General features: G+C 53.4%; 116 protein-coding genes, 1 tRNA gene, 1 other RNA gene, 1 pseudogene and 4 riboswitches (2 of these 123 cut by a window edge). Of the genes and pseudogenes, 43 read left to right on the forward strand and 76 right to left on the reverse strand.

The window, feature by feature from the left end:
• From EVJ22_RS00305 to EVJ22_RS00325, 5 genes are all read right to left on the reverse strand, one after another.
• Window positions 1–534: the 5' portion of a methionine ABC transporter permease gene (locus EVJ22_RS00305; RefSeq protein WP_131442844.1), read on the reverse strand. 129 nt of this gene lie to the left of the window's left edge; only the first 534 of its 663 coding nucleotides appear in the window; it begins with the start codon at window positions 532–534; its stop codon lies off the left edge, out of view.
• Window positions 506–1540 carry a methionine ABC transporter ATP-binding protein gene (locus EVJ22_RS00310; protein WP_131442846.1) on the reverse strand — a complete coding sequence of 345 codons (1035 nt, stop codon included), beginning with the start codon at window positions 1538–1540 and terminating at the stop codon, window positions 506–508. Before EVJ22_RS00310 ends, EVJ22_RS00305 begins: the two co-directional genes overlap by 29 nt.
• A gap of 9 nt (window positions 1541–1549) precedes the next feature.
• Window positions 1550–2371, reverse strand: coding sequence for a MetQ/NlpA family ABC transporter substrate-binding protein (locus tag EVJ22_RS00315; RefSeq protein WP_131442847.1), 822 nt, complete (start codon window positions 2369–2371; stop codon window positions 1550–1552).
• A 77-nt stretch (window positions 2372–2448) separates the two neighbouring features.
• Window positions 2449–2552: riboswitch (SAM riboswitch) on the reverse strand.
• 41 nt (window positions 2553–2593) lie between these two features.
• A complete protein-coding gene (locus tag EVJ22_RS00320; RefSeq protein WP_071397547.1) occupies window positions 2594–3610 on the reverse strand; it encodes an iron-containing alcohol dehydrogenase family protein in 1017 nt (338 codons plus the stop codon).
• Complete coding sequence (locus EVJ22_RS00325; RefSeq protein ID WP_071397548.1) at window positions 3607–4782, reverse strand: aminotransferase class I/II-fold pyridoxal phosphate-dependent enzyme; 1176 nt, start codon at window positions 4780–4782, stop codon at window positions 3607–3609. Before EVJ22_RS00325 ends, EVJ22_RS00320 begins: the two co-directional genes overlap by 4 nt.
• A gap of 76 nt (window positions 4783–4858) precedes the next feature.
• Window positions 4859–4959, reverse strand: a riboswitch (SAM riboswitch).
• A gap of 177 nt (window positions 4960–5136) precedes the next feature.
• Between EVJ22_RS00325 and EVJ22_RS00330 the strand changes: the two genes are divergently transcribed.
• The 3 genes from EVJ22_RS00330 to EVJ22_RS00340 all read left to right on the forward strand — a co-directional run bounded on the left by EVJ22_RS00330 (window position 5137) and on the right by EVJ22_RS00340 (window position 9376).
• On the forward strand, window positions 5137–6237 hold the full coding sequence (locus tag EVJ22_RS00330; protein ID WP_131442849.1) for an AI-2E family transporter: 1101 nt from the start codon (window positions 5137–5139) through the stop codon (window positions 6235–6237).
• A gap of 258 nt (window positions 6238–6495) precedes the next feature.
• A complete protein-coding gene (locus EVJ22_RS00335) occupies window positions 6496–7740 on the forward strand; it encodes an MDR family MFS transporter (protein ID WP_131442851.1) in 1245 nt (414 codons plus the stop codon).
• A gap of 142 nt (window positions 7741–7882) precedes the next feature.
• Window positions 7883–9376, forward strand: a complete 1494-nt coding sequence (locus EVJ22_RS00340) for a peptide MFS transporter (protein ID WP_131442853.1) — start codon at window positions 7883–7885, stop codon at window positions 9374–9376.
• A gap of 53 nt (window positions 9377–9429) precedes the next feature.
• Here the strand turns inward: EVJ22_RS00340 and EVJ22_RS00345 are convergent, their stop codons facing one another.
• A complete protein-coding gene (locus EVJ22_RS00345; RefSeq protein WP_131440764.1) occupies window positions 9430–10725 on the reverse strand; it encodes a glutamine synthetase family protein in 1296 nt (431 codons plus the stop codon).
• Between the two features lie 306 nt (window positions 10726–11031).
• Here EVJ22_RS00345 and EVJ22_RS00350 point away from each other — a divergent pair, with 306 nt between their 5' ends.
• Window positions 11032–12069, forward strand: a complete 1038-nt coding sequence (locus EVJ22_RS00350) for an SDR family oxidoreductase (protein ID WP_070327226.1) — start codon at window positions 11032–11034, stop codon at window positions 12067–12069.
• Window positions 12070–12120: 51 nt separating this feature from the next.
• Here the strand turns inward: EVJ22_RS00350 and EVJ22_RS00355 are convergent, their stop codons facing one another.
• A complete protein-coding gene (locus EVJ22_RS00355; RefSeq protein WP_035386614.1) occupies window positions 12121–12444 on the reverse strand; it encodes a YflT domain-containing protein in 324 nt (107 codons plus the stop codon).
• Between the two features lie 103 nt (window positions 12445–12547).
• Window positions 12548–12781: a hypothetical protein gene (locus EVJ22_RS00360; RefSeq protein ID WP_131442855.1), complete on the reverse strand. Its 234-nt coding sequence runs from the start codon at window positions 12779–12781 to the stop codon at window positions 12548–12550.
• Between the two features lie 128 nt (window positions 12782–12909).
• Here EVJ22_RS00360 and EVJ22_RS00365 point away from each other — a divergent pair, with 128 nt between their 5' ends.
• Together EVJ22_RS00365 and EVJ22_RS00370 are read left to right on the forward strand one after the other, a co-directional pair.
• Complete coding sequence (locus EVJ22_RS00365; protein WP_233589544.1) at window positions 12910–13953, forward strand: GTP pyrophosphokinase; 1044 nt, start codon at window positions 12910–12912, stop codon at window positions 13951–13953.
• Between the two features lie 89 nt (window positions 13954–14042).
• Window positions 14043–14480, forward strand: a complete 438-nt coding sequence (locus EVJ22_RS00370) for a MarR family winged helix-turn-helix transcriptional regulator (protein WP_071397555.1) — start codon at window positions 14043–14045, stop codon at window positions 14478–14480.
• An 88-nt stretch (window positions 14481–14568) separates the two neighbouring features.
• Here the strand turns inward: EVJ22_RS00370 and EVJ22_RS00375 are convergent, their stop codons facing one another.
• The 6 genes from EVJ22_RS00375 to EVJ22_RS00400 form a co-directional block, all read right to left on the reverse strand.
• Window positions 14569–14862, reverse strand: a complete 294-nt coding sequence (locus EVJ22_RS00375) for a hypothetical protein (RefSeq protein WP_071397556.1) — start codon at window positions 14860–14862, stop codon at window positions 14569–14571.
• A 99-nt stretch (window positions 14863–14961) separates the two neighbouring features.
• The gene (locus tag EVJ22_RS00380; protein WP_233589545.1) at window positions 14962–15600 is read right to left on the reverse strand and encodes a class F sortase; all 639 of its coding nucleotides are present in this window, start codon (window positions 15598–15600) and stop codon (window positions 14962–14964) included.
• On the reverse strand, window positions 15548–16345 hold the full coding sequence (locus EVJ22_RS00385; protein WP_131442857.1) for a DUF4397 domain-containing protein: 798 nt from the start codon (window positions 16343–16345) through the stop codon (window positions 15548–15550). The genes EVJ22_RS00380 and EVJ22_RS00385 overlap by 53 nt, the downstream gene beginning before the upstream one ends.
• A gap of 249 nt (window positions 16346–16594) precedes the next feature.
• Complete coding sequence (locus tag EVJ22_RS00390) at window positions 16595–17308, reverse strand: glycerophosphodiester phosphodiesterase (RefSeq protein ID WP_071397559.1); 714 nt, start codon at window positions 17306–17308, stop codon at window positions 16595–16597.
• Between the two features lie 11 nt (window positions 17309–17319).
• Entirely contained in the window at window positions 17320–18786 is a 1467-nt protein-coding gene (locus EVJ22_RS00395; RefSeq protein ID WP_071397560.1) for a carboxypeptidase M32, read from the reverse strand.
• Window positions 18787–18852: 66 nt separating this feature from the next.
• A complete protein-coding gene (locus EVJ22_RS00400; RefSeq protein WP_131442859.1) occupies window positions 18853–20385 on the reverse strand; it encodes an FAD-dependent oxidoreductase in 1533 nt (510 codons plus the stop codon).
• Between the two features lie 202 nt (window positions 20386–20587).
• Between EVJ22_RS00400 and EVJ22_RS00405 the strand changes: the two genes are divergently transcribed.
• Window positions 20588–21571: a D-alanyl-D-alanine carboxypeptidase family protein gene (locus tag EVJ22_RS00405; protein WP_071397561.1), complete on the forward strand. Its 984-nt coding sequence runs from the start codon at window positions 20588–20590 to the stop codon at window positions 21569–21571.
• A 349-nt stretch (window positions 21572–21920) separates the two neighbouring features.
• The gene (gene putP / locus EVJ22_RS00410) at window positions 21921–23402 is read left to right on the forward strand and encodes a sodium/proline symporter PutP (protein WP_071397562.1); all 1482 of its coding nucleotides are present in this window, start codon (window positions 21921–21923) and stop codon (window positions 23400–23402) included.
• 60 nt (window positions 23403–23462) lie between these two features.
• On the opposite strand, the gene EVJ22_RS00415 is transcribed toward putP (EVJ22_RS00410), so the two are convergent.
• From EVJ22_RS00415 to EVJ22_RS00440, 6 genes and pseudogenes are all read right to left on the reverse strand, one after another.
• The gene (locus tag EVJ22_RS00415; protein WP_233589546.1) at window positions 23463–23759 is read right to left on the reverse strand and encodes a hypothetical protein; all 297 of its coding nucleotides are present in this window, start codon (window positions 23757–23759) and stop codon (window positions 23463–23465) included.
• A gap of 14 nt (window positions 23760–23773) precedes the next feature.
• Window positions 23774–24328 carry a hypothetical protein gene (locus EVJ22_RS00420; RefSeq protein ID WP_071397563.1) on the reverse strand — a complete coding sequence of 185 codons (555 nt, stop codon included), beginning with the start codon at window positions 24326–24328 and terminating at the stop codon, window positions 23774–23776.
• Between the two features lie 78 nt (window positions 24329–24406).
• On the reverse strand, window positions 24407–25228 hold the full coding sequence (locus tag EVJ22_RS00425) for a YihY/virulence factor BrkB family protein (protein ID WP_071397564.1): 822 nt from the start codon (window positions 25226–25228) through the stop codon (window positions 24407–24409).
• A gap of 111 nt (window positions 25229–25339) precedes the next feature.
• Window positions 25340–26738, reverse strand: a pseudogene (locus tag EVJ22_RS00430) (alanine/glycine:cation symporter family protein).
• An 81-nt stretch (window positions 26739–26819) separates the two neighbouring features.
• Window positions 26820–27725 (reverse strand): Gfo/Idh/MocA family protein, encoded by a 906-nt coding sequence (locus tag EVJ22_RS00435; protein ID WP_071397565.1) that lies wholly within the window; start codon window positions 27723–27725, stop codon window positions 26820–26822.
• Window positions 27726–27794: 69 nt separating this feature from the next.
• Window positions 27795–27977: a hypothetical protein gene (locus EVJ22_RS00440; RefSeq protein WP_071397566.1), complete on the reverse strand. Its 183-nt coding sequence runs from the start codon at window positions 27975–27977 to the stop codon at window positions 27795–27797.
• 197 nt (window positions 27978–28174) lie between these two features.
• On the opposite strand from EVJ22_RS00440, the gene EVJ22_RS00445 reads away from it, so the two are divergent.
• Window positions 28175–29137, forward strand: coding sequence for a DNA/RNA non-specific endonuclease (locus tag EVJ22_RS00445; protein ID WP_131442861.1), 963 nt, complete (start codon window positions 28175–28177; stop codon window positions 29135–29137).
• 242 nt (window positions 29138–29379) lie between these two features.
• The gene (locus tag EVJ22_RS00450) at window positions 29380–29601 is read left to right on the forward strand and encodes a hypothetical protein (protein WP_131442863.1); all 222 of its coding nucleotides are present in this window, start codon (window positions 29380–29382) and stop codon (window positions 29599–29601) included.
• Between the two features lie 101 nt (window positions 29602–29702).
• Here the strand turns inward: EVJ22_RS00450 and EVJ22_RS00455 are convergent, their stop codons facing one another.
• Together EVJ22_RS00455 and rnpB are read right to left on the reverse strand one after the other, a co-directional pair.
• A complete protein-coding gene (locus EVJ22_RS00455) occupies window positions 29703–30869 on the reverse strand; it encodes a THUMP domain-containing class I SAM-dependent RNA methyltransferase (RefSeq protein WP_131442865.1) in 1167 nt (388 codons plus the stop codon).
• A gap of 110 nt (window positions 30870–30979) precedes the next feature.
• Window positions 30980–31347, reverse strand: an RNA gene (rnpB, locus tag EVJ22_RS00460) — RNase P RNA component class B.
• 120 nt (window positions 31348–31467) lie between these two features.
• Between rnpB and EVJ22_RS00465 the strand changes: the two genes are divergently transcribed.
• A complete protein-coding gene (locus EVJ22_RS00465) occupies window positions 31468–31875 on the forward strand; it encodes a hypothetical protein (protein WP_131440798.1) in 408 nt (135 codons plus the stop codon).
• Window positions 31876–31935: 60 nt separating this feature from the next.
• Here the strand turns inward: EVJ22_RS00465 and EVJ22_RS00470 are convergent, their stop codons facing one another.
• Window positions 31936–33390: a S8 family peptidase gene (locus tag EVJ22_RS00470; protein ID WP_233589547.1), complete on the reverse strand. Its 1455-nt coding sequence runs from the start codon at window positions 33388–33390 to the stop codon at window positions 31936–31938.
• A 106-nt stretch (window positions 33391–33496) separates the two neighbouring features.
• Window positions 33497–33904: a hypothetical protein gene (locus tag EVJ22_RS00475; RefSeq protein WP_070327208.1), complete on the reverse strand. Its 408-nt coding sequence runs from the start codon at window positions 33902–33904 to the stop codon at window positions 33497–33499.
• 169 nt (window positions 33905–34073) lie between these two features.
• On the opposite strand from EVJ22_RS00475, the gene EVJ22_RS00480 reads away from it, so the two are divergent.
• The 5 genes from EVJ22_RS00480 to EVJ22_RS00500 all read left to right on the forward strand — a co-directional run bounded on the left by EVJ22_RS00480 (window position 34074) and on the right by EVJ22_RS00500 (window position 38764).
• Window positions 34074–34964 carry a hypothetical protein gene (locus tag EVJ22_RS00480; RefSeq protein ID WP_071397575.1) on the forward strand — a complete coding sequence of 297 codons (891 nt, stop codon included), beginning with the start codon at window positions 34074–34076 and terminating at the stop codon, window positions 34962–34964.
• 79 nt (window positions 34965–35043) lie between these two features.
• A complete protein-coding gene (locus EVJ22_RS00485; RefSeq protein ID WP_071397576.1) occupies window positions 35044–35709 on the forward strand; it encodes a response regulator transcription factor in 666 nt (221 codons plus the stop codon).
• Window positions 35706–37061, forward strand: coding sequence for a sensor histidine kinase (locus tag EVJ22_RS00490; RefSeq protein ID WP_071397577.1), 1356 nt, complete (start codon window positions 35706–35708; stop codon window positions 37059–37061). Before EVJ22_RS00485 ends, EVJ22_RS00490 begins: the two co-directional genes overlap by 4 nt.
• Window positions 37062–37127: 66 nt before the next feature.
• Window positions 37128–38132 carry an ABC transporter permease gene (locus EVJ22_RS00495; RefSeq protein ID WP_071397578.1) on the forward strand — a complete coding sequence of 335 codons (1005 nt, stop codon included), beginning with the start codon at window positions 37128–37130 and terminating at the stop codon, window positions 38130–38132.
• On the forward strand, window positions 38129–38764 hold the full coding sequence (locus EVJ22_RS00500; RefSeq protein WP_071397579.1) for an ABC transporter ATP-binding protein: 636 nt from the start codon (window positions 38129–38131) through the stop codon (window positions 38762–38764). Before EVJ22_RS00495 ends, EVJ22_RS00500 begins: the two co-directional genes overlap by 4 nt.
• Before the next feature lie 166 nt (window positions 38765–38930).
• Here the strand turns inward: EVJ22_RS00500 and EVJ22_RS00505 are convergent, their stop codons facing one another.
• Window positions 38931–39350, reverse strand: coding sequence for a hypothetical protein (locus tag EVJ22_RS00505; RefSeq protein WP_071397580.1), 420 nt, complete (start codon window positions 39348–39350; stop codon window positions 38931–38933).
• Window positions 39351–39519: 169 nt separating this feature from the next.
• Here EVJ22_RS00505 and EVJ22_RS00510 point away from each other — a divergent pair, with 169 nt between their 5' ends.
• The gene (locus EVJ22_RS00510) at window positions 39520–40398 is read left to right on the forward strand and encodes an alpha/beta hydrolase (RefSeq protein WP_071397581.1); all 879 of its coding nucleotides are present in this window, start codon (window positions 39520–39522) and stop codon (window positions 40396–40398) included.
• On the opposite strand, the gene EVJ22_RS00515 is transcribed toward EVJ22_RS00510, so the two are convergent.
• Complete coding sequence (locus tag EVJ22_RS00515) at window positions 40376–41074, reverse strand: CPBP family intramembrane glutamic endopeptidase (RefSeq protein WP_131442869.1); 699 nt, start codon at window positions 41072–41074, stop codon at window positions 40376–40378. The genes EVJ22_RS00510 and EVJ22_RS00515 overlap by 23 nt on opposite strands.
• 87 nt (window positions 41075–41161) lie before the next feature.
• Here EVJ22_RS00515 and EVJ22_RS00520 point away from each other — a divergent pair, with 87 nt between their 5' ends.
• The gene (locus tag EVJ22_RS00520; RefSeq protein WP_233589586.1) at window positions 41162–41845 is read left to right on the forward strand and encodes a lysozyme family protein; all 684 of its coding nucleotides are present in this window, start codon (window positions 41162–41164) and stop codon (window positions 41843–41845) included.
• A 33-nt stretch (window positions 41846–41878) separates the two neighbouring features.
• Window positions 41879–42466, forward strand: a complete 588-nt coding sequence (locus EVJ22_RS00525) for a DUF1643 domain-containing protein (protein WP_071397583.1) — start codon at window positions 41879–41881, stop codon at window positions 42464–42466.
• A gap of 13 nt (window positions 42467–42479) precedes the next feature.
• Here EVJ22_RS00525 and EVJ22_RS00530 read toward each other — a convergent pair whose 3' ends face one another.
• From EVJ22_RS00530 to EVJ22_RS00575, 9 genes are all read right to left on the reverse strand, one after another.
• Complete coding sequence (locus EVJ22_RS00530; RefSeq protein WP_071397586.1) at window positions 42480–43217, reverse strand: energy-coupling factor transporter transmembrane component T family protein; 738 nt, start codon at window positions 43215–43217, stop codon at window positions 42480–42482.
• Entirely contained in the window at window positions 43217–44545 is a 1329-nt protein-coding gene (locus tag EVJ22_RS00535) for an ABC transporter ATP-binding protein (protein WP_158625484.1), read from the reverse strand. Before EVJ22_RS00535 ends, EVJ22_RS00530 begins: the two co-directional genes overlap by 1 nt.
• Window positions 44538–45113, reverse strand: coding sequence for an ECF transporter S component (locus tag EVJ22_RS00540; RefSeq protein ID WP_131442873.1), 576 nt, complete (start codon window positions 45111–45113; stop codon window positions 44538–44540). Before EVJ22_RS00540 ends, EVJ22_RS00535 begins: the two co-directional genes overlap by 8 nt.
• Window positions 45106–45699 carry a YkoF family thiamine/hydroxymethylpyrimidine-binding protein gene (locus EVJ22_RS00545; protein WP_131442875.1) on the reverse strand — a complete coding sequence of 198 codons (594 nt, stop codon included), beginning with the start codon at window positions 45697–45699 and terminating at the stop codon, window positions 45106–45108. The genes EVJ22_RS00540 and EVJ22_RS00545 overlap by 8 nt, the downstream gene beginning before the upstream one ends.
• Before the next feature lie 79 nt (window positions 45700–45778).
• Window positions 45779–45879, reverse strand: a riboswitch (TPP riboswitch).
• 65 nt (window positions 45880–45944) lie between these two features.
• The gene (locus EVJ22_RS00550) at window positions 45945–47138 is read right to left on the reverse strand and encodes a GTP-binding protein (RefSeq protein WP_131442877.1); all 1194 of its coding nucleotides are present in this window, start codon (window positions 47136–47138) and stop codon (window positions 45945–45947) included.
• A 309-nt stretch (window positions 47139–47447) separates the two neighbouring features.
• Window positions 47448–47714 carry a hypothetical protein gene (locus EVJ22_RS00560; RefSeq protein WP_016509018.1) on the reverse strand — a complete coding sequence of 89 codons (267 nt, stop codon included), beginning with the start codon at window positions 47712–47714 and terminating at the stop codon, window positions 47448–47450.
• A gap of 12 nt (window positions 47715–47726) precedes the next feature.
• Window positions 47727–48608: an SMP-30/gluconolactonase/LRE family protein gene (locus EVJ22_RS00565; RefSeq protein ID WP_070327194.1), complete on the reverse strand. Its 882-nt coding sequence runs from the start codon at window positions 48606–48608 to the stop codon at window positions 47727–47729.
• A 163-nt stretch (window positions 48609–48771) separates the two neighbouring features.
• Window positions 48772–49833 carry a dual-specificity RNA methyltransferase RlmN gene (gene rlmN, locus EVJ22_RS00570; protein ID WP_016509033.1) on the reverse strand — a complete coding sequence of 354 codons (1062 nt, stop codon included), beginning with the start codon at window positions 49831–49833 and terminating at the stop codon, window positions 48772–48774.
• A 92-nt stretch (window positions 49834–49925) separates the two neighbouring features.
• Window positions 49926–51335 carry an amidase family protein gene (locus EVJ22_RS00575; protein WP_131442881.1) on the reverse strand — a complete coding sequence of 470 codons (1410 nt, stop codon included), beginning with the start codon at window positions 51333–51335 and terminating at the stop codon, window positions 49926–49928.
• A gap of 120 nt (window positions 51336–51455) precedes the next feature.
• Between EVJ22_RS00575 and EVJ22_RS15525 the strand changes: the two genes are divergently transcribed.
• The gene (locus EVJ22_RS15525; protein WP_173647367.1) at window positions 51456–51617 is read left to right on the forward strand and encodes a hypothetical protein; all 162 of its coding nucleotides are present in this window, start codon (window positions 51456–51458) and stop codon (window positions 51615–51617) included.
• A gap of 44 nt (window positions 51618–51661) precedes the next feature.
• Window positions 51662–51761: riboswitch (SAM riboswitch) on the forward strand.
• A 62-nt stretch (window positions 51762–51823) separates the two neighbouring features.
• Complete coding sequence (gene msrA / locus EVJ22_RS00580) at window positions 51824–52342, forward strand: peptide-methionine (S)-S-oxide reductase MsrA (RefSeq protein ID WP_131442883.1); 519 nt, start codon at window positions 51824–51826, stop codon at window positions 52340–52342.
• A gap of 30 nt (window positions 52343–52372) precedes the next feature.
• Here msrA and EVJ22_RS00585 read toward each other — a convergent pair whose 3' ends face one another.
• On the reverse strand, window positions 52373–53236 hold the full coding sequence (locus tag EVJ22_RS00585; protein ID WP_071397596.1) for a GRP family sugar transporter: 864 nt from the start codon (window positions 53234–53236) through the stop codon (window positions 52373–52375).
• A 144-nt stretch (window positions 53237–53380) separates the two neighbouring features.
• On the opposite strand from EVJ22_RS00585, the gene EVJ22_RS00590 reads away from it, so the two are divergent.
• The 3 genes from EVJ22_RS00590 to EVJ22_RS00600 all read left to right on the forward strand — a co-directional run bounded on the left by EVJ22_RS00590 (window position 53381) and on the right by EVJ22_RS00600 (window position 54535).
• A tRNA-Ala gene (locus EVJ22_RS00590) sits at window positions 53381–53453 on the forward strand.
• A gap of 115 nt (window positions 53454–53568) precedes the next feature.
• Window positions 53569–53901: a four-helix bundle copper-binding protein gene (locus EVJ22_RS00595; protein WP_071397597.1), complete on the forward strand. Its 333-nt coding sequence runs from the start codon at window positions 53569–53571 to the stop codon at window positions 53899–53901.
• Between the two features lie 67 nt (window positions 53902–53968).
• The gene (locus EVJ22_RS00600) at window positions 53969–54535 is read left to right on the forward strand and encodes a 3'-5' exonuclease (protein ID WP_071397598.1); all 567 of its coding nucleotides are present in this window, start codon (window positions 53969–53971) and stop codon (window positions 54533–54535) included.
• A gap of 27 nt (window positions 54536–54562) precedes the next feature.
• On the opposite strand, the gene EVJ22_RS00605 is transcribed toward EVJ22_RS00600, so the two are convergent.
• The 5 genes from EVJ22_RS00605 to EVJ22_RS00625 form a co-directional block, all read right to left on the reverse strand.
• A complete protein-coding gene (locus EVJ22_RS00605; RefSeq protein ID WP_071397599.1) occupies window positions 54563–55624 on the reverse strand; it encodes a bifunctional glycosyltransferase family 2/GtrA family protein in 1062 nt (353 codons plus the stop codon).
• Between the two features lie 110 nt (window positions 55625–55734).
• Window positions 55735–56724 carry a sodium:calcium antiporter gene (locus tag EVJ22_RS00610; protein ID WP_071397600.1) on the reverse strand — a complete coding sequence of 330 codons (990 nt, stop codon included), beginning with the start codon at window positions 56722–56724 and terminating at the stop codon, window positions 55735–55737.
• A 213-nt stretch (window positions 56725–56937) separates the two neighbouring features.
• Window positions 56938–57786: an HD domain-containing protein gene (locus tag EVJ22_RS00615; RefSeq protein ID WP_071397601.1), complete on the reverse strand. Its 849-nt coding sequence runs from the start codon at window positions 57784–57786 to the stop codon at window positions 56938–56940.
• 115 nt (window positions 57787–57901) lie between these two features.
• The gene (locus EVJ22_RS00620) at window positions 57902–58606 is read right to left on the reverse strand and encodes an SDR family NAD(P)-dependent oxidoreductase (RefSeq protein WP_131442885.1); all 705 of its coding nucleotides are present in this window, start codon (window positions 58604–58606) and stop codon (window positions 57902–57904) included.
• 38 nt (window positions 58607–58644) lie between these two features.
• Window positions 58645–59202, reverse strand: coding sequence for a glycerol-3-phosphate responsive antiterminator (locus EVJ22_RS00625; RefSeq protein WP_071397603.1), 558 nt, complete (start codon window positions 59200–59202; stop codon window positions 58645–58647).
• 120 nt (window positions 59203–59322) lie between these two features.
• On the opposite strand from EVJ22_RS00625, the gene EVJ22_RS00630 reads away from it, so the two are divergent.
• From EVJ22_RS00630 to EVJ22_RS00640, 3 genes are read left to right on the forward strand one after another with little or no spacing between them, the layout of a single operon-like run.
• Window positions 59323–59742: a GNAT family N-acetyltransferase gene (locus EVJ22_RS00630; protein ID WP_070327182.1), complete on the forward strand. Its 420-nt coding sequence runs from the start codon at window positions 59323–59325 to the stop codon at window positions 59740–59742.
• A gap of 37 nt (window positions 59743–59779) precedes the next feature.
• On the forward strand, window positions 59780–60973 hold the full coding sequence (locus tag EVJ22_RS00635; RefSeq protein ID WP_071397604.1) for a cation:proton antiporter: 1194 nt from the start codon (window positions 59780–59782) through the stop codon (window positions 60971–60973).
• A gap of 6 nt (window positions 60974–60979) precedes the next feature.
• Window positions 60980–61390, forward strand: coding sequence for an arsenate reductase ArsC (locus EVJ22_RS00640; RefSeq protein ID WP_131442888.1), 411 nt, complete (start codon window positions 60980–60982; stop codon window positions 61388–61390).
• 36 nt (window positions 61391–61426) lie between these two features.
• On the opposite strand, the gene EVJ22_RS00645 is transcribed toward EVJ22_RS00640, so the two are convergent.
• Entirely contained in the window at window positions 61427–62056 is a 630-nt protein-coding gene (locus tag EVJ22_RS00645; RefSeq protein ID WP_131442890.1) for a DedA family protein, read from the reverse strand.
• 104 nt (window positions 62057–62160) lie between these two features.
• Here EVJ22_RS00645 and EVJ22_RS00650 point away from each other — a divergent pair, with 104 nt between their 5' ends.
• The 7 genes from EVJ22_RS00650 to EVJ22_RS00680 all read left to right on the forward strand — a co-directional run bounded on the left by EVJ22_RS00650 (window position 62161) and on the right by EVJ22_RS00680 (window position 69220).
• Window positions 62161–62718 carry a DNA-3-methyladenine glycosylase I gene (locus EVJ22_RS00650; RefSeq protein WP_131442892.1) on the forward strand — a complete coding sequence of 186 codons (558 nt, stop codon included), beginning with the start codon at window positions 62161–62163 and terminating at the stop codon, window positions 62716–62718.
• A gap of 127 nt (window positions 62719–62845) precedes the next feature.
• On the forward strand, window positions 62846–64333 hold the full coding sequence (putP, locus tag EVJ22_RS00655; protein ID WP_131442894.1) for a sodium/proline symporter PutP: 1488 nt from the start codon (window positions 62846–62848) through the stop codon (window positions 64331–64333).
• Between the two features lie 142 nt (window positions 64334–64475).
• Window positions 64476–65603: a CapA family protein gene (locus EVJ22_RS00660; protein ID WP_131443274.1), complete on the forward strand. Its 1128-nt coding sequence runs from the start codon at window positions 64476–64478 to the stop codon at window positions 65601–65603.
• A 127-nt stretch (window positions 65604–65730) separates the two neighbouring features.
• Entirely contained in the window at window positions 65731–66942 is a 1212-nt protein-coding gene (locus EVJ22_RS00665; RefSeq protein ID WP_070327175.1) for an argininosuccinate synthase, read from the forward strand.
• On the forward strand, window positions 66935–68320 hold the full coding sequence (gene argH, locus EVJ22_RS00670; RefSeq protein WP_131442896.1) for an argininosuccinate lyase: 1386 nt from the start codon (window positions 66935–66937) through the stop codon (window positions 68318–68320). Before EVJ22_RS00665 ends, argH begins: the two co-directional genes overlap by 8 nt.
• Window positions 68321–68430: 110 nt before the next feature.
• Window positions 68431–68961: a biotin transporter BioY gene (locus EVJ22_RS00675; RefSeq protein ID WP_016510846.1), complete on the forward strand. Its 531-nt coding sequence runs from the start codon at window positions 68431–68433 to the stop codon at window positions 68959–68961.
• Between the two features lie 64 nt (window positions 68962–69025).
• On the forward strand, window positions 69026–69220 hold the full coding sequence (locus tag EVJ22_RS00680; protein ID WP_016510851.1) for a hypothetical protein: 195 nt from the start codon (window positions 69026–69028) through the stop codon (window positions 69218–69220).
• 28 nt (window positions 69221–69248) lie between these two features.
• Here the strand turns inward: EVJ22_RS00680 and EVJ22_RS00685 are convergent, their stop codons facing one another.
• The 7 genes from EVJ22_RS00685 to EVJ22_RS00715 form a co-directional block, all read right to left on the reverse strand.
• Window positions 69249–70091 (reverse strand): sulfite exporter TauE/SafE family protein, encoded by an 843-nt coding sequence (locus tag EVJ22_RS00685; RefSeq protein WP_131443276.1) that lies wholly within the window; start codon window positions 70089–70091, stop codon window positions 69249–69251.
• Between the two features lie 95 nt (window positions 70092–70186).
• A complete protein-coding gene (locus EVJ22_RS00690; RefSeq protein ID WP_071397607.1) occupies window positions 70187–70543 on the reverse strand; it encodes a hypothetical protein in 357 nt (118 codons plus the stop codon).
• Between the two features lie 62 nt (window positions 70544–70605).
• Window positions 70606–71016, reverse strand: coding sequence for a hypothetical protein (locus EVJ22_RS00695; RefSeq protein ID WP_071397608.1), 411 nt, complete (start codon window positions 71014–71016; stop codon window positions 70606–70608).
• A gap of 119 nt (window positions 71017–71135) precedes the next feature.
• Entirely contained in the window at window positions 71136–72023 is an 888-nt protein-coding gene (locus tag EVJ22_RS00700) for an alpha/beta hydrolase (RefSeq protein ID WP_071397609.1), read from the reverse strand.
• A 41-nt stretch (window positions 72024–72064) separates the two neighbouring features.
• Window positions 72065–72847 carry an AAC(3) family N-acetyltransferase gene (locus EVJ22_RS00705; RefSeq protein ID WP_071397610.1) on the reverse strand — a complete coding sequence of 261 codons (783 nt, stop codon included), beginning with the start codon at window positions 72845–72847 and terminating at the stop codon, window positions 72065–72067.
• A 5-nt stretch (window positions 72848–72852) separates the two neighbouring features.
• Window positions 72853–75864 carry an AAA family ATPase gene (locus EVJ22_RS00710; protein WP_131442898.1) on the reverse strand — a complete coding sequence of 1004 codons (3012 nt, stop codon included), beginning with the start codon at window positions 75862–75864 and terminating at the stop codon, window positions 72853–72855.
• Window positions 75861–76967 carry an exonuclease SbcCD subunit D gene (locus EVJ22_RS00715; protein WP_131442900.1) on the reverse strand — a complete coding sequence of 369 codons (1107 nt, stop codon included), beginning with the start codon at window positions 76965–76967 and terminating at the stop codon, window positions 75861–75863. The genes EVJ22_RS00710 and EVJ22_RS00715 overlap by 4 nt, the downstream gene beginning before the upstream one ends.
• Before the next feature lie 105 nt (window positions 76968–77072).
• Between EVJ22_RS00715 and EVJ22_RS00720 the strand changes: the two genes are divergently transcribed.
• From EVJ22_RS00720 to EVJ22_RS00730, 3 genes are read left to right on the forward strand one after another with little or no spacing between them, the layout of a single operon-like run.
• Window positions 77073–78806, forward strand: coding sequence for an ABC transporter ATP-binding protein (locus EVJ22_RS00720; RefSeq protein ID WP_071397613.1), 1734 nt, complete (start codon window positions 77073–77075; stop codon window positions 78804–78806).
• Window positions 78803–79675, forward strand: coding sequence for an NAD(P)-dependent oxidoreductase (locus EVJ22_RS00725; protein ID WP_071397614.1), 873 nt, complete (start codon window positions 78803–78805; stop codon window positions 79673–79675). The genes EVJ22_RS00720 and EVJ22_RS00725 overlap by 4 nt, the downstream gene beginning before the upstream one ends.
• A 42-nt stretch (window positions 79676–79717) precedes the next feature.
• Window positions 79718–79954: a DUF2188 domain-containing protein gene (locus tag EVJ22_RS00730; protein WP_071397615.1), complete on the forward strand. Its 237-nt coding sequence runs from the start codon at window positions 79718–79720 to the stop codon at window positions 79952–79954.
• A 22-nt stretch (window positions 79955–79976) separates the two neighbouring features.
• On the opposite strand, the gene EVJ22_RS00735 is transcribed toward EVJ22_RS00730, so the two are convergent.
• The 12 genes from EVJ22_RS00735 to EVJ22_RS00790 all read right to left on the reverse strand — a co-directional run bounded on the left by EVJ22_RS00735 (window position 79977) and on the right by EVJ22_RS00790 (window position 94300).
• Window positions 79977–80624 carry a DUF975 family protein gene (locus tag EVJ22_RS00735; protein ID WP_071397616.1) on the reverse strand — a complete coding sequence of 216 codons (648 nt, stop codon included), beginning with the start codon at window positions 80622–80624 and terminating at the stop codon, window positions 79977–79979.
• A gap of 59 nt (window positions 80625–80683) precedes the next feature.
• Entirely contained in the window at window positions 80684–81346 is a 663-nt protein-coding gene (locus tag EVJ22_RS00740) for a copper homeostasis protein CutC (RefSeq protein ID WP_071397617.1), read from the reverse strand.
• Window positions 81347–81364: 18 nt separating this feature from the next.
• Window positions 81365–82135: a DeoR/GlpR family DNA-binding transcription regulator gene (locus EVJ22_RS00745; protein WP_070327161.1), complete on the reverse strand. Its 771-nt coding sequence runs from the start codon at window positions 82133–82135 to the stop codon at window positions 81365–81367.
• A gap of 225 nt (window positions 82136–82360) precedes the next feature.
• Window positions 82361–82975 (reverse strand): glycerol-3-phosphate 1-O-acyltransferase PlsY, encoded by a 615-nt coding sequence (plsY, locus tag EVJ22_RS00750; RefSeq protein ID WP_370246298.1) that lies wholly within the window; start codon window positions 82973–82975, stop codon window positions 82361–82363.
• Between the two features lie 11 nt (window positions 82976–82986).
• A complete protein-coding gene (locus tag EVJ22_RS00755; protein WP_233589548.1) occupies window positions 82987–83862 on the reverse strand; it encodes a M15 family metallopeptidase in 876 nt (291 codons plus the stop codon).
• A gap of 76 nt (window positions 83863–83938) precedes the next feature.
• Window positions 83939–84358 (reverse strand): acyl-CoA thioesterase, encoded by a 420-nt coding sequence (locus tag EVJ22_RS00760; protein WP_071397620.1) that lies wholly within the window; start codon window positions 84356–84358, stop codon window positions 83939–83941.
• A gap of 30 nt (window positions 84359–84388) precedes the next feature.
• Window positions 84389–86650: an AAA family ATPase gene (locus EVJ22_RS00765; protein WP_071397621.1), complete on the reverse strand. Its 2262-nt coding sequence runs from the start codon at window positions 86648–86650 to the stop codon at window positions 84389–84391.
• A 57-nt stretch (window positions 86651–86707) separates the two neighbouring features.
• A complete protein-coding gene (locus tag EVJ22_RS00770; RefSeq protein ID WP_071397622.1) occupies window positions 86708–87397 on the reverse strand; it encodes a hypothetical protein in 690 nt (229 codons plus the stop codon).
• A 103-nt stretch (window positions 87398–87500) separates the two neighbouring features.
• Window positions 87501–89066 carry a BCCT family transporter gene (locus EVJ22_RS00775; protein ID WP_071397623.1) on the reverse strand — a complete coding sequence of 522 codons (1566 nt, stop codon included), beginning with the start codon at window positions 89064–89066 and terminating at the stop codon, window positions 87501–87503.
• A 127-nt stretch (window positions 89067–89193) separates the two neighbouring features.
• Entirely contained in the window at window positions 89194–89682 is a 489-nt protein-coding gene (locus EVJ22_RS00780) for a DUF3939 domain-containing protein (RefSeq protein ID WP_084812897.1), read from the reverse strand.
• Window positions 89683–89788: 106 nt separating this feature from the next.
• On the reverse strand, window positions 89789–92503 hold the full coding sequence (gene acnA, locus EVJ22_RS00785; protein WP_131442904.1) for an aconitate hydratase AcnA: 2715 nt from the start codon (window positions 92501–92503) through the stop codon (window positions 89789–89791).
• 201 nt (window positions 92504–92704) lie between these two features.
• Window positions 92705–94300, reverse strand: a complete 1596-nt coding sequence (locus EVJ22_RS00790; RefSeq protein ID WP_071397625.1) for a peptide chain release factor 3 — start codon at window positions 94298–94300, stop codon at window positions 92705–92707.
• 180 nt (window positions 94301–94480) lie between these two features.
• On the opposite strand from EVJ22_RS00790, the gene EVJ22_RS00795 reads away from it, so the two are divergent.
• On the forward strand, window positions 94481–94912 hold the full coding sequence (locus EVJ22_RS00795; protein WP_070327153.1) for a DUF2621 family protein: 432 nt from the start codon (window positions 94481–94483) through the stop codon (window positions 94910–94912).
• A gap of 45 nt (window positions 94913–94957) precedes the next feature.
• Here the strand turns inward: EVJ22_RS00795 and EVJ22_RS00800 are convergent, their stop codons facing one another.
• Together EVJ22_RS00800 and EVJ22_RS00805 are read right to left on the reverse strand one after the other, a co-directional pair.
• Window positions 94958–95416 carry a CcdC family protein gene (locus EVJ22_RS00800; RefSeq protein ID WP_071397626.1) on the reverse strand — a complete coding sequence of 153 codons (459 nt, stop codon included), beginning with the start codon at window positions 95414–95416 and terminating at the stop codon, window positions 94958–94960.
• A 13-nt stretch (window positions 95417–95429) separates the two neighbouring features.
• On the reverse strand, window positions 95430–96128 hold the full coding sequence (locus tag EVJ22_RS00805) for a cytochrome c biogenesis CcdA family protein (RefSeq protein WP_071397627.1): 699 nt from the start codon (window positions 96126–96128) through the stop codon (window positions 95430–95432).
• Window positions 96129–96317: 189 nt separating this feature from the next.
• On the opposite strand from EVJ22_RS00805, the gene EVJ22_RS00810 reads away from it, so the two are divergent.
• Complete coding sequence (locus EVJ22_RS00810; RefSeq protein WP_071397628.1) at window positions 96318–96497, forward strand: aspartyl-phosphate phosphatase Spo0E family protein; 180 nt, start codon at window positions 96318–96320, stop codon at window positions 96495–96497.
• A gap of 82 nt (window positions 96498–96579) precedes the next feature.
• On the opposite strand, the gene EVJ22_RS00815 is transcribed toward EVJ22_RS00810, so the two are convergent.
• From EVJ22_RS00815 to EVJ22_RS00845, 7 genes are all read right to left on the reverse strand, one after another.
• A complete protein-coding gene (locus EVJ22_RS00815) occupies window positions 96580–98343 on the reverse strand; it encodes an ABC transporter ATP-binding protein (RefSeq protein ID WP_131442906.1) in 1764 nt (587 codons plus the stop codon).
• A complete protein-coding gene (locus EVJ22_RS00820) occupies window positions 98333–100087 on the reverse strand; it encodes an ABC transporter transmembrane domain-containing protein (protein ID WP_070327148.1) in 1755 nt (584 codons plus the stop codon). The genes EVJ22_RS00815 and EVJ22_RS00820 overlap by 11 nt, the downstream gene beginning before the upstream one ends.
• Before the next feature lie 124 nt (window positions 100088–100211).
• Entirely contained in the window at window positions 100212–100445 is a 234-nt protein-coding gene (locus EVJ22_RS00825) for a YneF family protein (RefSeq protein ID WP_131439735.1), read from the reverse strand.
• 128 nt (window positions 100446–100573) lie between these two features.
• Window positions 100574–102565, reverse strand: coding sequence for a transketolase (gene tkt / locus EVJ22_RS00830; RefSeq protein ID WP_131442908.1), 1992 nt, complete (start codon window positions 102563–102565; stop codon window positions 100574–100576).
• A 199-nt stretch (window positions 102566–102764) separates the two neighbouring features.
• Window positions 102765–102998, reverse strand: coding sequence for a DUF896 domain-containing protein (locus EVJ22_RS00835; protein WP_070327145.1), 234 nt, complete (start codon window positions 102996–102998; stop codon window positions 102765–102767).
• 61 nt (window positions 102999–103059) lie between these two features.
• Window positions 103060–103704 carry a YneB family resolvase-like protein gene (locus tag EVJ22_RS00840; RefSeq protein WP_035386380.1) on the reverse strand — a complete coding sequence of 215 codons (645 nt, stop codon included), beginning with the start codon at window positions 103702–103704 and terminating at the stop codon, window positions 103060–103062.
• Window positions 103705–103777: 73 nt separating this feature from the next.
• Window positions 103778–104014, reverse strand: a complete 237-nt coding sequence (locus EVJ22_RS00845) for a hypothetical protein (RefSeq protein ID WP_071397632.1) — start codon at window positions 104012–104014, stop codon at window positions 103778–103780.
• 200 nt (window positions 104015–104214) lie between these two features.
• Here EVJ22_RS00845 and lexA point away from each other — a divergent pair, with 200 nt between their 5' ends.
• On the forward strand, window positions 104215–104835 hold the full coding sequence (gene lexA / locus EVJ22_RS00850; RefSeq protein WP_070327143.1) for a transcriptional repressor LexA: 621 nt from the start codon (window positions 104215–104217) through the stop codon (window positions 104833–104835).
• Window positions 104835–105275, forward strand: coding sequence for a metal-binding protein (locus tag EVJ22_RS00855; RefSeq protein ID WP_071397633.1), 441 nt, complete (start codon window positions 104835–104837; stop codon window positions 105273–105275). The genes lexA and EVJ22_RS00855 overlap by 1 nt, the downstream gene beginning before the upstream one ends.
• A gap of 103 nt (window positions 105276–105378) precedes the next feature.
• Here EVJ22_RS00855 and glnA read toward each other — a convergent pair whose 3' ends face one another.
• The 4 genes from glnA to hflX all read right to left on the reverse strand — a co-directional run bounded on the left by glnA (window position 105379) and on the right by hflX (window position 109806).
• A complete protein-coding gene (gene glnA / locus EVJ22_RS00860; protein WP_071397634.1) occupies window positions 105379–106719 on the reverse strand; it encodes a type I glutamate--ammonia ligase in 1341 nt (446 codons plus the stop codon).
• A gap of 45 nt (window positions 106720–106764) precedes the next feature.
• The gene (locus EVJ22_RS00865) at window positions 106765–107169 is read right to left on the reverse strand and encodes a MerR family transcriptional regulator (RefSeq protein ID WP_071397635.1); all 405 of its coding nucleotides are present in this window, start codon (window positions 107167–107169) and stop codon (window positions 106765–106767) included.
• 93 nt (window positions 107170–107262) lie between these two features.
• Window positions 107263–108558 carry a methionine gamma-lyase family protein gene (locus tag EVJ22_RS00870; protein ID WP_131443278.1) on the reverse strand — a complete coding sequence of 432 codons (1296 nt, stop codon included), beginning with the start codon at window positions 108556–108558 and terminating at the stop codon, window positions 107263–107265.
• A gap of 3 nt (window positions 108559–108561) precedes the next feature.
• Window positions 108562–109806 (reverse strand): GTPase HflX, encoded by a 1245-nt coding sequence (gene hflX / locus EVJ22_RS00875; protein ID WP_070327140.1) that lies wholly within the window; start codon window positions 109804–109806, stop codon window positions 108562–108564.
• A 104-nt stretch (window positions 109807–109910) separates the two neighbouring features.
• Between hflX and EVJ22_RS00880 the strand changes: the two genes are divergently transcribed.
• Window positions 109911–110906 carry a site-specific integrase gene (locus EVJ22_RS00880; protein WP_131442910.1) on the forward strand — a complete coding sequence of 332 codons (996 nt, stop codon included), beginning with the start codon at window positions 109911–109913 and terminating at the stop codon, window positions 110904–110906.
• A gap of 38 nt (window positions 110907–110944) precedes the next feature.
• On the opposite strand, the gene EVJ22_RS00885 is transcribed toward EVJ22_RS00880, so the two are convergent.
• Window positions 110945–111493 carry a GNAT family N-acetyltransferase gene (locus EVJ22_RS00885; RefSeq protein ID WP_131442912.1) on the reverse strand — a complete coding sequence of 183 codons (549 nt, stop codon included), beginning with the start codon at window positions 111491–111493 and terminating at the stop codon, window positions 110945–110947.
• Between the two features lie 43 nt (window positions 111494–111536).
• Complete coding sequence (locus EVJ22_RS00890; protein ID WP_071397642.1) at window positions 111537–112475, reverse strand: zinc-dependent alcohol dehydrogenase; 939 nt, start codon at window positions 112473–112475, stop codon at window positions 111537–111539.
• 160 nt (window positions 112476–112635) lie between these two features.
• Here EVJ22_RS00890 and EVJ22_RS00895 point away from each other — a divergent pair, with 160 nt between their 5' ends.
• Window positions 112636–113545 carry the 5' portion of an MFS transporter gene (locus EVJ22_RS00895; RefSeq protein ID WP_131442914.1) on the forward strand. 248 nt of this gene lie beyond the right edge of the window, so only the first 910 of its 1158 coding nucleotides appear in the window; the start codon lies at window positions 112636–112638; its stop codon lies off the right edge, out of view.

A 113545-nucleotide genomic window follows, 5' to 3' on the forward strand; every position in this document is an offset into this window, starting at 1 on the left:
GATATCTCCGAGTCCGCCCGCACCGACGAGACCCGCCATCGCCGTCGCACCGATCAGACCGATCGTCGCGATCGTCAGACCGAGCACGATCGACGACCGCGCCTCACGGATCAATACGTACCAGATGATCTTACGCGTCGAGATGCCCATCGCCTCGTACGCCTCGACGACGCCGCGATCGACTTCGAGCAGTGCCGACTCCATCAAACGGGCGATGTATGGCGCCGTGAAGACGATGAGCGGCAACAGCACGCCTTGGACGCCGATCGTCGTCCCCATGATGAAACGGGTGAACGGCAAGATGAAGAATAGCAGAATGATGAACGGGATCGAGCGGACGACGTTGATCACGCTCGACAATGCCCCGTAAAAGTAACGGTTCGCGAGCCGTCCATTCGGCCGCGTCAAGACGAGGAGCGTCCCGAGCGGCAAGCCGATCAGTGTCGAGATGACGAGCGCGATGCCGGTCATCGTCAGCGTCTGGATCGTGCCCGTCCAAATCAAGTCACCCCATTTTTCCCAAAACTGCAGCATGGTTCGTCACCTCCTTTACTTTGACGCCGCTCGCTTCAAGGTAGCGGACGGCTTGGTCGGTCTGTGCCCGGTCCCCGTCGAGATGGACGAGCAAGTTGCCGACGAGACCGCCTTTCAGCTTTTTGATCCCGCCCCCGATGATGTTCGGCAGCAGGCCGAACCGTTTCGTCAGCTCGGCGAGGACGGCCTGTTCGGTCTGGTGACCGATGAACGACAAGTTGACGAGCGTCCCGTGCGAGCTCAACACGTCGACGACTTCTTTCGGGACGTCGAGGTTCGCTTTCAAGAAGCGGCGCGTCGTCGGATGCTGCGGGTCCGAGAAGACGTCGAGGACGTCGCCTTCTTCGACGATCTTGCCGGCGTCGATGACGGCGACCCGGTCACAGATGCGCTCGATGACTTCCATCTCATGGGTGATCAAGAAAATCGTCAGACCGAGCTCGCGGTTGATCTCGAGCAACAGATCGAGGATCGACTCGGTCGTCTCCGGGTCGAGCGCGCTCGTCGCCTCGTCACTGAGCAGGATGTCCGGCTCGTGCGCCAAGGCCCGGGCGATGGCGACGCGCTGTTTCTGGCCGCCGGAGAGTTGCTCCGGGTAATGTTTACGGTGATCGGTCAGTCCGACGATATTGAGATACTTGTCGACCCGCTCGCTGATCGAGCGTTTATCGAGTCCTTCTAGGCGGAGCGGGATGGCGACGTTGTCTTCGACGGTCGCCGTCTTCAGCAGGTTATAGTGCTGGAAGATCATCCCGATGCGGTGACGGAGCTTTGATAACCCTTTTTTGTCGAGCGTCGTGATGTCTTGTCCCTCGATCTCGACTTGACCTGACGTCGGCCGTTCGAGCAGATTGATCATGCGGATTAGCGTGCTCTTGCCGGCGCCGCTCCGTCCGATGATGCCGAAGATCTCACCTTTTTCAATCGTCAGCGAGACGTCGTCGAGTGCCGTGACGGTCCCTTTGTTCACCGTGAACGTTTTTGAGATCTGTTTGAGTGCGATCATAGTGCCTCCTTAAAACGCCGGGACGATCGAGCCGTCGAACGTCTCTTCGATGAACGTCCGGACCTCGTCCGAGTGGTAGTAAGATTTGAGTGTCTCGACGACTTCATCGTCTTTGTTGTCGGTACGGACGACGACGTAGTTCGGGTACGGGTTGTCGACCGTGTCTTCATGGAACAACGCGTCCTCATTGATCGATAGGCCGGCACCCATCGCGAAGTTCGTGTTGATGGCCGCGAGCGCGACTTCCGGGAGCTGGGTCGGGAGCTGTGACGCCTCGAGCTCGATGAATTCGAGGTTGAGCGGGTTCTCGGCGATGTCACGTTTCGTCGCCTTGTCCGTCAATCCTTCTTTCAAGGTGATGAGTCCGGCCGTCTCATACAGGCGCAGCGCCCGAAGTTCGTTCGCCGGGTCGTTCGGGACGGCGACTTTATCGCCCTCCTTCAACTCCTTGATGTCCGTCAGCTTGTCCGAATAGAGCCCCATCGGGAAAGCGACCGTCTTGAACACGTCGTCGATCTTATAGCCTTTGTCCGCCTTCTGCAGCTCGAGGAACGACAGCGTCTGGTAACTGTTCACGTCGAGACTGCCTTCGTCGAGTGCGGTGTTCGGCGTGTTGTAGTCGTTGAACACCTTGATGTCGAGCTCGAGGCCATCCTCGGCCGCGAGTTCTTTTACTTTCTCGGCGATCTGCTGGTGCGGCCCACCCGTCACGCCGATCGTGAGGGCTTCTGTGCTGAGCGATTCGCTCGCGTCCGATTGGCCGCACGCCGACAAGGCGATGGCCGCGAGTAGAGATGTTCCTGCGAGTACTGTTTTCTGTTTGATGTTCATGAATGATTCCTCCTCCAAAATAAAAGCCCGCTACTCATAAAGAGTGGCGGGCACGACAAGTCAAAGACAGTCGGACACGCTCATCTCCCAGACGTTTCGTCTGTTGGAATTAGCACCATGATCATTACGATCTGGTTGCCGGGTTTCATAGGGCCAGTCCCTCCACCACTCTTGATAAGCTATCGGTCTTATTTAATTGTTATCATCTTACTTTTAATTCTTTTATTTGTAAACAGAAAATACTAAATTTTCAAAAATTATTTTCAAATAGTCAATATCGAGCGTTACGGGTGAACGTTGCAACTCGGTCTCGACCCGGACCGCGTCGACCAGTTGCGGTATGTCGGCCGGCACGAGTCCGAGCGTCTCAAGTGACGTCGGCGCGCCGATCCTGGCGAGCCACGCCTCTAAATATGGGGCGTCAGACGAGCCACGCAACCGTTCTTGGACAAGGAGGCCGAATCCGACCTTGTCGCCATGTAAGAACGGGTGGGTCGACTCGAAGCGGCTGAGCGCGTTGTGAACGGCGTGGGCGACGGCAACGCGTGTCCCGGCGTCCCCGAAACCACCGACGGCGCCGCCGACGGCGAGGATGTGATCGACCGCGAACCGGGTCTCTGGCCCATACGCGGTGAAACTGGACTCACTCAAGTCGAGTTCGACGAGCCGGCCGCATTGCTCGGCCAAGGCGAGACCGGTGTTGACGCCGGCGTCAGGCGAACTGTCGCCGCTCAAATAGCGGGCCTCGTAAAACTTGGCGACCGTGTCGATGACGCCGGCCCGGAAGTAGTCGTACGGCGAGTCGGTCACGACCCTTGCGTCGACGATGACCCGCTCGATGACGACGCGGAACACGTCGTAGCGGACGTATGCCCCTTGCTCGTCATAGATGACGCTGAGCGGCGTGAAGGCGGCACAGTTCGAGGCGAGCGTCGGGATGACGATCAGCGGGACACCTTGCCGGTAAGCGACGAGTTTCGCCGTGTCGACGAGCTTACCCCCACCGATGGCAATGAGGACGTCCACATTTTTCAAACGGAGCCGTTCGACCTCAGCGTCCGTGCATTCGCCGCCGAACAGCGATGTCGGATAGGCAGTGATCGCTGGCAGGACGCGCTTGACGACGTCAAAACCGTTCTGTCCGCGCAGCACGTGAGCACGACGGCCATCGATCAATTCATCGAGCCGCTCGAGCGCGTCATCCGCATGGTCGTACTCGAGCACGGCTTGGCGGATCATGCCCGGACCTCTTCATACGTCGCAAACAGTTTCTCGATCCGCTCGACGGCCTCGTCGATCTTCGGCTCGGCGGAGACGAGCCCGAACCGGACGTACCGCTCGCCTTCTGAGCCGAAGAAATAGCCCGGCGTCACGGCGACCCCTGCCTCGTGGAGCAGCTTATGGGAGAACGATTTGGCGTCCCCGTCCGGCACTTTCGCCCAGACGAAGAACGAGCCACTCGGGGCCGTGATGTCCCATCCGGCCTGACGTAACCCGTCGACGAGCCGGTCGCGGCGGGCCTCATACAACCGTGACAAGTCGTCCCGGAGCGAACGCGGTGACTCGAGCGCGGCGATGGCCGCCTCTTGGATGGCCGAGAACACGCTCACATGGACGTGGTCCTGGTACGTGTTGATCGCCTCGATGATGTCGCGGTTGCCGACGGCGAAAGCGACCCGCCAGCCGGACATGTTGAACGCCTTCGACATCGTATACACCTCGATGCCGATGTCTTTCGCACCCGGCGCCTGCAGGAAGCTCGGCGGGACGTGACCGTCGAAACCGATGCTGCCGTAGGCGAAGTCGTGGACGACCATGAGGTCATGCTTATTCGCGAACCGGACCGTGTCGTCAAAGAACGCGGGCGACGCGACGGCGCCGGTCGGATTGCTCGGGTAGTTCAAATACATGAGTCGCGCCCCCTGCGGATCGAGCGTCTCGTAATCAGGAAGATAGCCGTTCTCTTCCCGGAGGACGAGGTCGTGGACGACCGCTCCGGCGAGACGTGCCCCCGAGATGTAGTCCGGATAGCCCGGGTTCGGTAGCAACATGCCGTCACCTGGTTCGAGCACACATTGCGGGAGCGTGATGAGTCCCGACTTGCTGCCGATCAAGATGGCCACTTCGGTCTCGGCATCGAGCGCGACGCCGTATTCGGTCTGGTAGAATGTCGCGACCGCTTGCTTCAGGCGCGTCTGTCCCCGGAACGGTCCGTATTGGTGCGTCGCCGGGTCGAGCAGGGCCGTCTGCAGCGCCTCGCAGATCGAGGCCGGTGTCGGCAAGTCGGGCGTCCCTTGGCCGAGCCGGATGACGTCGCGGCCTGAACGCTCGAGTGCGGCGACTTCGGCGGCGAGTCCGACGAAATGCTGGGGTGGTAACGTTTTAAGTAGCTTCGAGCGTCTGTCTGTCATGAATAGTCCTCCTATGCAAAAACACCCCTTTCCGCGGAAAGGGGTGTCGAGATACGGACGTATTCAAACAACCACCTTTCCATCTCTCAAGGTCACCTTGCTGGAATTAGCACAGTATTGAAACAATCTGTTGCTGAAGCTTCATCGGGCCAGTCCCTCCGCTTCTCTTGATAGAAAGTGTTTTTATATGCAATTGATAATTTCTGTAATATGTCATTTAGTAAACCAAACGTTACCAACCTTGTCAATCCTTATTTCAAAAATTCCTTACCGCTATTGAATCCCGGTAAAAAAACGTTCATAGTAAAAGGTGAACGTTATTCTGCAAAATTTACAGCATGAGGGGATAGACCATTGGAACTAAACCGTCAGTTAATATGGAAGTTGAGCGTGATCGGACTGATCCTGCTCGTCCTATGGAAAGTCATCAGCGAGCCGGACACGATTTCTCGGGTCCTGCAGTATGCGTTTCAGCTGTTGACGCCGATCATAATGGGGATTGCCATCGCGCTGCTCCTCAACACCGTCCTATCCTATATAGAAGAGCGGTTCCACTTGAAGCGTTATCAAGGCTTGTTGATCGTCTACGTCACGTTCATTGGGATCCTCGTCGTGTCAGCGGTGACGCTGTTCCCACGCATCTATTCGAGTGTCGCCTCTCTCATCGAGGAGCTCCCGTTTTACATTCGCCAAATCGACGGCTTTCTCGGGCAGCTGAAAACGTATGTCGAGGAGTATAATGCGACGCTTGCCCAGGCCATCGACTTCAATCGGTTCGAGGAACGGTATTCCGGATGGGTCGAGACGGCCGTCGTGTCTTCGGTCGGTTACGTATCGAGCTTCACGATGACGTTGATCAACTTGCTGATCGGGATCGTCATCTCGATCTACTTGTTGAAAGACAAGGAAGTGTTCGCCCGGATGTTCAAGCGTCTGCTGTATGCGATGTTCCCGGTCGCTTCGGCGAAGACGACGATCGACATCTTCCAAGAGATGGACTATATCTTTAAACGCTACATCATCGGAAAGTCGCTCGACTGTCTCATCATCGGCGTGATGGCTGTCATCGGGCTCTTGATCATCGGTGCACCTTACGCGCTCTTGCTCGGTGTCATCATCGGGGTGCTGAACTTCATCCCATACGTCGGACCGCTCTTAGGGATGATCCCGGCGTTCATCATCACCTACTTCTACGACCCGTTCACGGCCCTGCTCGTCTTGTTGTTCATTTTCTTGCTGCAACAGTTCGACGGACTTTGGCTCGGGCCGAAAATTCTCGGCGACAGCGTCGGGATCACCCCGTTCTGGGTCATCACATCGATCATCATCGGGGGGAGCCTGTTCGGCCTCGTCGGGATGTTCATCAGCGTACCCGTGACCGCGATGATTCAAGTCGTCTTGTCCCGGTTGATCGATTATCGGCTCACCCGAAAGAATTTAAATGAACTGTTATGACGCAAGTCAAAATATGTTGACACATTTCAATAATCTGTCATACAGTTGAAAAGAAGAGTAAACTTACAGAAAGGAGGACCCGCCATGTCAGTCATGACGCAGCCACATCGTATCCAATTTCATACTGACAGGTCGGGGTCTTCCGTTTCATGAACTGTAGTCACCCGCCTGTCTTCCGAGGCGTACATAAGCAAGTAGGGACGAGTATGCCTCCGTGCATCCTTCGTCCCTTTTATTTTGTAGAAGCAGGTGAAACGCATGATTCAATCACTCAAACGGCTCGACCGTAACATTTGGATTCGCTTCCTCGGCGAGACGATCACCGGTGTCATGATGTTCATGATCGCCCCGTTCCTCGTCCTCTATTACAGCGACAAGCTCGACAGCTACGTCCAAGTCGGCGTCATCTTGGCGACCGGACCGATCATGGCGCTCATCGGCTCGGTCGTCGGCGGTCGTCTGGCCGACCTGTACGGCCGAAAACCGGTCATGATGACCGCCATCCTCGGTGATGCGGTCGCCCTCATCGGTTTCGCTTTCGCGGAAACGTTTTGGCCGCTCCTGCTCTTGAACGCGATGCTCGGCTTGACGAACTCGCTGTTCCACCCGGCAGCGAGCGCGATGGTCGCCGACGTGACCGAGCCGGAACAGATGAACGAGGCGTTCGGTCTGCTACGGATGGGGCATAACATCGGCGCGGCGTTCGGTCCCCTTCTCGGGAGTGCCGTCTTGTTCATCGACAGACAGTACATCTTCTTCACGGCAGCGTTCGTCTTTGCCTTGTATGCGCTCGTTCTCGGACGCTTCATCCGCGAGTCGCTCCCTGAGACGACCGGGCAGGACACACCGTCGAACCGTGACGTCTTGCGCGTCTTTTACAACGACAAAGTCTTTCTCGTCTTCATCTTCGCCGGCGTCTTCATCTCGATGGGCTTCTCGCTGGTCGAGAGCATGTTGCCGCTGTTCTTGAAAGAGTCGATGCCGTCGTTCACCGACCGCGAGAACCCGTTCGCCTATCTGCTCGCCTTGAACGGCATCATGGTCGTCTTGTTCCAATTCCCGATCGCCTCAAAACTCGGGCGCAAACCGTTCGGCAACGTCATGCTGGTCGGGGCGACGATTTTCGGGATCGGGATGATGTTGATTGCGGTCGTGCCGCGGCTCCTCTATACGCTCGGTACCCCGTACCTCGTCCTCGTCGGTATCCTGCTCGCCGTATACGCGTTCTATACGCTCGGCGAGATGATCATGTCGCCCGTCCAACAGACGTTCATCGCCATGATCGCCCCCGAGAACATGCGCGGTGCCTATAACGGGGCCGCCAGCATCCAATGGTTGATCGGCGGCGTGACCGCACCGCTCATGGCCAGCCTGTTCCTCGACCAACGCGCCGGGCACATCGCCCTCATCCTTGTCGGGGCGGCAAGTTGTTTGTCGGGTCTCATCTATTGGCGTCTCGGAAAATATGTTAGCGCTGAAGAAGCCAGGCAAAAGACCGCTTAATTGTTCAATCCACCTAAAACAACTTGGTTTAGGTGGATTTTTGTTTCGTTTCAAATCTGTTAAAATTTGAACTTCACCTTTATTTTTCCTTTACAAACATAATGATTCTTCTTATGATAATACGGTCAAGGAGGGATCTTTCATGGAAAGGATCGATAAACAGAAAATTGTGGACAGTGTGCCACAAAAAGGATTTTTCGGACAGCCGAAAGGCTTGTTCACGTTGTTCTTCACTGAATTTTGGGAGCGCTTCTCGTATTACGGGATGCGGGCCATCCTCGTCTTCTACATGTATTACGAGGTATCGGAAGGCGGTCTCGGTCTCGACCAGAAGGTCGCCTTGTCAATCATGTCCGTGTACGGCGCGCTCGTCTACATGTCAGGAGTCATCGGGGGATGGCTCGCCGACCGCGTCTTCGGGACGTCCCGGGCCGTATTTTTCGGTGGTGTGTTCATCATGCTCGGTCATATCGTCTTGTCGATCCCAGGCAGTCTCACGTTCTTGTTCATTTCAATGGGATTGATCGTCATCGGTACGGGTCTGTTGAAACCGAACGTCTCAAGCATCGTCGGTGACTTGTATCACGAGACGGACCGTCGCCGTGACGCCGGGTTCAGTATCTTCTACATGGGGATCAACCTCGGTGCCTTCATCTCGCCTTTGATCGTCGGTGGCGTTCAAAAGAGCTACGGCTTCCATTGGGGCTTCGCCCTGGCTGCGGTCGGGATGTTCATCGGTCTCGTCGTCTTCCTCCTCACGAAAAAAGGCAACCTCGGCCTCGCCGGGTCTTACGTGCCGAACCCGTTGACGGCGTCTGAAAAGAAGAATGCGATCAAATACACAACATTGGCCGTCATCCTTATCGGTGGTCTGCTCGCGATTTTGATCCCGCAAGGCTTGTTCACGATCAACACGTTCATCGGACTCGTCGGTGTGTTCGGGATCGCCATCCCGACGATCTACTTCATCGTCATGTACCGAAGCCCGAAAACGACAGAAGTCGAGCGATCACGCATCATCGCCTATATCCCGCTCTTCATCGCCTCGGTCATGTTCTGGGCGATTCAAGAACAGGGCGCGACGATTTTGGCAAGCTATGCCGATAAGCGGACCGATCTTGAATTTTTAGGATTCACGCTGTCACCGGCCTGGTTCCAGTCGTTGAATCCGTTGTTCATCATCATGCTCGCTCCCGTGTTCGCGTGGCTATGGGTGCGGCTCGGTGATCGTGAGCCGAGCATCCCGACGAAGTTCGCTTTCGGGATCTTGTTCGCCGGTTTGAGCTTCCTCGTGATCTTGCTGCCGGCCTACTTCGGTGGACCGGACACGCTCGTCAACCCGCTCTGGCTCGTCCTCAGTTACTTCATCATCGTCCTCGGTGAGCTCAGTCTGTCTCCGGTCGGTCTGTCGGCGACGACGAAACTCGCCCCGGCCGCCTTCTCGGCCCAGACGATGTCGCTGTGGTTCTTGTCGAACGCGGCGGCACAAGGGATCAACGCCCAGCTCGTCCGGTTCTACTCGCCAGAGAACGAGATGCTCTACTTCGGGATCATCGGCGGAGTGGCGATCGTGCTCAGCATGATCTTGTTCGCGCTGGCCCCGGTCATCAAAAAGTATATGCGCGGTATCCATTAAGTCAAAAAAACGCCATTCCTCGCGCGAGGAATGGCGTTTTATTATTTATCGGATTACTTACGGACTTGGATGAGCGACAAGTAACGGTCGATCATGTCGTGGTTGAAGTAGTCGTGGAAACGGTCTTGCTTCAATGCTTGGATCGACTCATGGAACGTCGCCGGGAGCGACGAGATGCCTTGGCTCTCGATCTGTTTCGCCGAGTACTCGAACAAGTCGTCCTCGTTCGGTGCCGACGGCTCGATCTTGTGCTCGATCCCTTCAAGACCGGCGTAGATGAGCGCCGCAAGTGCCAAGTACGGGTTCGCGCTCGGGTCTGGGTTACGGACCTCGACGCGTGTCGCGCTGCCGCGTGAAGCTGGGATGCGGATCATCGAGCTACGGTTCGACGGGCTCCAACAAATGTTGACCGGTGCCTCGAACCCTGGGACGAGGCGCTCATATGATTCCGGGAGCGGGTTCGTGAAGATGGCCGTCGCCCGGGCATGCTTCAAGATCCCTTCGATGAAGTGGCGGGCCGTGTGCGAGAGACCGTAGTCAGACTCCGGCTCTTCAAAGGCGTTATCGACCGGGTTGCCGTCTTTGTCGTTGTTCCAGACCGAGATGTTCAAGTGCATCCCTGATCCGTTGACGTCACGGAGCGGTTTTGGCAAGAACGATACTTTAGCCCCTTTTTCCTGTGCCGCGAGCTGGACGACTTCCTTGAAGAACTGGATGTTGTCCGCCGTATGCAAGGCGGTGTCGTACTTGATACCGATCTCGTGTTGGGCCGGTGCGACCTCGTGGTGGACCGCTTCGATGTTGAAGCCGACCTCGCTCAAGCGGTTGGCGATATGTTGACGTACTTCGTAGCCTTTATCTTCTGAACGTGTCGAGAAGTAACCGGCCTCGTCATAAAACTCGCCGTTTTCGTCAAAGATGAAGAATTCTGGTTCGGCCCCTACGAAGATGGAGTAACCGTCACGGGCAGCGCGCTCTAACGCGTCTTTCAACACGTTGCGCGGGTCGAACTCGTAACGTTCGCCGTCTGGTGTGCAGACGTCACAGAAGAAAGCGAGTATGCTCTCGTCACCGTCTTGTTCGTAGCGTGGTCGATCTAAATCCGGTCTCAAGAATAGGTCTGAGTTTTTGATAGAAGAAAAACCGGCGATTGACGAGCCGTCGAACATCGTCTTCCCTTCAAAAACTTCCGGCAACAGCTTTGCAGAAAGAGTCAACAGCTTCAAGTCTCCGATCACGTCAGAGAAATACATGTGGATTTGCGTAATCCCTTTCTCTTGGACCGTTTTTTCAATCTCTTCTTGCTTCTTCCTATTGCCGTCCTTATCAGTTCCGAATAGATTTGCCATGATTCTTAAAAACCTCACTTAATTTATTTGACAGGTCATCACTGTCATGACGTACCATACGTACGCTTCTCCTTAAGTCATAACCTACTTTTTAAAAAGTTAAACCCCTATTCTTTCGATTTTAGCGTCTTGACATCGATGAGCACGCTCCTCGGGAAGGAAGAGCGCTGTCCTGCTCGCGCGTTTGTTTTACTCGCGGCGGACCGCGTAGACCGTTGATGCTGCTATAAAAATCTGAGTTCGAAGTGGCTCATTCTCGTAACGCTTGGTATGATGGGTAGAGACTGAACAGAGAGGAAGAACGCTGTGAATATTTTTATGACCGGTGCGACCGGATTTTTAGGAGGGCGGCTCGCCCGCGAACTGATTGCCCGAGGACATCGACTTTGCGTCTTGGCCCGAACGCCACAGAAAGTGACGGCGATGTTTACGAAGAGTGAACTTCGTTCGATCGACGTGCTCGCCGGTGATTTGACGGCTCCGCTCCTTGGAGCGGACGAGGCGTTTATCCAATCAAACGTTGATCAATTCGATTTGGTGCTCCACATGGCGGCGCTCGTCAAATTCGACGAAGAATTGCGCGAGGAGCTGTTCGATACGAACTTGACGGGGACGAGACAGGCCCTCGCTTTGACGAAGGCGTTGCACTGCCCCCGCTTCTTCCATGTCAGTACGGCCTACACGCTCGGGGCTCGTGAAGCAGGCGATGAGACGCTATATGCGACGGACCAGCCGTTCCATAATCCGTATGAGGAGAGCAAGGCCCATGCCGAACGCGAAGTCTGGGCGGCCCGACACGACCTCGCCGTCTCCATTTTCCGGCCGGCCATCATCGTCGGCGACTCGAAAACCGGGGAAGCCGACTCGAAGTTCACAATGTACGGTTACATGCGCGCCCTCGAGGTGTTCAAGCGCCGCCTCGAGCGTCGAGGTGCCCCGGCCGAACCGATCCGTCTGCTCGGCTCGGAGACCGGTACGTCTAACCTCGTCCCGGTCGATTACGTGGCCGATGTGTTGCTCGCCGCCATCGAGCACGCCCGCCCGAACACGATTTACAACGTGACGAACGATGCCCCGCCCCGGAACGAGACGATGCTCGAGTACATGAAGCAGGCGCTCGCGTTCCCGCATCTCAAGATCACCGAGACTCAATCCTCAAAGCTCAGCAACGTTGAGCACACGTTCAATGAGATGGTGAAAGTGTTCAATCCTTATTTGAATCGTAATATCGTCTTCAATGATCAAAATACGAAGCAACTTTTGGCCGATGCCGGCTATAAGCCGCTTGATTTGGATGAACGGTCGCTCCGCCGGATCGTCGATGCCTACTACGATACGAAGTGACATCAAAAAACGGACCTGACAAATTTGTCAGGTCCGTTTTAAAATGGTCATTCAACTTTTGTCGCAAACGAGAACGATTTTACCGTCCTGAATCTCACTTTCAAGTGATTCGACCATCTGCTTCGTCAGCCCGAGGCTCTCGAGTTGGTCAAGGCGGTCATCCGAGTTTTTCGTGAATTTTGACACGAGTGATTCCCACATGCCTTTTTCGGTGATGCGGTAAGGCTGGACACCCGCTTCGGCAGCGAGTCGAATCGTCAATTCTTCATCTTTGGCAAATAAGTAAATGCTCTCATTGACGCATCCGCCCGACACCATCCCGTTCACTTCATGGTCGACCGAAGTCATATCTGGCACAATTCTCGTTTCTAACATCTTTCATCCTCCTAAACGTTCGCTTTCTAAAATCGAATAATATACTATTCCCGAAAAGTGAGTCATAAAACCCGATTGGACGAATCGTTTTATTAACAAGAGGTCAATGTATCGTGTAAGACCAACCCTCGATCTCGAAGTGGTCGACAAGCCCTTGGATGCGCTGTCGCTCCTCGGCTTCGGTCTCCACCCCTTCCCGTCCGACTTTCAGACTGAACAGTTCTGATTGCGAACTGAGCTTCGAGACTTTGTAACCGGCCTGTTGCAACAAGCCCGAAATGATTTCAAGTTTCTCGCGCTCGGGCGATTTGAACGTATGCGACACTTTCATAGTCATCTTCCTTCCCCTTTTTCTCTGACGTATTGTATCATATCAACCGGGAAGTACCGCCGTGCTATCAAGTTTTCATTGATGATATAATAAGAAGAATGAGACAAGGAGTGATTGAGATGCCGAGACAGGATATGAACACAATCATGCTCGACTATATGAATGAGAAAGAGGACTATGAGGCATTCGCCGCCAAGCTGAAGTCGCTGCTGAGCGAACTGTTGGACGATGCCGGGATCCAGTTCCACTCGATCGTCGCCCGAGCGAAAGAAGCCGAGAGCCTATATGCGAAACTGTCCCGCAAGCCGTACCAGTACCGGTCGCTGCGTGACGTCCAAGATTTGGCCGGAATCCGGATCGTCACTTATTTTCATGATGACGTCCGCGCCGTCGCCCACATTCTTGAAGAAGAGTTTCGAATCGACCGCGAGCAGTCGATCGACAAGTCGACGTTGCTCGACCCGAACGAGTTCGGATACCTGTCCGTCCATTACGTCGTCGGATTGAGCGATAAACGGCTCGCCCTCGGTGAATACCGACGTTTCGAGGAGAAAGAGGCCGAGATCCAAGTCCGCTCGATCCTCCAGCACGCCTGGGCCGAGATCGAGCACGATTTAGGTTATAAGAACCCGAACGCGGTCCCACCAGAGATTAAGCGCAGCTTCAGCCGTGTCGCCGGACTGCTCGAGATCGCGGACTCGGAGTTCGTCAATATTCGCAAACAGTTGCGCACGTTCGAACAAGAGACGGTCGAACGGATCGTCGAGTCACCGGAGAAAGTCACGATCACCCGCGATAACTTGAACTACTATATCGCCAACGACGTCACCGTCGAGAAGCTTGATAACGCCATCTTCCAAAGCGACTGGCTACTCGAGACCGACTTGTCGACCATCGTCGAGCTGACGCGCATGTTCCATTATGCCGAGATCCGAACGTTCCAAGATTTGAGGGATACGCTCGATCGTTACTTCAATCGAGCCGTTCAATGTGCGACGCTACTGCCGTCCTCGTTGCTGCCGCGTCAAGGGATGGGTGTCGTCTATGCCGTTCTCGCCAAACTGCTCGCGGAAGGCGATGATCAACAGATTGAATTCTTCTTCCGTCGGTTTTATCCGGACTTGAAGCATTACGACGAAATCATTCAAGAATTGCGTATCCACGAAGAGCCATCATAACTTTACAGACTTCATGTTTTTGTTGTAGAATGTTTTTATGTACTGAAATATATGCAAATAATGATTTTTTATAGAAGGGACTTTCGAGGATGACAACACCTGTACACACGGCATCCCGTCGCCAGCTCGTCGCAGACGCTGAGCGTGGGATTCGCATGAACTACCGCGGAGTGAAAAAGAACCTCCGCTCGATGTTTTCGCAATACTTGACGCGTAACGAATTCTTCATCCTCCGATCGCTCTGTCAAAATAGTCCACAAATCGCCTCGGCTTTGTCGAATGAGTTTCAATTCTCGGCCTCGATGATCACGGCCCTTGCTGATGAGTTGACGAAAAAAGGCTTGATCTCGCGCGAACGCAGCGATCGCGACCGTCGTGTCGTCGAACTTCAAGCGACAGAGGAAGGCCGTGTCTTGTTCGAAACGCTCGAACACATGAAAATCGAGTACTTGATGGACGTGTTCGGCGATTTTTCGGACGAAGAATTGGTCCTTCTCTCGAAGTTGCTCGACCGCATGGACGCCTAAGGCGAACCAGACTTTATAGTGAATACGACTTAAAACAAGCAACAGGTCCCGAATCATCGGGACCTGTTGCTTGTTTTAGATATCCGATTCATTCACCTAGCCGCGCCTGATCGGCTGCCTGTTCACGCGCCCTCATCTTTTCATTCCATCTTCGGTGCTCTTCAAAAAACAAGTCTTGCTCGTTATGGAGACGCATTTCTCTCATTTTCTTACTCAGTTCCCGTTTCTCTTTCACTGAGTCACGACCTAACACGAACTGCCAAGTCAAATATATGCCGATCGCAAGTAAGAAACTGCCGCTGCCGCTCCCCGTGCTTTCATAACCGATTAACCAGAAAATAATAAATAGCCCTGTATTTGCGATGTGTTTTCTTTTGAGCACGCTTAGTTAAGTCTCCCATCAACTTCTTCAATCAATTGTCCGACAGTTTATTAAACATTAAAAAGCTCGGGATGACAACCATCCCGAGCAGAGAGCATTTTATGCTTTAACAATCGCCGTGACGACGATCCGGTCTCGATACCCATGCTCTGGGTCGTAAGGACCCGCACACGTGATGAGTTGAAGACGAACCGATTGTGTCGCCGCGAAAATCGAGGCGAGAGGAACATCTTCGACCCGGTACCGTTCGACTGACACGACCTCATATTCGATCACTTGCTTGTTACGCTGGAGGGTCACCTGCTCTCCAAGTCGTATCTGATCAAGATTAGCGAAAATGGCCGGGCCTTGTAAATCATCTAAATGTCCGGATAAGACGACGTTGCCTTTCGATCCTGCTTTCGCCCCGTGACGATACCAGCCGACCTCGTCTGCTTCAGTCGGTGTGTCCATCCGGTCGTATCGGTCTTTACCGACCGGCTGGATGACAGTATCGACGTCAATAGACGGAATCTTCAGTCGTTTCGGAACGAACGTCTCGGTGTGAAAGGACTGACGATCGATTTCAGTGGCGGCCAACACGAGCGGGTCTGCGAATCCGACAGTTGAAAGTTTCGCATCCATGTCCGGGGCGTCCGCTACTGGTGCTACCATGAGGAACGAGAACGTTCCGATCAAAAGTAGCTTAGGCGTCTTGTTTCTGACGACGAAACACGTAGAAGCCAGCTGCTGCTGCACCAAGTACTGCTGCTGCGAACAACCAGTTCATTGAAGCTGTCTGAGCGAGACCACCTTGACCTGTCTCAGGAGCTCCGGCCATTTCTCCACCATCAGCTGCGAGGAGTACTTCGAAAGCAGGCTCCCCTTCAAGAAGTCCGATTGCGAATGCCGTATAGTTTTTACCGCCTTCGAGGGCGACGCCATCAAGTGCTTTTACGACGTCAGTCGCGCCAGCTGGGCGAACTTCAAGATCGTATGTTCCAGCATCGAGTGTACCGTAATCACTGACTGTTTTGAACTCGAGGTTTGAGAAGAGTGGATCTCCACCTTTTGGAGCTACATCGACTGCAGGTGCGTCAGGTGCAAAGTGAGCGACGCGGACTTTTGATTTGCCTTCTTCAAAGTTGGCGTCATCTTCCATCGCTGCGATCTCGATGTTTGCAAGTTGACCAATCGCTGCCGCTGTGTAGAATTTACCAGCTTCGATTGAAAGGTCGGCTGCGACGACGACTGTCTCAGTGTCGCCTGCTGGTTTGATTTCGACGTTGTAGTCACCAGCCGGTAGTGTCAAGTAATCCGTAAGCGCTTTGAACTCCGCGCCTTCGACTGCGACTTCACCGTTGACATAGACGTCCACCGCAGGGGCGTCAGGCGAAGCGTGGAGCACACGGACCATCGCGTTCTCGTGTCCATCTGCACTGACTGGCAGGATGAACGCGAACGCTAGAGCAAGTGTACCAAGTAAAGACATCAATTTCTTCATGTGAAATTTCCTCCTTTTTTGCTTGGGTTGACCGATCGACTGCATACGACAAGTTTGATGCGATGCTGCATAGTGTGCTACATCTGATTGCTATGTAGCTGGTGACATCTTAAACTTAAGACAACAGGACGACGGCGTAAAGATGACGGTGTGCTTTGAATATGCCGTTCGGCACATTTGGCTGTTACCGTTTTCTTTACATAGTCTTCCTTCCCGTTTCCATAAATTTAAAAACCCCGTAACATGTCGTTACGGGGTTGAATGTGCTCGAGCCCATTCGATATCGTTGACGAAAACCGCATCGACACCGAGCCGTTGGAACCGTTTCAGCTGTTCGATCGTCTTGACCGTGTACGGACGGACCTTGACACCGTTCTGTTGAATGAGCTTGATCTCGTCATCGGTCATCGTTCGGACACTTGGATGCACGCCTGTCGCCCCGAGCTCGTTCAAGTAACCTGCCAAGTCGAACAGCGGTTGGGCGATGAGCGCGGCAAACTCGTACTCGGGAGCTAACCGCTTCAACCGGTAGAGCGTCTCATGATTGAAGGAAGAGAACAGGACGCGGTCGGCCGGGAATCGATGGGCTCGCAGCGTCTCGACGAGCCGGTCTTCGATCCCCTCGTACCGGTCGATGTCGGTCTTCACTTCAAGGTTGAGACAGACGCCCGTTCCTTTTACTAAGTTTAACAGGTCGTCTAGTGACGGGATGCGCTCCTCGAGGTCGAATAAGACACCGGCGTTATATCGTCCGAGCTCGGACAACGTCATCTCGGCAATACGGCCCGACCCGTCTGTCGTCCGGTCGATCGTCTCATCGTGAATCAAGACGAGGCGACCGTCTTTCGTCAAATGGACGTCCGTTTCAATCCCGTCGGCATGGGCGGCGAGCGCTGCGCGAAACGCCGCCATCGTGTTCTCCGGGAATTGGTTCATCACCCCGCGGTGCGCGAATAGCTTCATCTGAAGACTCCTTACCCGGTGACGTATTTTTTCGTCAAATAGCGGACGAGCGGACGTACCGAGATATCGCCTCCGGTCACTTGCTTGATCAGCTCGTTCGGGGTGAGCGACTTACCGTGGCGATGGACGTTCGTCTCGAGCCACTGTTTGATCGGACCGAACTCGCCTTCATGCACTAACGTCTCAAAGTCGGAGCGCTCCGATTTGAGCGTCTCGGTCAACTGCGCCGCATAAATCAATCCGAGCGCATAGCTTGGGAAGTAGCCGAACGACCCGCCGGCCCAATGGACGTCTTGCAATACGCCTTTCGCATCATTCGGCACCTCGACGCCTAAGTACTCTCGATATTTCTCGTTCCAAGCGCTCGGCAGCTCGGCGACGGTCAAATCGCCTTGGATGAGTGCCTTCTCAAGCTCGTAGCGGATGATGATATGGAGGCTATACGTCAGTTCATCCGCCTCGATCCGGATGAGCGATGGCTTCGCCTCGTTCACGCCCGCATAGAACGTATCGAAGTCGATATCTTGAAACGCCGGATGTCGTTCTTGTAGCCGTGGATAGACGCTACGTAAAAACGCCTCGCTGCGCCCGACGAAGTTTTCAAAGAAGAGCGACTGTGACTCGTGGATACCCATCGATGCCCCTCCCCCGAGTCCGATCTCGTCGAGCGCCTCGTCGATCTGTTGCTCGTACGTCGCGTGGCCCGCCTCGTGCATCGTCCCGAATAGGGCGTTGCGGAAGTCCGACTCATCATACTTCGTCGTGATCCGCACGTCGCGGCGGTTGATCGTGATCTCGAACGGATGCACGGTCGCGTCGAGACGACCGCGGGACAAGTCATAATCGACGACCCGCATCCAATCGTGACAGATCTGTTCTTGCACCGCCGCCTCCATCGACCAGTCGAGTTCATGCTTGCTCGACTTCAATTGACGGATCAACGGGACGAGCTCGTCCCGTAACGTCTGGAACAATTCGTCGAGTTGTTCGACGGTCATACCCGGTTCGTAATCATAGAGCAACGCATCGTACGGATGCGTCTCATATCCGAAATAATCGGCGAACTTACGCTGGAACGCGACGATTTTTTCTAAATACGGAGCGAATGTGCCCCAATCGTTCTTGTCTTTCGCCTTTTCCCATGCCGTCTCGGCTTCAGAGACAAGTGTCACGTAGGCCTGATACTCCGCCGGAGGGATCTTGGCGTTCCGTTCATATTGCGTCTTCGCCACGGCGACCGAGCGGACCTCGGTCGGTGTCAACTCTTCGGTCGCTGTCATCTCGGCGAGCAGTTCCGCGAACGAATCGCTCGTCTGACGTTTGAACGCCTCTGTCGACAAGTAACCGATCGTCTCGGCACGAAGCGGGGCCGACTGTTCCGGCATCTGTGTCCGCATGTCCCAATATAGTAGCGAGATCGCCTCATCGAACGCACGTAACTGTTTGAAATGTTCACGCCATTGCTTTGTAATTTCCATCTGATTCCCACCCCTATGACAGTTGTTTCCTTACCTCTCTACTTTAATCGATGTGACGAAAAATGCCTATTCTTTCGACACATCCGCTTTTTGCTCGTAGTGGAGCGGCTTCGTCGCCGGACCTTCAAGGACGTTCCCTTGCGTGTCAAATCGTGATCCATGGCATGGACAGTCCCAAGACCGCTCCGCGTTGTTCCAATTGACGCTGCAACCCATGTGCGTGCAACGGGTCGATACGAGATGACAGTTGTTGTCGAGATCCCGATAAGCGCCGACTTTCTTGCCATCGACGTGAACGACCCCACCTTCGTCGAGTTGGAGGTCATTGAGCGAGCCCGGCTTCTCGAGCGTTCCTTTGACGAATTGGGCAGCCGTGTCCATATTCGTCTTCAAAAACTGACCGACATCCGCCGGTTTGAACTTCGAACGGAGCGGATCCAACAGTTCGGTAAACCGGTTCTTGTGACCAGTCAACAGGTCGGCGAGCAACAGCCCGGAAGCGATCCCGTTCGTCATCCCCCATTTGGCGAATCCGGTAGCAACGAAGACGTCCGGTTCACGACTGAACATTTGACCGACGTAAGGAAGATGGTCCAACGTGATCAAGTCTTGGGACGACCAACGGAAACTTGATTTTTTAGCGCGGAACGCCTCATTCGCGAACTGCTCCAACCGGTCGTAGCGCGTCCGCGTCTCCGTCACATGACCGCTCAGATGTCCCTCCCCTCCGACGAGGACGTACGAGCGATCGCCGTCATCGAACGTCCGGAACGAGCGGCTCGCCGAATCGACGCTCAAATACATGCCGTCCGGCACGGGATCGTTCGTCTCGCAAGCGACGATGTAGGACCGTTCGACCTCAAATTTCGAGAAGTATAGTCCACGGATGTCGTTGAACGGATAATGCGTCGCGACCACGACTTGATCGGCTTGGACACGGCGCCCGGTCGATGTTGTGACGATCGGACGCGGGCTTTGGCTGATCTCCGTCGCCCGTGTTTTCTCATAAAGCTTTCCGCCCGCTTCGACAAAACGACGTGCCAGTTCGTTCAAATATTTCACCGGATGAATCTGGGCTTGGTCGCGGATGACGGCTGCTTGTTGTACCGGGAATGGAAAGACGGCGTTGACCTCGTTCGTCGCATCCCCGCCATTCAACCCGATTTTTTGATACGCCTCGATTTCGGAGGCGAGCTGACTCGAACTGTCGATCGTATACAGATATGAATCTTTCACTTCGTAATCGATGTCGAATCCGGTTTCGACTTGACGTTTTAAATAGTCGAGCGCCTCATCGTTGAACTCATAGTAAAGACGTGCCGTCTCTTCATTGAACGTCTGCATCAATTTCGAATAGATGGCACCATGCTGGACGGAACATTTGGCCGTCGTATGCCCGGTCGTGCCGCGGCCGACTTCCGTCGCTTCGAGCAGAACGACCTGCTTGCCCCGGTTTTGAAGCTCATAGGCGGTGACGAGTCCGGCGATCCCCGCCCCGATGACGACGATGTCACAAGAAACGGAACTCTCGAGTCGTGGATACTGTAGGGTGCGATCGTGTTGTCGCCACAATGAATTCGTGAATGGATAGCGATGCATGATGATACCTCCTTTAGGAATGAACGTGTCTGCTTATGTGTATACCCATTCCCTTCTGTTTCATCACTCGATAAATATTGACCTGTTTCTCGATTTTGAAGACGATTTCATTGCCCGGCATCCATTATGGTAGAAAAGTAAACTATGAAGGAGCGATCGCAAAGTGAAACATACCCGTAGACATCGTAGACAGACCTATATAATGAGACGCTTGACCGTCGGTTTGATGCTCATCGGCTTGATCGTCATCATTCCGACACTCATCGGCTTCAAACAAGAAACGCCGATGAAACCTGGTCCGAAGGCGCCGATGACAGTGACAGTGCCGGTCAAACAAGGACCGACTTTCCCGAACATCCCGATGCAAGAATGGACCGAAAGTTCAACCTTGACCGTCGACCCGGAACAGATTCTTGTCGGGGCGATGACGTTCGTTGATTTGACGGACGGTGTCGTCTTGTTGGACAAACACGGGGAGGAACGTGTATACCCGGCCAGTACGACCAAGCTGATGACGGCATTGCTCGCCTACGAGAAAGCGGCGGTGTCCGGCGAACTGGACCGCCCCGTCGTCGAGGTTCTCGCAACGACGCTCGACATCCCCTGGGACAGTCACATCGTCCATCTTGCCGTCGGCGACCGCCTGACCGTCCGCCAAGCGCTCTACGCGACACTGCTCGAATCAGGCAACGATGCCGCCAATAGCTTGGCGGAGTATGTGAGCGGCTCGACGGCAGAATTCGTTGAACTGATGAATGAACGGGCTCGCGTCTTAGGCTTGACTGGAACGAACTTCAAAAATGCCCACGGCTATTCGGACCCCGACCACTATACGACGGCACGCGACATGGCTAAAATCACTTATGCGTTCGGGACGTATCCCGAACTCGTCGAAATCGCCGGAACATATGAATACGAGGCGAAGTTCGAAGACAAAGATGGATTGATGAAGCGACGGTGGTGGTATCACCTCGGGTCGGCGATCAACAGCCGCAGCATCCACTACTCGGACCTCGTCAAGGCGACGAAGACCGGTTATACCGACGAATCGGGCTACACGATGGTGTTTTTGATGGAGCATGAAGGCAAGCAGTACGCGCTCGTGACGATGCAGGCACGTTCCGGACAGACGTTCCCGACGATGCGGCTCGTCGAACAACTCGCATTCGGACGTCAGGCTGAATAAACGTTACATATAAAGAAGACCTGAACTGATCGGTTCAGGTCTTCTTTATGGCATATTCGTCTTAAAACAGTCACTTATGTTACAAGGAGATTACAGAGGCGTTGCCTCAATATTTCTAATTGTCACAATATTTAAACTTTTAGGGTGAAAAATAGCCTGTTTATCCGTTGGTATAATAGGCTTTAGAGCCGTTTTTATGAAAAGATGACAGTTTGCAATCATTCTGAAGGTCCGTTAAGGTTAGTGACAAGTTCGTAAAATCAGTTGGGTTCGTCATCTTTATGGGAGACTTCCCACATTTCAAACCAAAACTGTTGAACAACATTGAAAGCGTACAGGAGGTAATCAAATGTTATGGCAAGAATGGGTATCCATCGCGCTTTACCTCGTGATGATGCTAACGATCGGTTACGTCGCTTATAAGCGAACGACCGACTCATCAGATTATATGTTAGGCGGCCGCAAAATGGGGCCGGGTGTTACCGCCATGTCAGCCGGAGCTTCGGATATGAGTGGTTGGATGTTAATGGGTCTTCCGGGGGCAATGTATGCCACAGGATTATCAGCGATTTGGTTAGCCGTTGGATTGGTCATCGGAGCTTACTTGAACTACTTGTTAGTCGCTCCCCGTCTACGTGTCTTCACGGAGATGGCAAATGACTCGATCACGATTCCTGACTTTTTAGAGAATCGGTTCCGAGATCACTCGAACTGGCTACGGATCCTGTCAGCGTCCGTTATCATCATCTTCTTCACGTTCTATACGTCAGCTGGACTTGTGTCCGGCGGGAAGTTGTTTGAAAGCTCGTTCGGGATCAACTATCAGACTGGTGTCATCGCCACGATCAGCGTCGTCATTCTTTACACGCTCTTCGGTGGGTTCACTGCTGTTAGTTGGACAGACTTCGCACAAGGAATTATCATGTTCATCGCACTCGTACTCGTACCGGTCGTCGCTTTGACAGACGTCGGTGGGATGTCGAACGCCGTCAACACAGCGACAGCGATCAACACCGACCTGTTCGACTTGTTTAAAGGGACGACAACGCTAGGGATCATCGGTCTCCTCGCTTGGGGACTCGGTTACTTCGGTCAACCGCACATCATCGTTCGCTTTATGGCGATCAGAGATGTGAAATCATTGAAAGCGGCACGTCGGATCGGTATGGGCTGGATGACCGTCTCGATCATCGGTGCGGTCATGACCGGCCTCGTCGGTATCGCCTACTTCCGTGGTCAAGGCAATCCGCTAGCAGACCCGGAGACGGTGTTCATCCGTTTCTCTGACGTCTTGTTCCACCCGTTCATCACCGGATTCTTGCTCGCAGCGATCCTCGCAGCCGTCATGTCGACTGTATCGTCGCAATTGCTCGTCACGTCGTCGGCGTTGACTGAAGACTTCTATCGTAAGTTCTTCAACAAAGATGCAAGCGATAAAACGATGGTACTCGCCGGTCGAATCGGCGTATTGACGGTCGGTGTCGTGGCGACACTCATTTCGCTCAGCCCATCGAACACGATCTTGACGCTCGTCGGTTATGCTTGGGCCGGATTCGGCTCGGCCTTCGGTCCAACGATCCTCTTGTCGCTCTATTGGACGAAGATGACGCGCCAAGGCGCACTCGCCGGTATTCTCGTCGGTGCCATCACGGTCATCCTTTGGATCATCACGGGACTCTCGAGCGTCATCTATGAGATGGTGCCAGGCTTCTTCTTGAGTATGCTTGCCATCGTTCTCGTCAGCACGTTCACGAGCCAACGCGAACAAAAACGGATCAACCGTGAGTTCAGTGAAATGGAAACAGAACTTGCTGCCGCTAGAAAAGATTAAGTCATACAAAACGCTCGACCCAATTCACGGGTCGAGCGTTTATTTGTTGGTTGTACTTCTTTAGTACATCGTCCCCGCCATCACCCAAAGTTGGAGGAAGAACGTGATGAGAACGAGTGCGAGCATGGCATTTCTCATCCATCGATTTCGGTTCCAATAATACGCCATTAAGACGAACGGATGAAGCGCGGTCAATTCATACGGATTGAACCAAAACCAAGTGAGGATCAAGACGAGCAGGAAGTAGAGCACCGATTTCTGTTTCGTGGCACGATACTCCCGCCACATGTCGTAAGCCCCTTTAAAAAAAGCGACGAACGTGACAACCCAAAACACGATAACAATTATATTATTCAATCACCTTACCACCTTCATGAGACGTTTTCGAAATAGAAGCCACCCCAGTAAATATGTCGATACGTGAACTCCTTACCGCTCTCGGCCGTGATCACGATCTCATCTTCGGTCAAGACGAGCACGTGAACGGGGATCTCACCTTCCCGCAGCATCGGGCTGAACAGTTGGAACTGCTTGTTCAACCACTTCCGTTCCGTGAAGTCACGATAGTGGTGCAGTGCCAACGACGGGTGGACCAAGAACACTCCGACGATCAAAGCGATGGCACCAGGAGAAGCGGAGAGCTCAATCAGTAAAAACAGAACGAGCACGAGCGACAAGACCGCATAGCCAAATTCTAACAGCTCCATCAAGGAAGCCCGGCTGGCGACCACGTATTGGATGACACGAAACGTGACGTACAGCAGGATGCTGACCATCAAGTATTGCGAAAATGGAGCGGTGCTCATTGAGATGTCCAAATAAAAGAGTACCGGTAATAACATGACCCACTTCCATAATTGTAAGGCGAGGTAAAACAATGTTTGATCGATGAAACGACGATTGTGTACGAGCCGTTGCATATCCATGTTTCCCACCTCCGATTAAAAGATGTGTCTTAACGGTATCATTCCCTCAATTGTTGAATGATAACAAGCATTTGCAGGTCAATCGGAAATTTCTTTTCGTTCAATGAGCGTCGCGTTCAATAGCCCTCCAAGGAGGATGACGGAAGCCGCCAAATAAAACCAAACCAACAAGATAATAAACGCACCCAGCTGACCGTAAAACTGTTCGTAGTTGGCATATTGAGAATAGTAGCTGAAGACGTTGGAAACTGTCAATATGCCGATAGTAGCGAGTGTTGCTCCAGCCCAACTGTCACGGAACGTCCCGCGATGGCTCGGCAGCCATTTGTAGACGAGCAGGAAGACACCAAACATGACGAGCGTCCCGACGACCCAGCGGAAGTAAAACCATATTTGTGCATATCCCGCGACGATGTCGTCGACAAAGATGATCCGTGTCGACAGTTCGCGCAGCGCGGTCTCGGCCACAGGGATGACCAATGAGAACGGCAGAACGAACATAAGTGCAAGCGTGACGGCGATGTCCTGGAGAGCCCCTCTGAAGAACGACTTGTTACGGACGAGCCGATACGCATCATTCAATGACCGGACGAGCGACTGGACCGCCATCGACGAAATCCATAGCGCCGGCAAAATGCTGAGCGACGCCAGACGTAGCCTCGAGTCGTCAAATATCGCCTCGATGTTCCCTTCTAGCAGTCGATAGCTCGCTTCCGGCATGACTAGGGATAGCGCCGAGATGACGTCACCGCTCGTGAACGGGAGCCATCCAACAATGCCGAGGACGAACAGTAAGAACGGAAACGTCGACAAGATGAAATAATAAGCCAACATCGCGGCTTGGTCGAAAAAACGTTCGGCAAAAAAGCGCTTGAATAAAACTTTAAACGTCTGTATCATGCTGTCTACTCTTTTCTTAATTTATTTTTTTATAAATACGGTATGTGAAATAATAATATTGTTGCTTGAAAGGCAAGAATACGACAGTCGTTGCCTATTCTTGCCTCGTCCTTAACTGATGTGTTCTTGCTTCGATTCCCACGCCTCGAGATGTTCCTTGCCCGGCAGGTCGACGTCATCGCGCGAGAACACCGGATCCCGTCCGGACCGTTTTTGGGCGACGTAATCGTCGAGCAACAACTTCGCAACTTTGCTGAGACGGAAGATGGCGTACATGTTGACGAGCGCCATCAACCCCATGAAGATGTCGGCGATCGACCAGACGAGACCGGCCGAACGGACCGAACCGAACATGATCATCCCTAGCACGGCGATGCGATAGATGACGATATACACTTTCCGTTCCGAGATGAACTCGATGTTCGTCTCTCCGTAGTAATAGTTCGCTAAAATCGAGCTGAAGGCGAACAACAGGATGGCGATCGTCATGAGCGTCGTCGCGACCGGTCCGATCTCCGTCAGTAGCGCCTCTTGCGCGAGCTCGATGCCTTGGAAGTCTTCAGAACCGGGAACCCCCGGAGATCAAGACGATCATCGCGGTCGCCGTACAGATGAACAGCGTATCGACGAAGACACTGAGCGATTGGATCAACCCTTGCTTCACCGGGTGGCTGACCTCGGCGGTCGCGGCGGCGTTCGGCGCCGACCCCATCCCCGCCTCGTTCGAGAACAAGCCGCGCCGTATGCCTTGAAGCACCATCGCTCCGACGGCCCCGCCGAACAATTCTTGGAATCCGAGCACACCTTCTGAGAAGATGGCCGAGAACACGGCCGGAACGACGTCGAGATTCGTCAGCACGACCCAGAGCGCTAGCAAGATATATCCACCCGCCATGATCGGGACGATGATCCCGGACAACGTCGAGATCGACCGGATCCCGCCGAAGATGACGATCCCCGTCGCAACGGCCAAGATAACACCAACCCAGACCGTATCGATGGCGAAGACGTTATTGACAGAAAGCGCGATCGTGTTCGCCTGCACGGAGTTAAAGGCAAAGCCAAACGCGAACGTGATGAGAATCGCAAAGACGATCCCGAGCCAACGTTGACCGAGCGCCCGCTCGATGTAATAGGCCGGTCCGCCGCGCCACGCCTTGCCGTCATGCACTTTGTACACTTGGGCGAGCGTGCTCTCAACGAAAGCCGAGGCCGAGCCGATCAAGGCGATGAGCCACATCCAAAACACGGCCCCAGGTCCCCCGAGCGCGATCGCGGTCGAGACGCCGGCGATATTCCCGGTACCGACCCGTGCCGCCGTCCCGATGGCGAACGCCTGGAACGAAGACACTTGCCCTTTCTCGTGTTTGATTCCTTTGACAAACAATAACTTGAACATTTCCGGCAACATTCTAAACTGCACGAATCCCATCCGGATCGTGAAGAAAATCCCACCGGCAATCAATACAAAAATAAGAACGTACGTCCATAACAGGTCGTTCGCTTGCATGACCAATTCGCGGACATCCACTGCGCATCCCCTCCTTTTATGGAGTTCTTACCCGGTCTAGCCCCGCCAAAAACGATTCCGTCACCGTGTTGCCGCGTCCAGTATTTGTTCACAAAGGGCATGGGTCGTCAAGCTGTCCTCGGCGCGAACACAACCGTTCGGCTCCCCGTTCAACAGTTTGAGAAACGCGTCGATCATCGTCGTAAAGCCGCGCCGTGTCAAATTCGACTCCCACGGGCTCAAGGCGCGCTCGAGCATGCCGTCGGGCATAAAGTCGTAGACGCGCTCGACGTCTCGAGAGACGCGTTTTAGACCCGGTGACATCACTTCCATCACTTCTTCGGTGCAGCCGTTGTCCCGGTTCATGATGCCGACCGCCTCGACGCCGCCGGCCGTGAAATTGATTTGGAGCTGCTTGAGCGTATCCCCTTCATAACGCGTCCGAACAGACAAGTCCTCGACCGGATTGAGACCGGTCAAGTAACGGAGCGTGTCGACGACGTGGACGAAGTCCTCGATGATGAACTCACGCAGCGTCGCCGGTTGATATGTACGATTCTTTTGGATCAAGACGAGGTTCGGGTTCTCGACTTCTTTGAGCGCCGCCGTCGCCGTCGCAAAACGACGGTTGAAGCCGGTGACGAGTTCGACCTCGTGCTCGTTTGCGAGCCGGACGAGACGTTCGGTCTCCTCGAGCGTGAACGTGACCGGTTTATCAATGAAGACGTGGACACCTTGACGGAGGACGTACTCGGCTTGTCCGGCATGCGCTGACGTCGTCGAATGGATCAACACCGCATCCATCTCACCGAGCGGGACGTCCTCAAGCGTTCTGAAGTGACCGCTGAATCGATATTGACAGACGAGTTGTTCCGCTTTCCCCTGATCCCGCGAGACAAGGTAAACGTCCACCCCGTCTAACCCGGCATAGACCGGTAAGTACGCTTTCTTGGCAACATCACCTAAACCAACAACGACTAATTTCATTTCAACATCACTCCTCTTTCGATTGACTGAACAAAACCCCAAAGCGTCGGCCCGGGGTCGATGGTTCATTTAATAGACCGCTAAAATTTCAAAACTCGTGATCGGCTTACGAATCGCATCCGATACGATTTGATAAAGATCAGCGAGTTGCTCGTTATCGTTCAAGTCCGGCGTTCGATCAAGCTCGACTTCACACGTTCGTGTCGTCTGCTCCTTGTCTTGAAACGCATATTCGATGGTGTACGACTGCATGGCACGTCTCCTCTCCACTATGTATACGTATGTATAACCTGTAACTGAACGATTGAAACGCTTCAAGCAGATCAAGTCAAATCGTTCAAGTTATATATATTCAGAAATCCTACAATTTCCAATCATAAGCCTTGTATAATCATTCAAAGATTCCTAGAATGAACAAGTATGTACCAAGTGATTAAAGGAGTTTTTAAATGAAAGCACGATTTACTTATTTAGCCTTACCTCTGGCGATGTTTCTACTGGCCGGATGTAGCACCGAAGAAGTGTCATCCCCTATCGATGATACGACTGAAGTGACCGATTCGCAAGAGGAATCGTCCGATGTACCCGATTCAACAGAGGAATCTGTCGAAGTGGTCGATTCACAAGAAGAATCCGCTGTCGAGACGGAAGCGGAGGAACAACAACCGACTAGCGATCGCTTCTCTGGTTATGAACGTGTCGAAGTCGACGGTGGTGATCTGTCCGGACATCGCGAGGCGAATGTTGTCGTCGACGTCGGTTTCGGAGACCGTGAGTATTGGGCGTTCACGAACGATCATGGGCAACTCGTGAAAGTGACAGCTGACGAGATCATTCTACAAGATGATGAGAACGAGGACGTCAACTCGTCAGGACGCTACTACTGGGACGAGGCGAAAGTCCCAGGCGTCGAACATAGCAAGCTAGATGAAGGACATGTCATCGCCGATTCGCTCGGGGGCGTCTCTAACGCCTTCAATATCACCCCGCAAGACAGCACGCTCAATCGGCACGGGGACCAGGCTTATATGGAAAGTGTGATTCGTAGTGCGGGCGGGGCGACCGATTTCGAGGCCATCATCACGTATCCGGATACCGAGACGCAAATCCCGTCGAGCTATCAATACACGTACACGTTGAAAGGCAACGTCATCGTCGACAAGTTTGACAATGTGAATCCGGACGAGGTGAACGACGGGCTCGGATTGACCGAAAGTGAACCAGAACCGGAGGCTGCTCCCGCTCCTGCTGCAGAGCCTGCTGGCGACGTATCAAGCGTCGATGCAAACGGGAACGGGCAAGTGACGATCCAGGAAGCGAAAGACGCCGGCTTCAGCATGCCGATCACGAGCGACCACTGGCTCTACCCGCACATGCGGGATAATGATGGGGATGGAATGGTCGGCGAATAACACGTAACCTCCCCGCGTGAGTCAACTTTTTGTACGACGATTTCACAGTATACGTGACGACGCTCTTTCTAGTTAAAGGAAGAGCGTTTCTTTTTGTTGAATAAGATATGCAGTCGAATGTTTCACGTTTCTCTTGAATGATGGTGAATCGGGATGGAACACAAATTTTCAAATTTTTAACCCCGCCTTATTAGGAGTTATTGCTGTCAGTACGGCATACATATAGTTTAGGAGGTTCAAATATGAAACGCTTGGTGGGTTTGCTGATCATTACGCAAACAATTTTGTTTGGCATGTTAATCTTTCAATTGAATGAATTAGCTGATTCTGTCTTACAGGCTGCATCTTACGTAGCAACACAAGAAGGATCGCTTGCATGGGGTGGAAACATGTCGCCTTGGTTTTTGTTTTTACTTCTCGGACTGACATTGCTAGGCGCCTATTTAACGTTTTCTAAAGAATAAGAAGCGTTTTTGTCGTCCGAACAGAAAAAAGACCATAGACATGTGTCTACGGTCTGAAGTCGCTCTAGAAGCGTTTCTTTGTATCTACGAGCAATGACGACTTACTTACCTTCTGAAGTCGTCTCGACTGAACGTCTCGGCGGACGTTTGCCGAAGAACTGGTAGTACTGCGTCTCGATATTCCCGTTATACAGCTTGCGGCGCTTCGTCGCCGGGCGGCCGTAGGCTTTCTCGAAGTCTTCGTAACTCGTCAACATATAGACGCTATAGCCCGGATATTTGGCATATTGTTGCCCGATCCGCTCGTACAGTTCAATGATCTCGTCTTCCGTCTGCAACCGCTCACCGTAAGGCGGGTTACCGATGATGATTCCGTAATCCTCGGTAGGCTTGAGCGCCGCCGCATCGGTGTGGACGAACGTGATCGCGTCACGGACGTCGGCGAGGTCGGCGTTGTCTTTTGCGAGTTTGACCATGCGCGGGTCGAGGTCGATGCCGTAAATCTTGAGCGGCTTGTCCCACTCGGCTTTTTCGTTCGCTTCATTGATTGCCTCGTACCAAGCTTTCTTCGGTACACATGGCCAATCTTGCGAACAGAATTCACGGTTTAATCCCGGTGCGATATTGCGACCGATGAGCGCGGCCTCGATCGCGAGCGTCCCAGAGCCTGTGAACACGTCATAGAACGGCATGTCCGGCTTCCAGTTCGTCAGCTTGATCATCGCTGCGGCCATCGTTTCTTTGAGCGGTGCCTGCGAATGCAACTCGCGGTAGCCGCGACGGTGAAGCGCGTCACCCGACGTGTCGATCGTGATTGTCGCCACGTCTTTCAGGAGCGCGACTTCAATTGGATAGACTGCACCCGTCTTCGGAAGCCATTCATCCGGTTTGTTGTAGCCGCGTTGCATCGCATCGACGATCGCTTTCTCGGTGATTTTTTGGCAGTCGCGGATCGAGAACAGTTGCGACTTGACCGAACGTCCGTCGACGGTGAAACGGGCGTCCCACGGCATTAGCTCCGTCCAAGGCAAGTCGACGACACCGTCGAATAGTTCCGTGAACGTCGTCGCCTTGAACTCGGCGACGACAAGTTTGACGCGGTCCGCCGTTCTGAGCCAAATGTTCAAACGGGGAATATCCTCCATCTCGGCGTCGATGTAGACGCGTCCATTCTCGATTTCACACGTGTAACCGAGGTCACGTACTTCTTTAGCAACGAGCGCCTCGATGCCCATCGCTGCAGTTGCGATCAGTTTTCGTTTTGCCATATGATCCCTACTTTCCTAATTCGTAATTGTTAAGCGTAAAATGGTCAAGTAAAAAGGAGCTCAAGTAAGATTGCTTGAACTCCTTGTCAATGTAAGTTGAGACTATGCTGCCCTGTAAGCCATGTTCTGTACTCCGGTGCTCATAGCGGTTTCCCTGGCACGATGGAGTGACAATCATCTATCTGCGCCGCTTGGCGCCTTCCGTCCCGTTCGATTCCAGTCAGGAAGTTCCCCTACCATAGTTTGGGTTTCTCGCTCGTGGGGTTTACCTCGTTCCACTCTGAACGTTTCCGAACAGACTCCGTCACTGTGGCACTTTCAAGAAGCTTGCACCGTATCCGAGGACTTAGGTGCTTCTTCTGCCGTCAACTTGCGTTGCCTACACTTATCTTTTCGTGTAGCACGATCACTACAGCCATCACAGGCTGTGCGAGCATGGACTTTCCTCAAGACTTGCGTCCCGCGATTGTCCAGACTTCATAGTCACTTAATCATTGTAGCGGATATTGCCAAAGATGACAACTAAGAAACCGAACTTGATTTTCATTGGCGTCAGCGCTAAAATAAGGCGTGTTCCATTGAACAAGGAGGGATTTTGATGCGTCAAGATGCAAAAAAAGGTTGGATCCAACGACTGACCTATGTGATCGAGATCGATGACATTAAAGCGCTCCACCCGAACAACGGCGTATTCGCCTTCTACCGTAAAAATCGACTCGTCCGAGGATTTGAGCCGTTTGACATTAAAGGACCGAATGAATTGTCTAAACGCGCTTATCACTTCGATCACCATAACTTGGCCCATTTACAGGAACGTTTTCCTGAATCGATTCCTTTATTCGACGCGTCGAAACAGACGCGACGCGTTTGGAGCGACGCCGTTCGCGTCGGTCTATGTGAAATCATCATCGACGGGAAGCTAAGTTTTGAACACATCGACGACAACGGCAACGTCTTAGAAGCGAATATCCGCTGGAGCGGTGAAGCCATCACGATCGACCAATAATGGATTGAATGAAAAACGCCCGCATCTTTCGACTCGTCTGTCGGAGATGCGGGCGTTTTTTTATGTTGCTTCCGTCGTGTCCGTTGTTTCTTCGACGACAGGTAATGCCGGGGCATACTTCGTCGAGACGACTTTTTCCGAGATGTCGGTCGGTTTCAAGAGAACGGTAAGGCCTTCAGTGGTACTTTTACGAACCGGAAACGTTCCTGGTACATGCAGTGCCTCATAGACGACTTGATTGTCTTTATCGAGCACGGTGACGGTCCCTTTGCGCGTCGTCGTCAGTTCGAACGTCTGCGCATCAGCCACTTTGATCGCCACGGACGGTTTGACCGGGTTCACATACTTGAACGAACGGCTCGTCGAACGTTTAAATTTCCCGTCCGTCACGACCGCGGTCAGACGGTACTGCCCGCTCGGGAGCCAGTCCCCACCGGCGAACATGGTAAACGCCGGATTTTTTGCGGTCAGCGTCTTCACTTTGCGCGTTCCCTGATAGAGATAATAAGACGTCTTCAAGTTCGGTTTGTTCGAAAGCGCCAACTTCGCCTCCGTCACATAACGATTCCGCAACGTCGCTGGTGACGTGATCGTGATCGGACGCGGCGTCGCGTCAAGCAACCGCTTCGTATTCAGTTCGGTGTACGTCTTCCCGCTGACGCGAGGCATTTTTTGAAGCAGTCCCTCGATCTCAGCCGGTGTCAAAAACGGATTGACCGACTTGACGAGCGCAAGCCCAGACGAGACCATCGGCGCCGCCATCGATGTCCCATCCATGTAGATAAAACTGTTCTTGACGCCGAGCGATAAAATGTTCACGCCCGGTGCGACGATTTTCACTTGGCTATCCATGTTGCTGAACGAGGCGACACGGCGATTCGCATCGACCGCTCCGACGGCGATGACTTCTTTCATATTGGCGGGGAAAGAAGTCTTCGCGCCGTCATTTCCAGACGAGGCGACGATGACGACACCTTTCGCCCGGGCCCGGCGGATCGAGTCGGCGAGCACTTTATCATAATCCTGTCCCCCGAGTGACAAATTGATGATGTTCGCACCTTTGGCAACGGCCGTGTCGACGGCTTTGGCGACCGTCCACGAATCCGTGAACTCTGAGTTCTTCCCGTAGAAGACGTTATAGAAATGATAGCGGACGTTCGGTGCGAGACCGGCCATCCCAAATTTATTGTGCAGCCCCGACATGATTCCGGCCGTGTGCGTGCCGTGGTAGTCGACACTGTATGGCCCTTTAATCGAATTGACGACTCGTGGTACGTTATAGAGCTCTTTATGGCTCCGGTCTGCAGATGAATCGATCAAGGCGACAACAATGTCTGATGCCCCACGGGTCGTGTTCCACGCTAAATCAGTACCGGTCTGCTTGATGTAATATTGGTTCCCGACCCGCGGCTCTGTCACAACGTACCCATGCTTCTCTAACAACACCGGCTTAGACGCCCCGGCAGTCGAAGGCACGAGTAACGTCAAAGCCGTCAGTAGAAGAATTTTTTTCATCGCCTTACGCTCCATTCCAAACTTCCTAAGATTTACCCATTATCTCAAATTTCACGACGGATTTCCCTTTTTTCTTAAAAAAAGGTTGTGACATTTTTCTGACGGTTTACCAGTAGTCCGGCTCATCAGGATGTTCCATCTCAAAATCGATAATTTTACCGATCGTCAAGTACGTATAATACCGGGCCAACTCCGTCCGGTAAGGGTCCGGTGTAAAACCATCTAAATCTTCACCGAGCGGCGAACCGTCAATCGTTTCAAACTGTTGACAGAAGAATGACTCCGTCTCTTTATTCCAGACGATATTGTCACCGATATAGCCACTTCCAAAGCGGATATAGTCGATGATCGAAGGGACGATCACTTCAGCCGGGAGCCTTTCACTCATCCGTCCGACCAATTCATAGCGATCCCGGTCCACATAATCGGCTTGTTCAAGCGACGTACATTTCAACACTTCTTTATTGATCTCGATCAACACGACATAATCCCCAGACTCAATCGACAGCTTCATCTCTTCACCTCATCTCAATCTCCACTGATCCGTCTATGTTAACAACTATTCGGAATAAAATGCCGAAATCCTGTATACCTGTACAAATTTTCCAACGGCTCGATTCGCACAACATGATGAAATCTGTTTTTGTTATACTAAAGATATGAATCAAGAGAGGAAGTGCACCATGGCCAAACGCCCTTTGACCCCTCGTGAAAGCGAATTGATCGCTACCGCCCTGTTTGTCGTCGGTAGCGTCCCGTACGCCGGACATATCGACCGACTCGAGTCGCTGACGCTTCGCGACATCGCAGACGACTACTTGTCCGGAAAACGTCCTGCCGCGGACGCCGTCGAGGCGCTCGACCAGTACATTTTCGTACGCCGCCATCGCTTTAAAAATGTTACGCCTCATAACCTATGGACGCTCGACGACCGGACCGAGCAGGAAGCGCTCCGTTACATCGTCAGACGTCCGGAATTGAAGAAAGGTGAGACGTTAAACAAGCAAAACTCGCCGTTCACGATCGGACAAGATGTCGAATTCAAGGTCGACAAACAACTCGACCGCGGGCAATTCCGCATCTATATCGGTAAATTGAACGGGTACACGATCAAAGCCCAGTCGAAAGAAAAAGACAAACTTAAATCCGTCAAAGGCTGGATCACTCATCTCGACCGCAAAGACCGGCTCGTTTTCGTCAATATTTCCGAGTTCGGGCGCGAACCGATTGACGCCGACATGTCGGTCCAGTTCGAGGCGATGAGCGCGGGACTGCTCGGCTGGTTTGATACGGCGACCCTGCCGACCGAAGACGAAGCGAAGACGGCCAAACAAATGATCGCCACGCTACAACGACGCGACCAGCCGTATTGGTTCACACTGACCCAAGCGTTGAACCATCCTCGACCGGAACATGTGAAACGCTGGAATACGGTCGTCAACTTGCTCGTCAAAGCAAGCGCTGGTGACGCGGCCGCCGTCGAGACTCTCGAAGTCAAAGAAGACAAATACTTTAAAGACGCCTTTTTACGGGCGCTGCGATCACTTCACGCCGAATTGACGAAAGCGACGTGACCGTATTTGGACAGGTGGCTTCGGATTACCCGAGGCCACCTGTTTTCACCGTGGTCGCCATATGGAAAGGAAGAGGGATATGCACGTATTGATCGTAGAAGACGACCCGGCCATCTTGCGCCTCATTGAGGGGACGCTGCGGCAGGCCGGGCATCACGTGTCGGTCGCCATGGACGGACACGTGGCTGAGCAATTATTTTTATCGAACCCGGCCGACGCCGCTGTCATTGACATCATGTTGCCCGGGATGGACGGGCGACAGTTGTGTCATCGTTTGAAGGAACTCGTGGACATCCCCGTCATTTTGCTGACGGCGCTCGGGGAATGGGAAGACAAACGGAGCGGGTTCGAGCATGGCGCCGATGACTACATGACAAAACCGTTCATTCCGGAAGAACTATTATTCCGGCTTCAAGCCGTGGCCAAACGGTATGAAAAAGTCGCCGCCTCATTGATCAAGGCCGGGCCGCTCACGTTAAATCTCCGGGAATATCGCCTCACCTTCAATCAAGAGACGATTCACCTGCCAAAACGTGAATTTGAGCTATTGTATCAGCTCGCGGCCTTTCCGGGACGCGTGTTCAGTCGCGACGAGCTGATCGAGAACGTATGGGGGTTAGAGTTTGACGGTGACGACCGGACGATCGATGTCCACATCAAACGGCTCCGCAGCCGCCTCCCCGATGAGACGGTCATAATCCGAACTGTCCGGGGCATCGGCTACACGCTCGAGGTGAGGCCATGAGATCGCTCTATTCGAGAATCGTCGTGACCGTGTTCATGATTTTACTCTTGTCGGGTGCCATCGCCCTGCTCGTCAGTAACGTCGCCTACTACACGTGGTGGCAGCCATCGTATAGTGCGAAGACTGAACAGATGGCAAGTTCCGCGCGCGGCTACTTTGACAATCATACCGATCAGGACGAGACCGCATTTTATTCGTTGCTCGCTCAAAGCGGCTACCAACTGTTCGTCGTCAAACCTGACGATCGCATCATGCGTTACGGTGGAGCGTTCCGGGACGAGACGATCGATGACGAAACGATCGATGCGGTCCGCTCGGGCATCGCCTATGAAGGGATGCGCGATTACCCGTTCCACTTGTTTTTGCTCGGTCTGTTCGATAACGAGGTGATCAATACGTACGGCTTCAACGTCGCAGGGGCTGACGGGGATGATGCCGTCTTCCTGCGTCCGGACTTGAGTGCCCAAATTCGTGAGCTTCATCTGTTCGTCGGACTATTTTTCGCCGTTCTGACCGCTTCGGCTTTCATTTTGATCGCCTTGGCGACCACGCTGCTCGTCCGGCCGCTTAAAATCCTCACGGCTGCGACGAGCTCTGTCGCCTCCGGAGAGCGCCCGAGTTCGCTCCCGCTCAATCGTCATGATGAGATCGGTACGCTCGCACGTCGTTTCGCCCTCATGGTCGATTCACTCGAAAAGTCAGAAGGTGAACGGCGACGGTTCGTCTCGAACGTATCGCACGAATTCCAATCACCGCTCACTTCGCTCTCGGGCTACGCGAGTATTCTGGCCGATCAGTCGACAGGCGAGGCGAAAGAATATGCGACGATCATCCGGAATGAGACGGAACGTCTGTCAGGGTTGACCAAACAGCTGTTGATGCTCGCCCGTCTAGATGAGGCCAACGTGTCTCTCCAGACCGAGGTCGCGATTGGCCGCTCCATCGAAGACGTGATTCGCATGCACGCGTTCGAACTCGATCAAAAAGGAGTCGCTGTCACGACGGATCTCGATGCGTCGCTCGTCGTCACGGGCGACCCCGTCTTGTTGTCGCAAGTTTGGTCCAACTTGTTGTCCAATGCGATTCATGCCTCACATGAGGGCGGGATGATCACGATTCGGGCCTATAAGGAGATACGTCCGACCGTCTCGATTCAAGACGAAGGTGTCGGCATGGACGATGTGACAAAGGCTCGCTTGTTCGAACGCTTCTATAAAGCCGATCTGTCACGGACGAGTCGCGGCACCGGACTCGGGCTCGCGATCTCGAATGACATCGTCCGCTTGCACGGCGGGGAGCTCCTCGTCACTTCAGAGCTCGGGCGTGGCAGCGTCTTTATCGTTCGCTTCTAGGTTTGTTCATATTCCGTTCATGTTCGTCAGCTATGCTTCCTTCATCGACATGAAGGAGGTTTTTTTATGGAGTTAGGACTGAAAGAAATGTGGCGTCAAAAACGGAGGTTCTCGCTCATTTTTGTGATCACGCTGCTCATCGTCTTGTTGACGACGCTGATCACCGGACTCGCCGATGGGCTCGCTTATGATAACGGTGCGACCGTACGTGAACTTGATACAGACACGTTTCACTTGTCCGCTGACGCGGAAGGTCAATTGACGCGATCGTTCATCGAACAAGCGCCAACGGACAGTTTGACACCCCTTGCAGTCAAACCGCTCACGTTCGTGAACGAGACGAAAGTCGATGCGACCGTTTTCGCCTTGCCGGCCAATTCGTCGATTGGACCGTCACTCGACCTCGCCGTCGGGGAAGTGCTCGTCGACCCGAGTTTTCTTGAGACATTTGTCGTTGGAGATACGGTCGAAGATTTCACGAGTGGGTATCGCTTCACAATCGCCGGCGTGACGGATGGACGGTTCAGCCACGCCCCGGTCGTCTGGACGACGATGGAGACATGGGCCGCCTATCAACAGGCGGCCGGTGGTCCGACTTACGTGTCTGCTTTACTTGGAGAAGGCGACACGTCCCTCTCCGCGTACACGAAACAAGAAATCATCGAGTCCGTTCCTGGCTATTCGGCCGAACAAGGCACGTTCGATATGATGCGCGGTTTTCTATTAGTAATCGGCGCATTCATCTTGACAGCATTCTTCTATATGGTGACGCTACAAAAGTTGCCAGAGCTCGGGATTTTAAAAGCAATCGGCATTCGGACACGTTCGATCGGCACAGCGCTCGTCAGCCAAGTGTTCGTCACCGTCGTCTTCGCGAGCGGCGTCGCGTCACTGATCACATGGCTGTCGACACGTATCGTCCCAGAAGCGATTCCATTTCAATTTGAGCTTGCGAACGTGATGCTCTTTAGCGCACTCTTCGTCCTCATCTCGCTCCTTGGGACGATCTTGCCACTACAAACACTACGCCGGCTCGACGCAGCTGACGCCTTAGGAGGTCGAATGACATGAAACTGACTGGCATTTACCACGCATATGAACAACCGATTTTGTCTGGGATCGACTTGACCGTCTCTCCTGGTGAGTGCATCGGGATCGTCGGACCGAGCGGTAGCGGGAAGAGTACGCTCCTGCAAATTCTCGGGCTATTGAAACAGCCGGATGCCGGAACACTCTATCTCGATACGGTCGATGTATTTACACTCAACGAAGAAGCGAGACGGAAGTTACGCCTCAATGAGATCGGGTTCGTCTTTCAAGACGCCCACCTCATCCCGTATTTGACGGTCATTGAACAACTTGCACTCATTCAGGCGGAAAGTGACACAGACGGCGACGCGAAACAGCTGTTGACAGATTTCGGACTCGGCCATCGATTGAACGAGTTGCCGAGTCGTCTCTCAGGCGGCGAACGGCAACGGGTCGCTGTGGCCCGCGCGCTCATCAACGACCCAAAGCTCCTGTTGGCTGATGAACCGACAGCAAGTCTCGATTATACGAACGGCCGCCTCGTTATGGAGCGGCTCGCCGAAGCGGCGCATAAGCGGAACAAGCGAGTGATCGTCATCACCCACGATGAGCGCATGCTTGATGTGTGCGACCGGGTGCTCCGTCTACGAGACGGTCAGCTCGAAACGCTCTAACATGCGCGCACACTACCGGCTTAATCGGGGGCGCTAGCATGGGGACACCCCGCTTCTGATCGGGGAGACCGAAGAACTTTAACTGATTATGAGAAGAGGAGCGCCGACCCGGAAGGGATGACGCTCCTCTTCTTTCAGTATCGATGACAGCGTGTTGAAGTTTTCATCAACCGACCCGATGCCTTTCCGGATGACGGATGAGATCGAGATGATAGGACAACCAGGCGCTGAACGTGATGTGAACGGATAACGTACGCATCACATCGATGTCAATCCGTCGAATCTTCAGGAGCCTCTCTTCGATATGATGTGAGACGAGGAAGACGTCGGATAACGCCAGAAGCGCCCGCATCGCCTCATCTGGTTTGACGCCCGCGGTTACCGCGAGCGTATGTAGCGACAGATGAATGCTGCGAGTTGTCCCGGTCAAGTAACATTCGATCAACGCATCGAGTACAGGCGACAAATGTGTGGTCTCGTGCGTCCCCCGGTGATAGATGCTGATCCCCTCTTCGGTCACGTAATCCGTCCGCCCCATTAAACAAGCTTGAATCATCCGATACATCGCTTTACGCGTCACGTTCATCCGCCTCCTTCATTTCTGCCGTCAGCATAATGTCAAACGACTCACGGGGCAAATACCCTTGTTCACACTTCTATAGACAATTCGGTCACATATGCTCGGACATTAGTAACTCGAACGTGAACGAAACGATTCGTTTCGGGTACAATAATGAAGAAGGGAGCGGTTTTATATGCAGAAAAAATGGAAGTACGGTCTCGCGACTTTGTTCACCGGCTATTACGCCGTCAGTTATTACGCGTTCAAGCGGATGACTCGTGGAAAACGTAAGACGCCCGAGATGCTCTTAGCACCCTATACGAAAGAAGATCAATCCTTTTATCACGACGTGCCGTTCGAGCACGTCTCCCTCCGTTCTCGTGACGGCTACCGTCTGTATGGACGGGTCTATCGGAACAACAATCATAAAAAATGGATTGTTTTCGTCCACGGTTATACGGCCTCACACAGCTTTATGGCACCGCACTTGGCGATGTTCCACCGGCTCGGCTATAACTTGCTTGCGGTCGACTTGCGCTCACACGGAGAGTCGGAAGGGGTGTACGCCTCGTACGGATACCACGAGAAACATGACATCGTCGACTGGGTCGAGTGGTTACGTGACCATGAGACGGTCGATCAAGTCGGGCTTCACGGCGTATCGATGGGCGCCGCGACGATTCTTCAGGCCGGACCGCTCACTGATGTGGATTTTTTGATCGCCGAGTGCCCGTTTGATGACTTGAGGCAACTCATGCGTCACCAATTGAACGTGCTACATCGCTTACCGGGTGACTTGTTGTTGCCAGGCATCAATTACTTCTTGTGGAGTCGGGCCCGGTTCACGATGCGGCAAGTCCGACCGAAAGTAGCGCTCGCATCAATCACTGCACCAGTGTTGTTCATCCATGGCACGAAAGACGACTTTGTCCCGACCTGGATGTCCGTCGAGATGAACGCACTCAACCGCCAGAACGCGCTCGCACTCATTCACGGCGCCGAGCATACGAATTGTATCTTAAAAGACCAACCTGCCTACGAGAACGCTGTCAGTCAGTTTTTGCGTCGGTGACGTGAATCGGCCCGGCAATCAAGTCGAGCAACGTATGGATGATGATCAACGGCCACAACATTCCCATCGCCAAATATAAATAGCCGAACAAGAAACCGACAAGGCCCGTCGTGACAACCCCTTTCGGACCCTGGTACGCATGGGCCAGACCGAACAGCCCACCCCCGATGATGGCGAGCGTCGCATCCGGGACGTCCGTGTATAAAGAAATCGTATACAGGAGGACGCCACGGAATATGAACTCTTCGGTCGCCCCGGCCGTGAACGATACTGCGCCCCACGCCCTCGCTTCGTCGGTCGTGCGCGGAAGGAGCAACCGTTCAATCTCAAGCCCGTAAAACGGCCGAAGCTTTGTCCGTAACGCAGCCGACGTCTTGACGAGCAGATAGAACGCGATGAGACCTGAGATGACTATGGTCGAAAAGAAGAAATACTGCCAGGCGCGCCCGTCCCCATCCGGCGGCGCGAACCCGAGACCGACCGCTTCCGGCGGGACTTGGAACAAGAAGACGAGCGCTAGTAAGAGCAGGCTCAGCCCCCATGCCGACTTGATCGTCTCTTCATAGACACGGGTTCTCCCGAGCGCCTCGATCATCGGCTTCACGAGCCGGGCGTTGAATAGTTGTACGATCAATAAATACGCAAGAATAATCGTAAAGACGACCTGTTCAAGCATCTATATCCTCTCCTGTCCTTCCTGTTAGCTATATGCTACACTATTCGGGTATTGTCTAGAAAGCTAGGAGGCGGAATCTTGAAACGAATGATGCTGCGACTGACCGGCGTAATGCTTGTGATCGTGCTGTGCCTCGGCGCAATCGGCTGGTTTGGTCAACATGATAAAGTGAACAACGCCCTCTACCGGGCCTACTACGGTGACCACGGTATCCCGGCGGTCCACCAAGACGTCTACAAGGAAGCCGCGGCCACCTATGACGTCGATTGGCGGCTACTCGCCGCCGTCCACCGCGTCGAGACGATCTTCTCGCACAGTTCATCGATGCGCTCTTCGGTCGGCGCGATCGGACCGTTCCAATTCATGCCGCGGACGTGGCTCGGTTGGCAGTACGATACCGACGACCAAAAAGGTGATGTCCCGGAAGACGAAGTCGATCTGACGGATTTAACACTGATTGAGCAATATGGCGGCTTAGGCAGAGACGGGGATGATGACGGCAAGGCCGATCCTCACAGTTTGGTCGACTCGGCCCATGCCGCCGCTTACTATTTGAGCGAGCACGGCGGGCAGACAAATGATTCAGTCGAATCGATTCAAAACGCCATCTTTGAATATAACCGGAGTGACCAGTACGTGTCAGACGTCATGTCCTTTTATGAACAGTACCAGGACGAACTGTCTTTACTGCCTGGTGACGCGACGACGACAACGCAGCAGGTCGCCCGGTATACGATCCGGTATCTCGATTGGTTCGCAGGCTGGGCATGACCCGGCACTACTTGGTTAAAGTGAGGAAACAACATGAACACGCATATCGAGGAAGTGACGATTCGAGTCAAATCGATATTTAACGAAGGCAAGACAAAGCGTTACATGCGAACGTATGAATTCACCGATGTCGTCGATGGGGTGATCTGTGCCGTCATCATCTATTCTCCACGGATGAGCGATGCATTTTTATCTGGTACGACGACTCAACGCGCCTACATGCTCATGCGGAACCATTTGGACAAACCGATCCGCGAGATGCGCGTCATCAGTCTCGTCCCGACGCTCGCCATCAATGACAACCTACCCTACGTCGAGTCTCAACTCGACGAAGTGAACTTTCATTACGTGGAAGAGACGCTCGACGAGGTCGAGACGAGCGGCGGCATGATCATCGTCGGTTGGGGTTCGCCTGGGCGCCTCATGCACCATTCCACGCTGTACAAGACGTTATTCGCCGAGCACGAGGCGAGTATGTATTGTATCGGTACGACGTCAAAAGGCGAACCGCAACAAATTCGCATGGCCAATGAAAATACGGTACTCGAAGCGTTCAATAACGAATCGATCAAACCGAAATTTAAGATCTTGAAAGAGACAAAACAGGACGACTCGAAATGAGTCGTCCTGTTTTTTATCGCACGCCGATCCATACACTTACTCCGAACAGCGTGAACAAGAGTGACGCCAACAGAAAATCGTTTCGCGTGACCGGAATCACCTCGTACGTAGAACGATGTTCACCCGTAAATCCCCGAGCCTCCATCGAGAACGCGATCCGCTCGGCTTGACGGATAGCGCCGGCAAGAAGCGGGATTAGGAGTTTCGGGATGTGTCGCACGTGATCGATCCGGGTGTCGAGGCGCACGCCACGTAAGGCATGCGTTTCATAGAGCTGCATCAGTTCGATCTTTAAAATCGGGAAAAAGCGAAAGCCGACGAAGACGCTATAGGCGATGTTAGGGGACAATCTCGCCTGCTGCATCAGACTGTAGACGAACCGCTTCGGGTCCGTCGTCAGCGTGAACAGAAGCGACAGGACCGTGAAGGCGAGGACCCGAAGCGAAAGTGTCGCCGCCAACAACACGTTCTCCTCGGTGACATCATTGCCGAAGAGCGAGAACACGACTTGCCCGCTCGCCTCTCTGCCGAAGACGAGCGTCGTCCAAAGCGTCCCGAGCGCGGTCAGTAAAAATGGGATCATGAACAGTCCCCATCGCTTCCAGCTCACGTCGGAAAAGATGAATTGGAGGACGAGTGTGCCGAAGAAGACGACGAGCGGAGTCCACGGGTTGTACATGAAGGCGAGACCGAACATGAGACACGTCACGGTCAAGAACTTGATTGTCGGGTTCATCTCGTGAAACGTCATCAGAACGCCTCCGTCAACAGTCCGTGGGCCCGCAATAAGTCCGAGTCGTCCCAAATCGACGCATCGTACGGCCCACTCAAGTTCCCGTCACCCATCAAATAATACGTGCTCGCGGCACGGGCGAAACTGAGATCGTGCGTTACGAACAAGACCGTCTGCCCCGCACAGACTCGTTCAGCCATCAATGCATGGAGCGCTCGAAGTGATGCCTCGTCTTGACCGGCCGTCGGTTCATCAAACGCGAGCAGTTGTTTACCCGACAGAAGCATCACCCCGATGGCGAGTCTCCGTTTTTGACCGTGACTGAGTGAGAGTGGATGGGCGTCACGCAGACGTTCAAGCCCGAGGCGTGCCAACATGTCCTCGATTGAACGGTTATGTCCATACGCTAGTTCCCGCGACACGTCACTCGTCACAAACAAATGCGCCGGGGATTGCGGGACGAGCCCGACTTCACGGTGATGCCGCGCCAGGCTTTTTAGCCACGTCGATTTGCCGCTGCCGTTCCGACCGAGGATGGCGATCACATCCCCCGGGGCCACTGCGATTTTGCTCGCTGCAAGTTGAAACTTTTTGTGATTCACTTTCGGTATCTGAAATAATGTGTTTGTGCCCCGTGTCGTTTCAATCGGCGTAAATGTATAATCCGGTTGAACGACGAACGATCCATCGCCTGCGATCCTTCCGTTCACGAGTTCCAGGTGCCGGTCAAAGAAGTCGCCCCACATGTACGGACGATGCTCGATGACGACGATATTGACGTTCCGTGCGGACTTATCGAGCCAGCGAACGAACCGACGTGCCGTCGCCGGGTCGAGGTGTGAGAGCGGCTCGTCGAGTAAGAGCCATTCCGGACATCCGATCAAGGCACAGGCAACGGCGATCTGTTGCTTCTCGCCCCCTGATAAATCATGGATGGTGCGGTGGCGATAATCGGACAAGTGTAACTCGTGCAAAATCGCTGAGACACGGTCCATCATCTCGCTTCGGGCGACCGAAAAGTTTTCGAGCGTGAAAATCAATTCTTCTTCGACCGTCTGCATGACGAACTGGCTGTCCGGGTCTTGAAACACCGTCCCGACGCGGCGATTCACCTCACCAGGCCGATACGTGGCATAGGACCGACCGAATAGATGCAATCGCCCCGTCACAACCCCATCACAGTTGTCCGGGTAGAGCCGATTGAACAAGGCGAACAAAGTCGACTTCCCCGACCCGCTCGCCCCGGTGATGAGCGTCCTGCCGTCCTTAAGACGAAGTGTGATATCCGTCAATACGTCGCGTCCTTCCCCCGGGAAACGAAACGCCAGACGCTCGGTCTCAACCATGTGCCTTCCTCTGCCGGGTGACGGCATATCCTTCTAGCGCACCCGTTCGAAGCAACAAGTCGCTCAAAATCTTCCCGCCGATCCCTGCGATGAGCGTCCCGCTCGTCGCCCGTAGTGCGAACATCAAAGCCACGTACGTCGGACTGAGCGCGCTGAGACCTCCCATGACGTACGTATATGCGAAACTCGTCACTGCCGCACCGAATCCGGCGAGCATGAGCACCCACAAGTCATACCGCTTATACCCGGTTAGTGCGAACGCCGCTTCGGCGCCGAGTCCTTGAATGATGCCGACGAGGATGATGCGCGGACCGATCGCATTGCCGATCATCATCTCGATCGACGCTGCGAGCACTTCCGACAAAAAGGCGGCGCCTGGCTTTCGAATGATGTAGGCGGTAATAATCGAGACGATGAACCAAATCCCAAAAATCCATTCATAGGCGATCGGCCCGATCAAGCCGGCCCACAAGTTCCCCACATGGACGAACGCCAAATAGACGACGGCAAAGACGACCGATAAAATCGACAACAAGACGATTTCTTTCAACTTCCATGAGTTAAGCATCGATGCGTCCCTCGTGTGACGGACTGTTCACACTGAACGTGACCGTCATGACGACGTGGCTCGACTTCTCGCGGACACGGTTGAACGTCGCCTCATAAAACGCGAACACCGGCTCGATATCTCCGTGGATCCCTGATGCATAGTGCATCGTGTCATTAAAGACGCCCCGTGCTTTCGCGAAATCGACCTCTTCATAGATGATGTCCATGTAATCGTCATCACCGAGCGGGTAGAGTGCGAACTGTGATGAAACGTATTGGGCAGCCGCTCGCCCGTTCACCGGCTCACTCGAAACGTCGAGCAGATTGTCCCCGACCGTGTCGCCCGGACAGCCGGCCGAGAACGTCCCGCTCATCGACACATGCGCCCCTGTTCTTGTGGCGTGTGACAAGACTGCTTTCGCGACGTCAAACACGTGCTCGGCCCGACCGCGAATCACGGTCGACACATCGTCCGTGTGCCTCCAGACGTTGCTTAAATCAGTTTCTTTGAGTGCTCCTTTGATGACCGGTATGAACTCTGACGTCATCGGGCTTAGCGTAAAGCGGAACCCGACGATCGGGCTCGTTCCACATTGTTGATTCATGATGATTCCCCCCTTATTTGGTTACACAAAAAAGCCGCATCCATGAGAATGCGGCCACTTATCCAATCATCAATTCATCAGAAAAAGTGCCACACTTCCTCACGCCAGTATTACCTGGATCGAGTTATAAGGGATTGGAGCCATGCTCACATCTCAGCCGAAGCACCCCTAGTGTAGTCCAATGTATGCGGTTGTTCATGCAAGCAAAAGTATAGCCGTTCGATTCTGAATTGTAAACGGTTAAATCATGAAAACGTCGCGATTCCGTTTCCTGGAAGCGTATCCCGTAACGTTGTCCAGTCTGACGCCATTTCTTCGTCTGACAGTAGACAGGCGTCAAGTTCGAGCTCGACGCGCACTCGGTCCATTCGGTGACCGATCAAGACGAGCTCCGTCTGGCGGTCGCCGTACGGCTCGATGTAATCGGCCTCAAGCTCTGGTTCGGCGGCGAACATCTGCTTTCGTTCCGCGTCAGGAAGCGTCGCGAGCCAACGCCCGGCATGTTCGAGCGTCGACGCGTACCCCGCTTGGGAGAACAGGCACGCGATGTCGTTCCGTGAGGCGATCCATAAAAAACCTTTGGCCCGGACGACTTCTTCCGGGAACTGTTCGATCCACGCATGTAAACGCTCCGGGTGGAACGGACGGCGGCGGCGATAGACGAACGAACTGATGCCGTACTCTTCGGTTTCAGGGGTATGGTCGTCTGTCTCGAGCTCTTGGATCCATCCGGCGGCATGCATTGCCTGGTCGAAGTCGAACAAGTTCACGTCTAACAGGTCGGACAACGGCACGTTGCCGTAAGTACTTGTCAGAAGTCGCGCCGCCGGGTTTAACGCGCGCAACAGACTTTCGATCTCGTGCAGTTCCGGTTCCGTGACCCGGTCCGCCTTGTTGAGGACGATGATGTCGGCAAACTCGACTTGATCGACGAGCAAGTCGACGACTTCCCGGACATCACCCGTGTCGACAGCCTGTTTCCGTTCATGCAGTGATTCGCCCGAGTTGAAGTCTTTTAAAAATCGATACGCGTCGACGACCGTCACCATCGCGTCAACATACACACGGCTCGTCAAGTCGATACCCAAGGCGTCATCCGCATATGTAAACGTCTGCGCGACCGGGATCGGCTCCGAGATGCCTGACGACTCGATGATGATGCCGTCGAGCTGTCGGTCGTTCGCAATCTCGCTGACCGCCTCGAGTAAATCTTCTCGCAACGTGCAGCAGATGCAGCCGTTAGACAGCTCCACCAACTTCTCGTCCGTCCGTGAAAAACCTGCCCCGTCAATCAATCGCTCATCGATGTTCAGCTCGCTCATGTCGTTGACGATGACGGCATATTTTTTACCATCCCGATTGTTCAACATATGATTGAGCAACGTCGTCTTGCCACTTCCTAAATATCCGGACAAGACTGTGATCGGAATTCGTTTCATGATGTATACCACCTTTAAATCGTAATCATTACTTTTTAGATAATGAACGGGATTACGTCCGTTGTCAACAAAAAAAACACGCTCAAAAGGAGCGTGTTCAGCTTGTTGACTAACATCAATAGAATCGCTCGTTCAATGGCGCCCATGCTTTCCGCAGGGAATCCCGGAGCCGCATCGCGACTCGCGTCGCTGCTCGGTCTCCGTTGGGTTGCTTTCCTGCAGGAGTCGGGGCGCCATCTAGCGGCCATTTGTCTTTTTCTGAGGCCTCGACGGCCGAAGAAAAAGCTCTGGATATGTTCTTCGTACCGGTTATTCTTCTAATGCTTTCCGTTCCGCCTCGGAGCGAGGATACGTGTTCGCCTGCCACTCGGCCCGGTAAATCGAATCGAGTTGCGTCAATCCGACCTCGTCATCATCCTTATCGGCATCCACACTCGGCGTCTCGTCCCACTTTGGTTCAAGATACGTATGGTCTTCTTTCCGGGCCCGGTCGTCCAATATCTTTTGAATCCCGACCCGAGCCACCGCCGCTAGTGCCAATCCGATTCCCGCTCGCACGAGCAATCGCTTCACCATAGCCGTCCCTCCTTAACGTCCAAACCGATAAAGTGGCATCCCTTTCACGTCCGTATCGATCTTGAAGACCGAACCCGCATCCGGATGAGCGGCGAGCGCCTCGTCGTCCATGCCTTCGCGCGCCGTCGTGATCGCCAATTGTTTTAAGTCATCCCCGATAAAACTACACGACGTGACGTTCGGCGCCGGGACGATGACTTCAAGCACTTTTTCACCCGTCTCCGGATTCCACCGCGTGACGCGCCCGCCTGCAAAGTGGGCAATCCATAAAAAGCCGTCTTCATCCGACGTCATGCCGTCCGGGAACCCGTCCTCATTCTTGAAATCAATGACGACCTCACCTTCCCCGAGCGTGCCCGTTTTCAAATCGAACGGGAACTTGCGAACCGTCTCGGTCGGCGTATCGATATGGTAAAACGACGTATGGTCAGGTGACCACGTCAACCCGTTCGATAACGTCAATCCGCTCAACATGACCTCGGTCGTGCCGTCGCGGTTCAAGCGGAACAACGTCGCCTGCTCAGACTCGTCTTTTAAGTGGAGCGTCCCGGCGAAGACACGACCGTACGGGTCGGCTTTCCCATCGTTGAAGCGAAGGACACCCTCCGGGTCATCAAGTTCGACGAGTTTATCGAGTTGTTTCGACGTTTCATCCCACTCATAGATACCATCCTTCAATCCGACGATCACGCCGTCGGTCACTTTAGGGACGACAAACCCGACCTGCTGTCCCATATCAAACGAAGATAATTCATCTTCTTTCTCATCGTACCACCAGAGCGCGTGCCCTTCGATATCGACCCAGTAGAACCGCTTCAGTTCAGCGTCCCAGCAAGGCCCTTCCCCGAGCGTGTTTCTGACTCGAATCCATAACGTAGCGTTTACTGTCTCCATTGAATTGCCTCCACTCTCTGCTTTGATATCAAAAGACTATTCCCTGAGGGGGTAAGGACTATTCATCATTCACAAAAATGTTTAAAGATATTTCTCGTCTGACGCATTATACGCCCGGGCACGATAAAAACGCTCCGAATCGAAACCGATCCGGAGCGCTCGTTTATTTGGCGCCTTCGACGTTCATTTGTTTACTGCGTAATTGGCCGCACGCCGCATCGATATCGGTCCCGTGCTCGAGACGCACGCCCGTATTGATGCCCCGTTTTTTCAAGACGTCGTAAAACGCCATGATGTCCTCGGTCGTACTCCGTTCGTACTGGATGTGCTCGTTGACCGGGTTGTATGGGATCAAATTGACGTAAGACTTGTCTTTGATGTCATCGATCAACGCCGCGAGTTCTTCGGCATGTTCTGGCAAGTCGTTCACTTTCGAGAGCAAGATGTACTCGAACGTGATCCGTTTATTCGTCTTCTCAACGTAGTAGCGGATTGCCGGCATCAGTTTATCGAGCGGGAACGCCCGGTTGATCTTCATGATTCTCGTCCGCAGCGCATCGTTCGGCGCGTGCAGAGAGAGGGCCAAGTTGATGCGCAGGTCAAGGTCAGCGAACTTGTAGATCTTGTCGGCGAGCCCACTCGTCGAGACGTTGATTTTACGAGGAGCGATCGCGAGACCGCGCTCGTCTTTGACGACACGGAGGAAGTCGACCAAGTTATCAAAGTTATCGAACGGCTCCCCGATTCCCATGACGACGATGTGGCTGACGCGGTCATCTTCACCGACCTCGTCTAAATAGTGTTGAACGGTCATGATCTGTTCGACGACCTCGCCCGCCGTCAAGTCGCGTGTTTTTTTCAAGAGGCCGCTCGCACAGAAACTACAGCCGATGTTGCACCCGACTTGTGTCGTCACACAGACGGAACGTCCATACTTATGGCGCATGAGCACCGTTTCGATATAATGCCCGTCGTGCAGTTTAAGTAAGAATTTGACCGTGCCGTCACCCGCTTCTTGTTTGACGAACAGTTCTTGTGTCGTCAGCGCATAGTTCGCCTCAAGCTGTTCGCGAACTTCGGGACGAACCGCGATCTCGTCGAGCCGTCTGACACGGTCGATGTAAAGCGAGTCCCATATTTGTCTGGCGTGGTAGGCACTGTATCCCCAAGATACGCAAGCGTCCGACAGCTGATCAAATGTCAGCCCATATATAGATGATTTCATTGTAATCTGTCCTTTCTTCAATCCGCATACGTACCATTGTAGCGGACGTGAGCGACAGGTGCAACGTTCTTACATAGGCGGGATCGGACGCGTCACGTGGCGTTCGAACGCGTAGGCGGGATCGGACGCGTCACGTGGCGTTCGAACGCGTAGGCGATACGGATGAGGTCTCGTTCCGCATAGCTCGTACCCGTGAATGACAGCCCGAAAGGTGCCCCGCTCTGTTTGAGCTTGTATGGGATCGTGACCGTCGGGTGCCCTGCCTTCGCCGCCATATCGTAATTCAAGTCGTGTGGCAACGCCAGGGCGTGAAGCGTTTGTTCCATCAATAAACGATCGAGGCCGTCCGTTTTCGCGTGCCGGACGTCGGCTAAGCGTCGCTCGAGGTAGCTCGACTCGGTCAAACGCCCTGATAACTGATTCGCTTTCTCGAACGTAACTTGTCCGTGCGGGATCGTTTCCGGGTGAAGCTTGTTCCAGTCCATCAAGTCCTTGAGCGTTTCATACGGGAGCGCTGTCGTCGCCAAATACGCCTCGATCCCGAGCTTGAACTCATGGTAGAGGACGTCGCCTTGGTCAAGTCCGTCGTTTGACGGCAGGTCGACTTCGACGAGCTCGACCCCGCTCGCTTTGAGTAACGCCAGCGCCTCTTGATAGAGCGTCTGTTCTTCATCCGACAGTTCCGCCTTCACGAAACCGACGCGCATGCCGACGGCTTGACGTTCGTCGAGACACGTCCGGTACGGTGGACCGGCCGGTAGATGTGTCGTCGCCGGGTCCGAGTCGTCTTCCCCGCACATCGCTTCTAGTGCGAGCACCGCGTCGCGGAGCGTCCGCGCCATCGGACCGGCCGTATCTTGCGACCGCGAAATCGGGATGATCCCACTCCGGCTGATGAGCCCGACCGTCGGTTTGATGCCGACGATGCCGTTATGGACGCTCGGGTGGATGATCGACCCGCTCGTCTCGCTGCCGACAGCGAGCATCGTCAAGTTCGCAGCGACCGCTGACGCCGAACCCGAGCTCGAACCGCCGACGTCGAGATTGTCACCATACGGATTGAGCGTCTGGCCACCGACCCCGCTCCATCCGTTCGGCATGTCCTCCGTCAAAAAATTGGCCCATTCCGATAAGTTGGCTTTGCCGAGAATGACCGCCCCGTGCTCACGGAGGCGACGGACGAGTTCAGCGTCACGACCGGCAAAGTGATGCTCGAGCGCCACGGCGCCGGCAGTAGTCCTCATGAGTCCCGCCGTCTCGATGTTGTCCTTGAGTAAAACGGGAATACCGAGGAGTGGCAGCCGGTCTCCGCGTCGGTAGGCACGGTCAGCCGCCTCAGCCTCGAACAACGCGTCCGGGTTCACTTGGATGACCGCTTTCAGTTTATCGTTCAAGCTAGCGATCCGTGTCAAATAGTAGGCCGTCACGTCCCGGGCCGTGAACGTCCCTTCTTTATATCCGCGCTGTGCGGTCTCGATGTCTAGTTCAAATAAGTCTTGCATCCAATTCCCTCCTTATAGGCAATGTTATTCGGTATTCGCTTAATGCATCGAATCCCCTTCTTTTTATCGCCATTGGATGTGCAACTTGATACACTAGAAGAAACGTTATTGGAGGTAGCCATGTCCCGCTCTTACATCCTTGTTTTACTGTCCGTGTTCGCCCTGTTCTTTCTACAATTGTTTGGGGATGATTTGCCGTGGGCATTCCCTGCGTCCATCGCCCTCATTATCTTGATTGTTGGTGCCACGCTATTTCAACTTCGGCGCACACCAAATCGTTGACGTTTAAACGAGACAGATGATATGATGCTGTCACCAACTACATATCGATATCTTGAGTGAACGAGAGACCTGGCTCTACGACTTCACAGCAACCTGCTTCGGCAAGGTGCTACTTCCAGCAAGGCATCGCCTTGGACGATATGACAAAACGCTCATGTCGATGACATGGGCGCTTTTTTTGGAATGAACACAAGGGGGATTTTATTTTGGAAAAAGCTACATTCGCCGGCGGTTGTTTTTGGTGCATGGTGACACCGTTCGAGGAACAACCTGGAATCGAAGGCATCGTATCCGGTTATACCGGGGGACATGTCGACAACCCGACGTATGAACAAGTGAAAACCGGCACGAGCGGTCATTACGAGGTCGTCGAGATCACGTTCGATCCGGCTCAGTTCACATATGAGCGCTTGCTCGAACTGTATTGGATTCAGACGGACCCGACCGACGACGGCGGCCAGTTCCAAGACCGCGGGCAACAATATGCGCCAGCCATCTTCTATCATACGGAAGAACAACGCGTGAAAGCAGAACAGAGCCGCGACGCGCTCGCCGCGAGCGGAAAGTTCAAACAACCGATCGTGACGAAAATCTTACCGGCTGACGTCTTTTACCCGGCCGAAGACTATCATCAAGATTATCATAAAAAAAATCCGGCCCACTATAAAGCGGACCGGAAACAATCTGGCCGTGACGAGTTCATCGACCAGACGTGGACAAGCTGACAACGACGGGCCTCATGCCCGTCGTTTTTTTTAGCTCTTGGCAAGCCCTAACATGAATCCAGCGACCACGATCAGACCGATCCCCATGAAGACGAAGACGCGTTCTTTCGACGTCTTTTCTTCTTTTAACAAGTAAATGCCACCGAGTGTCGCGACGACGACGTTCAATTGGGACAGTGCGAACGACGTCGCGATGCCGACTTCTCCGCTTGAGACGAACAATCCGAAGTTCCCGATCCCCCAGGCAAGCCCGGCGAAGATGTTCTTGAACGTTTTCGGATCAAACTTTTTCACATCTTTTTCACGAAGACTGAACAAGAGCGCGGCGATGAACATCCCGAGTGACTGCGGTAGGATGGCGGTGATGCCATCCACTTCAAAGTAGTTGGTCAGGACAGCATACGTTACGTAACCGATGCTCGAAACGAGGAGCACGAGTAGCCCTTTTTTCAAAGCACTACTGCTGTCGGATTCTTTATGTTGTTGATATGACGTCATGACGGCCCCGATGATGATCAAGACGAGGGCCGAGAAGCCGAGCCATAGCTCGGTCGATGTCTTCCAGTCCCCAAGGACGATGACCCCGAACAGTGATGTCCCGACAAGCTGCATCCCTGTACTGATCGGCATCGCTTTCGAGACGCTTAAAATTTGGAACGACTGGAACTGAAGGTATTGTCCAAGCGCCCAGAACACACCTGATATGAAACCAGTCACGATCGCGAGCGTCGTGAACTCTGGCTTGAAGACGAGCGCGATGACAACCGCCATCACCATCGCGCCAATCGTCGTGCCGATTAATTGTTGAATCGGCTTGCCGCCGACAATAGATACGATAAGCGGGATACTCCCCCACATGAGTGCGGGCAGTAGCGCCAACAAAATCATCTCCATACGTTGCACCTGCTTTCTTAATATAACATCCTATCTATTTTTCCCAGCTCTAACGTCCATTAAACTTCAAAAAAATGATTTTCAAAGTTCTTTCGTTTTTCTTATTGCCAAATCATTTATTAGAATGATATAATAATTTCCAACGGGGCATTAGCTCAGCTGGGAGAGCGCCACGCTGGCAGCGTGGAGGTCAGCGGTTCGAGCCCGCTATGCTCCATTCCTTAAGTCGGTCCACTGATGTGGGCCGGCTTTTTTGTGTCCCCGCCTCGGTTTAAGTCGACACGAACCGGGTAATGATTGTAAGACATCATTTATCTTAAGGGGGACTTCCAATGAACCGAACCTCTGTCGAAGAGACGATTTTGGCCGTGATCGATTGTATCCGGGCGAGCAACCATTGCTTCTCGAAATGTTTACAAGAAGAAGACCTGCTGATGGTCTCGGAATGTATCCGGTTGACGAAAGAATGTGCCGAAGTCGCCACACTCACCTTGAACGCGCTCGAAACCGACTCGGCGTTCACAAGACCGATCGCGGCGCTCTGCGCGCAAGTGTGTGATACGTGTGCCGTCGAATGCGGGCGTCACTTGTACGACCATTGCCAACGTTGCTCTGAGGCTTGCTTGCGCTGCGCCGAGGCGTGTCGGCATCTCTCGGCCGCATGATCGCTTTACCGTCTAACCTTGTGTTAGACTTTTTTTGTACAGATTTTTAACGAAGAGAGGAACTTTTATGCCACATTCTATTCTAGCAATCGACGTCGAGACGGCCAATCGCGACAGTCGGAGCATCTGCTCTGTCGGTTGGAGTCTACTGACAGACGGTGAAGTCGTCGAGACGAACCAATTGCTCGTCAATCCTGAGGAAGACTTTGACCAAGGCAATATTCGCGTCCACGGAATTCGCCCAAGCGACGTCTGGGATGCCCCGACATTGCCCGAAGTGCTCGAACAGCTCTATCCGACATTGAACGCCGTCGACGTCGTCATAGCCCATAACGCCGCGTTTGACATGGGTGCGCTCCGTAAGGCGATCGCCAAGTACGACTTGTTCACTTTCCCGACGATTGAATACGGCTGCACCGTCAAGTTGTCCCGCAAGCTCTACCCGGGGCTACCGAACCATAAGTTGAATACGATGGCCGAGCATTTGAACGTCCCGTTCATCCACCACGATGCCGCCGAGGACGCCCGCGTCTGCGCCCTGCTCATACGCGACATGATGATCAAGACCGGGATCGCCGACGTGCGCGAGTTGCACCGCTACACGTCAGTCAAACTCGGAACGCTCGCTTATTGACGAAAGGCCCGACAGCTGTCGGGCCTTTTAGCGTTTGAAGATCCATCTTTTTTGGACGTAGTAACTCAATACGAACAATACACTGTCGACGGCGACCTTGAGGATGACCTCACCGTCCCGGAACAGCAGGAACAACACGTAGACGAGACTCGCCGACAGCGCCATCTGTACAGCGACCAGCCCAAAGTATTTCAACATCGAGCGCTTCGCTGTCGATTTGAAGACGACTTTCCGATTGACGTAATAGTTGAATAATGAGGACACGACACGCGCCAAAATCGTCGCCACGATGACATGGACTGTTTCGAACCATGGATTCAATAAGAAGATCAACAATGCGTAGACGCCGATGTCCATTAAGAATGAAGCGACTGATGATAAGGAATAGGCCAAAAACATGCGATAAATGAGAATCGAATCGATGACTGGACGAAAATGTGAGGACGCGTTCTCGTCAACGTATACCGTTTCGATCGGTGTTTGATGGATCGGTACTTGCAATCGTTTCGTGAACGTCAACATGTTCATCTCGAACTCATAGCGGTTGCCCGGAATATCGATCAGTTGCTTGACATAGCGGAGCGGAATCGCCCGCAGTCCGGTCTGTGTGTCGTTCAGACGGAGACCGCTGCCGAGCAACATGACAAATCTCGTCATTTGATTGCCGAACCGGCTCCGGAACGGAATCGCAGGCGACGAGAAATCACGACAGCCCATGATCAGATGATGCGGCCACTTCACCCCTTCATCGTACAGGTTACGGACGTCCGCCGGCAGATGTTGTCCGTCCGCATCGACGGTGATCACGCCGGTCGTCTCAGGGTACGCATCGACGATGTGGCGGAGCCCGGTCTTTAGCGCTGCGCCTTTGCCGGCATTTTGTTCATGCTCGAGCACAGTCGAAACTTCCGGCTTTACGTCATCGAACACGGCACGGCACGTATCGGCACTGCCGTCGTTCACGACGATGACATGGACGAACCCTTTGTCCTTCAACTCCCGGACCAGCGTGACGAGCGCCTGATCAGGGTTATAGGCCGGTATTAATACGACATAGTCGTCTAAACGTTCCACGGCATGCACTTGCATCGTCACCCCTCCTTCCCTCCTCTTATACCCCAGTCAGACGAAAGTGATACCGGGACAAGAAAAAAACGTGATGGCGTTATGCCATCACGTCAAATTGACGAGTTGATGATTCATCCGGTAAAGATGAGATATGAAGAAACGGCGTAGACGAACACGACGAGAATCGAAGGAATGGCGTATCTGACTTTCGATGTCACTTCTTTGCGAAGCACGCTGTACATGACCAAGATCGATAGGATCGTGATCCCGATCGCCGTGACCAAGTGCGATGCCGACACATCCGCTAAAATCGACCCGTTCTGATAAAATACGTCCGACATCGCGATGATGAGCATGTTGAAGATGTTGCTCCCTAAGATCGAGCCGAACGCCAAGTTGACGTTACCGAGTTTCAAAGCGACGAATACCGCGACCGCTTCAGGCAGCGACGTCGACGCCGCAATCAAGAAACTACCGACGAAGCTTGAGCCGAGTCCCGTGACGACAGCAATCTGGTCACCCGTGATCGACAGCGCCGTCCCGGCAGCCATGATGACGAGTGCCGCGATAACGAACCCGACGCCGGCTTGTTTCACTGAAATCGTATCCGTGACACTCGCACCGACTTCTTGCTCGACTTCTCGTTCGGCCGTCGGCTCTTGGGGGCGCTTCCCGATATAATAAATCCCAATCGCATACAAGACGGCAATTAATATCGCGTCAATGCCAATTCCTAGTACTGTATAATCAATCCGGACGATGAGCGCGACCATCGTGACGAGCGTCAACATCAATCCGAGACTGGCTGTATATAGATGGTCTCGACTCGCGTCATTGAACAATCGCTTTTGACGATAAAATAGATCGAACATTGCCAAAATGAAGATGTTGAACAAGTTCGAACCGAGCATGTTCCCGATCGCAATATCCGGGTTGTTGATCAAGACGGCGGATACGCTCGTCGTCACTTCCGGAAGTGACGTCGCACCCGCAAGCAAGACCGTCCCGACGAGCATCCCGCTCATCGTTGACTTCTCACTGATGACATCAGCGTACGTCGATAATTTTATGGCAGCATACACTGTAATCGCAGCGGCCAAAATAAAATAAATAAATACCATGTAGATTTTTCTCCCCTTTTCATGAATTCAAAAAGACCTTTTTATGGACGCCAAAAAAGCATCCATAAAAAGGTCTTGCGGACTTGGTAAGAAGCTCGATGGACCGAGTGCATACGCACCGTAATGACGACCCATCGACCACGTTCGTGGTCGCTACTCCCCTTCTCATGTTCACGACGAATATAACACGTTCAAGGTCACTTGACAATCATTTCACTTCAACAACGTGATGACGTCCTCAGACCGGAGCGCGGCCCGGTAAGATAATTCGTTGATTGCTTGCAAGATGGGAATTGACAAGTCTTGTCTAAGACCGCTGTCTTGCAGTTGGTCTTTCAACGTTTCGAGTTCAAGCCTTTCCGCTTCAGAGCCATGACGATAGCCTTCCCGCATCGACTCGTTCAACTCGTAAGCAGTTTGACAAAGCGTCGACGACTCTTGGAGCCAATCGTCTTCGTGGAACCCATGGCCGATCACATCGAACAGTTTGTTCAGCTTCTCGTCACGGTCTTCTTCGACACCGTAGAACAGCAGATTCAATTCAATCTCAAACTCTTCGATCAAACTTGTCGTCTGACTAAAAGGTTGGAGCGCGTGGAGCAGCTCATGATAGTACCAAGACTGATCACGAAGCGGTCGCTTGAACCGTCCCCACACCTGCTTGCCTTCACGCTCAATGTCGAGTCGGATCGAGCGCAGATTATGTAACTTGTCTGCCGCTAGAAGCGCAACTTCGTCATACTGGAGCGTATGCACTTTCTGAATCGTCATCCGCTTACGTTCTTCCCACGAGTGATGCTTCCCCGGTTCCGAGACGGCTTGGACTAACCGGGCGACTTCTCGTCCGAACTGTTGTTCAATCTCCTCGGCCGTCGTCAGCGTGTCTTCTAGTAAGTCATGGAGCAGTCCCGCCGCTACGACCGGAATCGGCTGCCGGTCTTCGACGAGCAACATCGAGACGGCGACCGGGTGGGTTACATACGGAATGTTTGTCCCTTTGCGAAACTGCCCGTCATGACGGACGGCCGCAAAGCGCAAAGCCTCTTCGATCAGCTGGTGCACGACGTTTCCCCCTTCAAATTTGTTTACTCACTCCTTCCTGTTATACCCATGACTAGGACTTATCACTCACTTCCGCATTTAAAATATAGGGTAATCGTCCTATCAGCCAACTTCATCAAGACTCGTAAATCATTTTCTTTGTCATTCCACCATCGACGACGAGGTTATGTCCGTTCACGAAATCGTTCATCGGATCGATCAAGTACGTAACGGCACGGACAATATCTGTCGTCGTACCGACCCGGCCCGACGGATGTTGACGGTGATCGACGTCTCGCAACGGTTCGTCGGACGTATGGATCCAACCTGGGCTGATCGCATTCACCGTGACCGGTCGAGCCGCGAGCGAGACGGCTATCGAATTCGTCAACGCGACAATCCCGCCTTTTGACGCTCCGTACGCTTCCCAGTCCGGCTCGTTTTGGTGCGCACGCGTCGAAGCGAGATTGATGATGCGTCCATACTCCGCCCCTTCGTTTAGCGTCAAAAATGCTTTTGAACAAGCAAACGTCCCGACAAGGTTGACATCGATGACGTGTTTAAACGTCTCGACGTCCAACTCTTCGATCGGGGTCTCAAGTGACGACACGCCCCCATTATTGATGAGGATATGTGCGACACCGAAGTCTTGTCCAATCTTCTTGAAAGTGTTCGACACGTCCTCATGGTTGCCTAAATCCATCTGCATGAACGTCACATCACGAAGCAACGGATCCTCTCCGATGTCGAGTCCGATGACGTGATAAGACTCCGCAAAATGATGCGCGAGCGCGTAACCGATCCCTTGACTGACTCCTGTAATGATCATTGTCTGTTTCATCGTCTATCCCTCCTCGAAATCATTTACCCGGAATGTGCTTACTTAAGTCCTGGCGCACGCCAAAGCGTTTGATCGGACGTCGTCACGACCGTCGCTCCAGCCGCGAGTGCTTGCTCAACTTCGTCAAGCGACGAAATCAAGCCGCCCGCGAACACAGGGATCCCCGTCCGTTCTTTGACGAGCCGAATGTATTTAGGGACGAGTCCCGGCAAGACCTCGATGTAATCAGGTTGCGTCCGATTGATTAACCGGTAGCTTTTTTCAAGCGAGCTTGAATCGATCAAAAATAGGCGTTGCACGGTCTTGACTTGTTTTTGTTTCGCCTTTAGGATCACATTCCCTTTCGTCGAGATGATGCCATACGGTTTATACGACTGACAAATATATTCGGTCGCGAACTCGTCGGCCTTCAATCCTTGGATCAAATCGAGATGGACGAAGACCTTTTTGCCGTGCGTCTCAAGCAACTGAAAGACCGCATCGAGACGCGATATGTGGATTTCGAGCAAGACACCGATGACGAATTCACTTTTTAGAAAAATTTCCACGTCCCGCATATCCCGAAGCGCGGGCAAAATCGATTGGTTCTCAAACATGTGCCCCCACACCCTTTCCATTTTCTTTCATTATTCGGACAAAAGCGCCGGGAAATCAAGGTTTATGAATTCAATATAGCGGGAAAATGTTTACAACTTGTGTGGAGGGGGATTCATCTTATGGTAAACGAAGTCGAGGTACGGATTGAAACACCGACACCGGAGCAACATCAACAGCTCAGGGTCAAGGCCGGAATGCCAAAGCGTTCAGACAAAGGGACAATCAAAGGACTCGCCAACACGCTATTCGGCGTGTGCCTATATAGAAACGATGAGATGGTCGGCATGGGCCGAGTCGTCGGGGATGGGGGGATGGTATTCCATCTGGCCGATATCGTCGTCGACCCGGATTGCCAAGGCCTTGGGCTCGGGAAGCTGATCATGGAACATTTGATGGACTGGATCTTGAAAGAAGCAGACGAGACGGCCATCATCAGCTTGATTGCCGACATCCCGGCTGACGGGCTATACAAGCATTTCGGTTTTGACTATTCGCGGCCAGAATCGGTCGGCATGGAGTACCAGTGGAATCAAGACTAGTCGCTGTGGACGGCGACTCGTCATAAAGGGGTGACGTATGGAACTATTGAATATTATCGTTTTACTCGGTTTAGGACTGACCGTCATCTCTGTTCTTAGCCTCATCATCGAGCGACTCTTCTTCCCGAGTATATTGGCGTTTATTGCGATCGGGGTCGCCGTCGGCTTCTTCTGGGATGGGAACGAAGTGTTCAAGGTCGCCGGTGAGATTGGGATTATCTTATTGTTTTTCTTGCTCGGACTGAAGTTCCCGTTAACAGAGCTCGTCAAGCGGATGAAACAAGTCTGGAAAGCAGGCGTTCTAGACATCGTGCTCGCGTTCGGCGTCACCATCGGCATCGCTTTGCTGTTCGGGCTCGATTTTCCACAGGCTTTCTTGATCGGTGCCGTCCTTTACGCGACGAGCTCGTCGATTTCTGCCAAACTGCTCGAGCGAAATTCGGACAAGCACGAGGACATTAAAGAATTCGTGCTCGCCTTGCTCATCTTTGAAGACATCTTCGCGCCGCTCATCTTGACCGTCGCTCCGTTCATCATTCAAGACGAACCGATTGCTTTCTCTGACATCGGCAAAGTGTTCGTCGGTTTTCTCGTGTTCGGTGTTTTGTTGTTTGTCGGCTCACGCTTCGTCACGAAACAACCGAAGATCGCGAAGCACCTGCTACGTCAGGACGATGCGAGCATCGGCTTGATCGGCTTGATCTTATTCTTCGCGGGCATCGGCATGATATTCGGGTTATCGGAGATACTCGGAGCGTTCATCGCCGGGATCATGTTGGCCGGCATTCACGACGTCAGACCGTTGAAACGTCTGACCGTGCCGGTCCGTGATTTGTTCTTGCCAATCTTTTTCATCTCATTTGGAATCTCGATCAACCTCGAGCAAGGAGTGATCATCAACACGCTCTTCTTCGTCTTGATCGTCTGGGGCGTGCTGTCGAAGTGGATTGTCGGCCGTGTCGGCGGCAGGCTGTACGGATTGACGCGGGTTCAAGCGAACGAGGCCGGTTTCTCGCTCGCACCTCGAGGCGAGTTCTCGATTCTTTTCACCGCCCTCTCGAACGGTGCCATCAACTTGTTCGTCGGGTTATACATTTTCGTTTCCGCCATCGTCGGCATCGTCTTGTTCCGCTTCTCTGAAAGTTTAGCGGCGAAGACGGAGCAGACGCTCAAAAGAGTCTTGCCCGAGGAAACTGATAGAAAACCTGACCAAACCGATAAAGGAGACTGAAAACTCATGGTTGAAGTTGCATTTGTATGTATTCATAACTCATGCCGTTCTCAAATGGCAGAGGCGATCGGACGCGATGTGCTCGGAGATATCGCCCGCGTCCACTCAGCCGGCACGGAAGATTATCCGGAAGTAAAGCCGCTCGCGCTCGAGGCCGTCCGGGAGATTGGTCTTGATCCGTCGGGTCAACACCCGAAACGGCTTGACGATATCCCGGACCGGCTCGACTATTTGATCACGATGGGTTGCGGGGTCGAGTGTCCGTACGTACCGACGACATATCGGGCCGACTGGGGGCTCGACGACCCTTCCGGTCAGCCGATCGAAGCGTTCCGGGAGACGCGTTCGCAAATCATCACGAGGATGAAGCAGTTGCGCGAACAGATTTTGAACGACCATCCTGAACTTCAAAAATAACGGGCCCTCTTAGGAGGACCCGTTTTTTAGTTGCCATCAAACCGACGACGCTTTGTTCGACTGTTTCCGTTTCCGTCGCTTCCGCCACACGACGAAAGCGATGATCGCGATGACGAGAAGCGCGTACATCACGTATGAATACACGTCGAGATAGCCTAAGATCGATTCCCAGTTCTCCCCGACCCGAATTCCAATATAAATCAAAACCGAATTCCAGATCACCGTTCCGGCCGTGCTCAACAGCAAAAACTTGAAGAACGGCATGTTCGACATACCGGCCGGCAGTGAGATCAAACTCCGGACGACCGGCATGAGCCGACCAAAAAAGACCATCCAGCCGCCATAGCGGTCAAACCAAGCGTCCGCTTTTCGGACGTCATCGATATCGAGCCGGATCCACTTCCCGTGCCGCTTCGTCCACCGCTCAATCTGTTCGACGTCTAAATATAATCCGATGCCATACAACAAGACCGCTCCTAAGATGGCGCCCACTGTCGCCGCCAAGACGACGACCCAGACGATCAAATTTGTTTTGACCGCAAAGAACCCACCGAACAGCAAGACGACTTCTGACGGGATCGGCGGGAACACGTTCTCGATAAAGATCATGAACGCGATGCCGAAATAACCGTACTGTTCAATGATACTGATCATCCAATCTCGCATAAATCCATCAACCTCCAATATGACGTATTATACCCGTCAATGAACATCGAAAACCGTTCTGACGTGCTAAAATGAATCGATAACGAAAAGGAGATGAAAGCAACATGGAAGAAACGTCACGCTGCCCTTGGTGCGGCACAGACCCGGACTACGTTCGATATCATGACGAGGAGTGGGGCCAACCGGTCCACGATGACAAGAAACATTTCGAATGTTTGACGCTCGAGAGCGCGCAGGCAGGACTCAGCTGGATCACCATCTTACGGAAGCGTGAGAACTATCGACGCGCGTATGCCGATTTCGATGTCACGCGTGTCGCAGACTATACCGATGTCGACATCGAGCGCCTGCTATCAAACAATGGAATCGTCCGCAATCGCCGCAAGATTGAAGCGTCGATCAACAACGCCAAACGGTTTCTCGAGATCCAGAACGAGTTCGGTACATTCGATGCGTACATCTGGTCCTTCGTCGACGGAAGGGTCATCAACAACGACTGGACGTCGGTCGAAGAGGTTCCGGCGACGACGGAGCTATCGCATCGCTTGAGCACAGACTTGAAACGACGTGGTTTTAAATTTCTCGGTCCGACGACCGTTTACGCCCATCTGCAAGCGACCGGTCTCGTCAATGACCATCTGATCGACTGCCCCGCCAAATGATTTTTTGTTATTTTAGTCAATGATGGAAAATAAACGTGCAGCCGATTCAATTTTGTGACAAAATCTTGTCAAGGTATAAGATATAGATTTTGAAAACGTTTTCACAAATGAATGAGGGGGCTGTTACATGAATGGGATTTTAGTTTCCATCACGATTTACATGGTGCTCATGGTCGTACTCGGCGTCGTCGCCTATCGCCGTACAGAGAGCATCGGTGATTATATGCTCGGAGGACGAGGGCTCGGCCCAGGCGTAGCCGCCTTGTCGGCCGGGGCATCTGACATGAGCGGTTGGCTACTGATGGGATTGCCGGGCGCCATGTTCGCGACCGGTCTCTCGAGTGGGTGGATCGTCATCGGGTTGACGATTGGGGCCTACTTGAACTGGCTCCTCGTCGCTCCGCGTTTACGCACGTATTCGTATTTGTCAGAAGATGCGATCACGATCCCAGACTTCTTCGAAAAACGGTTCAAAGATTCTAGGGGAACGCTGCGGACGTTCTCAGCCGCCGTCACCTTGATTTTCTTCACACTGTACGCTACGAGCGGATTCGTGGCCGGCGGCCGTTTGTTCAACGCCGTCTTCGGCATCGAATTTGTGACGGGCGTCTTGATTTTAGCGTCGATCATCATCCTGTATACGTTCATCGGCGGGTTTCTCGCTGTCAGTTGGACGGACTTCGTCCAAGGACTGATCATGTTGTTCGCGCTCATCTTCGTCCCGGCGATCGCGATCACGGCGACAGATGGCGTCTCGAACGCGCTCCAAACGATCGATGGTATCGATTCGGCGCTGCTCGATCCATGGACGGGCCAATCGTTCATCGGGATCGTGTCTCTATTCGCCTGGGGGCTCGGTTACTTCGGACAACCGCATATCATCGTCCGCTTTATGGCTATCGAAAAATTACAAGATATTAAGACCGCCCGCCGGATCGGCATCTCGTGGATGCTCTTCACCGTCGTCGGGGCGATGGCGACCGGATTGATCGGTCTCGCCTACTACACGCAGCAAGGACTTGAGATCGACAATCCAGAAAATATTTTCATCAATCTATCAGACCTATTATTCGTCGACTTGATCACGGGCGTGTTACTCGCGGCACTGCTTGCCGCCATCATGTCGACCATCTCGTCGCAGTTGCTCGTCTCGTCTAGTGCGGCGACGACCGATTTTTACCAAAAGTTTTTCCGCAAACAGGCAGGTGACCGTGAACTCGTCATGGTCGGCCGGATCACCGTCATTCTCGTCTCGGTCGTCTCGATTTGGCTCGCCTTCGGTGCCGATGATACGATCTTGAACCTCGTCGGCTACGCTTGGGCCGGTTTTGGTTCCTCGTTCGGCCCGCTCATCTTGTTCAGCTTGTTTTGGAAACGGACGACGCGCCAAGGCGCACTCGCGGGCATGTTGACGGGTGCATTTGTCGTCATCGTCTGGAAGAACTTCGCTAGCGACTGGTTCGGGACCGTCGGTGAACTGTATGAGATGATTCCAGCGTTCTTCTTGTCGGCGCTTGGCATCTATGTCGTCAGCTTGATGACACCGCCACCGAGCACGACAATCACGAACGAGTTTGAACAGATGGAACAAATCTTGACAAAAGAAGGCATCTAAATTATTCAAGTACCGGGACATGTGACCCCGGTACTTTTTTGTCGTGGTGAAAGGGAATTTGAATCGTTTGTCGAACTCGTTAGTATACATGTTCAACCTTAGACGAAAGGAAGTGACCACTCACTTGAAACGAGTGATCCCGATGAAACAACCTGCCCTGTTTTTATCCCTCCTTTTCCTGTTCGGCTGCACCTCAGCCGATGTCGAAACAACGCAACCCGAGCAAGCTGAGAATCCGCCGGTCGAGACCGAACAACCGGTTGATACCGTGCCCGAAGAACCTGAACCGGTCGTGACGACGACGTCCATTTACGCGATCGGCGATGTTTTGTTGCACGACTCCGTCTATGACGCCGCCAAGAGCGGTGACGGCTATGACTTCACCCCCGCGTTTGAAAAAGTTGCGTCCGCGATGTCCAAGGCCGACATTACCATTGCCAACCAAGAGAGCATGATCGGCGGCAGTGACATCGGATTGTCGAGTTATCCCGCCTTCAATAGCCCCTACGAGATCGGTGATGCGTTGCAAGAAGCAGGCATCGACCTCGTGACGACAGCGAACAATCACACGCTCGACCGCGGCGTGAAAGCGATTGAGAATTCAATCGCCTACTGGAACTCAATCGATATGCCGTATACCGGTTCGTTCTTATCTGAAGAGGACAAAGCCAACGTCCGGACGCTGACCGCGAACGACATCTCGTTCGCGTTTCTCGCCTACACGTATGGGACGAATGGTGTCGTACCGAAGCAGCCGTATCACGTCAATTACATTGACGTCGAAGCGATGAAACGAGATATCGAGGCGGCCGAGCAAATCGCCGAGCTGACCGTCGTCGCTCTCCATTTCGGGAATGAGTACGAGCCGCTCCCGAATGAATCGCAACAAACACTCGTCCAACAACTGTCCGACTTCGGGGTCGACATCATCATCGGCCATCATCCGCACGTCCTGCAACCGACGGCCTGGGTCGACGGCGCTGAAGGCAATCGGACGTTCGTCGCCTACTCACTCGGAAACTTCTTGTCTGGCCAGCAAGGCGATGAGCGGAATACGGGCGGCATCGTCGGTATCGACATCGTCAAGACGACCATCGACGGCGAATCGACGTTTGAGCTCACGAACCCGATGTTCTATCCGACGTTCACACGGCAATCGAGCGCGGGCCATTTCGAGGTCGTCCCTCTCCAGTCCGCCAAACCTGAGCTATTCAACGAGACGAGCGAGCATATGAAACAATGGATGCCAGAACTCGAGATCATTCAGTGACGAACCACTTTTCATAAGTGGTTCTTTTTTTTTTAGGAAAACCATTGCTTTCCACCCCAGCATCCTTTAATGTAAGTTGTATATTTATAAAAACAGATGAATAATTATGTATAAGGGGTGCAACGAAATGAAACAAAAACTCGTATTAGCTTATTCAGGTGGATTGGATACTTCGGTCGCCATCAAATGGTTGAACGAACAAGGGTATGACGTCATCGCTTGTTGTTTGAACGTCGGGGAAGGCAAAAATTTGGAGCATATCCAACAGAAAGCGCTCAAGGTCGGCGCCGTCAAATCAGTCGTCATCGATGCCGTTGATGAGTTCGTCAATGACTTCGCCCGTTACTCGATGCAGGCTCACACGATGTACGAAGGTGTCTATCCGCTCGTCTCCGCCTTATCACGGCCGCTCATCTCGAAAAAGCTAGTCGAGGTCGCACAAGCTGAAGGAGCAGTCGCTGTCGCTCACGGCTGTACTGGCAAAGGCAACGACCAAGTCCGGTTCGAGGTATCAATCCACGCGCTCGACCCGTCGCTCGAAATCATCGCACCGGTCCGGGAATGGAAATGGTCGCGGGAAGAAGAAATCGCCTACGCCGCCAAACACGATATCCCGATTCCGATTGTTCAAGCAGAACCGTTCTCGATCGACCAAAATATTTGGGGGCGTGCCGTCGAGTGTGGCATCCTCGAAGACCCGTGGGCAGCTCCGCCAGCGAGTGCCTATGAATTGACGGCACCGCTCGAGGATACGCCGCATGAACCGACTTACGTCGAGATCGAATTTAAACAAGGCGTCCCGGTCGCCCTCGATGGGAAACCAGCGACGTTCACGTCGATCCTTGAACAATTGAACATCGCCGCCGGCGCCCACGGGATCGGCAAGATCGATCATATCGAGAACCGGGTCGTCGGTATCAAGTCGCGTGAAGTGTATGAGGCACCCGGGGCAATGACGTTGATCACGGCACACCACGCGCTCGAGGCGTTGACGCTCGTTCGTGAAGTCGCCCATTTCAAGCCGATCGTCGAACAGAAATTGACCGAGACGATCTATAACGGCCTGTGGTATTCACCGCTCACGAAAGCACTCCTCGCCTTCATCGATGAGACACAACAGACGGTGACCGGAACGGTGCGGATGAAACTGTTCAAAGGTCAAGCCATCGTCGACGGGCGGAAGTCGCCGATCTCGCTCTATGATGAACAACTTGCCACGTACACGTCAGCCGATACGTTCGACCAACAGGCTGCCGTCGGCTTCATCAAACTTTGGGGCCTACCGACAAAAGTCCAGGCCGAAGTATTGGCCGAGAAAGGATTGATGCCCCATGAGTAAACTATGGGGGGGACGGTTCGAGCAGACAGCGAGCGAATGGGTCGACGAGTTCGGTGCCTCGATCCATTTCGACGCCCAGCTCGTGCTAGAAGATATCGAAGGGAGCATCGCCCATGTGACGATGCTCGGGGACCAGCACATTTTAACCGCTGACGAGTCCGAACAGATCATCGGCGGTCTGAACACCCTCGCTGAGAAAGCACAAGCCGGCGAGCTGTCGTTCAGCGTGTTCCATGAAGACATCCATATGAACCTCGAGTCGTTACTTCGCGAGGAAATCGGTCCGGTCGCCGGGAAGATGCATACGGCGCGCAGTCGAAACGACCAAGTCGCGACCGACATGCACCTGTATTTGAAGCGTCGCGTCGGTGAGACGATCGAAGGCATTGAAGCACTACAGACGGCGCTCTATACGCATGCGGCAAACAACGTCGAGACGATCATGCCGGGCTACACTCACTTGCAACGGGCACAACCGGTCTCGCTCGCCCACCATTTGCTCGCTTATTTTTGGATGCTCGACCGTGACAAGGAACGCTTCAGTGACAGTTTGAAACGGATCGATATGAGTCCGCTCGGTGCCGGTGCGCTCGCCGGGACGACGTTCCCGATCGACCGTCATCTGTCGGCCGAGCTGCTCGGCTTCAGTCGGGTCTATCCGAACAGCCTCGACGCGGTCAGCGACCGTGATTTCATCTTAGAATATTTGTCGAACGCATCACTCCTGATGATGCACTTGTCACGATTTTGCGAGGAACTTATTTTGTGGAGCAGCGAAGAATTCAAATTCATCACGATTTCAGACGTGTTCTCGACCGGTTCGAGCATGATGCCGCAAAAGAAAAACCCGGACATGGCCGAGCTCGTCCGCGGCAAATCGGGTCGTGTCATCGGTAATCTGATGGGTCTACTCACGATCATGAAAGGTCTACCGCTCGCTTACAACAAGGACTTGCAAGAAGACAAGGAAGGTATGTTCGACACGGTCAAGACACTTCAAGGTAGTTTGAGCATCATGACCGGCATGATTCAAGACATGACGTTCCACGTTGACACGATGAAACAAGCGACCGAGCGCGATTTTTCGAACGCGACCGAACTCGCCGACTACTTGACCGCGAAAGGACTGCCGTTCCGCGAGGCCCACGAAGTGACGGGTGCGCTCGTCCGCTACTGTATCGAGCAGCGCCTCTACTTGTCAGAGCTTCCTTTAGAGACGTATCAAACCCACTCCACTTTGATCGGGACTGACGTCTACGAGGCACTCTCACCGGTCACGGCCGTCAAACGCCGGAATAGCTACGGTGGGACCGGCTTCGATGCGGTACGGACGCAACTTACGGAAGCGGCCACCAAACTTCATCAACCAACGAGTTGACACGAAAGCACCTGGCCAATCATGACCAGGTGCTCATTTTATGCTTGCCAACGTAAATCATTAGATGTTAACCTATACATAGTCAACGTTAACAGAAAAGAGGTTTACATATGAAGATTCATGATTTGACACAAGTGGCCATCGGTGCCGCATTGCTGGCTAGTATCGGTTCTGTCGCCATCCCGATCGGACCCGTCCCGATCACGCTGCAAATGCTCGGCATCATGACAATCGGCGCCATTCTCGGTGCCAAAAAAGGCGGACTCGCCGTCGTCGTCTATCTACTTCTCGGAATGATCGGTCTCCCGGTCCTCAGCGGTTCCGGCGGCTTGGCCCCGTTCGTCGGCCCGACGGTCGGTTATTTGATTGCGTTCCCGATTGCCGCTTACTTGATCGGGTGGTTGTCAGAACGATATCGCTCTTTCCCCGCCCTCGTTGCCTACAACCTGTTGATTGGTCTCGGTTTCGTCTATCTCGTCGGCAGCCTCGGCCTCCAAGCCGTATTCGGTCTATCGTTTATCGATGCGCTTAAAGTGAACATCCCGTTCATCTTCGGCGACGTCATTAAAGCGGTGCTCGCCGCAGCCATCGCCGTCAAAGTCTCGGCAAATTCGCAAGTCCGACGTTTACTTGCTTCGTGAGTGTTCAAACGTTTCGCCTTCTTCCTTATGTGGAACTTATATAGTATGGAAGGGGGGTGTCCTTATGAGCGACTCAACGTTTAAAAAACGCTTGATGAAAGCGACCCATCTCCATCGCTCCACAAAAGGACCAAAGCGCGGCAAAGATGAATCGCGTGATGAGAAACGCGACACAGAGGCGTTCGAACGACGACTCCGTGAAGCGAAGAGCAAAGTCGGCGAAATCCAAGAAAACATTGATCATATTTCTAGACGCTAAAACCCCGTCCACGGACGGGGTTTTGTTGTCATTTCTTTCGTCGCGGCCGGATGAACAGTGCGACGATGAACGAAAGCGCCAGGACGACGAGCAGTCCGAGCGAGATGTCATTGAAGCCGAGCAAGTTAAGGGCGACGCTGATAGCGACGGCGACGTAAAATCCGCCGAGCGCTTTCTTGACGAGCTGCGAACTGAACCGTTGTAACTGCTTAGCCCCGATCGGCGAACCGATCATCGCACCGGCAATAAGCGCCAAACCGTGCCAATAGTTCGTATCGGCACCGGCGACCGCGTAATTGATCACGCCCGAGACGACGATGAGGAACGCCGCGGCGATACTCGTCCCGACAGCCCGTTTCATCTCGGTGTTGAGCAGTTTGACTTGGAGCGGGGTCAATACGAACCCGCCGCTGACGCCCATGAGTGACGAGATGAATCCGCCGAACAGACCGATAAAACCGAGTCGTGGCACCGATTCCGATCCGATACTTCCCTCCTCATGTTGCTTCGAACGGAAAAACGAGACGGCGAAGTATGTGAGTAGCGCGATGTAGGCGAGCGAGATGACCGGCTTCGCCCCGTCGAGAGTCTCTAAGTAAAAGACGAGCGGCGTCGCCACCCACGTCCCGACGACCCCGAACGCCCCGATCAAGAGGGCGTGTTTTGGATTGACGTTTTTCAGTTTGAGATGTGAAATCGTACCCGCCGTCGTCGACCCGAGCGTGAGCATCAAGCTGAGCGCGATGGCCGCACTCGCTTCATATCCGAAGACGAGTAAGAGCGGCGTGAGTAATATCCCGCCCCCGATGCCGAAGAATCCGCTCAAAATCCCGATGAGCGTTCCGAGTAGTAGAAACGATAGTAATGCCATTACATCCATGGTAGTCCCTTCTTTCTTTCCTTTTCATAACTAATCATATCAAAAAAGGAGCGCTTCATGCGCCCCTAGAATTAACTTTGAATCGATTACGGATACAAGTTTTCTTCGTGCAAGTAGCCAATGAAAGAATCTTGCAGCTCCCCTTCCGTATCGACATCATCGAGTAATAATGTCGCTTCAATGTCTGAATCATTCAATGTCGAGCTACCGTCAATCAATCCGAAGACGTGTGAGACCGTGTCCACCATGACGACTTCAATCAGATGCATCATCAACTTTTGTCGTTCAGCATCCATCTGTTGATACATGTGAATCGCATTAGTATATGGATCAGAATCTGATAATGTTATTTCGTCCTCATACATCTTTTTATAGTCGTGAAGCCCATCTTGTACAACGGTCGCGTAAACTGCTTTCACAAATTGTTCTGTTTTTTCTTCCATTGCAATTCCTCCAAGCATACGTAATATTCTTACAAAAATAATCGATGTCTCGTCCTCAAGAGTCAAGGTAGAAACGGTGGTGGCAAGATTCCGGTCATCTCTTGTTGCAACTGTCTATGGAATTCTACCATCTCTTCCTTCGTGACAATCAACCCATCAATCCGCTTCAGTCCAAGCTTGTTATAGAATACCCATTTGTACAGCTCATCATAATCTTTTTCGATTCGCAACACAAAATAGGGTTCGACCGGATTCAGAACAACCCGCTTCAACGAACCGCTCAACATCGATTCCATACGACCCAATAAATCCTCATACTCCGACTCTAGGAGCAGGGAACCGTAAAAATCGAAGACGATTGTATTCTGAATCTCGATGTGTAACAAAGAAGCAATGAACGGGTCATCCCCAGTTTCTGCATACTTCCTAGGAAACAACTTGATATATAATTCTTGATTCTTGATAATCGCCATCCGCTCACACCTTTCTCCGTTTTACCTTTAATATCACTGGTAAACACCGCATTTTCTCACATCGACTGCGTTCTATTCCGTCAAGCAAAAAGAGTCTAGGTCTCCCCTAGACTCCACACTTACAACACGCGCTCTAAAAAGTCGAAGACGGTCTGGCGGTACTCGGTTTGGTACGAACGGTGCGACTGCACATGGCCATCATTCTCCGTCACCCACAACTCGACTTCATTCCCGGCTTCGGCCAATTGCTCGCTCTCGCTCACCGGGATGGCGTCGTCTCCTTCACTATGAATCAATAGCACTGGTGCCTCGATTTGAGCGACATCGTCAATCGGCTTCACGATATCCGCATCAAGGCCAGTGAACCACGGCGTCACGGTCATGATGACCGGTGTGAACGGGAAGTTCGGCAAATCGCTCCATATCGGCAGATTCGTCTCGAGATAACCGCGAAGATCGCTAAACGGACTGTCGGCGATGACGGCCGCGACATCCATCTCATCGGCTGTCACGAGTGCCGTCGCCGCTCCCATCGATACGCCGTATAGGACGATCGGTCCATCCGTCCGCTCATTCGCAAAATCGATGGCGGCCATCAGGTCCGTCTGTTCTTTCGCCCCGACCGTCACGCGATCGCCTTCCGAGATGCCCGAGCCACGAAAATCAAACGTCAAAAACTGGTAGCCTTGCTCATGGAACTCAGGGATGAGTTCTTTCAGCGGCAAGTCGGACTGCTCGCGGTTTTTCCCATAACCATGGGCGAAGACGATCGTCGCCCGTGGCGTCGGATGAGGGATCCACCAGCCGTACAGGTCGTTGTCGTCCTCTGCCTGGATCGTCACGTTCTCATATTTGATGCCGAGCGCCTTTGGCGTGAACGTCAGCGTCTCCCGCACCGGCGACGTCAATTGGTCGCCGATATGGGTCGAGATGCCGACGACGGCCAACATGGCGACGATCACCACGACACTTACCGCAATTCCTATATATTTCCCCCATCGACTCATCGCCCGACTCTCCTTCATCTTCAAAATATTGCCAGATCGTTTCATCGGAGCCAGCTCCGTAACGCGATCAAGGCGTGTTGCACCGGCTCCCATGTCGACGCCGGGATCAAGTAACACGTTGCTTCATTGATCACGAACGTCTTGACGTCCGCCCGCTTGACGATGTTCTCCCCGATGGCACCGAACGGATCGCTGTTGACGTCCGTATGTTCGAACGTCTTCCACACCCGCTCGCCATTCTCGTATAAGGCGCAACCGAACTGCTTCACCGGTCCGTCGATTCCATATTCGGCATAGTGCCATAACGTCGTCGCATCGAGCGGCGACCCGAGATGGAGGATACGAGCGTCTCGTTCGATCATTTTTTCGATCGGTGACCCTGGTCCGAATCCGATATCGGTCGTGTGATTCGCGACCAGTTGCTCGGCGTCACGACCCCAGGCCGCGACCGACCACATCGGATGCTCGCTCCGGTGTACGTCCGGATACGTCCGGAACAGCTCGGGGACGCGGCCCATGCCGCGAGTCGCCGTTTTCCGTTGATCAAAAGCAGGCATCTCGGCTCGGATCTCGTCCCACCACTCGCTCGGGACGGGCGGCGCTTCCCATTCGGCCGGGTCGGAGTTATCCCCGCTTTGAGTCGCCATCATGATGAGCCCGCTCGGCCCGACGACGTCTTGTAACGCTTCGATCACCGCCTCCGGTCCGCCGCAAACCCACCCGAGCTTGGATAACGAGCTGTGGACGAATAATGATTCCCCCGACTTAATGCCGCTCTCGCGTAACAGGGCGACCAAACTTGATCTTGTTTCCATATGTTTCATCGGTTTCACTCCACAACGAGCTGGATCGTCGACCCGCTTCTTGATTTTTTCACTTCGATCCGCGCATCAACGCGGTCTTTCAACTCTTGGACGTGGCTGATGACACCGACGAGCCGTCCGCTCGACTGCAGCGACATCAACAGTTCGATCGCCTGGTCGAGCGATTCGGCGTCGAGCGTCCCGAAGCCTTCGTCGATGAGCATCGTCTCGAGACTGACACCACCGCTCAGTTGCTGGACGACCTCGGCCAACCCTAGCGCGAGGGCGAGCGAGGCTTTGAACCCTTCCCCGCCCGACAAGTTTTGGACGCGTCGGGATTGTCCCGTATAGGCGTCAAAGACCAATAGTTCGAGTCCAGATTTTGCGTTTCCTTTCGCCGTCTCGACTTTTCGCTCGAGTTGGAACTGCCCACTCGTCATCAGATCAAGATGAATGTTGGCCGCATGTAAAATCTGATCGAAGAACGCGGTCTGTACATACGTCTCGAACGTCAGTTTCTGCGGGTTCAAACCACGACCCGTGTCGGCGATCAGTTTGACCGTCTCGAGATTGCGTTGCTCGTCTGCGGTCTGGTCTCGAAGCCGGTCCCATTCCGAGATGACATGGCGATGGCGCTTCAATTGGCTGTCCGCTGTGACGAGTTGTTCCGCCAATGCGTCGAGACTTGCCTGCGCTGTCGTCAATCGGTCGTTTAACAGAACGAGATCCGGTTTGACCGCATCACCGATCTTGTCGGTCAATGCGTTGAAGCCGTGTTCGAGGCGGATCCCGTCTGCCTGTTCTTCCGCGAGTTGCTCTTGCAGCGACGACAACGTGTCGATCTGTTCGACGTTTGTCAAAAAGACGTCACGGCTCAATTCGTTTTTCGCTAGCGACTCCTCGAGCTCGGTCTCGGTCTGGTCAAAACGTTTCTTCTCGAGGTCGAGCCGTTCGTTCAGAAGCCGCAAACGTTCTGTTTCGGTCCACTTCAAGCGTGTCGCGTCCTCGAGTTCGCGTTCATACTGCGCGATAACTTGCTGCAGCCGGTCGAGCCGCGTCGATTGCGCGTCACGTTCGGCTTGCAGTTGTTGCAGCGAGGCCGCGTCCGGTTGCCGCATCGCCTGGAGCCGTTCTTGGACGGCTTGCAACCGCTCGAGCAATTGCTGCCGTCGCTCCGTCAGTTCTCGTTTCTCTTTCTCTAATCGTTTTAGATCTGTCATGACCGTGCGGTACGTGCGTTCCGCTTGAGCACGCGCCCGCTCTTCATCTCGAAGCGAACGGATGAGTCGCTCTTGCAGAACGGTCGCCTCCTGAACCGACCCGGACAAGTCGAGTGCCTGTCTTGACGATTCGAGTTCGTCTCGGACTTCTTCGGCCTGTTGCTTCAACGCCCGGTAGTCCGCTCTCACTTCGTGCAAGGCCGCCTCATATTGTTTCAGCATCTCCGTCGCGGCGACGAGATTGCCTTGGTCACTCGTCACCTCGTGCGACGCGACCGTCCCATGGGTCCGCGATCCACATACGGGACAAGGCTCACCGTCGACGAGCGTCGCACTGAGCTTCTGTGCCCATAACGCCTGCTCTTCATGCATGAATTGCTCGACGATATCCGACTGGGCCTTGTGACGCCGTTGTGCTTCCTTGCCGTTGCGCTCGCACGATGCGAGCCGCTCCGTTACAGCTTGAAATCTTGCCTCGAGTTGCGCGTGTGCCGTGAGCCGGTCATACTTCCGTTCAGCTTCGACGAGACGGTTCGGTGTCGTTTCCTGTGCGAGCTCTGCTGACAACATCTCTTCCTGCCGTCTCAGTTCGGTTAAACGAGAATCGTCCTTGAAGACGGCGAGTTGGTCGGTCAAGCGTTTCAACTCGTCTCGCTCTGTCACGGCGGTCTGCCATTCGTCCACGAACGGAAGCATGTCATCGATGGCTTTCAGACGGGCGGTAATCGTCTCGACTTCTTGCTTCGAAGACGCGATGCGCTCCGTCTTGGCGTGGAGCTCGTCTAGTTTACTCGCGTATTGTGTCAACCGTGTTTGAACACCGTCGATATCATGATTTAGCCGTTCGATATCTTGTCGATTCGCCAAGTAGCGATCGTATAACGGCCGGACACGGCTTGACGCCTCCAACCGTTCAATCAATCGGCGGCGCTCCACCCGGTCGGCTTCACCCGATTTGTAGCGTTCAAGGGCGCGTGCCTGCTCGTCACGTTCGACGAACAAACGGACGAGCGCGTTCGCCTGTTCGAGTTCGCTCCGTATCGCATCGACCCGTTTCGATTGTATATCCCGTTCGCCTCGTAACGACTCGGTCGCGGTCAACAGGCGCTCTTCTCTAGCCTCGAGCCAGTCCTGAATCTCCGGCAAGTTACGCTCGGCGACGGTTTCGATGTCATCGTCTTCAAGTTCGAGCAGCTTCAAGCGTGTCGTCTCGGTCGCCCACTCGACTTGTTTCCGATACTTGCCATACCGCTCGACCCAATTCTCTTGAAACGCTCGATACGCCTCGGTCTTAAAGATCGACTGGAGGATCTGTTGTTTCTTCATCGAGTCCGAGTCGAGTAGTTGGCGGAACTGGTTTTGCGGGAGCAACAGGATTTGGCTGAACTGCTCATAATCAAGTTGCAGCAACGATTCGATCTGTTGCTCGACGTCCCCGACTTTCGTCGCCAGCGGTTTCCAGCTGTCCGCCCATTCATAGAGGACGGCCTCATGAGGGATCGGTGTCTTATTTTTCGGGTGCGGTTGTTGGGGCTGGCGGACGATCCGGTACCGCTCCTCGCGAATCGTGAACGAGAAATCGATCTCCGTCTTTCGTTCCGGGTCGGCGTATTGGCTTCTAAAATCACTGGCGTTCCGGAGGGCACCGCTTGCCCGTCCATACAAGGCGAACGTCATCGCGTCAAAAATCGTCGTCTTGCCGGCGCCGGTTCGTCCACTGATGACGAACATCGAGCGCCCTTCAAGCTGTGTGAAGTCGATCTGTTCCGTCTCGGCGTAAGGACCGAATGCGGTGATCGTCAATCGTTCAGGTCTCATATCGGTCCATCTCCTTCCACGAATCGTCGTACCGTCTCATCGGCGTCTCGGCCATGGACAGCTTTATAGAACTCCATATAGACGTCCTCGATCGACTGCCGTTCGAGCGTCTCACGCTCGAAGCGGGACGTCTCGTCTTGGCGGCGCAACAGCTCGAGCTCGAGATGCAAGATGTTCGGATAGACGGTCCGCAGTTTCGCCATCGGGTCGAATAACGCAGACTCGTCGGTCAAGACGATTTTCAAGTAATCATCCGTTTTCTCGTCTTGATAGAACACCGGGTCGAGCAGTTCATTCAACGTGCCCGTCAAGATGCGCAAGTCGCGTCTTGCTTGAAGCGGACGACGGCGGCGCGTCCATCCTCCGTCCCATTCGATGATGTCGACCGATTTCACGTGGTTCGCCTCAGAGAATGAATATTTCATGAGCGAACCGCTATAGGCGATCTTGTCGTCGCGGAGCGCGTCGCGGTTATGGAGATGGCCGAGCGCCGTATAACCGAACGGTTCGTATAGTCCTTTGGCGACTTGTCCGGCCGTGCCGACCGACAGTTGCCGCTCAGAGTCGGTCTCGAGACCGCCGGCAACGAAGCTGTGGCCGATCCCGACCGCTCGGGCATCGATGGAACCGAACGATTCGACGACGGCCGTGAGCGCGTCGTGATGGGTCCGGATCGTCTCGTCTTGCAGCGTGTAGCGGATCCGGGCCGGTTCTAAAAACGGCATCAAGTAAAACGGGATGCCCGCGACGATGATCGGTCCCGCACCCGGCTCATACTTCCCGACGATATGGAGCCCGACTTTCGTCAACAGCTTCGAACTATATTGGAGCCGTTCGGCCGAATCATGGTTTCCGGCGATCGCGAGCACGGGAATGTTCCGCTCGAGCACGATCGCTTTCCACATCTCATCGAGCAAATCGACTGCTTCAACCGGGGGAACGGACCGGTCGTACAAGTCGCCTGCGACGACGATCGCGTCCGGCTTCTCTTCGTCGACAATTTGTAAAAACGATTCAAATAAAATGATGCGTTGATCTTCTGTCATGTGGCGGCCGTGGACAATTTTTCCTAAATGCCAATCGGCCGTATGTATCCATTTCATTCGTTCTCACCTCTTTTTCCATTCTAGCATTTTTCACCGCAACGGTTCGACGTCTTGACACTTGTTTTCGAAACAGCGACAGTTAATAGGAAAGGGGGACGTTCGATGGAGTCCACAACTACTTGGCAAGCTTTCCTTCGCTTGTTCCGAGTCGCCAAACCGCCGAAACAATTGTTTATCGGTGCCGTATTGATTTCTTTAGTCCAAGCGATGGCAGCCCTCGCCATCCCGCTCATTTTGCAACGAGTCGTCGACAATTGGAGCGAGGCCGTGCTCGACGCTCGGCTCGTCGCCATTTTTGTCGTCGCTTTTCTCGTTCAAGTCGTCTCGAGCGCCATTTCCATCTATTGGCTACATATTGTCGGCCAACGCGTCGTCGCCAATCTCCGGACGACGTTATGGGAGCACCTCGTCGCATTGCCGATCCCGTTCTATGACGGTGTCAAATCGGGGGACCTCGTCTCACGCTTGAACAACGATACGACGACGCTACAACAGCTGTTGTCAGAACAGAGCGTCCGGCTGCTCACGTCGTTCGTGTCGGTCATCGGGGCCGTCGGTATCTTGTTCACGCTCGACTGGCAGATGACGCTCGTCATCTTGTTCTCGGTCCCGACGACGCTCGTGATCGTCATCCCGCTCGGCCGGAAATTACGGACGATCGCCAAGAAGACGCAACACGAACTTGGCGGATTGTCTGGATTTTTCGCCGAGCTGCTCGGTGAGATCCGGCTCGTCAAATCACAGGCGACCGAACGGGAAGAAGTCGCCGAAGGGAGCCGGCGGATTGAACGCTTGTTCAATTACGGTGTGAAAGAAGGACGAATTCAAGCGATCTTGATCCCGCTCTTGAACGTCACACTGACGGCGATGCTGATCGCCATCCTCGGTTTCGGGGCGTACCGTGTCTCGACCGGGGCGTTATCGACCGGGGCGCTGCTCGCTTTCATGCTCTACTTGTTCCAAATCATCACCCCGCTCATCACGATGACTGAATTCATCACGCGCCTGCAAAAGGCTCGCGGCGCGACCGAGCGCATCTCTGAGCTGCTCGCAGTCGAACCGGAACGTTACGCCGCTACCACAGAAAATATCCAACAGTCGACACTGACGTTCGAGGACGTCACGTTCCGCTATGATGAGCAACCGGTCATCGACGCCATCTCGATGACCGTGCCGTTCGGGGCGACGACCGCGATCGTCGGACGGAGCGGCGCCGGGAAGACGACGCTGTTCGCGCTCGTCGAACAGTTTTACGTTCCATCGTCGGGTCGTATCCTTTATGGCGACCGCGACATCGATTCGTACGGCCGCGACAACTGGCGGCAAGTCATCGGTTATGTCGCCCAAGACTCACCTGTCCTCTCGGGAACGGTCCGACAAAACATCTTGTACGGCCTGAAGCGTGACGCGACTGAGACCGAGATTCAAAACGCCTGTGAAATGGCGAACGCTTGGTCGTTCATCGAGGTGATGCCGAACGGCCTCGAGACCGAAATCGGCGAACGCGGTGTCCGCTTATCAGGTGGACAACGGCAACGGCTCGCCATCGCCCGGGCGCTGCTCCGCGATCCGCAAATCTTATTGCTCGACGAAGCGACGTCGAGCCTTGATTCAGAGTCCGAGCGTGTCGTCCAAGAGGCGCTCGACCGGCTCATGAGAGGACGGACGACGCTCGTCATCGCCCACCGCCTCTCGACCGTCCAACACGCGGATCAAATTATCGTTCTCGAGAACGGCGGCATTAGCGGAATCGGTACGCACAAGACGCTGCTTCAAGACAACGAATTATATGAACGGCTCGTTAAACAGCAACTACTAGGAGGAAATCAACAATGAAGACAATCGGATTTATCGGACTCGGCGTCATGGGTCAATCGATGGTCAGAAACTTAATGAAGGCAGGCTATACCGTCCAAGCGTACACGCGGACGAAAGACAAGGCCGCCGACCTGCTCGCAGAAGGCGTGGCGTGGTGTGACTCCATCGAAGCGGTGTGTCAAAACGCCGATGCGGTCATCACAATCGTCGGCTATCCGTCAGACGTCGAAAGCATCTATTTCGGTAAAGGGATGATTCTCGACTCCGCCGAACCAGGCACACTCGTCATCGACATGACGACATCGTCACCGAAGCTCGCCGAACGAATCGCTGAAGCCGCAATCGACCGTAGCCTGCTCCCGCTCGACGCCCCGGTCACGGGCGGAGATGTCGGCGCCAAGAACGGGACGCTATCGGTTCTCGTCGGCGGTGGCGAATTCGCGTTCACGAAAGCAATGCCGCTGTTTGAAGCGATGGGGCAAGCGATCGAACGGATGGGATACGCCGGGAGCGGCCAGTACGCCAAACTCGCCAACCAGATCGCGATCGCCGGCATCATGATGGGCAACGCCGAATTGCTCGCCTTCACGAAGCGTGCCGGGCTCGACCCCGATCAATTGCGCCAGACGATCCGTGGGGGCGCGGCCGGCAGTTGGACGCTCGAAAACCTGGTGCCTCGCATGATCGTCGAAGATTATTCCCCAGGCTTCTTCATCAAACACTTCATCAAGGACATGGCGCTCGCCCTCGAGAGCGCGAAAGAGTTAGGTGTCAAACTGCCGAGCCTCGAGCTCGCATACCGACTCTATTCGATTTTAGAAGAGAACGGATACGGTGAGAACGGGACACAGGCGCTCATCGAATACTACATGCACCAGGACGTTTGAATCGACGTTGTTGTGGAATTAGTAGTACAGAAGGGAGTGATCATGATGCCTTGGAATATGAAAGATTATCCGGAATCACTGAAAAACTTCGACCCGCTCGTCAAAAAGAAAGCGATCGATATCGCCAATGCCCTAATAGCTCAAGGGTATTCCGATCAAAAAGCGATACCGATTGCGACAGAACAGGCTAAAAAGTGGCATGAACATGCGACGAATGAAGAAAGACAAGACTTTGAGGACGCGCCCGATCCACAGAAGTCGGATCGGCACGGCTCATAAAAAAACCACGGTCGGCTGAGATTCAGCCGGCCGTGGTTTCGTTTGCTTGTTTTTCTGCTTTGATTTCGAGGTAGAGGCCGCCGAGCGCCGTATGAAGATACGGCTGGACGAAGATATAGGCGATCCCGCCTGTCATGAGCACGAGCACGTACCAGCCGATAAAACTCGCATAGAGTCTAAGCATGACTTGCTTCTTGCCGTGCATGAGGCGTCGGCTCTCACGCATCGCTGCGAACGCCGACAGTTCAGGTTGATCGCGAAGGATGAACGGGACCATTCGATACGTCAAGTAAAACCAAACGCCCGGGACGATCAAGAAGAGCATGAGCACGTTCAGTCCAAGATAGAACACGGCGTAATACGTGACGGCACGGACATAGTCTTTAACGGACCCGAACGACTCGAGCAAAAGACCGAACCTTGGTTTTTCCGCTTTGGCGATGTCGAGGAAGATCCAGTTTCGTCCCATCTCGAGCGGGGCGAGCAAGACGGTCGCACCGTACAAAAGACCGATCGAGACGAGCATGACGAACGGGTCCGTCGATGACAAATCGAGTTGCGTCGTGATCATCGCTTGAACGAGCATCGTCGAGAGCACGGCAAGGAGTGAGATCCCCCAGTTTCCGGACAACATCCGGAGCGCAAATTGTTTATAGACTGCTGATTGCATGACGTCACCTTCATTATCGTTTTTTTCATTATAGCAAAAAAACAGTCATCCGACTGTTTTTAGCGTTTCATTTGCTCGAGCAGGTTGTGAAATTTCGCCTCATCAAGTCTCCTGTCCGTCCGAACGCCGTTGCCGACATGGACAAAAGGAACATCGAGCCGGGCGACGATTTGAGCGACGTTGTCCGCCGTGATCCCAGCTCCAGGCAGTATCGTCATCGTCGCCGCGTCACGCATCGCTTCGAGACGCCCGATCCCTTCAACGGCCGTCACCGCTCCCCCGGACGTCAAAATTTGATCGACTTCTGGAAATCCGTTCAACACGTCCACCGCTTGAATGAAATCGGCCGCTTCGTCGATCGCCCGGTGGAACGTGAGCGCCATGTCACCTTTATGCTTGATGACCTCGCCGAGCAACCGTTCATCGATTCGTCCGTCTTCCGTCAATGCGCCGAAGACGATCCCGTCGGCCCCGAGCTCACGGCACAGCCCGACATCCGCCAAAATCGTCTCACTATCATCTTCGCTGTAAACGAACGAGTCGGTATGCGGCCGGATCATGACGTGGACAGGGATCGTGACGTTCTCCAATACGTTACGGATCGTCCCGAAGCTCGGGGTCGTCCCACCGGCACGCATATCGGCAATCAGTTCGAGCCGATTCGCCCCGTATCGTGCCGCTGCTTTCGCTTCATTTAACGTCGTGACGATAACTTCGATCATAAATGACTCCTCCTTTAGTTATGGAGCGAAACGCCATTCGACCTCGTGTTCGGCCAATGCCCGCTTCCAATCGGTCGGTTCTGGAAAATCTGAGATGATCGTCGTCACCGTCGAGAAGTCGGAGACACGATATCGTTTCTGTTGATTGAACTGGGTGTGGTCGGCGAGCAGATAACACATGCGGCTCTGCGTCATGACGGCTTGCGTCACAGTCGACAGCCCATGGGCGTCACACGTCAGCCCGAGCGTCGCGTCGACCCCTTCGACAGACAAGATCGCCATATCGAACACGTACGCTTTCAGTTGTTGAAGCACTTGTTCGCCGACGGTAACGAGATGTTTCGGGTCGATCGTACCTCCGAGCAATTGGATATCGCCCGTGAACACACCTTTGGCCCGCTGCTCGAATAGCGCTTTCGCGACCATGAGTGAAGGCGTGACGACCGTCAAGTTTCGCCCGCGGAGCCTTGACGCGACTTGCTCGGGAGCGACACCATGCCCGATGTAGAGTAGCATGTCGTCTTCGACAAGTTGAAACGCCGTATAGGCGATGCGACGAATCCCGTCCATGTTCGAAATCGTCATCGGCTGGAACGAGACGCTTTGATGCAAGACGGCTCCGCCGTATACCCGTTTGATACGATGTTCTTTCTCAAGCTCTTCTAAGTAGCGGCGAATCGACTCCCCCGAGACGTTCAACCGTTCGATCAGTTCACTCGTCTTCACTTTACCTTCCCGCTCGATCCACTCGACAATCTTTTGTTTACGTTCTTCTCCAATTAACGACACAAGCCTGCCTCCTCCGCAAAAATCGCTTCCTCTCCCATTTTAGCGAACGGATGTAAATTTAACGTAAACTGAAAGTAAAGAACGGGCAAATCCAACACTTTTTTCATTCTTTTTAGCAAAAATCCACGGAAATCCACAACAATTGGTAGGTCGCTCGAAATCGTTTCGGCGCAAACGACAAAAACCGAACGGAACCTGATAGACAGGTCCCGTTCGGCAACATCTTTATTTTTTCTTTTGGAACAGCGGCACTTTCGGTTCGGTGCCCGCGCGGATCCGTTGCCAGTTCGTACGGTGCTTGATGATGATGAACAAGGCGAGCGGCACGATTACGATGAGCGGTAACCAATCTCTCGTGACGACGCTATACGTCACGACCGTCACGAGTCCGACCGCTGACGCCGCCATCGACGAGAGCGACACCATCTTCGAGATGAGCAGCGCCACGATAAACGTCCCGACGACGACGAAGAAGAACCACGGGAACGCCGCGAGTAAGATCCCGGCGCTCGTCGCGACCGATTTTCCGCCTTTGAACTTGGCGAAGATCGGGTACGAGTGGCCGATGATGGCCGGAATCCCTGCGAGCAAGAGACTCATGTCGCTACCGAACAGGAGCGGCAACAGCGCCGCGACCAACCCTTTCCCCATATCTCCTAACAATACGAGCGTCCCCGCTTTTTTTCCGAGCACGCGGAACGTGTTCGTCGTCCCTAAGTTCCCGCTCCCATGCTCTCGCACATCGACTCGATAGCCGAGCTTTCCGACGATGAGCGCGAACGGGATCGAGCCCAGCAAATAGCTGATGATGATGATCATCACTTCTGTCATGTAAGGCATCGCAATTCCCCTTAGTCCATTAATTGCTCGAGGTAGCGCTCGAACGGAACGTTCGTTTTATGAACGTTCATCGCATGGTCTACCCCGATATATCGTAAGTGCCACGGTTCATACATATAACCGGTTTCCGCTTCGTAAGCACGTTGGTAACGGACGATAAACCCGTACTTGTGTGCATTATCGGCAAGCCACTTGCCCTCTGTCGTCTGTTCAAGCTCTTGCGTCAGTTGATAACCGACTGATGCGCTCGAGACGTCGATCGCGAGCCCTGTCTGATGCTCTGAGTGTCCCGGAGGCGCCGAGTACTTCATGGCCTGCTCCTTGCCGTCACGCGCGACGTAGGCGTTGAACAACTGTACTTGATACGCATACGTCCGGAACGCGCTCGTCCCTTTCAAGTCAATCCCGGCCGCTTTCGCGTCCTTCATGAGTGACTCGATGGCACGGGCCGCTTCTTTACGCAACATTCTACGCTCACCGGTCGCCGAATCGACGAAATCGATGTTCGCTGGCACCAAATCGGCCGGTTGATAATCACTCGGCAAGGCAATCTGTTTATTGACGAGGACGAGTGCGTCCAACTCAAGATTTGCTTGCCCGTTCAATTCAATCGGTTGACTCGGCTCGGCCACTGGTTCTTCCTCGACCGGCGGCTCTGGTTCGGTCGCCGGTTGTTCGTCCTTATCCGTTTCGGCCGGCTCTTCTGCTTCCGGAGCTGGTTCTGCCGGTGCCGTCTCGTTATCAGTCGGCGTTTCCGCCGGCTTCTCCGTGTCAGACACGGTCGGTTGTTCTATCGGTTCGTTCGGATCAGCTTGTTCGCTTGTCGTACATCCCACTAACGTGAGCGTCAAGGCGCAGCACACCATCAACATAGATGGTTTTCGCATGCGATCTTCCCCTTTCTTCATACAAAAAAATACCGTCAAGATATGATACCACACTGACGGTACAAAGGAACGACTGTTATTGAACCGGGCTCAAGACTTTCAAATACATATTGTGCCATGCCGGGAATTCCCGGTCGAGCCGGATCGGTTTGAAATCGCCGCGCTTCACGACGACATGCGTCGTCTTCGCGGTCCCGACCAAATCATTGTTTTGGTCGGTCAACTCATATCCGTAGACGGTACGGATCTTCGAATAACTGTCGACCCAGACGCGCACGTTGACCGTGTCTCCGAACGTGACGCTCTTTTTATAGTCGACCGTCACGTTCGTCACCGGCGATACGAACCCGGCCTGTTCCATGTCTTTATATTCCACTCCGAGTTGTCGTAACAACTCGGTTCTCGCGATCTCAAGGTAGACTAAATAATTCGCATGATAGACGATCCCCATCATGTCTGTCTCTTGATATCGTACAGGAATCTGAATCGTATGCATCAAATCGCCCTCTTTTCAGTATACAGTATATTATAACTTACTCTTAATATCTACTACTAAAATCTGATTTAACTCGCTATCCTCGGCGTTCTCGGCGATGAGCCGGTACGATTGTCGGGCGATCGCCTCATCGACGAGCGACAGCGCTGTCCGTGCGTTCGGTTTATCTGCATGCTTCAGTCGTTCGGCCAGTGCGGCTTCGACACCGTCCCCGAACGCATAACCGAACTTCTCGGCATAGCTGTTCGCGATTTGGGAAAGTTGCGCGAGTGAATAGTCTTCGAACTGAATCGTTCGTTTGATCCGGCTGCTGAGTCCTGGGTTCGAATCGATCAACCGGCGCATCGGCGCCTCATAGCCCGCCAAAATGACGACGAGGTTCTCCCCGTGCTTCGGCATCTCGTCGACGAGCGTATCGATTGCTTCGCGTCCGTAGTCGTTCGGACCGCCGTTCAAACTGTACGCCTCATCGATCAGTAATACCCCGCCGAGCGCGTCGCGGATGGCTGCTTTCGTCTTTTGAGCCGTCTGTCCGACGTAGCCGCTGACGAGGTCGGCACGGCTGACGACTTTCAAATGTCCCCGTTTCAAGTAGCCCATCTTCTTCAACAACTGAGCGTACACGTGCGCGAACGTCGTCTTGCCGGTACCACTGTTGCCGACAAGCGCGGCGTGAAGTTGGACCGGAGCCGTCTTCAGCCCGAGCTCGCGCCGCCGTCTTTGAATCGTGATCAGCGCCTCGATCTCCTGAAGCTGTCGCTTCGCTTCTTCCATCCCGATCATGTCATCGAGCGTCGGAGCCGTGCCATCTTCGCTCGTCGCCTCTTCAAAATCGAGCTCTGTCAACAAAGCCATCTCGTCGAGCGGGGCGTCGGCACCGAAACGAGATCCTTTTTTGAACATCGCATCGAGCAAGATGTTATGGACGGTCCGGGCGTTCCCGAACGTCGCATCGACTCGTTCCCGGTCAATCCGGGCGATGAGGGCGCGCTTGGCATCGGTCGTCAGCACATAGTTGTTCTCTTCGGCCACTTTCTCCCCAATCGCGACGAGCTCTTCGTCGCTGTAGTTCGGCAGCTCGTAATGGTTCGATTCAGGGAACCGCGATCTGAGTCCTGGATTCGCGAGTAAGAAGTGGCGCATCTCTTCCGGATAACCGGCCAGGATGACGACGAACTTTCCGGCATATTCCCCGCTCGTCATCGCGGCGACGAGTGTGTCGATTGCCGCTTGTCCATAATCGCTCCCGCTCGCATCTTGCCGTTTGAGCGCGTATGCCTCATCGATGAACAAGACGCCCCCTTCGGCTTCCTTGACTTTATTCATGACTTGTTCTTCCGTCTGGCCGACGAAAGCACCGACAAGGCTCGAACGGTCTGCCTCGATGACATCGGGCCGTCCGAGAAGACCGAGCTCGAAATAGATCTCGGCCATGAGCCGGGCGAGCGTCGTCTTGCCGGTACCGGGGTTCCCTGTGAAGACGAGATGGAGCGATGGTTGATGTTTCGACGAGAAACCGGCCTTGTCCCGTTCTTTTTGAAACAACAAGAACCGATACCACGCTTTCACCCGCTGCTTCACTTCCGTTAGACCGATCATCGACTCGAGCGACTCGATCGCACTCGAACGGACCTCCCGTGGACGTTCCGGCAACAGCTCGCAAATCGTATCGATCCGTTGTTTGACGAGACCGACCCGCTCACCGAAACGACGGAACGCCTCCCGGCTGAAGTAGTTGCCTTGCATCGACGCGAGCAGTGACGCGGTGTCATCTTCGAGTGACGCGACTTCTTGCATCGCTTCGATGACGACCTCGAACAAACGCTCCAATTGATCTTTGAACTCGGAGTCCCGCAGATCTGACTTGGCCCGTTCGATTTCGTCGTGTAACCGATCGAGCTGATCGAGCAGTTCGGACGTCTTCGCTTCGTACTCGGTCAAAATTTGGACTTTCATCGAGGCGTAGTCGGCTTCGCGAAGAGTCGGCCAATCGACATGGAGCGATTGTCTGAACCGGCGCAACTTCTCATTCAGTTGGCTGACCCTCAGTTCAGCAGGTAAAGCGCCGAGCGACTCGAGTTCCTTCACCCAGCGATTGAGGAGCGGGTCGATTGTTTGGTTGTGCTGCAACCGTCTCGTCGAAAGCAGTGTCAACGTCCGGATCAACTCGTCGTTATGCTCTGTCGCACGCGACCAGTGGGCATAGGACAAGAGCGCCGCTTCATCGACCTTGTTGCCTTGTTCCCACCGTTCCAAGTCATGTTGAACTTGTTCCAAATGGATCTGTTTCATAAAGTTCTCCCTTTCAGACGACAAAGGAGCCGACGTCTCAGTCTGCTCCTCGTCGGGTTATAGTGCTTCAAAAGAAGTCATGCGAATCGAGTGGAACAAGTTCCCGTTGTTGCGTGACTCAGCAGCGAGCAGAATCCGTTCGTTCACATCGACGTAATACGTCACCGCTTCCTCATTTTCGTCTTCGTCGAAGATCGATGGGTATTTCTCGACCCACTCCGCAGGCACCGCCTCGGCGGATTCCGTTTTGACGAACGCCTGAGCTGTCCGACCGATGATATTGACGTCACCTTCACCCGTGCCTAACGTCCCGTCATCAAGCCACTTGCGAATCTGTTCGTTCGTCGCCCGCGACAAGAACGGATGGGGAGCGACTGCACCCGAACTCGTCTCTTGACTGTTCGTTTCGTCGCCTTCCGGATTGAACTCACGGTACATCGTGCCATCCCATTCGGCCCGGGCACCGGCGTTCGGTCCCGATACGACCTCGGATACGAAATGTCCGTTCTCATCGTACGTGACGAGGTAGTTGCGAACTTCGAGCGTCTCCCCGTTTTCTGGCAACTTCTTCTCTTCATAGCCGATTTCGACGGACGTGTAGAACGGTTCGGTCCGATTCTCACGACCATTGTCATCATCATCATTCAAGTTGGTGACCAAATAAAAATTATAAGCGAGCAGAGCCCCGACGATGAGGATGCCGGCAAAAATGATCCAACTGAGCCGCTTTTTCACTTCTCGTTTCATAACATGCCCTCCCAATATTCTTCACTTACTATCCTACACTAGCGAGGGTGCCATGCAAAACATTTACAACTAAAAAAAGGGCCTCGACTGAGACCCTATAATTTTATCCAAGTTTATCTTCATCACGCTTATAACTTTCAATCCATTTATCCCGTTCGTCCGGTTCATCGGCCAAGTCCTTGAACAAGGCGACGATCATCAGAATCAGCACGAAGATGAACGGGAAGGCGACAAGGATCGCGACGGCTTGAAGCGCGCCGAGACCACCCGCATACAAGAGCACGGCTGCGATCGATGATTGAATGAAGCCCCAAATCAACTTGATCCGCATCGGTGGGATGAGTTTCCCTCCTGTCGTCAGCATTCCGAGCACATATGTCGCCGAGTCGGCTGATGTGATGAAGAACGTCGAGATCAAGAAGATGGCAATGATGCTTAGTACCGTCCCGAATCCGCCGAACGTCTCGAACAAGGCGAACAGCCCGACTTCCGTTCCAATCTCGTTGACCGCGTCAATCAAGTTCGCTCCACCGAACAAATCAGCCCAAATGGCCGATCCGCCGAAGACAGAGAACCAAAGCAGTCCGAACGATGTCGGTACGAGCAAGATTCCGATGATGAACTCACGGATCGTCCGACCTTTTGAGACACGGGCGATAAACGTCCCGACGAACGGTGACCAAGAAATCCACCACGCCCAGTAGAAGATCGTCCAGCCGTTGATCCATTCACGTTCCGCCGGTTCAAAGGCGGCTGTGCGGAAGCTGACCGACGGTAGCTGTTGCAAGTACGTCCCGATCGTCTGCGTGAACAAGTTAAGAATGAATGCGCTCGGTCCCGCGATGAGCGTCGCGACGAGCAGGACGATGGCGAGGAAGATGTTCGTATTACTGAGTATGCGAATCCCTTTATCTAATCCGGTTGAGGCACTGATCATATACAGCACCGTCACGACAGCGATGATGATCAACTGCGTCGAAAACGCGTTCGGCACGCCCGGAATTAAGTAATGAAGTCCACCGGCAATCTGCTGGGCACCAAATCCGAGCGACGTCGCGACCCCAAACGCTGTTGCGACGACGGCCAAAATATCGACCATCTGTTTGACCGGACGTTCATAGCGGTCGTTGACGAGTGAACCGATTGTCTCCCCGATTGTCGCCGGACGCCCTTTGCGGAACGTCGAGTACGCGATCGCGAGAGCGATCATCGCGTAAATCGCCCACGGGTGGAAGCCCCAATGGAAGAAGGCGTAACGCATCGCCGTACGCGCGTTTCCTTCGGGGCTGCTAGATTCGAACGGCGGTGTGTGGAAGTGAAGCAACGGTTCCGCCGCTCCCCAGAAGATAAGGCCGATTCCCATCCCGGCGCTGAACAACATGGCGAACCATGTCAAATATCCGAAATCTGGTCGGTCTGTATCTTTTCCGAGTCGGATCGACCCGAAGCGCGAAAAGATTAAAAAAATCGCGACGAGTAAAATCCCGGTCGCGCTGAGCAGATAGAACCAGCCCATCCCGTTCGAGAGCCAATCTTGCAGCTTCGTCGTCACGTTGATCAGGCTTGCGTTTCCGAGCAAGCTTTCAGGGAAGATTCCCCAAATCGTAAAGAGGACCGTAATGATAGCTGATACGATAAAGACGGTCGTCACTTGGCTTTTTCTTTCCATAATCTCACTCCTATTCAATTTTCTTATTTTCATATACGTTTTCCACCCTAACACAGTTTACAATCTCGGCACAACCCGAAAACGTGTTCGCTCGTGTCACGATGAAAAAAGTGACGATGGCATCTCGTCACTCGGTCGACTTCGGTTCTAACGATACGATCAACGTCTCATCGACGACGTAATAGGGCCGTTTTGGCAACACTTTCAAATAGCCGCCTTCACGCAGACGCGTCAAATCAATTTGCGCCGTCTGTTGGAATTTACGTAGCGGTAATTTTTTTTCTTGCTCGAAATATAAGTCGAGCGCCCGCTGCACCTGGTCCATTTCATAGACGACGTCACGCTCGTCCTCTGGGGCGATGTGGAACGTCTCTTTTGACATGTAAAACCGCTGTCTTGGTTTGCCTGGCAAGTGACGTTTCAAACGTCCGAGATCGATCTCTTGGGACTCGTCCAACAGCACCGTCCGGTTGACCCCTTTCGGTAACGTCTGTTCATACTCATGAATGGCTTCTCGTAGCTGCGGCAACGTGATATCGACTTCTTGCTCGACCACGTCTTCTTTTTGAGTCAGACGCTGCCACCAATTTTTACCTGACCGTGTTTGTCGCTCCATACACTCCCCCCTCTCCCCGTTCCTTTCCCGTTATCTTTGACCATCTCACCTTATATTCGCATATTCACGAAAAAAACCTTCCTTTTTTCAAAGGAAGGTTTGACGCTTATTTCAATTTGTTACGGAGGACCATCTGGAGGATCCCGCCGTGACGGTAGTAGTCGATCTCAATTTCCGAGTCGAAGCGGGCGACGACTTTGAACGCTGTCACGGTGCCGTTTTCATGCGTGGCCGTGACGTTCAAGATGTCGCGCGGACGTACCGACTCATCGACTTGAATATCGAGTGCCTCTTCGCCTGTCAGTCCGAGTGATTCCGCAGACTCCCCGTCCATGAACTGAAGCGGTAACACACCCATCATGACGAGGTTTGAACGGTGAATCCGTTCGAAGCTTTGGGCGATGACGGCACGAATACCGAGCAGGTTCGTACCTTTGGCTGCCCAGTCACGCGACGAGCCCATGCCGTAGTCGTTTCCGGCGAGCACGATCAAGCCTGTGCCCTGCTCTTTATATTTCATAGCCGCATCATACATCGGCATGATCTCACCTGTCGGCCAGTACGTCGTGTACCCGCCTTCTGTGCCAGGCGCGACTTGGTTACGGATACGGATGTTCGCGAACGTACCGCGCATCATCACTTCGTGGTTACCACGACGCGACCCGTATGAGTTGAAGTCGAGCGGCGCGACGCCTTTCGACTGCAGGTATTGCCCAGCTGGTGTCGTCTTCGAGAACGCTCCTGCCGGCGAGATGTGGTCAGTCGTAACCGAATCGGCGAACTTACCGATGACACGAAGACCATTAAGTGGGAGCACAACGCCCGCTTCCGGTTCGAGGTTTTCGAAGAACGGCGGGTTTTGGATGTACGTCGAGTCGTCCGAGAAGTCGTACAAGTTACCTTCTGGGACGGCGAGTGCGTTCCAACGTTCGTTGCCCGTGAACACCGTGTCATACTCTTTACGGAACGCTTCCGGCGAGACGACGTCTTGGACGACCATCTTGATCTCATCGTTTGACGGCCAGATGTCTTTGAAGAAGACCTCGTTGCCGTCTTTATCCGTCCCGAATGATTCATTCATGATGTCGAAGTTGACCGACCCTGCGAGCGCGTAAGCGACGACGAGTGGCGGTGACGCCAAGAAGTTCGCTTTGACGAGCGGATGGACGCGGCCTTCGAAGTTACGGTTACCCGAGAGGACAGACGACACGAGAAGATCGTTCGACGTGATCGTCTCTTCGACTTCGCGGTCGAGCGGCCCAGAGTTCCCGATACATGTCGTACAGCCGTAACCGACCGTGTTGAACCCGAGCTGGTCGAGGTACGTCGTGAGTCCGGCTTTATCGAGGTAGTCAGTAACGACTTTCGAGCCCGGGGCGAGCGACGTCTTCACGTATTTCGGTACCGTGAGTCCACGTTCGACGGCTTTCTTGGCCACGAGGCCAGCGCCGACCATGACGTAAGGGTTCGACGTGTTCGTACAGCTCGTGATCGCCGCGATTGCGACGTCACCCGTCTGCATGTCGACCGGTCCATCCTCATAATGGATGGCAGCTTTCTTGTCGAGCTCGGCACGGTCGAGACCGAAGCCGCTGTGTCCGGCCGGTGCGCTCAAGCTGTCGATGAACGCCGTATGCAAGTCAGACAAGTTGATGCGGTCTTGCGGACGTTTCGGGCCTGCGAGTGAAGGTTCTACTTTAGACAAGTCGAGCGTGAGCGTCTTTGTGAACGCCGGATCGGCTTGATCAGGTGTGTAGAACATGTCGTTCGCTTTCGAGTACGCCTCGACGAGGTCAATCAACTCTTCTGAGCGACCTGTCGTACGCATGTAGTTCAACGTTTCCGTATCGACCGGGAAGAAGCCGCAAGTCGCCCCGTATTCAGGCGCCATGTTAGCAATCGTCGCCCGGTCAGAGAGCGGCATCGTGTGGAGCGACGGTCCGAAGAACTCGACGAACTTGCCGACGACCTTCTCGTTACGGAGCATCTCGGTCACGACGAGCGCGACGTCTGTCGCTGTGACACCTGGGTTGACCTCACCGATGATCTTGACGCCGACGACGTCTGGTACCGGGAAGTATGACGGTTGGCCGAGCATGCTCGCTTCAGCTTCGATTCCGCCGACACCCCAGCCGAGGACACCGAGTCCGTTGATCATGGTTGTGTGCGAATCCGTTCCGACGAGTGAATCTGGATACGCGACATTTCCTGTCCCATCATTCTTTTCAAGCACGACCGACGCCAAGTACTCGAGGTTGACTTGGTGGACGATTCCCGTCGCCGGTGGTACGGCACGGTAGTTGTCAAACGCAGTCTGCGCCCAACGTAAGAATTTGTAACGCTCTTCGTTCCGCTCGAACTCGATGTCCATGTTTTTCATGAGCGCGCCGGCGAATCCGTAGGCATCGACTTGGACCGAGTGGTCGACGACGAGATCGACCGGGATTTCCGGGTTGATTTTGTTCGGGTCGCCACCAAGGTCAGCCATCGCTTTACGAAGTGAAGCGAGGTCGACGACAGTCGGGACACCCGTGAAGTCTTGCAAGACGACGCGAGCCGGTTTGAACGGTACGTCAATGTCTTTCGAGACTCCGGCAGTACCCCATTTTGCCAAGTTCTCGACGTGTTCTTTCGTGATGGCACGGCCGTCTTGTTGACGCAAAACTGATTCGAGCAAGACGCGAATCGAGTACGGGAGGCGGCTGAGTTCCGTCACCCCATCTTCCTCTAACTTTTTAAGTCGGTAATAATCGTAAGCTTGTCCGTTGACCTCGAACTGTGTCCGAGATGAAAAAGCGTCTACTACGTTCGTCTGTTCCATACAATTTCCCCCTTTTTGAAAGCGACGACCACAGCAGTTGCCGTAATCGCTTACTTATCACATGTTTATCATAATACAACTATAGCGTGACGTAAAATACATTCCGTCACAAATTAGTCATAAGTAAAACTTATCAATTGCTCCGATCATCTCAAAACACGAAAAAAAGACGGCCATCTAAGGCCGCCTTTACAATCTAGCTTATTCGGCACCGATCTCGACATTGACATCGAGTGCGTCGACGAGCGTCAACTCATCTTCATAGCGTTCTTTGAAACGGTCAAACGTGAACTCGTTGGCGAACAAGAACACAGGGCGTTCCCAACGGTCGATCACGAGCATGTTCCGTGAGTCTTGGAACGGCTTGAGCGCCTTCAATTCTTTGTCCTTCACCCAACGAGCGACACTGTACGATACCGGCTCCATCCGGATGTCGACCCCGTACTCGTTATTGAGACGATATTCGAACACCTCGAACTGGAGTTGACCGACCGCGCCGAGATAAATCTCGTTATACTCGTTGCGGTACACTTGGATCGCTCCTTCTTGGGCGAGTTGCTCGACACCTTTGTGGAAGTGTTTCGACTTGAGCGAGTTGATCGGCGAGACGCGCATGAACAATTCCGGCGGGAACGTCGGCAACGCCTCGAACGCGATCTTTTGCTTCGACGTCGTGATCGTGTCACCGATTTGGTACGTCCCAGAATCGTAAATCCCGATGACGTCACCGGCAAACGCCTTATCGACAGTCTCACGGTCGTTGGCCATCAACTGCGTCGATTGACTCAGTTTGATTTTCTTGCCGGTCCGCGTCAACGTGACGTCCATTCCCCGTTCGAACACACCCGAACAGATGCGGACGAAGGCGATGCGGTCACGGTGGGCCGGGTTCATGTTCGCTTGAATCTTGAAGACGAAACCACTGAAGTCTTCAGACGTCGGGTCGATCGGACCGACGTTCGATTTACGGGCCTCTGGGGCCGGCGACATATCGAGGTAGTGGTCTAAGAAAGACGTCACCCCGAAGTCGACGAGCGCCGTGCCGAAGAAGACAGGTGTCAGCTTACCTGATTGGATCGCCTCGACGTCAATGTCGTTGCCGGCACCGTCTAACAGGTCGATCTCGTCGCGCAAGTTCGTCAAGTTTTCTTCTGTCAAGTAGTTGGCGAGCACAGGATCGTTGACCCCGTCCTCGTTCAACGTGAGCTTGCCTTTCTCGCCACGGAACAAGTGGATCTCGTTCTTGATACGATCGAACACACCTTCGAACTGCATCCCGCTGCCGATTGGCCATGTGACGGCGACCGAAGGCATACCGAGCACTTCTTCAAGTTCTTCCATGAGCTCAAGCGGATCTTTTGCCTGACGGTCCAACTTGTTCATGAACGTGAAGATCGGGATACCACGCATACGACAGACTTGGAATAATTTCTTCGTCTGTGTCTCGATCCCTTTGGCGGCATCGATGACCATGACCGCGCTGTCGACAGACGTCAAGACGCGGTACGTGTCTTCTCCGAAGTCGTTGTGACCCGGCGTGTCCATGATCGAGACGACCTTGTCGCGATAGACGAACTGCATGACAGAAGACGTGACAGAGATGCCCCGTTGTTTCTCGATTTCCATCCAATCGGACTTGGCGTGTTTTGAGTTTTTGCGGGCTTTGACCGTCCCCGCTTCGCGGATCGCTCCCCCGTGTAAGAGCAATTTCTCCGTGAGTGTCGTCTTACCGGCATCCGGGTGGGAGATGATGCCGAAAATGCGGCGTTTCTCTACTTCTTGTTTTAATTGGTTCATATATTGTCCTTTCCCTTCCAGACTTTCAACTTCATTCTCATTTCTGACTGCAACGCTCTCTATTCTAACGAAACGGTGTCGTTTCGTCCATCATTATAGGATGCTCATGCTTTTGTATTCGCGGTCTTTTTTGTATACTAAGCTTGAATGATTGTGAAATGAAAGAACGGGGGAAAGACGATGCCAGAAAACTTGATGATGTATTTCATTGTCTTCTGGGGATTTGTGATGATCGGGTTGATGACGATCGGCGGATACTTCATGTTCCGTAAGTTTTTAAAACGGATGCCGAAAGAAGACGGCCGCTCTCTCCTAGATATCGAGGACGATTACATCGCGAAGACACGCCACCTGTGGACACCCGAGACACGGACGCTACTCGATCGGCTCGTCACGCCAGTGCCTGAGCTGTTCCGCGATGTCGCCATTCGCAAGATCGCCGGCAAGATCGGACAGTTCGCGCTCGAATCGAGAGCGAAAGTGATGACGACGGAGCTCGTCGTCAAAGGATATATCGCCGCCACACCGAAGCGGGACCACAAGTTTTTGAAGAAAGCGCTCGAAGAAGAGCAAATCGATTGGATGACTTATAAGCGTTATTTCCAACAGTGAAGATTCGAAAAACAACGGCATACCTCGCTCGAGGTATGCCGTTGTTTATGTCGTCGCGATGCGCTTATATTTTTGATACATGGCGATCCGCCACGGCACGATCATGCCCCAGGCGATCAAATAGAACAAGCCGCCCGTCGCGAAGATGTTGACCTCGTCGCCGAGGAACGCTTTCATGACCGTCCGGATCGCGAGTAAGACGAAGACGACGATGAAAAACGCTTTCGAGCGGGATAAATAAACCTCACCATCACGTTTTTCAAAATTGGACGTCTTGATCAAAAAGATACTAAAAATCAAGCCTACGACAAGCGCCTCCCCGACTTCGAGCCAAGTCAGACGAAAAGCCGGCACTACAAATTGCAGCATGCCCGTCGACATCGCGAGCGGTGGAATCAAGATTTTTTTCGCATTCGTCGGTCGGGCCGATGCCTTCACGCGAACGAAACTCGCGATGACCCCCATCAGCAATGCGACGAGAGTCGATCCCCAAAATATCGACATATGGTCAGCCCCTTTAGAATCCGGTGAATCCCACTAATTCGCTCATCCAGGCAGCGAAGCGGTTCATTCCATCAAAATATAATACGACTCCGAAAGCCATCATCAAATAGCCTCCGAACTTTGCCACTTTCGCGCTGTTGCGCGCCAAATATTTAATTTTCCCGACGAAGCTGGCCATGATGAGAAACGGGATCGAGAACCCGATGACGTAAGCGAGCATATACCCCATGCCTTGGCTCGGGTTAGACGCAGCCAGTGCGATCACCCCGGCGAGAATTGGTCCTGTGCACGGCGTCCATCCGGCTGCGAATCCGATTCCGATCAACACGGTCCCAAAATACCCGCTCTTCCGTTCTCCAAGTGCGAGTTTCTTTTCGCGCATCATGAAGCGCGGTTGCCACAGCCCCGCTAAAAAGACCCCGAACACAAAAATAAGGATTGCCCCGAACATGCGTAGACTATCTTTAAATTGAATGAAGAAGTCGGCGATCAACGAAGTCGATAAACCGAGGACGAGAAAGACGATCGAGAATCCAAATAAGAATGAGAACGTATGAAACCAAGCCGTCCGTTGCCGGAGCCCTTCGCTTTTCAAGTCAGAGACAGATACCCCTGTGATATACGACAAAAAGACCGGATAGAGCGGCAGCGTACACGGTGATAAAAAAGACAAGACGCCCGCCCCAAAAGCGAGCCATAAAGTGACTTCCATGCGTTTTTCCACCTTTCAGCCTCATTATAGCGAAAACCATTTCAAAATGCTCGCATCTTTTCTCCGTCCACTTCGTCCGATTTTGTAATCATTGAAATGGAAATGTAACTTGTGATGTGTAGTGTTGAATGCTAAGATTTGGATATTCTACTTCACCAGGTTCTATTTTAATACGATGGGGGAAATACCGTGGCGGTCATCACAGCTGAAACCTTACACTATGCCATTGAACAAAAACGCGATGAACTGTATGAAATCGCCTCGCAGTACAGTTGGACGTCTCCAGAAGTGATTCATGTCAGCCAAGAGCTAGACACGTTAATCACGTCTCACGTCCTTTCGAAACAGCTAACAGACAACTTAAATTGACTACTTACTTCAGCTCGTCACATCTTTTGTGGCGAGCTTTTTCCATGGAAAAAAGGACACCCCTTAAGGTATCCTTTGAAGATTATGACATCAGACGTTGTCCTGACTGTAACTCATACATTTTTTTGTATAATCCATCATGCTTCAATAAGGCCTGATGGTTGCCCCGTTCGACGATCTCGCCGCGATGTAAGACAAGAATCAAGTCGGCATCCTGTATCGTCGACAAGCGGTGGGCGATCGCGATCGTCGTTCGTCCACGACGCATCCGGTCGAGGGCGAACTGTACCCGCTCCTCCGTCTCCGTGTCGATCGAGCTCGTCGCCTCGTCCAAGATCAGTATTTTCGGATCACGAGCGACCGTTCGGGCGAAGGCGAGCAACTGCCGTTCCCCGCTCGAGAACGTCGCTCCCCGTTCGCCGACTGTATGACCATACCCCGTCTCGAGTTTTTCGATGAACGTATTCGCTTGGACAAACTCCGCCGACTGGCGTACTTTATCGGAATCAACTGTCGGGTTGAACAATTTTAAATTATCCTCGATCGTGCCACTGAACAAGAACGGGTCTTGTAAGACGAGACCGATCTTATCGCGAAGTTCCACTTCCTCGAACTGTTCGAGCGGGTGTCCGTCGATGGTGATCTGTCCCCCTTCATACGGATAAAACCGAGTGAGCAAGTTGATGATCGAGCTTTTCCCGCTCCCCGTGTGACCGACGAGCGCGACCGTCTCACCCGGCTTGGCGACGAACGAGATGTTCTTCAAAACATCGACTTCCCCGTCATAACTGAACGTGACATCGTCAAACCGAACTTCTCCTGCCTCGATCGCTGCCTCGCCGGAAAGACTTTTTCCTGGCGCCGGTTCATCGGTGTCGAGCACTTTGAAGACGCGGTCTGCCGAGACGACCGCTTGTTGGAACTCACTCAGCCGTTGCATGATATCGAGCACGGGGCGGAAAATGCGCTCGATGTAACTGATGAACGCATAGACGACCCCGACTTGAACTTGTTCCGTCATCGACAGGAAGCCATAGTAGCCGAGCAAACCGATGATCGAGAACGCAAGCAACAGCTCGATGATCGGGCGGAGCAACATACTATCGAGCTTCAAGTTCTTGAACCGTGCTTCTTGATGCGCCTCGTTCGTCGCTTCGAACTGACGGACGAGACGCTCTTCTTGACGGAATTGTTGAACGATACCCATCCCGTTGATCGACTCGCTCAACTGCGCGTTCAGTTGCGATAACAAATCACGGACTAGGGCAAAGTATTTAGTCGAGTACCGGCGATACGCCCAAATGATGAGCCAAAACAACGGGAGGAGGACGAGCCCGATCGTGGCGAGCGTCGGCTCTAAAATGTACAGGAAGATATACGTCCCGAGCAATTGAACGCCTGACTGGACGAACGTGCTCATCACGCCGACGTATAACTCTTTCACCGCTTCCGTGTCGTTCGTGATCCGGGAGACGAGCACACCCGCCGGCGTCCGGTCGAAATAGGCGAGACGCAGCCCCATCACATGACGGAAGATGTCCATTCGAATATTTTGGACGATTTTAAGGGCGATCTTCTGAAACGCAATCGATTGTAAATAGTCGAAGATGACGGCCGAGATGTGTAACACCATATAGACGACGAGCAGCGTGACGACCCAATTCGTCGGATAGACGCCCGGTGTCACGAACTCATCGATGAACACTTTGATTAAAAACGGTCCGGCAAGCTTCGCTCCCGTCGCAAGAAGTAAAAAGACGAAGGCGAGGCTGAGCGGCCGGCCGTATCGTTTCGTATAGGCCAATAACCGCTTGATGACCGACCATTCTTGAATATCATGCTTCATGGTGGCCCCCTCCTTCCACGATCGCCTCAAGTTGTTGGCGGTCGTACGTTTCTTTGTACCAGCCCGGTTCTCGAATGAGATCGTTGTGTCGGCCTCGCTGAATGACTTGGCCATCAGCGAGTACGAGGATCTCATCGGCATGCTCCACTGCCGACAGACGGTGGGCGACGATCAATCGAGATTGCTCCGGATTGCCGACACGGAAATGTTCGATGATGGCTTCTTCCGTCTTCGCATCGACAGCGGACAACGCGTCATCAAGGATTAAGAGATCGGCCTCGATCATAAGCGCCCGGGCAATCGAGATACGTTGCTTCTGTCCCCCCGAGAGCGTTACGCCGCGTTCACCGACTAGCGTGGCATACCCTTCCGGCAACCTTAAGATGTCGTCATGCACTTCGGCGATTTTGGCAGCCTCCATGATCTCATCCATTTTTGCTTCCGGTTTTCCGAAGGCGATATTGCTCGCAATCGAATCCGAGAACAGGAAGTGGTCTTGCGGGACGAGGGCGACTTTATCTAGTAGAAGTGATTTTTTGACTTGACGAACATTGACGCCGCCGATTTTGATTTTACCGTCGGTCACGTCATATTCACGGGTCAACAATCGAACGATCGTCGTCTTACCAGAACCGGTCCGACCGACAATCCCGAGTGTTTTGCCACGCTCGATCCGGAACGTGACATCACGCAGCACGGTCGTATCGTCATAACGGAACGAACCGATATCCGCCTCGAGCTCGGAATGATCCAGTTTCGTCGCCGCCATCGGATCGTCTTGGATCTCCGGCTTGATGGCGAGCATGCGCTCGATCCGGTCGTACGAAGCCCGACCACGTTCGACGATATTGAACAACCAACCGAAGGCGAGCATCGGCCAAGTGAGCAGACTAAGATAAGCGGTAAAACTGACGATTTGACCGATCGTGAGCTCGCCTTGTTCAATCAAGTAGGCCCCGTAGCCGATCGACAATATGTAAGATAATCCGACGATCCCGAAGATTGTCGGGTCGTACAAGGCGTCAATTTTAGCGACACGGACGTTTTTTGCCATGACTTCATCTGACAACTTCTCGAACGATTCGACGTCGTGGTCGACTTCCCCGGTCGATTTCAAGACGCGAACCCCACTCACACTCTCCTGAACCTTGTCATTCAATTCGGAAAATGCCGCTTGGGCGACACCGAACCGGCTATGGAGCATCTTTCCATATCGTGTCGTCAAAATGACCATGATCGGCAGCGGCAGTAAAGCGACGACCGTCAGCTTCCAGCTGATCGTCGTCACCATCGTGATGATGACGAACGTACCCATCGTCACACTGTCGACGAGCGTCAAAATACCCGCCCCCGCCGTCGTCGAGACAGCCTGGACATCGTTCGTCGCGTGCGCCATCAAATCACCGACACGCGACTTTTTATAAAACCGTTGATCCAAATCCGTGAAGTGACGATACAGTTGGCTCCGGAGCAGGCGTCCGAGCCGGATCGAGGCCCCGAAAATAAAGTAGCGCCAAAAAAAGCGCGCCACATAGTTTCCGATCCCGACAGCCGCAAGGCCTCCTAGCAGCATCCACAGCAAGTCCGCTTCGAGCGAACCTTGGTTCATCCCATCGATGACTCGGCCGATAATGCGCGGCGGTATGAGCTCGAGTGCGGCGACAAACATGAGCAAGACGATACCGACTGCATACGTCCGCCATTCGAGCCTGAAGAACCAAGCTAATTGTTTAAATACACGAATCTGAAACGCCCCCTATATCTTGAAATAAGACTATTCATTTATGGTAGCGAAAGTTTGTTCGATTGTCGAACAAAATATGGATAAAAAAAAACACTTCGCGGATGCGAAGTGCTTCGGTGACTCATTATGATTTTTTTTCGTTCTTCGCTTGAACGTTCATGGCACGCATCACTTGGTTGACTTTTTTCTGTGACGGTTTTTGACCCATCTGCATCATTAACGTACGAATCATGTCTTCGTTGATTGGTGGGTTCTGTTCAAGGTAGTTCATCATGTATTTACGAGCGATGAAGAATCCGATCGCGATACCCCCGATGAGTGCTGCCACGACAAGAAGAATCCAAAACAATGTACTCAAGGTTTTACCTCCTCTACCATATGAAACATCGTTTTTTACTATACACTATATTACGCTAATTCGCTAGTCGTCAGAAAAAAAAGTGATGACCTAGACATTGCTAGGCCATCACACGTTTTTAATGACAATTATAGTGATTTGACAGCGTCGATGACATTCTCGACAGACATGCCATACTCTTTCATGAGGAGGTCCCCAGGAGCAGAGGCACCGAACTTGTCGATTCCAAGCACTTTACCGCCGAATCCGACGTACTTGTACCATCCGAGCGTCGCACCCGCTTCAAGCGAGACGCGCTTCGTGATCGACGAAGGAAGGACTGATTCTTTGTACTCGGCCGATTGGGCTTCGAACAGTTCCCATGACGGCATTGAGACGACAGCAGCGTTCACACCTTCAGCAGCGAGTTGTTCACGTGCTTCGACGAGGACGTGGACTTCTGAGCCTGTACCGAGAAGAAGGACGTCCGCTTCGCTAGACTTACCTGCGACGACGTAGGCACCTTTCGCCGCGTCTTCGACAGATGTGCCGACGAGTTCTGGCAACGCTTGGCGTGTCAAGACGAGAAGTGATGGAGCTGACGTCGTCGTGATTGCTTGTTTCCAAGCGGCGATCGTCTCTTTACCGTCTGCCGGACGGAGAACTGACAAGTTCGGCATCGCCCGGAAGCTCATCAAGTGCTCGACCGGTTCGTGCGTCGGACCGTCTTCACCGACTGCGATCGAGTCATGCGTCAAGACGAATGTCGACGGAATTCCCATGAGTGCAGCGAGACGTACCGCTGGACGGAGGTAATCCGAGAAGACGAAGAACGTCGCGCCGTAAGGAAGTACGCCACCGTGAAGCGCCATCCCGTTGACAGCTGCCGCCATTGCGAATTCACGGACACCGAACCAGATGTTACGGCCGGCCGGATCTTCATCGAAGTCAGCTGCGCCTTTGATCATCGTGTTGTTCGAGCCGGCGAGGTCAGCCGATCCACCGAACAACGTCGGGACCGTCTTCGCAATCGCGTTCAAGACTTCTCCACTCGTTTGGCGTGTCGCTTTTTTCGACCCGACTTCAAACGTCGGCAACTCGCTATCCCAACCTTCAGGAAGTTCATTGTTCATCGCACGTTCGAACTGAGCACCTAGCTCAGGATGAGCCGATTTGTAGGCTGCGACGAGCTCGTTCCAATCCGACTCAGCCTTAGCGCCAGGCTCAACGACTTTATCGTTGAACAAGTCGTACACTTCGTTCGGCACGTAGAAGTTCTCGCCTTCCCATTTGTAGAACTGTTTCGTGAGCTCGATCTCTGCTTCACCGAGTGGAGCCCCGTGTGAGGCCGATTTACCTGATTTGTTCGGTGAACCGAAACCGATGACCGTCTTCACTTCGATCATCGTCGGTTTCGACGTCTCAGCTTTCGCCTCGTCGATCGCTTTGGCGATCGTATCGATGTCCGTTCCATCCTCGACGCGGATGACTTGCCATCCGTAAGCGTTGAATCGATCTTCTACGCTTTCAGAGAATGACTTGTGGAGATCCCCGTCAAGTGAGATGTCGTTTGAATCATACAAGACGACGAGTTTACCGAGTTTCAAGTGACCGGCGAGTGAGGCGGCCTCAGCCGACACACCTTCCATCAAGTCACCGTCTCCACAAATTCCGAACGTATAGTGGTCAACCACGTTGAATTCGTCGCGGTTGTATGTTGCTTCCAAATGTTTCTCAGCCATTGCCATACCTACAGCCATGGCAATCCCTTGACCGAGTGGTCCCGTCGTCGCGTCTACACCTGCTGTGTGACGATACTCAGGGTGTCCTGGTGTCTTCGAGTCCATTTGACGGAACGACTTGAGGTCGTCGAGTGAAAGGTCATAACCAGACAAGTGAAGTAGCGAGTACAATAGCATCGAACCGTGTCCTGCTGAAAGGACGAACCGATCGCGGTTGAACCAGTTCGGGTTTTTCGGGTTGTGACGCATTTTGTCTGTCCAAAGCGTGAACGCCATCGGGGCCGCACCCATCGGCATACCTGGGTGACCTGAGTTCGCTTGTTGGACAGCATCAATCGAGAGCGTCCGAATCGAGTTAATCGCTAATAATTCTTTAGTAGTTGTTTCCACTAATTTCATCCTCTCTGTTGTTAAGAAAGTTTCTACCCGTCATATTTTAGCACACTCAATCGTGTGTCACAACTAATTAAATAGTATGTCACATTGATTGGAATCGTTTACTTCCATACGTCTGTTTTCGAGGGAATGGTCGAACCTTATCGAGCTTCGTGTATAACAAACATGCACATCCTATACGAAATAGGATGTGCATTCGAGTTCATTCAGAACGGTGTCGGTTCTGTTCGTCTTTTAGTTTTTCCGGTGTCACGTCGTTGCCTTCCGGATCGACGACTTTCATGCCCATCATCTGGGATTTGAACGATTGACGGAACGCTTTTAAATATTGTTGACGCAACGCTTGTTGCTCGTCCATCTCTTGTTGTGACAAACCGTCTGTCTTTGCCTTGTTGGCGAGGAAGTTAATCCGCTCCAATTGTTCGGGTGCTAACATAATGGTTCGCCCCCTCTCTACTGAATTTGTAGTTCTACTGTACAAAATCAGGGCGCAGGAATCAAGTTTCTGGCACTGCCACATGTTCCAAATAGCGACGGTTCACAGTCGCTTTCGAGACTTCGTAGCCGAATCCGCGGAGCGTGGCCGCGATTTCAGCGAAGGTGAGCCCCCGCTCCCGGAGTTGGACGATCTCCTCGATCGGCACTTCGATCCGGCTCCTCCCACCTTGGTCATGGTGCTGAATGTTGCGTTGCGGGTTGAAGCCGTTCGCGACCGCCCGGCGCATGCCGCGCGATATCTTGGCGTTATGAATCTTCCGTTGATACTCCTCGACGACGCTGACAATCTCAAGCACCATCTTCTCGGCGTCGGAGACGACGTATTCGTCGGACGACTGCATTGTCAACAGCCGGACGTTATGCTTCATGAGCGTATGCAAGATGGCGATTTTTGCATTCCCTCGGCCGAGGCGACTGTCATCGCTCACGAGCACGGCATCGAGCTTTGACGCCGACACATGCTCTAACAGATCGAGCAGACCCGTCCGGTTGACCTCGAAACCGCTCTCTTGTTCGGTGATCACATCGATCACTTCCGCATCGAGACGTTTGGCCATCTGTAACAATTCCGCTTCTTGCCTCGTGAGCGAGGTTTCCTGAGTGGACTTGTTCGTCGATACGCGACAATAAATGACGACTCGCATCTCGTCACTTCCTTTCTTTCCAGTCATCCTTTTACGATACACAGGATGAGCGGGTGTTCGCAATCCAAATCGATCATTCAGCGGCGAACCACGTCGTTCTCCGTTCTTCTTTTTCCGCACGTTCCGCTAACAGCTGGGCTTCGAGCGTCTCCGCTTCGTTGAACGCAACTTCTTGTTCGATACTTCTTTCGACCGTCATCACTGTCGGCTCACCAACTTCGCCTTGGCGAAACTCGCCGACTAAGTAAAAGGCGAACATCCCGAGCACTACCATTCCGACCAATATAAATCCGTTGATTGTATCTTTCATTTGAACCGCCTCCAAATATGAGAATATGCGTTCTTAGGAACGTCTGTTCGTTTATCTGTTCTCATCATAAAACAGGAACCTCTGTTCGGTCAAGAAAAAACGAACGAATGTTTGTACGCTCATATGTTCTTGTGTTAAAATAAATCCATAAAGAATAGGATGCGTTCGCAGGTTATTCGACATAAACGAGGTGAAATCCATTGAAAAAAATGTCAGCAAGACAGCAACAGATTCTTGATTTTATAAAAGCTGAAGTTCGGACGAAAGGTTATCCCCCGTCAGTCCGAGAAATTGGTGAAGCGGTCGGTCTCGCATCGAGCTCGACCGTGCACGGTCACTTGGACCGTCTTGAAAAACGTGGATTGATTCGGCGCGATAAGACAAAACCGCGTGCGCTCGAAGTGTTGAGCGAGGACGCCCCGTCAATCGAGGAGCGTGAGACGGTCATGTACGTCCCGGTTATCGGGAAAGTTACGGCCGGAACACCGATTACGGCGATCGAGAACGTGGAAGAACACTTCCCGCTCCCGGCCCATATCGTCGGTTCGGATAACGTGTATATGCTCTCCGTCTCTGGCGATTCGATGATCAACGCCGGAATCCTCGACGGGGACCGCGTACTCGTGAGACAACAGAACACGGCAGACAATGGAGAGATTGTCGTCGCGATGACGGACGAGGGTGAGGCGACCGTCAAGCGGATCTACAAAGAGGCGTCGAAAGTCCGACTCCAGCCGGAGAACGATGAACTTGAGGCGATGTATTTCGATAACGTATCCATTTTAGGGAAGGTCATCGGTGTATACCGGACGATCCATTAATGGCTAGCGGCAAGACACATACGCGTACGAACCTCGTGGCAATCGGTGCTTTAGCGATTGCCACGCCTTTTATTGATGTCGATATCCCGACTACCCTTTTCCTCGGTGCGCTTATCGGGACGTTCTGGCTCTCCCCGGACCTCGATTTGAAGTCGGATGCATACTATCGGTGGGGACCGCTGCGTGGTTTTTGGCTCCCTTACGTGAAGCTGATGCCGCACCGGTCTCCGCTGTCGCACTTACCGGTGTTGAGCGATCTCATTCGTGTCATCTACCTCGGCTTCCCGCTCGCACTCATCCTTACGTTCACCCCGTATGAAGCGGCTGTGAAGACGTGGCTCGACTTGAACGGCATCCCGTCCTTCCTCGGTCTCGTGTTCGCGACGACGCTCCATACGGCACTCGACTATGCGTCCACATTTTTCAAACGTGCGTTCTAATCGCAAAACAAGCGACCACTCAATTTCGAGTGGTCGCTTGTTTTGACTAAAAAAACGCCCGATCCAAGAAACTGGATCGAGCGTTTTTTCAAGTTCATTCGACTTAGTAGAGAGTCATGTACTGATCGCGTTCCCACTCTGTTACTTGCGTGCGGAACATGTCCCACTCGATCTCTTTCAACTCGAGGAAGTGTTCGCCGATGTGGTCACCGAGCGAATCCATGACGATTTTGTCGGCGCGGAGTACTTCGAGCGCGTCGAAGAGTGTCGCCGGAAGATCGTCGATCCCGTTCGCAACACGCTCTGGCTTGTCCATCACGTAGATGTTGCTGTCGATCGGTTTCGGTGCTTTCAAGTCTTTCTCGATGCCGTCAAGACCAGAAGCCAAGAGGGCCGAGAGCGCGAGGTACGGGTTCGCCGCCGGGTCGACCGAACGTACTTCGATACGTGTCGAGAGGCCGCGGGCAGCCGGTACACGGACGAGCGGTGAACGGTTACGGGCGCTCCATGCGACGTAGCATGGTGCTTCGTATCCAGGCACGAGACGCTTGTACGAGTTGACCGTCGGGTTACAGATCGCCGTGAACGCACGTGCATGCTCGAGGATACCAGCTGTGAAGGCGCGTGCCGTATCCGAGAGCTCCATGTCACCGTTCGGGTCGTAGAACACGTTCGTGTCGCCTTTAAAGAGTGACATGTTCGCATGCATCCCTGAACCGTTGACACCGAAGAGTGGTTTCGGCATGAACGTCGCGTGAAGGCCATACTTCGCCGCGATCGTCTTGACGACGAGTTTGAACGTTTGGATGTTGTCGGCAGTCGTTACCGCATCCGCGTATTTGAAGTCGATTTCATGCTGTCCTGGTGCGACTTCGTGGTGTGACGCTTCGATCTCGAAGCCCATGTTTTCGAGCTCGATAACGATTTCTTTACGGCAGTTCTCACCTGAATCGACAGGTGCCAAGTCGAAGTAACCGCCTTGGTCGTTCAATTCGAGTGTCGGCTGTCCGTTCAAGTCTTTCTTGAAGAGGAAGAACTCTGGCTCTGGTCCGACGTTGAACGCTGTGAAGCCGAGCTTTTGCATGTGCTCGAGGTTGCGTTTCAAAATACCGCGCGGGTCACCGCTGAACGGCGTGCCGTCCGGATTATAAATATCACAAATTAAGCGAGCGACTTTACCGCTGCCGTCTGTCCATGGGAAGACAACCCACGTGTTAAGGTCTGGATAGAGGTACATGTCTGATTCCTCGATGCGTACGAACCCTTCGATTGAAGAGCCATCGAACATCATCTTGTTATCAAGTGCTTTGTCCAATTGGCTGATCGGCACCTCGACGTTTTTAATCGTACCGAGGATATCCGTGAATTGAAGACGAATAAAGCGTACGTCCTCTTCTTGTGCGATCCGTTTGATGTCTTCTTTTGTGAACGTTTTTCTGGCCATGGTAAAAGTCCCCTCTCACATTGTGTAATGGTTTGTGTACTGGCGTCATCGATAAAAACGTGACAACTCTCCTTGGATGAGCGACGTTTTATTGAAACGACCAGCTTCTTGAAGCTGCGTTTTCAATAATTGATGTAACTCTTTCTCGGAAATCTTTGGCGGTTCGCTTGGCGGGGCCGTAGAAGCAGGTTGTTCTGTCTCTTTGGCACCGTCGTTGTCGAGCATATGGCGAATCGCCGCCAAGTTGAAGCCTTGGTCAATGAAATCTTTGATTGCGAGTAAACGTTCGACATCATTAAAGGAATAAAGTCGTCGTTTCGATTCCGTCCGACTAGGCGAAACCAGACCCTGTTCTTCGTAATATCGAATCTGCCTACCTGTCAGTTGCGTCAGATCTTGGACGATCCCAATCGGAAACAACGGGTTGGAGCGACGAAATTGATCGGCCATCCCTTACCCCTCCTTTTCTGTCTCACACTGTGAGAATAATACATGACAACTTTCCTGTCAATAGATGTTAAGAAAGTTAACATGACATTTCGGTTACAACGTTTGAGTTGAATTTTCATGGTCAAATGTGACGAGCCCTTTCGTCCGCAATTGGCTCAAGGCGAGCATTAACGCGACTTTCACGTGCGCATAGGTCAAGCCGCCTTGGACGTATGCCGTGTACGGCGCCCGGAGTGGTCCGTCCGCTGATAGTTCGATCGACGAGCCTTGGATGAACGTCCCGGCCGCCATGATGACGTCGTCCTCATAGCCTGGCATATAGGCCGGTACCGGCAACGCGTGGGCGTTGACCGGGGACGCCATCTGAATGCTCTGACAGAACGCGATCATCTTGTCGCGGTCGCGGAACGTGACCGATTGAATCAAATCGGTCCGCCGTGACGTATAATGCGGATCGGTCTCGAAGCCGAGCAGGCCGAGCAGGCTCGCCGTCAAATGGGCCCCTTTCAACGCTTGGGCGACCGTGTGCGGCGCCATATAAAAGCCTTGATACATCTCCTGCAGCGAATAGAGCGACGGACCGGCCTCGCTGCCGATGCCTGGCGTCGTCATCCGGAACGAGCATCGTTCGATCAATGCTTTCGTCCCGGCGATATAGCCGCCCGTCTTCGCCAAGCCACCGCCCGGGTTTTTAATGAGCGAACCGGCCATGAGGTCGGCCCCGACATGTGTCGGCTCAATCGTCTCGACAAATTCGCCGTAGCAGTTGTCGACGAAGACGAACACGTGCGGGTGCGCTGCTTTGATCGCCGCGATCGCCTCGCCGATTTCTGTGACTGGGATGCTGCGTCGATTGGCGTACCCTTTCGAACGTTGGATGCCGACGAGCTTCGTCTCGGGGCGGATCCGTTCGATCGCAGCCGCGACATCGATTTGATCGTCTTTCAACTCGACCGTATCGTAGCCGACACCGAGTTCTTTCAATGAACCGCGGCCGTCGCCGCGGATGCCGACGATCTCTTCGAGCGTATCGTACGGTTTACCCGTGATATACAAGAGTTCATCTCCCGGTAACAGCACACCGAACAAGGCGATCCCGATCGCGTGTGTCCCCGAGATGATTTGCGGACGACAGAGGGCGAGTTCGGCCCCGAACACGTCCGCATAGATCGACTCGAGCGTGTCGCGCCCGATATCGTCATAGCCGTACCCGGTCGTCGGATTGAAATGAAAGTCCGACACTTTATGCTTCTTGAACGATTCGAGGACACGGTATTGGTTGAACTCCGCCGTTTCCTCGATCGCTTCAAAATAAGGTTTCACCCGTTGTTCCGCTTGCTTGACGAACGGGGCCAATTCATCGTAATGCTCAATCTTTTCTTGCCACATCATTCACACCTCAAATGGTTTCAGCGTCGCATATAGACGCGTGTCTTCTCTCATATAACCGACAAGTTCGACCGAGCCGTCGTCAAGGAAGTTCTCCTCGAGCCGGTACATCGAATCTTTGGCCGGATGGTAATGTTCGAACGAACTGACCGGCAAGACGACGTGCACTTTCGTCAACACGTCCGAAATCTTGTCCTCGATCGCGCCGATGAGCGTCTCGATATCGGCCGAGTCGAGCGCCGAGATGACGAGCGGTCCACCGACGAAGTCAGCCGTCAAGCGATCTTTCTTGTTGTACACTTCGAGCTGCGGCAACTCACTCGCGCCGAGATCGGACAAGACCGAATTGGTCGTATCGATCTGGTTCATGTAGTGCGGGTTCGACGCGTCGATGACATGAAGCACGAGGTCGGCTCCGAGCACTTCTTCAAGCGTCGAGCGGAACGCGGCGACGAGTTTCGTCGGTAAGTCGCGGATGAACCCGACCGTGTCGGTGATCAGCACTTTCCCGCCGCGCGGCAGTTCGAGCTCACGCGTGAGCGGATCGAGCGTCGCGAACAGTTCATCCTGTTCATACGTGTCGGCATCGGTCAGACGGTTGAAAATCGTCGACTTGCCGGCGTTCGTGTAACCGACGAGCGCGACTTGGAACACACGGTTCTCTTTCCGGCGCACACGGTAGCGGTCACGGTGCGCGACCGTGCCTTCGAGTTGTTTCTTGATCTCATCGATGCGGCGCTTGATGTGACGGCGGTCACTTTCAAGTTTCGTCTCACCCGGGCCACGTGTCCCAATCCCGCCTCCGAGTCGTGACAACTGTGTGCCTTGCCCGATCAGGCGTGGGAGCAAGTAGTTCATCTGGGCGAGCTCGACTTGGAGCTTCCCTTCCTTCGACTGGGCCCGTCCGGCGAAGATGTCCAAGATGAGTTGCGTCCGGTCGATCAATTTCATCTCGTCCGGGTCGTTCAACGAGATCCGAATGTTTTTCGATTGGGCAGGTGACAGCTCAGCGTTGAAGATGACAATATCCGGCTCGAACTGTTCGATGAGTACGGCGAGCTCCTCGACTTTCCCTTTCCCGATAAACGTCCGGCGGTCGACTTGTTGCCGTTTCTGGTCGAGTCTTGCGACGACCTCACCTTTTGCTGTATCGACCAATTCGACGAGTTCACCCATCGATTGTTCATATGTCCAATCGTCGACGGTCGGTAGCTGACACCCGACGATGATCACTTTCTCTCGTTCCATATACATCCCTCATTCCTAATAAGTCTCATCCTCCATCTTACCACGAATCCATGAATGGAGAACGTCCGTTTGTGGTACGATATGAAGAGAAGGAGGGACGTCCCATGACGAAACGCAGAAAAGAGTACTCGCTCCCCGAGTATATCGAAACGTATTTATATCACCTCGGTGCGAGCGGCCGCCAGCCATCGACGCTGAAACGCTATCGCTACGACTTGATCGACGTGCACAAATACTTCAGCGACCATAACGTCGAACTCGTCACCCCCGAGGAATGGCTCGCCGTCCCGCTCGAGTCATGGAAGACGTTCATCAACGATTTTTTGATCGAAGAGAAACAGTACCAACAGGCGACGGTCGCCCGCATCGTCACCGTCATCAACAGCTTGACCCAGTTTTTGAACCCGCTCCGCAAAAAGATGCTCGTCTATTCGCAACCGGCGCACACGCTCACCATCGACCAGATCGCGTTACAGTCCGAGTTCGACAAGCTCGTCCGGACGATCCGGTCGCCGCGGGGATTGAGCGAGAACCAGCTTCAGGCTCATCCCTATCTCGTCAACCGCAACGCGCTCATCGTCACACTGTTCTACAAATACGGTTTGCGCGTTCATCATATCATCCGTCTGAAAATGAACGACCTACACTTGGCGAGCTACGAGTTCGACGTCTATGACCGGCTCGGTAACAAGTTCACGCTGAAGCTGACGCCTGAAGACCAATCGCTCCTCATGAACTATCTCGCCGACATCCCGACGCCGGTGCGCCCGCGCTGGTACTCGGAAGATCCCGTCTTCGTCTCGTTCGACTTTGCCCGGATGACGTTCCGCTGGGTGTACGCCAAAAACCAGCCGAAACAGCTGACGATCGTCATGATTACGAAGATGATGAGGCAGTTGAACGAGCGCAGCGCCGTCACCCGCTCGGTCACCCCGTCGATGCTCCGGAACGCCCATGTCTTGAAGACGTATGCGACCGACATGACCTCTCTCGAGCGGATGAACGTGACGTGCATGCATAAAGAGTCGTCGCTCCGCCGTTATGAGCAGGCGTATGCCGAGTTCGGTGCCGAGCTGTTCGGTGAAAATGTGACGAACTAAAACCCGCCCTTTTCCGAGGACGGGTTTTGCTTTGTCGATCAATGGGCCCATTCATCTTCTAGTAACCCGTAGACGACATGGTCGACGTACCGGTCGTACAGCCATTCGGCGTCTCGAAGCACGCCTTCTTGTTTGAAGCCGAGCCGTTCCGGCAGCGCCCGGCTCTTCACGTTCCCGGTCGCGACCCGGATCTCAATCTTATGTAAGCGGAGTTCCTTAAATCCGTACTCGATGATCGTTTCAAGTGCTTGGCTCATGATGCCCTGCCCTTGAAAGTCTTGGCCGAGCCAATAGCCGATTGTCCCGCACTTGATGCCGCGGTCGATGTCGTTGAAGCCGATCGTCCCGGCGAGCTTTCCTTGATACAGAATCGCGAACGATTTCGGATAGCCGCCCGTCTCAATCAATCCTTTGATTCGCCCTTCGATGTTCTGCCGCGAATCCTCAACCGTCTCCGTATAATCGAGCCAACCGAGCCACTCGCGAAGATACGGCTTCGATGCCATCGTCAGTTCGAACAACGCGTCCGCGTCGTCAACGGTAAACATCCGTAACGATAAATCCTCATTTACTTTATAGTCAAGCATGTTACCCCCGTCCTTTCTCTGTTTCAAATATTGGCGCAACGATTCAATTCTCTGTCTGTGGATACGCGACAACAATTTTCAATGGATTGATTATACGTTCGCTCAACTCGCTAAACGTTTGAATCAAATCGTCTCGTTGAATTTCCATATCAAAAATTTGTTTGACATATTCGGCTCGTTGAACAGATTCGAAATACCACTGAAAGTGTTCCGGATAGTCCCAGCCGTCACTCGACCCCATAATCTGTAACTCTTTTTCATAGAATTCAGGTTGAAGAACGAGCGTTTCTTTGTTCCCGTCCGATAATACACAAATCGATCGTCCCGGTTTCACGGCTTGCTGAAGTAAGGCAAATGCAACATTGCGTGCAGAACATTCGATACCATAATCATAACAATCGAATTCCACTTCGTTTGGTGTGTATACCACTCCGACCCCGAACGATTTAGCAAGTTCTCTTCGGCCCGGGTCCAGCTCAATCGCATCCACCTTCGCAACTCCATAAAAAGCCTTCAAATAGTAAACGGCTAGCAAACCCATTGTGCCCATACCAGCGACGATGACCGAATCGCTTGGCGAGGGATTCAACTTTCTCACCCCTTTGGCGGCATCACACGATAAAATGGCCAATAGGGCTGATTTGTCGTCGATTTCTGCCGGTACGTAAAACGCTTTATGTGCAGAAACGACACCATATGACTGTTGACCATAAAACGCGAGTACCCGATCTCCGACGTGAAGCGATGTTACGTCTATTCCTGTCTTGATGACGACCCCATAGCTCTCGTAACCTACTTTTCTCGGATAGTCAGGCGTAGGGTCAGTCAAATCGTTCGCTTCATATTGTGGGAGCTCGGCACCTATGCTGACCGACGTCGTAATCGTCTCAATCAACACTTCATCCGGTGCTAAAGTCGGTAGCTGACGTGAATCCCAACGCAGTCGCTTCTTCCCTGTTAATTTTAAAGAATCTTGAATCATCTGCTCCTCCTAACACATCACAATTTTTCCCATATATTCAATTTACATAAATAATCAGTTTTTGTATAATTATTTTAACATTACGTAGAAAGCGGTGAAAGTATGTAATCTAGCTTCATCCATCCCATCCAAAATTGAATAATCCTGGAGGAGATTTGTGATGAAGTCATTTTACACGCTCTTGGTCAGTCAATGGCTGGCCAACATCGGTGACGTGCTTTATATCGTCGCCTTGATTGCTTTGTTATATCAACAGACCGGTTCCGCCCTGGCTGCGGCCAGTTTCCCGATTGCCGTCACGATCGGCATGACCGTGAGCGGTCTGTTCTTTGCCCGTGTCTTGTCTCGGTTCACCCTCGTTCAGACGTTGCTCGTCACGCAACTGTTGAAAACAGTCTTGCTCGGGGCCGTCATCTGGTCGGAGTCGATTCTCGTCCTCGGACTCGTCGTGCTCATCGCCTTCTTGGACGGGTTCGCCCGACCCGTCCAGGCGTCGTTCATCCCACGGCTGACGACGAATCGCCAACAAGCGAACAGTCTCGTCCAAGGGTCAAACCAATTCATCCAGCTGGCGATGTGGCCGCTCGGGACGATTCTTGTCGCTTCGTTGTCAAGCAAGATTGCTCTAATCGTCGCTTTAATCTTGTTCATGCTCTCGACAGTCGTGACGTTCCGCTTCGTCCGTTCGCTCGACCACGACGTGACAGAAGCAGAGCCTGAATCAGACATTTCCTTAAAGGAAAGTCTCTCCTTCGTGCGCACGGCGCCTTTCGCTCGATTGATCACGGTGTTCGTCACGTTCGAGTCGTTCGTCAGTACGCTCTGGATCTCGGCGCTCTTGCTCGTCTATCTGGAGCGACACCTCCACATCGATACGGGCTGGTGGGGAACGATGAACGCGAGCTACTTGGTCAGCATGATTGTGGCCAGCGCTTACCTGTATCGCACAAAGCGCAACAGTTCGCTCGCGGTCAGTTCTGTCTTGTCTGTCGGGGCAGCCTTGTTGTTCGGGCTGACGTCTCATATCATGTTCGCACTCATCGCGCTCGCGATTCAAGGATACGCCACCC

The sequence above is a fragment of the Exiguobacterium sp. SH0S7 genome, assembly GCF_004337195.1.
GTDB lineage: Bacteria > Bacillota > Bacilli > Exiguobacteriales > Exiguobacteriaceae > Exiguobacterium > Exiguobacterium aurantiacum_A.

Coding starts and splice junctions, on each gene's coding strand:
- EVJ22_RS00815 (WP_131442906.1), bottom strand. CDS start 98,343: ATGAAGCATGATATTCAAGAATGGTCGGTCATCAAGCGGTTATTGGCC.
- EVJ22_RS00730 (WP_071397615.1), top strand. CDS start 79,718: ATGATGCCTTGGAATATGAAAGATTATCCGGAATCACTGAAAAACTTC.
- EVJ22_RS00385 (WP_131442857.1), bottom strand. CDS start 16,345: ATGAAGAAATTGATGTCTTTACTTGGTACACTTGCTCTAGCGTTCGCG.
- EVJ22_RS00885 (WP_131442912.1), bottom strand. CDS start 111,493: ATGCTTGACTATAAAGTAAATGAGGATTTATCGTTACGGATGTTTACC.
- EVJ22_RS00450 (WP_131442863.1), top strand. CDS start 29,380: ATGAAACGCTTGGTGGGTTTGCTGATCATTACGCAAACAATTTTGTTT.
- EVJ22_RS00595 (WP_071397597.1), top strand. CDS start 53,569: ATGAACCGAACCTCTGTCGAAGAGACGATTTTGGCCGTGATCGATTGT.
- EVJ22_RS00475 (WP_070327208.1), bottom strand. CDS start 33,904: ATGAAGCTGTCGATTGAGTCTGGGGATTATGTCGTGTTGATCGAGATC.
- EVJ22_RS00490 (WP_071397577.1), top strand. CDS start 35,706: ATGAGATCGCTCTATTCGAGAATCGTCGTGACCGTGTTCATGATTTTA.
- EVJ22_RS00710 (WP_131442898.1), bottom strand. CDS start 75,864: ATGAGACCTGAACGATTGACGATCACCGCATTCGGTCCTTACGCCGAG.
- EVJ22_RS00495 (WP_071397578.1), top strand. CDS start 37,128: ATGGAGTTAGGACTGAAAGAAATGTGGCGTCAAAAACGGAGGTTCTCG.
- EVJ22_RS00510 (WP_071397581.1), top strand. CDS start 39,520: ATGCAGAAAAAATGGAAGTACGGTCTCGCGACTTTGTTCACCGGCTAT.
- EVJ22_RS00880 (WP_131442910.1), top strand. CDS start 109,911: ATGACGAAACGCAGAAAAGAGTACTCGCTCCCCGAGTATATCGAAACG.
- EVJ22_RS00775 (WP_071397623.1), bottom strand. CDS start 89,066: ATGGAAAGAAAAAGCCAAGTGACGACCGTCTTTATCGTATCAGCTATC.
- EVJ22_RS00870 (WP_131443278.1), bottom strand. CDS start 108,558: ATGTGGCAAGAAAAGATTGAGCATTACGATGAATTGGCCCCGTTCGTC.
- EVJ22_RS00420 (WP_071397563.1), bottom strand. CDS start 24,328: ATGGATATGCAACGGCTCGTACACAATCGTCGTTTCATCGATCAAACA.
- EVJ22_RS00445 (WP_131442861.1), top strand. CDS start 28,175: ATGAAAGCACGATTTACTTATTTAGCCTTACCTCTGGCGATGTTTCTA.
- EVJ22_RS00340 (WP_131442853.1), top strand. CDS start 7,883: ATGGAAAGGATCGATAAACAGAAAATTGTGGACAGTGTGCCACAAAAA.
- EVJ22_RS00890 (WP_071397642.1), bottom strand. CDS start 112,475: ATGATTCAAGATTCTTTAAAATTAACAGGGAAGAAGCGACTGCGTTGG.
- EVJ22_RS00465 (WP_131440798.1), top strand. CDS start 31,468: ATGCGTCAAGATGCAAAAAAAGGTTGGATCCAACGACTGACCTATGTG.
- EVJ22_RS00325 (WP_071397548.1), bottom strand. CDS start 4,782: ATGACAGACAGACGCTCGAAGCTACTTAAAACGTTACCACCCCAGCAT.
- EVJ22_RS00605 (WP_071397599.1), bottom strand. CDS start 55,624: ATGCAAGTGCATGCCGTGGAACGTTTAGACGACTATGTCGTATTAATA.
- EVJ22_RS00440 (WP_071397566.1), bottom strand. CDS start 27,977: ATGCAGTCGTACACCATCGAATATGCGTTTCAAGACAAGGAGCAGACG.
- EVJ22_RS00650 (WP_131442892.1), top strand. CDS start 62,161: ATGGAAGAAACGTCACGCTGCCCTTGGTGCGGCACAGACCCGGACTAC.
- EVJ22_RS00835 (WP_070327145.1), bottom strand. CDS start 102,998: ATGTTAGCACCCGAACAATTGGAGCGGATTAACTTCCTCGCCAACAAG.
- plsY (WP_370246298.1), bottom strand. CDS start 82,975: ATGCCTTACATGACAGAAGTGATGATCATCATCATCAGCTATTTGCTG.
- EVJ22_RS00530 (WP_071397586.1), bottom strand. CDS start 43,217: ATGACGTTTCACGAGATGAACCCGACAATCAAGTTCTTGACCGTGACG.
- putP (WP_131442894.1), top strand. CDS start 62,846: ATGAATGGGATTTTAGTTTCCATCACGATTTACATGGTGCTCATGGTC.
- EVJ22_RS00760 (WP_071397620.1), bottom strand. CDS start 84,358: ATGCATACGATTCAGATTCCTGTACGATATCAAGAGACAGACATGATG.
- EVJ22_RS00805 (WP_071397627.1), bottom strand. CDS start 96,128: ATGGAAGTCACTTTATGGCTCGCTTTTGGGGCGGGCGTCTTGTCTTTT.
- EVJ22_RS00765 (WP_071397621.1), bottom strand. CDS start 86,650: ATGAAACAGATCCATTTGGAACAAGTTCAACATGACTTGGAACGGTGG.
- EVJ22_RS00665 (WP_070327175.1), top strand. CDS start 65,731: ATGAAACAAAAACTCGTATTAGCTTATTCAGGTGGATTGGATACTTCG.
- EVJ22_RS00315 (WP_131442847.1), bottom strand. CDS start 2,371: ATGAACATCAAACAGAAAACAGTACTCGCAGGAACATCTCTACTCGCG.
- EVJ22_RS00610 (WP_071397600.1), bottom strand. CDS start 56,724: ATGGTATTTATTTATTTTATTTTGGCCGCTGCGATTACAGTGTATGCT.
- EVJ22_RS00640 (WP_131442888.1), top strand. CDS start 60,980: ATGGTTGAAGTTGCATTTGTATGTATTCATAACTCATGCCGTTCTCAA.
- argH (WP_131442896.1), top strand. CDS start 66,935: ATGAGTAAACTATGGGGGGGACGGTTCGAGCAGACAGCGAGCGAATGG.
- EVJ22_RS00720 (WP_071397613.1), top strand. CDS start 77,073: ATGGAGTCCACAACTACTTGGCAAGCTTTCCTTCGCTTGTTCCGAGTC.
- EVJ22_RS00620 (WP_131442885.1), bottom strand. CDS start 58,606: ATGAAACAGACAATGATCATTACAGGAGTCAGTCAAGGGATCGGTTAC.
- hflX (WP_070327140.1), bottom strand. CDS start 109,806: ATGGAACGAGAGAAAGTGATCATCGTCGGGTGTCAGCTACCGACCGTC.
- EVJ22_RS00680 (WP_016510851.1), top strand. CDS start 69,026: ATGAGCGACTCAACGTTTAAAAAACGCTTGATGAAAGCGACCCATCTC.
- EVJ22_RS00675 (WP_016510846.1), top strand. CDS start 68,431: ATGAAGATTCATGATTTGACACAAGTGGCCATCGGTGCCGCATTGCTG.
- EVJ22_RS00800 (WP_071397626.1), bottom strand. CDS start 95,416: ATGTCGATATTTTGGGGATCGACTCTCGTCGCATTGCTGATGGGGGTC.
- EVJ22_RS00500 (WP_071397579.1), top strand. CDS start 38,129: ATGAAACTGACTGGCATTTACCACGCATATGAACAACCGATTTTGTCT.
- EVJ22_RS00660 (WP_131443274.1), top strand. CDS start 64,476: ATGAAACAACCTGCCCTGTTTTTATCCCTCCTTTTCCTGTTCGGCTGC.
- tkt (WP_131442908.1), bottom strand. CDS start 102,565: ATGAAATTAGTGGAAACAACTACTAAAGAATTATTAGCGATTAACTCG.
- EVJ22_RS00845 (WP_071397632.1), bottom strand. CDS start 104,014: ATGAAAGATACAATCAACGGATTTATATTGGTCGGAATGGTAGTGCTC.
- EVJ22_RS00865 (WP_071397635.1), bottom strand. CDS start 107,169: ATGGCCGATCAATTTCGTCGCTCCAACCCGTTGTTTCCGATTGGGATC.
- EVJ22_RS00520 (WP_233589586.1), top strand. CDS start 41,162: ATGATGCTGCGACTGACCGGCGTAATGCTTGTGATCGTGCTGTGCCTC.
- EVJ22_RS00630 (WP_070327182.1), top strand. CDS start 59,323: ATGGTAAACGAAGTCGAGGTACGGATTGAAACACCGACACCGGAGCAA.
- EVJ22_RS00855 (WP_071397633.1), top strand. CDS start 104,835: ATGGCTAGCGGCAAGACACATACGCGTACGAACCTCGTGGCAATCGGT.
- EVJ22_RS00355 (WP_035386614.1), bottom strand. CDS start 12,444: ATGTTAGAAACGAGAATTGTGCCAGATATGACTTCGGTCGACCATGAA.
- EVJ22_RS00395 (WP_071397560.1), bottom strand. CDS start 18,786: ATGGAAATTACAAAGCAATGGCGTGAACATTTCAAACAGTTACGTGCG.
- EVJ22_RS00635 (WP_071397604.1), top strand. CDS start 59,780: ATGGAACTATTGAATATTATCGTTTTACTCGGTTTAGGACTGACCGTC.
- EVJ22_RS00740 (WP_071397617.1), bottom strand. CDS start 81,346: ATGATCGAAGTTATCGTCACGACGTTAAATGAAGCGAAAGCAGCGGCA.
- EVJ22_RS00480 (WP_071397575.1), top strand. CDS start 34,074: ATGGCCAAACGCCCTTTGACCCCTCGTGAAAGCGAATTGATCGCTACC.
- EVJ22_RS00470 (WP_233589547.1), bottom strand. CDS start 33,390: ATGAAAAAAATTCTTCTACTGACGGCTTTGACGTTACTCGTGCCTTCG.
- EVJ22_RS00565 (WP_070327194.1), bottom strand. CDS start 48,608: ATGGAGACAGTAAACGCTACGTTATGGATTCGAGTCAGAAACACGCTC.
- EVJ22_RS00505 (WP_071397580.1), bottom strand. CDS start 39,350: ATGAACGTGACGCGTAAAGCGATGTATCGGATGATTCAAGCTTGTTTA.
- EVJ22_RS00370 (WP_071397555.1), top strand. CDS start 14,043: ATGACAACACCTGTACACACGGCATCCCGTCGCCAGCTCGTCGCAGAC.
- EVJ22_RS00455 (WP_131442865.1), bottom strand. CDS start 30,869: ATGGCAAAACGAAAACTGATCGCAACTGCAGCGATGGGCATCGAGGCG.
- EVJ22_RS00780 (WP_084812897.1), bottom strand. CDS start 89,682: ATGGAGCGACAAACACGGTCAGGTAAAAATTGGTGGCAGCGTCTGACT.
- putP (WP_071397562.1), top strand. CDS start 21,921: ATGTTATGGCAAGAATGGGTATCCATCGCGCTTTACCTCGTGATGATG.
- EVJ22_RS00515 (WP_131442869.1), bottom strand. CDS start 41,074: ATGCTTGAACAGGTCGTCTTTACGATTATTCTTGCGTATTTATTGATC.
- EVJ22_RS00525 (WP_071397583.1), top strand. CDS start 41,879: ATGAACACGCATATCGAGGAAGTGACGATTCGAGTCAAATCGATATTT.
- EVJ22_RS15525 (WP_173647367.1), top strand. CDS start 51,456: ATGTCCCGCTCTTACATCCTTGTTTTACTGTCCGTGTTCGCCCTGTTC.
- EVJ22_RS00585 (WP_071397596.1), bottom strand. CDS start 53,236: ATGGAGATGATTTTGTTGGCGCTACTGCCCGCACTCATGTGGGGGAGT.
- EVJ22_RS00735 (WP_071397616.1), bottom strand. CDS start 80,624: ATGCAATCAGCAGTCTATAAACAATTTGCGCTCCGGATGTTGTCCGGA.
- EVJ22_RS00485 (WP_071397576.1), top strand. CDS start 35,044: ATGCACGTATTGATCGTAGAAGACGACCCGGCCATCTTGCGCCTCATT.
- EVJ22_RS00540 (WP_131442873.1), bottom strand. CDS start 45,113: ATGCTTAACTCATGGAAGTTGAAAGAAATCGTCTTGTTGTCGATTTTA.
- EVJ22_RS00535 (WP_158625484.1), bottom strand. CDS start 44,545: ATGGTTGAGACCGAGCGTCTGGCGTTTCGTTTCCCGGGGGAAGGACGC.
- EVJ22_RS00575 (WP_131442881.1), bottom strand. CDS start 51,335: ATGCAAGACTTATTTGAACTAGACATCGAGACCGCACAGCGCGGATAT.
- EVJ22_RS00690 (WP_071397607.1), bottom strand. CDS start 70,543: ATGGAAGAAAAAACAGAACAATTTGTGAAAGCAGTTTACGCGACCGTT.
- EVJ22_RS00365 (WP_233589544.1), top strand. CDS start 12,910: ATGAACACAATCATGCTCGACTATATGAATGAGAAAGAGGACTATGAG.
- EVJ22_RS00695 (WP_071397608.1), bottom strand. CDS start 71,016: ATGGCGATTATCAAGAATCAAGAATTATATATCAAGTTGTTTCCTAGG.
- EVJ22_RS00715 (WP_131442900.1), bottom strand. CDS start 76,967: ATGAAATGGATACATACGGCCGATTGGCATTTAGGAAAAATTGTCCAC.
- EVJ22_RS00755 (WP_233589548.1), bottom strand. CDS start 83,862: ATGCGAAAACCATCTATGTTGATGGTGTGCTGCGCCTTGACGCTCACG.
- EVJ22_RS00400 (WP_131442859.1), bottom strand. CDS start 20,385: ATGCATCGCTATCCATTCACGAATTCATTGTGGCGACAACACGATCGC.
- acnA (WP_131442904.1), bottom strand. CDS start 92,503: ATGGAACAGACGAACGTAGTAGACGCTTTTTCATCTCGGACACAGTTC.
- EVJ22_RS00550 (WP_131442877.1), bottom strand. CDS start 47,138: ATGAAACGAATTCCGATCACAGTCTTGTCCGGATATTTAGGAAGTGGC.
- EVJ22_RS00345 (WP_131440764.1), bottom strand. CDS start 10,725: ATGGCAAATCTATTCGGAACTGATAAGGACGGCAATAGGAAGAAGCAA.
- glnA (WP_071397634.1), bottom strand. CDS start 106,719: ATGGCCAGAAAAACGTTCACAAAAGAAGACATCAAACGGATCGCACAA.
- EVJ22_RS00705 (WP_071397610.1), bottom strand. CDS start 72,847: ATGAAACATATGGAAACAAGATCAAGTTTGGTCGCCCTGTTACGCGAG.
- EVJ22_RS00545 (WP_131442875.1), bottom strand. CDS start 45,699: ATGAATCAACAATGTGGAACGAGCCCGATCGTCGGGTTCCGCTTTACG.
- EVJ22_RS00770 (WP_071397622.1), bottom strand. CDS start 87,397: ATGAAACGAGAAGTGAAAAAGCGGCTCAGTTGGATCATTTTTGCCGGC.
- EVJ22_RS00600 (WP_071397598.1), top strand. CDS start 53,969: ATGCCACATTCTATTCTAGCAATCGACGTCGAGACGGCCAATCGCGAC.
- EVJ22_RS00725 (WP_071397614.1), top strand. CDS start 78,803: ATGAAGACAATCGGATTTATCGGACTCGGCGTCATGGGTCAATCGATG.
- EVJ22_RS00360 (WP_131442855.1), bottom strand. CDS start 12,781: ATGACTATGAAAGTGTCGCATACGTTCAAATCGCCCGAGCGCGAGAAA.
- EVJ22_RS00685 (WP_131443276.1), bottom strand. CDS start 70,091: ATGGCATTACTATCGTTTCTACTACTCGGAACGCTCATCGGGATTTTG.
- rlmN (WP_016509033.1), bottom strand. CDS start 49,833: ATGAAATCATCTATATATGGGCTGACATTTGATCAGCTGTCGGACGCT.
- EVJ22_RS00405 (WP_071397561.1), top strand. CDS start 20,588: ATGAGACGCTTGACCGTCGGTTTGATGCTCATCGGCTTGATCGTCATC.
- EVJ22_RS00435 (WP_071397565.1), bottom strand. CDS start 27,725: ATGAAATTAGTCGTTGTTGGTTTAGGTGATGTTGCCAAGAAAGCGTAC.
- EVJ22_RS00310 (WP_131442846.1), bottom strand. CDS start 1,540: ATGATCGCACTCAAACAGATCTCAAAAACGTTCACGGTGAACAAAGGG.
- EVJ22_RS00790 (WP_071397625.1), bottom strand. CDS start 94,300: ATGAACCAATTAAAACAAGAAGTAGAGAAACGCCGCATTTTCGGCATC.
- EVJ22_RS00645 (WP_131442890.1), bottom strand. CDS start 62,056: ATGCGAGATTGGATGATCAGTATCATTGAACAGTACGGTTATTTCGGC.
- EVJ22_RS00425 (WP_071397564.1), bottom strand. CDS start 25,228: ATGATACAGACGTTTAAAGTTTTATTCAAGCGCTTTTTTGCCGAACGT.
- EVJ22_RS00560 (WP_016509018.1), bottom strand. CDS start 47,714: ATGGTGAAGCGATTGCTCGTGCGAGCGGGAATCGGATTGGCACTAGCG.
- EVJ22_RS00795 (WP_070327153.1), top strand. CDS start 94,481: ATGCCAGAAAACTTGATGATGTATTTCATTGTCTTCTGGGGATTTGTG.
- EVJ22_RS00320 (WP_071397547.1), bottom strand. CDS start 3,610: ATGATCCGCCAAGCCGTGCTCGAGTACGACCATGCGGATGACGCGCTC.
- EVJ22_RS00390 (WP_071397559.1), bottom strand. CDS start 17,308: ATGAAGCTATTCGCGCACCGCGGGGTGATGAACCAATTCCCGGAGAAC.
- EVJ22_RS00625 (WP_071397603.1), bottom strand. CDS start 59,202: ATGTTTGAGAACCAATCGATTTTGCCCGCGCTTCGGGATATGCGGGAC.
- EVJ22_RS00700 (WP_071397609.1), bottom strand. CDS start 72,023: ATGAGTCGATGGGGGAAATATATAGGAATTGCGGTAAGTGTCGTGGTG.
- EVJ22_RS00840 (WP_035386380.1), bottom strand. CDS start 103,704: ATGCGAGTCGTCATTTATTGTCGCGTATCGACGAACAAGTCCACTCAG.
- EVJ22_RS00335 (WP_131442851.1), top strand. CDS start 6,496: ATGATTCAATCACTCAAACGGCTCGACCGTAACATTTGGATTCGCTTC.